We start from the raw sequence: 115343 nt of genomic DNA, 5'->3' as shown, positions 1-115343 counted from the left end.
TCAGGTTTAACTTTTACTACATCTTCTCTTGTTTTAATTACCGAGAAATACTCCCAAAGCTGAAACTGTCTAAGGAACCCCTCGACCCATTCTCTCGATGAACTAGAGGCAAGCCCAATCATAAGCCTGAGCTCCCTAGCTTCCTCTAATTTTTCCACAACTCCCTCACGCACTTCTAAAATTCCCTTTTTTTCTAAGAAGCGCTCATGTGCTAATTTATTTATTTTTTTCGAATCAACCTTCATTCCCGTTTGTGCCTCTAAGTATTGAAAAAATCCCTCATCTGTAGTTCCAATACATTTAGCAAATTCCTCTAGTGGCAATTCAATATTAAACTTCTCTTTTAACAATTCCTCAAATACTTGATACCAAATCGTCTCTGTATCAATAATCGTTCCATCAAAATCAAAAATAACAGCTTTAATTGTCATGGTCTCCTCCCATTCTAGTGCACCAATTTACTTCTAGGTAGTTTCATTATAAATTGAATCCCTGCGACTGTCGCAAATTTAACTAAAAGAATAGAAACAATTTACCAAAGGATTACTTATTATTATTGATAAATGCTTTTTGAAAATCCAATTATAAGCAGTATAATAGAGTAAGAATATCATTAACTTAATAGGATCATCTATGTATTGAAAGGAGGAAAAATGTTGTTTGAAAAAGCATTGCCATTACTAGAATCCCACTTCGGTTATAGCTCCTTCAGGACGGGCCAGGAGCAGGCAATCCGTTCTGTTTTATCTAGTGAAAACACAATTACTGTTATGCCAACGGGTGGCGGGAAATCCATCTGTTATCAAATTCCTGCACTTGTCCTTCCCGGTACCACGATTGTCATTTCCCCACTGATTTCTTTAATGAAGGACCAGGTTGATGCCCTCATTCAAGTCGGTATTCCGGCAACATTTATCAATAGTTCGTTAAGTTTTGGCGAGGCAAATAGGCGAATGATAGAAGCGGCCGAAGGAAAATATAAGCTTCTGTACATAGCGCCTGAGCGTTTGGAATCACGTGAATTTCTTGAAGATCTTTACAGCATGGACATTCCATTAGTAGCCGTGGATGAGGCCCACTGTATTTCGCAATGGGGACATGATTTTCGGCCAAGCTATCGCCATATTCAACAACTAATTAATAGCCTGCCGCAAAGGCCAATTGTATTAGCCCTTACTGCTACAGCCACACCAAAAGTACGTGAGGATATTTGCGATTTATTAAACATTGATGAAGAGAATACGATTATTACCGGATTCGAGCGGGAAAATCTATCCTTTACGGTTATCAAGGGCCAGGATCGGGACAAGTTTATTAAAGACTATTTGAAAAAGAATGATAAAGAAGCAGGCATTATCTATGCAGCAACAAGAAAGAATGTCGACCAAATTTATGAGAAATTACTGAAAGCGAATATTAAAGCGGCCCGCTATCATGCGGGGATGGGCGATGTGGAGCGAAATCGTGAGCAGGAACGATTCTTAGAAGATAAAGCGACTGTGATGGTCGCCACCTCTGCTTTCGGAATGGGAATAGATAAATCTAATATCCGTTATGTGGTACATTATCAGCAGCCCAAAAATATGGAAAGTTATTATCAGGAAGCGGGCCGTGCGGGCAGGGATGGTTTGAAGAGTGAATGTATCATGCTTCATTCCTCACAGGATGTGCAAATTCAGCGTTTTTTAATTGATCAATCCAGTGATCGGAGCCGCATCACACAAGAATTAGCTAAACTCCAGCAAATGGTCGATTATTGCCATACCGAAAACTGTCTGCAGGAATTTATCTTAAAATATTTTGGTGAAACCGAAACAGAGCCTTGCGGCAGATGCGGCAACTGCTTGGATACGAGGACAAGCATCGATGTAACGAAGGAAGCCCAAATGGTGATGTCCTGCGTCATTCGGATGGGGCAGCGCTTTGGTAAAACGATCACAGCCCAAGTGTTAACAGGATCGAAAAATAAAAAAGTAACAGAAATGGGTTTTGACAGACTTCCAACCTATGGAATCATGAAGGATAGGAGTTCGAAGGATGTCAGCGACTTTATTGAATTCTTGATATCACAAGAATTGATCGCGATCGAGCAAGGGCAATTTCCAACCCTATTCGTTTCACCAAAAGGAAAAGATATTCTGTTAGGTAAAGAACAGGTCCATCGCCGTGAAACTGTACAGGTGAAACAAGTGGCCAAAGATGATCCATTGTTTGAAGTGTTAAGAGAAGTGCGGAAGCAGATTGCCGAATCAGAAAAAGTACCTCCATTTGTCATTTTTTCTGATGCTGCCTTAAAGGATATGTGTGCAAAGCTGCCGAAGTCTACGGAAGAATTTTTACAAGTTAGTGGAGTGGGAGAACTGAAACTTAAAAAATATGGCCTAGAATTTATTCAAGCCATCCGTACCTTCTGTGAAACTAATGTAGACTATCAAAGTGAGTTGGTACCTTTAGAGAAAGCTCCAAAGAAGCCCGCTAAAAAAGCTGGGGTAACCGATTCTCATTTGGAGACATTAAAATTACATCAGGGGAATATTTCGATTGCGGAAATTGCCGAGCAGCGGAATTTAGCAGTTAGCACGGTGGAAACCCACTTACTTCAATGTGCGCAACAAGGGTTAGAAGTTGATTTTTCAAAACATATTCCGGATGATTACATGCCGCTTCTAGAAAAAGCCTTGGCAGAAGCTGGACGGGAGCGCCTCAAACCAATAAAGGAATTGCTTCCCGAGGAAGTAAGCTATTTTATGATCAAAGCCTATGTTTATTTTATTAGCAAAAAGAAATAGATTGGCAAAAAGAAGGCATTCATCAATGAAATAATACAATTATCAATATTTTTAGAATATTCTTAATTGTTGTCGATATCCCTGTTATCTTGTTGATATTTCCCCGGGAATTTGTCGATATCACCTAATAAAAGAACAGGGCAGCATGTAAACTTAGCTGCCCTGTTCTTTATCATATTCATCTAAAAATGGCTTATTAGCATAATAGTACATCATCGCCATGAAAACAGCGCCGCCAATCATGTTGCCAATCGTTACAGGCACTAGATTGTGAATCACTCCACCCCATGAAATCGTCCCTGGATGGTTTAAAACTAAGGCAATGGCAAACGTACACATGTTAGCGATACTATGTTCATATCCGGAAATAAAGAAACAAAAAACAAACAACATCATCGCAAACATCTTCGGTCCATCGCCTTTTAGACCCATCGGAAGAAAAAAGGCCATACAGACGAGCCAATTACATAGAATCGCTCGGAAAAATAGCTCGGTTGTTGGAACCTGCATTTTGATCTCGACAACATGGAGTAAAAAGCCGTTAACCTCTGAACTTTCATAAAGCCCTGTTGTAAAAATAATAAAGGCAAAGACCGCCGCCCCGAGAATATTTCCAGCATAACTGCAAACCCATAACTTCAAAACCTCTGTCCAGGTCATTTTCTTACGCAGCGCTGCATAAGTGTAATAAAACGTATTTCCGGTAAATAAATCGCCACCGCCATAAGCGATTAAAATGATAGCAGATCCGAAGGTAAGTGCCGCCATCGGATAGGCAAACGGGTTATCTTTAACATAAAAGAAATTCCCCGTTTTAAACGCTACAATGACGCCAAAGCCGATAAACATACTAGCAAGCGCCGCCCGTAAAATATAACGGAGGATGCTTTTCCGGAAAATTTTCATCTTTTTTAGGGCGAGTTTCTCGGCTTCACCTAATGGCTGCATTTCCATGTTTGTCATAACCACCATTCACGAATAGATATTATCCGTTTATTTTTAATCGAAAAGGGCTTAGTTATGTATTATTGGGTAAATTTTTCATTAAACAAGCTTAGTATAATAACATTTTATAAAACATAAACTTTTGTAATAGTTAAAAATAGCAATAACATCCGTAATTCAGTTATAATAGAGGAGTTTTTTGAAGACTGATTTTAAGGAGTCATTATGTCGACATTGAAAAAAATTACCCCTTCGTATGATCCATGGGAAGCCTATTTAGATATCGAGCAATATGGAAAGCCTCAGTTAACCAATATCGAGTTCACCACAACAACACTTTGTAATATGCGCTGTGAGCATTGTGCGGTAGGCTATACACTCCAAACAAAGGATCCACAGGCGATTCCTCTTGATTTGCTATTAAAAAGATTAGAGGAAATTCCAACATTACGTTCGATAAGCATTACCGGAGGAGAACCGATGTTATCCTTATCCTCGGTAAAAAATTATGTTGTACCGATTTTAAAATATGCCCATGAGCGTGGTGTACGGACGCAGATTAATTCCAATTTAACCCTAGATCAAGATCGTTATGGATTAATCGTGCCTTACTTAGATGTTTTACATATTTCGCATAACTGGGGGACCGTCGATGATTTTGTCGAGGGTGGCTTTGCCAGAATGGAACGGAAGCCTGAATATGAACAACGGGAAAAATATTTTAATAGAATGATAGAAAATAGTCGTGGACTGGTAAGAGCAGGGGTGATGGTATCGGCGGAAACGATGCTAAACAAGCGGACACTACCGTATTTAGAAAAAATTCACCGCCAAATTGTTGATGAAATGCTATGCCAGCGCCATGAAATACATCCAATGTACCCAAGTGATTTTGCTAGCAATCTCGAAAGCTTATCACTTAATGAAATAAGAGAAGCAATCCATCACTTACTAGATGTCAGAGATGAAAATGTGTGGATGCTGTTTGGCACGCTCCCATTTTATGCATGCAGCGATAATCAAGAGGATTTAGCTCTTTTACAACGTTTATATAAAAGTAAAAATGTCACCGTCAGAAATGACCCTGATGGACGTTCGCGATTGAATGTAAATATTTTTAACGGAGATATTATTGTTACTGATTTCGGTGATACACCGCCACTTGGAAATATTCTGACAACAAATCTGTTACATGCATATGATACCTGGCAGTCGTCTGCCTTAGCAAAGGAATTAAGCTGTCATTGCCCGGCGGTTAAATGCCTTGGACCCAATATATTAGTTAAGAACAGTTATTATCAGGAAATGGACTTTACCAAGCGAGAAAACAGAATTAAGAAATAAAGCCAAAGCACTTTAAATGCATTAAATTTAAAGTGCTTTTTTACTTATTCCTTGCCCAATCTTAAAGTAATTAAATCGAGTGTTTTACAAGCTTTGGGTGACGATGCATTGAAACAAATAAAATAAATCCGCTAATAATTAATAATGAACTTGTACTGATAAAAACGGCAGAAAAACCGTAGTAACCAGATATGAATCCACCCAGCATCGGGCCGACAATATTCCCAAGGAAGCGCAAGCTGGTATTATAGCCTAATACTTCGCCTTGCATCGCAATCGGTGCCTCTTGACGGATATATGCAATCCGTACAGGAATAATTCCGCCAATCGTAACACCCAGTGCAAAGCGGATGATAACCAGTTGCCAAAGGCTAGAAACCGCTGCCCCAGGCAAGTAGACAATCCCCGCTAGAAAAAGAAGAATAACTAATATTTTGATATACCCATACTTATCAGCGATTTTCCCCCAATTTCTCGACATTAACAAATTCCCCAGTCCCGCAGCGGAAAAAGCAATCCCTGAATAAATGGCAACATTAGTTGTGCCATGCAGATCACTAACAAATAAGGATAAAATTGGTTGAATGCTAAAGTGAGCGATCTGAACTAGGGCTGAAATTAGTAGGACTGTTAATAACACAGGGTTACGAATAATATGTTTAAAAACTTCTTTGCTTGAGTAATGTGTTTTTGCACCCTTAGAAATAGGTATCAAGAATTCCTTTGTGGCAATCACTAACAGGACAGAGATGAAAATCGAAATGGACGTCCATTTAAAGGTAGTGGAATAGCCAAGAGAATCAGCTAAAACACCACCCAGTATCGGTCCTAACAATGAACCTGTAATACTACCTGTTTGGTACCAAGAACACGTCCCGCAATCTCCTTCGGTGTTTGCGTTGAGATAAAAGCCTGTGACATCGGAATAAAGCCCGAAAAGAAGCCCATGAAAAAGCGCAGTAACAGTAGTTGCCAGACAGAATGGACATAGCCCATTAGAAAAATAGATAAGCCCATCCCTAATCCGGAAATGATAAGGATTCTTTTTCTCCCATAACGGTCGCCAATTCTACCCCAAATTGGTGAGAGGAGGAAGGCAGAAACAAATGTGATCCCAAAGGTGATTCCCGACCAATGCTGAACATATTTTTCCGTGAAGTTACCAAACGTCTCAATGTACAATGAAATAAACGGCATAACCATTGTCATACTTCCTGCTACAAAGAAGTTCGCAAACCACATGATCATTAAATTACGCTTTGCACTTCTCTCCTGATACACTTTAAATAACACTTCTTTCTGAAATGTATTTCGATTAACTAAATATTATCATACCGAAATTTCTGATAATTTTTAAAGGGATATCCCTTATATATAAAATTGGAAATTACGTTTACTACTATTCAAAGGTTTTGGCGGATTGGGAATAATAACTGTATTACAAATATTCAAAACACTATTGACAACTTGTTAATGGGAGACTAAAATCTAATTTATTACTTTAAATGAATAATACGTTCTCTTATCAAGAGTGGCAGAGGGACTGGCCCGATGACGCCCAGCAACCGTTCCGTTTGGAATTGGTGCTAAATCCTGCAAAACAATTTATTGTTTTGAAAGATAAGAGAGGAGTAGTCCCTTAATTTGTGATGAAACCTCTCTTTTCTGGAGAGGTTTTTTATTTTTATATAAAAACAAACCTTTCCAATCGGAGTAATGGAGTATTGATAAGAATCTAAAAGGGGGAGCTTTAATCATGAAAAGAAATATCTTTAAAAGTACACTCGTATCAGCATTAGCAGCAACACTCTTACTCACAGGCTGTGCTTCTGAGGGAGAAACAAAACAAGCAAGCGCTCATAAAAAGGTTTCACTTGAAGGTGTATCTGAAAAGTTTACAAGTGGTGATCCGTTAAAAATCAAGGTTATCCGAAAAATTGGCGGTGACGATCATACTGCCCAGTTCTTAGCAGGTGCAAAAGAAGAGGGAGAAGCCTTAGGTTTTCAAGTGGACGTGTTTTCCGCAAATGGTGACACAGCTAAGTTCCATGATGCTATTAATCAGTCATTAGACCAGGATTATGATGGATTTATCATTTCTCATGGTGACGATGATGCGACTGTTAATGATGTAAAAAAGATAGTTGAAAAAGGAAAAAGTGTAGTTACATTTGACTCGAATCCAAATATTGCGAAGGTTGATGGAGTAACGCTTACTTCACAGGATGATGAAGCCTTAGCAACTTTGGCCCTTGATCAACTCGTAAAGAATACAAACGGAAAAGCAAATATTGCCTACCTATGGGTCGACGGTTTCCCTGCAATGGTTAGACGTAATAAGGTTTATCAAGATGTCCTTTCAAAAAATCCTGAAATTAAAGAAGTGGAACGCTTTGGTGTGGCAGCGGCAGATACAAGTGTACAAACACAAAACGCAGTTGCAGCCATGTTAAATAAATATCCAAAGGGCAAACTCGATGCCATATTTGCTACTTGGGATGCTTTTGCAATCGGTGCAGCACGAGCTTTGAAAGAAGCGGGACGTGAAGAAGTAAAGATTTATGGAATCGATGTTTCCAATGCGGATCTGCAAGAAATTCAAAGAAAAGGCAGTGCTTGGAAATACACAGCAGCTGTCGATCCGAAACTTATCGGTGCTGTTGATATGAGAATACTTGCGAAAAAGCTTGCGGGTGAAGAAACACCACAGACCTTTGATTTAGATGCTTCCCTTGTTTCACAAGAAAATCTTCTCAAAGCAAAAGAGCCTGTGAACATGGTTAATCTGGCAAAAATTATCCCAGGCTGGGGTCAATCGACTGCATTTGAGGAAGAGTGGATAAAAACGTTAAAGAAGCATTATAAAGAATAGTCGGTATACAACTAGACACTCTCTTTTTCAATAGATGAAGAGAGTGTTTGCTTACGGGGGATGATTTTGATGAGATCAACATTGGAGATGAAAAACATCTCAATAGAGTTTCCTGGTGTGAAGGCATTGAATCAGGTTGACTTTTCGATGGAAACGGGAGAAATACAAGCTTTGATTGGGGCAAATGGGGCAGGGAAATCAACGTTAATGAAGGTTCTCGCGGGTGCTTATGACCACTATACCGGTGAAATAAGGTTAGATGGAAAAAAGTTGAAGATTCGTTCTCCGAAAAATGCCCAGGACACAGGAATACAAATCGTTTATCAAGAAGTAGATACGGCTCTCATTCCATATTTAACTGTCGCAGAAAATATTATGCTCCATGATACAGTCCATAACATGGGGAAAAAGCAATGGATGAAATGGAAGGACCTTCATCAAAAGGCGGGGCAAATATTAGCGGGTATGAACATTAAGCTTCCGACGAAGAAGCTGGTAAGTGAGTTAACGTTAGCGGAAAAACAAATGATCTTAATCGCTAGGGCTGTTTCAAATCAGTGTAAGTTTCTTATTTTAGACGAGCCGACTGCACCATTGAGTCATACTGAAACGACGGAATTATTCCGGATCATCCGTGATTTAAAAAAGCAAAATGTAGGAGTTATCTTTATTTCCCATCGCTTGCCAGAAATTTTTGAAGTCTGCGATGAAGTGACCGTAATGAGAAACGGTGAATTTGTTGCAAAAGAGCGAGTTACTGATACGACCATCAACAAAGTGGTGGAGCATATGCTGGGACAAAAATTAGAAGAACAGTTCCCAGTGAAGAATACGTCCATTGGAAACACGGTCCTTGAGGTAAGAGGACTTTCAGATAGAGAGAAAATTAAAGATTTACATATTCATGTTAAATCAGGGGAAATCCTTGGAATTGCTGGACTTGTGGGTGCTGGAAAAACAGAATTGTGTAAGGCGTTATTTGGCTCTGAGAAATTAACTGGGGGAGACATCTTTCTTCATGGCAATAAATTAAAATTAAAGAGCCCCTATCATGCGGTTAAGAAGGGAATTGCTCTAGTTCCAGAGGAACGGAGAAAGGAAGGAATTCTGGTTCTTGAATCGGTAGAAACCAATTTAACAGCTGCAAACTTAGGGGAATTTTCAAAGGTGTTTAGCTTTTTAGATCGAAAAAAAGAAAAAGAAACGGCAAAGCAGTTGATCCGTCGCCTCGGAATTAAAACCCCTTCCGAAGAAACCAAGGTACAGAATCTTTCCGGGGGGAATCAGCAAAAGGTCGCAATCGGAAAGTGGCTCGTAGCTGAAGCAGATGTATATATTTTTGACGAACCAACCAAAGGCGTCGATGTTGGCGCAAAGAAGGATATCTTTGAGTTAATAGCTGAACTAGCAAACCGGGGTAAAGCAATTATTTATGCTTCTTCAGAGCTTTCGGAGATTATTGGGATTACTGATCGGGTCTATGTTTTATATGACGGTAGGTCCGTAAAGGAAATTGATACGAGAGAAACGAACGAAGAAGAACTATTATTTTATTCAACAGGGGGCAGGTAAAATGGAGGCAAATATTGCAGCAAAGAATCAGGAAGCCCCGGCAAAAAAAGTATTTGAGTTATTTCGCTTTTTATATAAATATGGGACGATTATTACGATTCTTGCACTTATTATTATTTTCTCAGTGGCTAATCCTACTTTTATTCAGGGCAGTAATATCATCAATATCTTACGTTCGATCTCCATTGTAACGATTATCGCTATCGGTATTACGATTTCATTGTCTGTTGATGGTTTTGATTTATCGGTGGGATCGGTAGCGTCCTTATCTAACGCCATTGTCATTTCGATGTTTGTATGGTTTTCACAAAACACATTGGTGGCGGTCATTTCTGCGATTGCTGCATCATTAGTAGTAGGTGCATTAAACTCATTCATGATTGTGAAATTAAGAATTCCAGATATGCTGATGACACTCGCTACGATGTTTATTATTCAAGGGACCGCACTGACATATACAAAAGGGGCGACAGTTTCACAAAACATGGTTATGAATGATGGCTCGATGGCATCGGGTCTGATCAGTCCTTTTTTTGCAAAAATCGGAGAAGTGCCGTGGATTATTATCATCATGGCAGTGACCGTGATCCTCGTGCATATCTTTTTGAACTATACAAAGCATGGCCGATATATGTATGTGATCGGTGGTAACAAAGAAGCGGCGAGACTATCAGGTATCCCAGTTAATAAATATAAGGTGGCAGCGTATTTGCTTTCGGCTCTGTTTGCCTCCATTGGAGGGATTGTGCTTGCATCAAGGGTTTTGACTTCAGAAATTAACTCTGGTGCTCCCTACTTAATGGATTCAGTTGCCGCCGCTTATATTGGCTTTTCAGTGCTCGGGGCAGGGAAGGCCAACGCGTTTGGAACATTTGTTGGAGCTGTCCTGATCGGGATTCTGCAAAACGGACTCGTGATGATGTCCGTCCCGTATTATGCGATGGATATTGTTAAAGGGACCGTCTTGGCCTTTGCGTTAGCAATTACGTATTATAAACAAAAATAATTGAACTATGATCAACCTATCCATTTTGCGGATAGGTTTATTTTTTTTGAAAAACCAGAGTAAAATCTACAAATATAAGTAAGTTTTGAGGAACAATATTTAGAGATAGGAGGGATCTTAATGGAACATTATGAAGCATTTCTGAGAAGTAAGAATTGGGTAGATACCGATTTAGATTCAAGGTATATAAATGTTAATCATCCCTATGCTATCTTAATTTCTGAGGATGAAGGGCAAATTACCTTAAGAGGTAACACTGGGTTTGATAATGGGCAAAATGGCGAGGAGATTTTTACGTTTAACTCATTGAAAGAGCTCCAAGAGTGGTTTGAAAACAATATTGGGGAGTAACGAGAACAAGCAGCCAGGGAAGGCCCCTGGCTATTTTGCTTTTTGTCGAGAAATGTCGTTTCATTTTTCTGAAAATTCAATTGACTAGAGTTTGAAAGTATAGTAATTTATATATAACAACATATAACGTTATATAAAGTTGTATATTGTTTAAAGAGTTTACTAGTGTTCATTGACTAAAATATTTTATCAGGGAGGCAACAAAATGACGACTGAATTAGTAATTGACGTAAAAAATCAAGTGCAACAAGCATTAGCAGAGGTAGAAAAAAGAAATATTTCCAGTGTTTTCTTTGTAGCATGTGGAGGCTCATCTGCCATTATGTATCCAAGCAAGTATGTAATTGACCGTGAAGCAAAGGTTCTTGATGCCCACCTGTTTAGTGCAAATGAATTTATCCATCGCAATCATGCAAAACTTGGAAGCAATTCCCTGGTTATTCTGTGCTCACACTCAGGAACCACACCTGAAACAGTAGAAGCAGCAAAATTTGCTAGAGCAAAAGGGGCTTTGGCTGTTTCTTTAACTAATGTGGAAGCGTCACCGTTGGCGCTAGCTTCAGATGTCGTGCTGAAGTATCAATGGGGTGAAGGAGCAAACGCTTTCACAACGAACTATTCGGTTTTATATCAACTAGTATTTGGTGTACTAAAAGTTGTTGAAAATAACGAAAAAGCTAGTATAGTAGAAGAAAGTCTTGAGAATTTACAGAATGTTTACGAAAAAGCAGCTGCACTCTATCAATCGAAAGCAGAAGCATTTGGACAAGATTATAAAGACGAGAAGATCGTTTATACAATGGCAAGCGGAGTAAACTATGGTGTTGCCTACTCCTATGCAATTTGTATCCTTATGGAAATGCAGTGGGTTCATTCCCATGCCATTCACGCGGGAGAATACTTCCACGGACCATTTGAAATTATTGATGAAGAAACACCATTCATTATCTTGCTTGGTTTAGATGAAACAAGACCATTAGAAGAAAGAGCACTAGAATTCTCTAAGCGTTATGGCAAGAAACTGGTTGTCCTTGATGCAAAGGACTTTGATTTCACTGGGGTAGCAGAGGAAGTACAGGGATACATCGCTCCATTAGTGTTAAATTATGTTTTAAGAAAATACGCGGATCAGTTAGCAGAAGCACGAAATCATCCGCTATCAAAAAGAAGATATATGTGGACAGTTGAATACTAAACCTAGCTAATATACAATGCATTAATCATAGAAACGGATTCCTTTCTGGAGGGGAAAGCTTAATGAAGAAGTTGTTGATTTTAAGTATTATTTCTATCCTTTTTCTATCCTTTTTTGCTGGCTGTTCTAAGAGTTCTAGTTCAACGAATGGAAAAGATGTAGTTGAACTAAAATTCTTCCACCGCTGGCCGAATCAACCTAAAAAGCAATATTTTGAAAAGGCAGTCAAAGAGTTTGAGAAGGCCCATCCCAATATTAAAATTAAAACGGAAGCCGTTTTAAACGACTCTTATAAAGAAAAGATTCGCGTTGTCTTAGGATCAAGCACCCCTCCAGATGTATTCTTTTCTTGGAGCGGAGAATTCGCTTATAACTTCGCACGTCAGGGACAATCACTTGATTTAACTAATTTTGTTAATGAAGATAAAGCGTGGTCGGATCAAATCATTGCCTCCCAGTTCAATGCCTTCACTTTAGACAGTAAAATTTACGGAATTCCTTGGTCGACTGACGGAAAGGCCTTCTTTTACAATAAGAAAATTTTCAAGGATTTAAATCTTGAGGTTCCAACCACTTGGTCCGAACTAATTGATATCTCTAAAAAGGTAAAGGCCGCAGGACTTACGCCAATTACATTCGGAAGCAAAGCACCGTGGACGATTTCCCATTATATTGGAACATTGAATCAATTGATGGTGCCACAGGATGTTCTTGATAAAGATTATGATCCCAAAAATCCTGAAGGTGATTACTCACATCCAGGTTATGTTAAAGCATTAGAGAAATTCATGGAACTGAAGCCGTACTTTAATAAGGGAGTTAATTCTGTAGACCATGAATATTCACGGGAGTTATTTAACAGTGGAAAAGCAGCGATCGGCTTCTTCCAGCTTGCAGAAATCGGGCTTATTGAACCATCTTTAAAAGAGGATTTAGGTGTGTTTAATGTACCAGGTGTGGAAGGTGGAGAAGGAAATGCCAACTCCATCACAGCAGCACCAGAAGGAATCATGATTTCTTCGAAAACAAAACATCCAAAAGAAGCAATGGAATTTGTCAAATTCTTAACTTCGAAGGAAAAAGGTACAGAGCAGTTAAAAGAGGTAAGTGAATACAGTGCGGTTAAAGGAACAACAACCGATGAAAATGCATCCAAGCTTCAACAGGATGCCATCAATTTAATTGTTAAGGCTGAACAAACATACTTATGGTTTGATACAGCTGTTGATATTAAAATAGTCGATGCTTATTTAAATGGAACACAGCTAATGTTGGACGGCAAGAAAAGTCCAGAAGATGTAATGAAGGATGTCAGAGCAGCAGCAAAAGAAGTTAAGGCGTCTGCAAAAAAATAGGAAGCCAGAAAAGGTGGTTGCAAGTTGACCACCTTTTTTCTAAAGATACGCCTGTTAAAAAAGGGGAGTTATTATGCAAAATACAAACAAGTGGTTACCATACTTATATATTGCACCTTGCTTAATCTTTATGGCCCTTTTTGTTTACTATCCAATTGTTGAAAACTTTTTTTATAGTTTCTATGATTTCTCTGCTTTTTCCGTAGAAAAAACATTTGTTGGCTTTGAAAATTTCCTAAATCTTTTTAAAGATGAAGTTTTTTATATAGCATTAAAAAATAATCTCTGGTATGCAGTCATCTCAATTATCTTTCAGGTATTTGGCGGACTTATTTTAGCGGCTATACTTGAAGATCCGCTTACAAGAATCATAAGTGGATTGTTCCGGACCGTATTTTTCCTGCCAGTTGTCATTTCGATGACTGTCATTGCTTTACTGTTTACGTTTGTTTATAACCCGGATATCGGAATTTTAAATGGACTATTAAATTGGTTAGGGCTTGAAAATTTAACTAGGGCTTGGCTGGGAGAATCTGAAACAGCTATTTTCGCTGTTATTGCTGTGTCACAGTGGCAAAGTATTGGTTACATTATGATGTTATTTATTGTCTCGATTCAAAATATCCCCCAAGAATTGTATGAGGCTGCAGAGATCGATGGGGCAGGGAAAATTCGTAAATTCTTTTCAATCACTGTTCCACAAGTAAAAGAGATGTTCTTCGTTACAACACTTATTACCTTAACCGGTGCATTTACCGTCTTTAATGAACCGTATATTTTGACAGGCGGCGGACCGGGTAATTCCAGTGAAGTATTAGGAACATTACTCTACCATTCAGCTTTCGGTAAAGACCAAATGGGTTATGCTTCGGCTGTGGCCACTGTGATTTTAATCATCACCTTAATTGTTTCCTTGGTTCAGTTGAAACTATTTAAAACAGGAAAGGATGTTTAGAGTGGAGACAAGCAAAGTAATGGACTACCATCATTCGATCCCAATCACAAAAAAAAATAGGAAGCAAAAGAATGTTGTTAAAAGTCTGCCAATTTTTACAATCCTAATCTTGTATTTTGTAGTGATTGCTTATCCGCTTTTTTGGATGGTAATTAACTCATTTAAGTCCACTCCAGAGATTTTCTCCAGCAGCTGGGCTTTACCAAAAGAATGGCTGTTTTCAAATTATACAGAGGCATGGAACACAGGGATTTCTGGATATTTTGTTAATAGTTTAATTGTTACAGCAACTACCTGCTTCCTAACAGTATTAATAAGTGCACTCGGAGCCTACAGTTTATCTAGGTTTGAATTTAAAGGGAAGAACATCCTATTAGTTTTCTGTATGGGAGGAATGATGCTCTCCCCTCAAGTTAGTTTAGTCCCACTATACAAGCTCATTCAATTATTAGGAATTCATGATACGTATTTTGCAATGATCTTTCCCTATGTTGCTTACCGAATTCCAATCACCATCCTACTGATCAGAGCTGCTTTTCTAGAGGTACCGAAAGAATTAGAGGAGTCTGCCTTTTTGGACGGATGTAATACATGGACCATTTTTACAAAAATCTTTGTTCCTTTAAATAAACCGATTTTACTAACAGGGGTAGTGTTAACTGCATATTTTACTTGGAACGAGTTTATGTTTGCGTTAATCTTTGTTGATTCTGATGCGCTAAAAACCATCCCTGCTGGATTGATGCAATTTCGGGATGCCCTTCAAACGAATTGGGGAGTTCTGATGGCTGGCTTAATGATTTCAGCCCTGCCGATCATTCTCTTATTTATGTTTATGCAGAAGTATTTTATTAGAGGTTTATCATCAGGCAGTGTTAAAGGATAAGGAGGAGTGGGGAAATATGAAAATTATTGGAATAGGCGATAATGTTGTTGATATTTACCAGGATCGTAATGAAATGTTTCCAGGTGGAAATGCTTTAAATGTTGCTGTTTTAGCTAAACAAAATGGAGCGGAGTCTGCGGCATTTATAGGTATTGTTGGAACGGATGTGGAAGGGGATCATATCTTAGATTCTTTAAACAAGAACTTAATAGAAACTAGTCATGTTAGAAGAGCGGTTGGGGAAAGTGGAAAAGCATATGTTGATCTAAATGTGGAAGGGGACCGAATCTTTATTAAATCAAATAAAGGCGGTGTTCAGGCTAAACTCAAGCTTAATCTATCCGTAGATGACTATGAATACATCAAAGCGTTTGATGTGGTACATACCAGTATATATAGTCATTTAGAGGAAGAATTGCCATTTCTTAAACAACATTTACCCGTTTCCTATGATTTCTCTAATCATTTTACAACAGAACAATTAGAAAAGGTTTGCCCTCATATCCAGTTTGCGTTTATTTCAGGAAGTGATTTTACAGAAGTTGAACTAGAAGAGCTCTTCCGTAAAATACATGGACTAGGAACGCCGTTTATCATTATCACTAGAGGTTCTAAGGGCGTAATTATGTCTCATCATAACAAACGATACAAACAGGGAATTGAAGAAGCGAATGTGATTGATACTTTAGGTGCAGGGGATTCTTTCATTGCTGGTTTTTTAACCAACCACTTTAATGGGTTTACCATTGAGGAATCTTTGAAAGCAGCGGCACAGATTGCTGCAAGAACTTGTGAAGTGAACGGTGCATTTGGGTTTGGTAGACAATTAACTTTCTAAAAACAAAAGGAATGAAATGGATACCCATTCATTCCTTTTTTTCTTAAGTTGTTATGGTAAGTGCAATTAATTGGGTTTGTGTTTTGAAATTTGAAATATGAATCGGAACGCCTGTTTCATCGTAAACGGTTTTATCAATATTAAAAAGTGTTTCACCAATTTCGCAGTCCAAATGTTCCGCATCAAATTTTGAAGCAGGAGTAACTGTAATTATTTTTTTGCTTTTTCCAGAATTGATATTGATGTGGTAAATGTTTTTCAAAACTTCATAGGTTGATGCATGTTCTGTGAATCGTGCAGTCAAATCGGGAAAGCGTTCTAACGAGTAATGGGCGATATCTAGGGTAAAAGGCTGTTGATCGATTGACATGATCCGGACCAACTTTAAGACAGGTGAATCAATGGCGATTTGAAGTGCTTCGGCAATTTCCGGAGTAGCTTTCATTTCTTCACAGGCAAGAATTCGCTTGGAAGGATTTTTGCCAATTTGTTTACTAAAATCTGAGAATCCATCAATAGAAACCAATTCTCGGGCAATTTTGGTTCGCGTTACAAAAGTTCCCTTCCCTTGCTTCCGTTCTAAAAAACCCTCATCTGCTAAATCCTGAATCGCTCTTCTTACAGTTATTCGGCTTACGCCATATAACTCACATAATTCCGTTTCATTCGGAAGTCTTTCCCCTGATTTATAAACTCCTTGATCAATGGCCTCCTTCAGTATTTGTTTTAATTGGTCATATAAAGGTGTTGAAATTGAATTGTTTAATTTCATCGATAAAATTCCTTTCGAAACAATAGGTCGTTATATAATATTATATAACAAGTATACATGTGTTGTATAGAAATTATTGATAAGATTTATCATATTTATAAAATATTGGATTTTTTCCTATTCCGTTTACAGGAAATCTTGCAAACTGCAAGTCAACTTTGATTAAACGTTTGTTTTAATTTAAACTAAGTAAAAATGGAGAATTGTGTGTGGTGAGATAAATGGAAAAACCAGTAGAACAAACATATGAGGTTATGGAGGTCTGCTTATTAGCGGGGAAAATCATGCTTCAAAGCGGCGGGGAGACCTATCGGGTAGAAGATACGATGATGCGCATTGCTGCAGCCTTTGGTATAGAAAGTACTCATAGCTACGTAACTCCAACCGGAATTATTTTTTCAGCAGAAGGAACAGAGCCCACGAAGACCAAGCTTATTAGAATATCGGAGCGGTCAACAGACTTGAAAAAAGTCTCTATGGTGAATAGCATTTCAAGGAAAATTACAGGTGGAGAAGTCAATCTAAAAGAAGCTATGGAAAATCTAAAGGAAATTGACTCCCTTAATTTAACGTTTCCCTTTAGGTTCCAAGTGGCCGCTGCGTCACTCGCCAGCGGTTGTTTTATGATTATGTTTGAGGGAGGCTGGAATGATTTTATTCCAGCGATGATTTCAGGCGGAATGGGTTATCTAAGCTTTGTATATTTTCATCGCTTTGTCCCAATCAAGTTTTTCTCGGAGTTTTTAGCATCGTTTGTAATTGGATTGCTTTCATTTTTATTTGTGAAAATTGGAGTCGGTCAGCAATTAGATAAAATTATTATTGGCTCGGTGATGACCTTAGTTCCTGGGCTCTTAGTGACCAATGCGATTAGAGATTTAATGGCGGGTCACTTAGTATCGGGGTTATCAAAGGGTGCGGAAGCTTTTCTAACCGCATTTGCGATTGGGGCAGGGATTGCGGTTGTATTATCTTTTATGTGAAGTGAGGTGTATTTATTGTGGCTGTTCTTGCTCAGGCATTAACAAGCTTAATTGCAACAGGTGCCTTTGGAATTCTATTTAATGCACCGAAAGAATCCTTAGTGAAGTGCGGACTGATAGGAATGGGTGGCTGGTTAATTTATTTCCAGCTAGAAGACTACTCAAATAACGCCATTTTAGCAACATTAGCTGCGACCATTTTTATTGCTGTCATCAGTCAACAATTAGCAAAGTTCTATAAAACGCCAGTGATTATTTTTAGTGTAGCTGGAATTATTCCGCTTGTGCCTGGAGGCCTGGCCTATGATGCGATGCGGAATTTTGTTGAGAACGATTATAATTCAGCGATAGCATTGGCGGCAAAAGTCCTCATGCTGGCAGGATCCATCGCCTTTGGATTAGTTTTTTCAGAAGTAATCAATCAAATAATTCGAAAAATTAACCATAATAAGTTACGAATTTAACCTATTCCCTTTAGTGCAAACTACTAAAGGGACTTTTTTTAAGGAAAACTTAAGCTTTAAAGATTATCATTAATTTGAAAATTCTTTCCATTATTGTTTTTTAGTAAGGTAATATAGTAGTATATTACTATTACCAATTGTCAGTCAACAAAGTCTATTACAAGGAATGGTACATTCATATATGAAAAAAATACTAATTGCAATTCTAGTTGTCTTACTATTATTTATTAGTGCTAAAACGATTTTAGCTGTAAAGTTTGATCGTCAAGAAGCGATACAAGTCACCGAAGCCGCTCCATTAAAAACCCGGATAGTGGCACTTCTCGCAAAAGAGGCACCGAGTATTCCAGATAGTATCATCCTAGATGTACCATTAATAAATCAAATGGACCAACCCATACTTTACAACGGCTGTGAGGTAACAAGCCTTGCGATGATTCTTAATTATCATGGTGTAAAAGTGACTAAAAATGAGTTAGCAGAAAAAATTAAAACAGTTCCGTTAAACTATAGTAACGGTAAAAAGGGTAATCCGAATGCCGGATTTGTCGGCGATATGGCACATGGACCAGGACTAGGAGTTTATAACGGTCCCGTATTCGAACTCGCCCAAAAATATGTCGGTGATAAAGCAGTTAATTTAACAAATCATTCGTTTGATGATGTATTAGAAAAAGTAGGTCAAGGACTTCCTGTTTGGGTCATTACCACGTCCAGCTTTGCTCCAGTTTCTGTTTTTCAAACGTGGAACACCCCGCAAGGACAAATCAAAATTACCTTTAGTGAACATAGTGTAGCGATTACAGGTTACGATGAAAATTATATTTATATTAACAATCCTTACGGTGAAAAGAATCAGAAATTAAATCGCGCCAGTTTTATTAAAGCTTGGGAGCAGATGGGTAAACAAGCGATTGTTATCGAAAAATAAAATGAAAAGGGCCTGATACCGATTCAGGCCTTTTGTTTTGGACTTTTTGGAAGTAAAGTTAGTAAATATGTTCTAAAATGGGCGAAGGCAGAGGAATGAAATATCCCTCTGCCTTCTTAGTTTTATTCATTTAATGAATACGTATCGTAACTTGTGATTGGTTGTACTTCTTGTTAGCAATCGCAAGGTAAAAACTTATATAATAATCATTGTTTATAAAAACAAGTTTGCCGCGGTTATTTTTCCACCTGAAGGTTTTATACCTAAACGACGTAAGCCCTACCTCTCTTACATCCTAACGGCTCCGAAGCCGATCCAGTGTGAATAAGTTTTAATTTTAAAACATAAGCAGAATGCCAGAAAAATTCTTACTTTGCGTTATCTTATCTTTTACAAGTTACAATTAAATGTGAAGCACAAATACTAATATTACAGGACTGGTGCCTATTTGTCAACAATAATAATAAAACTATTTTCTTTAGAGGAATAACCAAAGATATAGCAGAAATATAAATTCTATAAACTCTTATAAAGGGGAATGAGAGAATGGAGGTTTATCCATGATACTTTTTCGAAGGTTGTTTCTTACGGCAGCTAAGTATCGGTATCGTACGGTGCTGTTATTTACGACATTTTATATTTTTATAAACGCTGAGGTTATGAGAATACTAGAGCCTAAAACATTTGAAAATACTTTCCATGCTATTTGGTGGATTCTTACCACGATGACCACGGTTGGCTACGGGGACGTGTATCCGACGACACTGTTGGGGAGAGTTTGGGCGATGGTCATTGTCTATACTGCAGGTATCGGGCTTTTTGGTACGGTTATAGGGATGATCGTCGATGCCGTGTCACGCTACAAACGGATGAAGGAGGAAGGAAGAATGTCTTTTAAAGGAGAAAATCATTACGTTATTATCGGCTGGACTGCCAAAAGCAAAAACACGATAAAAGAGCTGTTTATTGGAGATGATAAAACAGAAATCGTACTAATTGATGAATTAGAGAAGACACCATATGAACATGAGCGGTTTTTATATATCCAGGGGAGCCCCACAGATGAAGAAACATTGAAAAGAGCAAAAATTGAAAGATCAAAAGCAGTTTTGCTTTTTGCCCCAGATGGGATCGACAACCCAGATTTAGCGGATGGTAAAACGCTTTTAACCGCTTCCTCCATCGAGCGCTATGATGAAGGTACGGAAAAAAATATTTATACGATTGCAGAAATTCTAAATGAAAAGCATGTCGGCAATTTTAAACATGTCAAAATTGATGAATTTATCCTTTCTCATGAATCGGTGTCCAACCTGATGGCAAAATCGGCGCAGGCAAAAGGGGCAAGTCATCTTTTTACTCAGTTATTAAGCCGAGAGGATGGAGACGGGGGCAGTGATTTATGGGAAGTTGAAGTTAAGTCCGACTGGAAAACATACGGAGATGCGTACGAGCACCTAAAGCAAAAAGGGGCCCAGCTCATTGCGGACCGGAGTGATCTAAATATATTGAAAAAGTGGAATGAACCTCTATCGAAAGAGGCTCGATTGTTCGTGATATGCGATAAGAATACATATAAATCACTATAAAAAACGCATCTCGAGATGCGTTTTTTTCAATCTAGCTCCAGCGCCTAGGGGCTTGGAGTCATAAGCCAATCCGTCCTGAAGGTTAAAAAGCAACCTTCACGCCGGCTCGTCTTATGCCTGTCGCCCCTGTGCAAAGCGCTTGCGCTTTTTTTAATATGTTAAACACCCAGCAATGACGATGCCGATGGAAACCGAAAGCAGCATTAGAAAAAGGCCGACTGCCTGGTTATCCTCCTCGATGCTTTGACTGACGTTAAAACGAGGTGTAAGCCATTCGGCCAGGTAAAAAACCACAATTTGAGCCACAATTCCGATTGCACCCCATATGGCCATATCCGTAAGAGAAATAGAATTGGCAGCAGTAGAATACAAAACAATGGCAAGGCCTAGAAGCCTTCCCCCAAGGACATAGCTTGCTGCCTTATTTCCTTTTGCCATTAAAGAGAACTCTTTGACCTTTGTTGTTACTTCCATAAGAAACAGTCCTACGAATAAAAGACCAAGTGAAACTGCTAAATATAATAAGAAATTCGTCATATTCATTCCCCCTTGTTTTTTAAACCTACTGGTAAGAAATAAGATTCGTTGCCAGTGATTTTTCCACCTGCCCGAATGCCGATACCTCCGGCCTTTCCGGCAATGAGAAAAGATCCGAATACTAATGAAAGTACCTCGATTCCCTTTTCTGTTTCCAATGAAACAGTAGGGAGAGGGACGTACTGTTGAAATACCGAAACTTCCTCTTTATAGGTTTGAAAGGAATTTTGAGCGGTAATATTGGAGTGTTGATCCCAAATTGTCACCGTATCTCCTTCTCTGCCGAAGGATGGTTTTTGAACATAGTCAAGCTGTCCCTTAAATGCATCTGCTTCAAGATAGGTAGGCAGCATATATTTCATAATCCATCCTTGCTCTTCTTTTGTATAAAATGCTCCCTGTTCTGCTAATCCCCAAATTAAACATTGAATGGATTTCGGCTGCAACAAAAAGGCTGAGACAGGATTTAAAATAGAGAGTTGGCCTTCTTTGACTAGTTGCAATAATTCGATTCCAACCGGGTCACCTGTTATAGGATCCCGATCGTCAACCAAATGTTCAAGAGGATAGGTTTGGCGGTACAACACATCAATAGGTATACCCTCATCGTCGACAAGAGTACCGTCTATAATCCGGAGAGTGGACAATGGAACGATCCGATTTTTAACCTGACATAACTTGCTTAAATATTTAATGGTATTCCAGTCTTCAATATGATCAGAGTGGGCTGTGAACACAATATTAGCCTTCCTTTTTCCTTTTGATGCTTCGATTACTGCGCGTGTAATACCGGAAGAAAGCAGGCGTTCCCCTCCTTCATTTGGATCCAAATAACCAAACTCTGAACAAACCATTCGGTTCATATGAAAACATTCCACAATAAAAGTCGGTGTATCACTATTGAATTCAATTAATTTGAATCCATCCTCGGTAAACACAAAATCGAACCGAGCGATAATGGTTTCAGGGGAGAAGTTTTTCAACCTTAAAAATGGAAGACTTACAGGTGGATACCCAAGTTCAAGGAGTTGTTCATCAGTAAGACTCCGTAACAGGCGGGCGGTTTTGAAAAAAATGTGACCCATGCGTTCTGTTGCTTCTTTTAAAAGGCAGGATGTATGTTCCGTTATCGAATAAACTTGGTAAAGACTATATTCGCTCTCGTATAAATCTGACCAAAAGGTTGGGAATTGCGAATAAAACACCTTTCGATTCGTAGAATAATTCGACATTTCTAACCTCCAAATCCACCCTTTGAACCACTGCCGAATCCTCCTTTAAAGCTTGAAGAGGATTTGTATGACTTGTAAGAGGAGGATTTCAAAAGTGATGATTTATTTCGATAATAGCTTCCCCCGTAAAAAAAATGACCATAATGAGACGAGTGGGTATCATCACATTGCCATACCCCTTGGTCATCATCCCAGTCCCAGTCTCGGCACCTGCTGTCATCGGGCTTTGGGGGGCGGTCGTCTGAACAGGCAGAAAGTGTTCCGGCTATGAGGGAAGTGATAACACCAGTCACTAACCATTGGGTTTTCTTCACTGTTTCACGCTCCTTATTGAATGTATATATTAATTATAAAAGTAAACCTAAGGAAAACAATGGTAAAATAAAAGAAAAAATGAAAGAGGGATGAAATTTGAGGTTGGAATATCGATTGGATGATGAATATCAAAAGTTTCCTGCCCTTTGGAGCTATTTAGATTTAACTGTTAGTGAGGCAGTAGCAAGAATGACATGTGAATACTTCGTCAAAGAATCTGAAACGTATGTGGTAACGGCCACAGCCATAGATCCAGACGGGACGGCTGTCCTTTACGTGAAAAAAGAAAAGCCATCCTATGACGACATAATTGAAGAACAGTATTCCCATATTGGTTTTGAAGTTAGAGAGCTTCAGAGAAACAGGTCCGACCTGATCGAGAAAAAAGATGTTTGGAATCATGAAGAAGTTTTGGTTGTCCTTCACTCCGATATTATTTACATTCAGAGAGACGGAAGGTTTCTAGAATTCGCCCTTGATTCAAGGGAAATTGACGAAGACCGAAAATGTTATGTTTATTATGGGAGTTTCACTGGGAAAACTCGATAGATGTGAATAGCACACAATAACGTGTGCTATTTTACTAGTACGGTACGGAAGGAAAGTACACTAAAAAAGAAAAAACCTGTGATTTTATAAAGGAAAAAGACGATTTTTGTCGTATTTTTAGGGATATAGATGTATTGTCCTGGAGGAATAACGATGCTTGTAGAAAAACTTCTTTTGAATGTATTAATTTCATTAGCACCTGTCCTACTTTTTAGCATACTTATTGAAAATAAGCGCAAAATTAATTATCCAATCTTATGTGGTTTGCTTCAAAGCATTGCTGCACTTACTTGTATGATTTTTTCGTATTCGAACTATGGATTTAATTGGGACCTCCGCTATGTTCCTCTTATACTAGCCTTTCTTTACGCAGGTCCAGTTGCGGGAGGGATGGTTGTAACGACCCTGCTTGGCGCACGCATCTTAATGGGGGGCGAAACAGTTGTTTTTGGCCTAGTAAATACTCTTTTAACGGCTCTTGTCCCGTTCCTCTTAAACAAAAGGTTTTTTAGTTATACCCCAAATAAAAGGTTAGTTCTCACAACTTTAATATGTGGATGGTCCCTGCTCCTTTGTTATATTTCGCTTACCACGTTTCGCTATTTTGAGGGGAATTTCTTAAAACTAGATTTTAATATTCCTGACCTCCTCCTTGTTGCCCTCATTCAAACAGGGGCAATTGCCCTGGAGGCAAAGCTTGTTGAGGGGATTATCGAACGAAGTCGAATGAAGAAAGAGATTCAGCGGGCTGAAAAGCTAAATACGCTAGGGGAAATTGCGGCATCCATTGCTCATGAGGTTCGAAATCCATTAACTGTGGTGAAGGGATTCCTTCAATTGATGCAGCAGGATGAAAAGGGGGAAAATTATCAATATCTTTCACTTGTTTTGAGCGAATTAGGTAGGGCAGAGTCGATTATTAGTGATTATTTAAATTTTGCAAAGCCGAAATTTGAAAAAATAGAAGAGTTTCCTTTAAAAGAAGTCCTAGCAGAAGTTGTCATGCTTTTGGAGCCACTGGCTGCCAAACAAGGAGTGCGGCTTGAAAGCGAACTTGACTCAACCGGGTTCACACTCGTCACTGATCGAAACCAATTAAAACAGGCGCTGGTTAACCTAATTAAAAATGCAATTGAAGCAACCCCTGATGGTGGGAAAGTAACAATACATAACAATTCCGATAATAATAAAGCGTCTATATTAATTATGGATACTGGTAAAGGAATGACACCAGATCAATTAGCACGGATTGGAACCTTGTTTTATACAACAAAAGATATGGGAACAGGGCTAGGTACATCCGTTTCCTTAAGAATTATTGAAACAATGAACGGAAAAGTCTTTTACAAGAGCAAGCCGGGAGTTGGGACGGAGGTAAGGATGGTCCTTCCTGGCAGTCAAAAAACAGCATTGGTAAATTTTTAATAATCAAGGCTAACCGAATGCTAGGATGGTTGGCTTATTTTTTTGATATAGTAGTAGGGAAAAGTAAAGACGAAAGGTGAGATACCATGCTCGAATTATTGCCTCTCATGCTTGAACGTGTCGGTATTCTTATCATTGTAGCGTTTCTTCTCTCGAGGATGAAATCTTTCCGTCAAATCATTCATAACGAACATGGCATTAGAGCTAAGGTAGCTATGATTGCTATTTTCGGAACTTTCGGTGTTATCAGTAATTATACTGGTGTAGAGATTGGACATGGAACAATTACCTCCCAGGACTGGTTGACAAAAATGGACAGTGAAAGTGCGATCGCTAATACTAGAATTATGGGTGTAACGATAGGTGGTTTACTTGGCGGACCCGTTGTTGGAATTGGGGTCGGTTTAATTGCTGGTATACACCGATTGACCCTAGGTGGTTTTACAGCTGCTGCTTGTGCCCTGTCAACGATTATGGCTGGAGTTGTCACAGGAATCTTAAGTAAGCGATTTAAGATTCAAGAGTGGAATTCGCCTTGGAAGGCTGTTTTCATGGGGATATTAATGGAATGTGCCCAGATGGGGATTATTCTTTTACAAGCCAGACCATTTAATGAGGCTCTGCATCTTGTAGAGGTAATTGCTTTCCCGATGATTACGATTAATGGGTTTGGAACACTTCTTTTTGTTTTGATAATCCAGGAAATTCTGCAAGAACAAGAGCGGATGAGAGCACTTCAAACACATAAAGCCTTATACATCGCCAACCAGACTCTCCCTTTTTTTCGCCAAGGTTTAAATGTGGATTCTTGTACAAAGGCAGCGGAGATTATTCTCCATTGGACCAATGCTGATGCCATTTCTATTACAGATCAGTCCCATGTTCTTGCCCATGTCGGTACAGGCTCAGACCATCATATTCCATCAGGAAACATGGCGACGGAATTAACGAAGAAGGTGCTGGAACAAGGGAAAATCACAATTGCGAAATCGGTTCATGAAATTCAATGTTTTAACCTAAACTGCCCTTTGAAAGCAGCCATTGTATTACCTTTACAGGTCCATGCAAAAACAGTGGGGACACTGAAGCTGTATTTCACTGATTCTAGTAAACTAGACCGGGTTGAACAAGAGTTGGCAGAGGGTTTAAGTAACCTATTTTCGGTCCAATTAGAAATGGCGGAGCTGGAAATGCAAAGAAGATTATTAAAAGATGCGGAGATTAAGGCTTTGCAAGCCCAAGTCCATCCACATTTCTTATTCAATGCTATTAATACGATTTCAAGTCTTATTCGAACAGATGCCGATAAAGCTAGGAGTCTATTAATCAAACTAAGTACCTTCTTCCGAAGTAATCTACAGGGAGCAAGGCAAATGTTAATACCGCTCGAAAAAGAACTCGAACATATTGAGGCTTACCTAACCATTGAGCAAGCACGCTTTCCAAACCGTTATCATGTTGAATTGGATATTTCACCACCGCTAGAAAGGGTACTAGTTCCGCCTTTTACATTGCAGCCGCTTGTTGAAAATGCAATTCGTTATGCTTTTCCGAAGGCGAAACATGGAACCGTAAAAGTCCGTGCCTTCCAGGAAGGGGAGAAAATGGTCCTTTTAACTGAAGATGATGGAAAGGGTATCTCAGCAGAGCTGCTTGGAACACTGGGAAACCAAACAGTGGATTCATCTGGAGGGACAGGAACAGCGCTCTGGAATATCAAAAAAAGGATTGAAGAAATTTATGGTCAAAATGCTTCTTTTCAAATTGAAAGTAGCCTTAATGAAGGAACGAAAGTATCGATTACACTACCGTTAACACAACAAAAGTGGGGTGAGGATGTTGTTAAAGGCTTTTATTGTGGATGATGAGCCGTTAGCTAGAGATGAGCTGACCTATCTTCTTAAACGAAGCAAACAGATTGAAATAGTAGGGGAATCTGATAGTGTAGAAGGCTCATTTGAAAAAATAAGCAATCTAGAACTTGATGTTATTTTTTTAGATATCCAGCTCGCTGATGAAAGTGGAATTGAAATTGCAGCTCATGTTAATAAACTTGATCACCCTCCATTAATTGTATTTGCGACAGCGTTTGATGAATATGCCCTTAAGGCTTTTGAATTAAATGCTGTTGATTACATCTTAAAACCTTTTGATGAAAAAAGAGTCTTTCAAACAATTGAGAAGCTTTATAAACTTATCGAATATAAAAAACAAGCTATTCCTTTTTCAATTCAGAAAAATAATTTTGTTAACGAAAGGTCTGAAAAGCTTGCGATAACAATTGATGAAAAAATTGTTATCGTAAACATAAGTGACATACTCTATATCGGTACAAATGAAGGGAAAACAGTTATTGCGACAGGGAACTCAAAGTACTCTGTCAGTGATACGCTAATCACTTTCGAAAGGAAGCTGCAGCATTCGTCGATCATTCGTGTCCACCGCGCTTATTTAGTTAATGTCGATGCCATTATTGAGATAGAGCCTTGGTTTAATTCTACCTACAACTTAATTATGAAGGATGGAGAAAAGGTTCCAGTAAGCAGAACCTATACAAAAGAGCTAAAACAGTTTCTTGGTTTTTAAGAAGCTGTTTTTTGCATTTCATTCTATTATTCTTGTTTTTCATCGTCAAATCCTTGCATTTTAGCTTGAAAACCCAATGTTGGCGTTTTCTTTCGTTAAAATAGAGACAAGTGAAGTATGAATATAGGAGGCTAGAATAATATGAATGCGGTTTCAGTTGTAATTTGTTCGATCTGTATTTTAATGATTGCTTATCGTTTATACGGAACATTCATGGCAGCAAAGGTTTTAAAATTAGATGATTCAAAGCAGACACCGGCACATGAATTAAACGATGGTAAGGACTATGTTCCAACCAATAAATGGGTAACATTTGGTCACCACTTTGCAGCAATCGCTGCGGCAGGCCCGCTTGTAGGTCCAATCCTTGCAGCGCAATTTGGTTACTTGCCTGGTCTACTCTGGCTGTTAATTGGGGCTGTTATTGGTGGGGCAGTTCATGATGCGGTGGTACTATTTGCATCGATGAGAAAAAAGGGAAAGTCCTTATCAGAAGTAGCGAAGGATGAACTTGGACCTGTTGCAGGTTTTTGTACGGGTCTTGCCATGTTGTTCATTATTACCATCACAATGGCAGGTCTTTCAATGGTTGTTCTTCATGCACTTGAACACAATCCATGGGGAACCTTCTCAGTGGGAATCACGATTCCAATTGCGATGTTTATTGGGATCGCTTATAAAAAAACCGGCAACTTGAAATTAACATCGACTATAGGTTTTATTCTCGTTATGGTCGGAGTGTTTGTTGGTCCGTCCATTCAAAATACGGTATTAGGTGATTGGCTGACATTAGATACAAAAACATTAGCTATTATACTACCAATTTACGCTTTCTTTGCAGCAGCGTTGCCAGTATGGCTTTTACTTGCACCACGTGATTACTTGAGCAGTTTTATGAAAATTGGCGTATTTATTGCACTTATCATTGGAGTATTCATTATCAATCCCGCAATTGAGATGCCTGCTTTCACAAAATTCACATCAGGCGGTGGACCGGTATTAGGTGGTCCTGTATGGCCATTTATCTCAATTACGATTGCCTGTGGAGCGATCTCCGGTTTCCATGCTTTCGTAGGTTCAGGTACGACTCCTAAAATGCTTGATCGTTGGTCTGATATAAAAGTGGTAGGTTTTGGCGCCATGCTTGTAGAATGTGTGGTTGGCATCATGGCATTGATTGCGGCAACAGCCCTTCAGCCTGCAGACTATTTTGCGATTAACTCAACACCTGAAGTCTTTAAAACACTTGGCATGCAAGTGCAGGAGCTACCGAAACTTGCCAATGAAATTGGCATTAATCTTGAAGGTAGAACCGGTGGTGCGGTGACATTAGCAGTAGGTATGACCTATATCTTCACAGCCATTCCATGGTTTGCAAAATTATCATCTTACTTCTTCCAGTTTGTTATTATGTTCGAAGCTGTATTTATCTTAACAGCCATTGACTCTGGAACACGAGTTGCTCGCTATTTAATCCAAGACTTTTTCGGTGAATTCTATAAGCCATTGAAGAAAACAGATTGGCTTCCGGGTTCTATTTTTGCCAGCGCATTAGCATGTTTTATGTGGGGTTACCTACTCTTCTCGGGTGATATTGGCTCCGTCTGGGCGCTGTTTGGTGTTTCTAATCAACTAATGGCATCCATCGGTCTAATTATCGGTGCAACAGTAATACTGAGCATTGCTGATAAACGTCGATATATGCTTACATGCTTGGTACCGCTGGCTTATCTCTTTGTAACTGTAAACTATGCGGGCTACTGGATGGTGAAAAATGTTTATCTAAATTCTGCAGCAGCAGGCTATAGTGTCTTAAATGGGGTTTTATCTATTATTATGTTAGCACTTGGTATGATTATTATGGTGACTGCTATTAGAAAATGGATCACTATGTGGAATTCACCGCGGATTAAGCTTGAAAGAAATGTAGCTTAAAAAAACGAAACAGATTACCTCGGATGTCAATTTCTTCGAGGAATCTGTTTTTTTGTTATTTAGGAAATGAATATTCATTAAAATGGAAATCATATTAATTATATCAGGATAGTAGAAACCTTTGAAAAAAGGTTTCTACTAATTAATAAAAGATTAAGGCAGGGCATTTCCATCACATGAATTTCCATGGAATAATATTCAAATAGTTTTATTTTTCAAAAAATATTGCTTTTTCGCTAAAATAATTATATTATTTCGATATACATTTTTAGCGAACTGTTTTTTCAGAACATTCCGCCATCATTTCGTGGAGGTAAACCAATGAATTTATTTAGAAAAAAATCAATAAAGGATCTTATACAAGAAGCTGGGCAAAAAGATGTAATTTTAAAGAAAGATATAGGTGCCTTTGATTTATCCATGCTTGGAATTGGAGCTATTATAGGTACTGGAATATTTGTATTAACTGGTGTGGCAGCAGCAGAACATGCAGGACCTGCACTTATTTTATCTTTTGTTTTGTCTGGATTAGCGTGCGTATTTGCTGCTCTATGTTATGCGGAATTTGCATCCACTGTACCGGTTTCAGGGAGTGCGTATACGTATAGCTACGCTACCTTTGGTGAAATAATTGCTTGGATATTGGGCTGGGATTTAATCCTTGAATACGGGTTCGCATCATCTGCTGTTGCTAGTGGTTGGTCAGGGTATTTACAAGGGCTTCTAGCTGGCTTTGGTATTCATTTTCCTAAAGCAATCACAAGTGCATATGATCCAGCAAACGGCACATTTATCGATGTTCCGGCAATTCTTATTATAGTAATCATCACGTTGCTATTAACACAAGGTGTTAAAAAATCTGCTCGCTTTAACACAATTATGGTAATTATAAAGTTAGTCGTTGTTTTGTTATTTATCGGAGTGGGCGCTTGGTATGTAAAGCCTTCAAACTGGACGCCATTTATGCCGTTTGGATTTTCAGGTATTACTGCTGGAGCTGCAACGGTGTTCTTTGCTTATATTGGCTTTGATGCCGTCTCAACTGCAGCTGAAGAAGTGAAAAATCCACAAAAGAATATGCCAATTGGTATTATCGCATCTTTACTAGTATGTACGGTGTTATATATTATTGTCTCTGCCATTCTTACTGGAATCGTTCCTTACCAAGAGTTAGGCGTGAAAAACCCGGTTGCATTTGCACTTAATTATATCCATCAGGATTGGGTGGCTGGTTTTATTTCGCTTGGTGCGATTGCAGGTATTACAACAGTATTATTGGTTTTACTTTATGGACAATCTCGTTTATTTTATGCGATTAGCCGTGATGGCCTATTGCCAAAAGTATTTTCAAAAGTAGATAAGAACAAGCAGACACCAATGGTGAATTCATGGATTATTTGTTTGCTAGTATCGATTTTTGCAGGTTTAGTTCCATTAAACAAACTTGCAGAACTAACAAATATCGGAACACTCTTTGCCTTTATGACGGTTGCAGTGGGGATTTTATATCTTCGAAAAAATAAACAAGCACCTAAAACAGGCTTCCGGGTTCCATTTGTACCTTATATTCCAATTCTTGCTTTTGTGTTCTGTGGGTATTTAATTATTCAGTTACCAAAAACGACTTGGATTAGCTTCGGAGTTTGGCTTGTGATCGGACTATTCGTTTATTTCGGGTATGGACGTAAACATTCAACCTTGAATAAAACAGTGGATCAGTTGAAAAAAGTTAGCTAATTGGATCAAACAAGAAAGGGGCTTACTCTAGGTAAGTCCTTTTTTGTTTGTTTGATTTTATCGAAAAATGTCGAAACTCATCGCTTTTACAAAAATAAAGTAATTTAAACATAAGAAAGATGATAAAATAGGAGCAGGTTTTTTATCTAATTTAATACAAGATGATCAGATTGAGGAGAAACAAACATGAAAGAAGGCATCAACAATCCTAAGCTTATATTTGAAGAAAGAAAGGCAATCATTCTATTTTTATGGTTGTTTAATTTATTATATTATTCATTTGAAATTTTCTATTTTTATATTAGGCCTAAATTAAATAAGAAAGTAAATCCTTTTGATACAAATGAGGTTGGTCTGGGAGTATGGTTATATATTCTAATCTTTTGTTTGCTGCCGATTGCTATTTATTTTTTTAAAAAGGGGAATCCTTACGTAGTAAAATATATCTACATCATAGGTTACATTGGTATTGATATTATTGATAACTTGATGAAATATCTGGGAACAACAGATTCATTTGGTTCAGGTAATATTGTTGAGGTTTTATTTATCCTGTTTTGTCCCATTTTTGTGAATAACAAATATTTCTGGGTTGTTTCACTAGGGATGATAGGGAAGGAATTATTATTAGGATTAATTTTACAAGATTTAAACGTATTAATTCCAACAGTTATCTATGTCATCTTATCAGTGATAGCCTATATTTTAGTGATACGCTTTAATTCCTATATTCAAACCTTGACAACCGTTTACGAAGAACTACGACAAAAAGAAAAGCTGGCTGTTATTGGTCAAATGGCTGCGGCAATCGGCCATGAAATACGGAATCCCCTATCATCATTAAAGGGCTTTACACAACTGCAGCAGGAACGGTACCCAAACACAAACGATTATTATCCCATTATGATACAGGAAATCGACCGGATTAATTCCATTGTTAATGATCTGATGTACATTGGAAAACCAAGAGTAATCAAATTTGAAAAGGCAAGTATTGAAGAAATAATTGCTTATACATTATCCATTACGCAACAACAGGCCGAAAGACAAGGAGTAATTGTTGAAACAATAATGGCTGGCCCCTTACCACCTCTTGATTGTGATGATAAACAATTAAAACAAGTATTTATTAATTTGATAAAAAATGCGATCGAAGCAATGCCTGAGGGCGGTAGGATAGAAATACGTGTTAAAGTATTAGAAAAACACACACTGTCCGTTTCAATTCAAGATGAGGGGTGTGGAATTGCTGATGAGAATATCCTAAATCTTGGAGAACCATTTTTTACTACAAAAACGGATGGAACAGGCTTAGGCTTAATGGTTACAGATCAAATAATTAAGGACCACAGGGGTGCGATGAAAATTAAAAGTATTATTGATAAAGGAACACGAGTAATTGTAACTTTACCGATACTACAAATAGATAAATAGTTCTACAATTATACAAAATGTATCAAAATAAAGTGTTTCAAGGGTATTATCAATGATATATAATGTAGAGGAATACTGAACATTAATAGATTTTGTAATTTCTTGTATAGATTGAAAAAAGTAAAAATATTTTATATTAGCATTTCTATGAGGCTTTTATGGAAAGTACAATGGGATAGATACATGGAGGAGTTTATGTTACCTAATGAAGAAAAAAGAACTGTTAAATGGTTTCTTTTATTTTTTTATATAATTCTTGTAGGTTATGATTTTTTTTATTACTATCTTTTCCCAGCCTTCATAGAACATGAAGAAGTGGGCCCGCCTAGTAAATTTTTTTATTTAACTTATGTCCTTTTAATAATATTAATTCCAATAGCATATTATTTAAATAAGCGGAATAAGCAAGCTTCAATAAAATACGTATTTTTTACAAGCTATCTATTGGTTACTTTTATTGTGGATATCTTATCCTTCTATGGAAGGGGAGCGTCTTACAAAAGTGGGAATTTAATAGAAGTGTTTTTACTTTTATCACTACCTCTTTTCCTTAATAGAAAATATTTTTGGCTAGTAAGTTTAGGTGTTACGGCAAGATATTTATTCGTTGGTATTATATTAAAGACATCTTATGTAATAATCCCAATTATTTTAATAGCTGTACTGTCTATCATGGCATTTTTTTTATTAGTTCGTTTTCAGGGATACGTAAAAGCGATAAGTACTTCATACGACAAACAATTAGAAGGAATTGTAAAAGGTGTTATTGCTACTCTGGAGTTAAAGGATCCGTATACTAAGGGACATAGTGAAAGAGTAGCCAGTTATGCTTTGTTGTTAGCAAAGGAAATAGGTAAGCTTTCCAAAGATGAGCAAAAATCATTTTATTATGCATGTTTATTACATGATATAGGAAAAGTTCATATCCCTGACCGTATTCTAATGAAACCAGGGAAGCTGACAAACGATGAATTTGAAATAATAAAATCACATCCAGTTGTTGGTGCTGAAGCAGTTGATAATGTCGAGGGGATTAAAGGTAGTCTTTCTGTCATTCGTTCGCATCATGAACGTTGGGATGGTAAAGGGTATCCTGATCAATTAAAAGGAGAAGAAATCCCCTTCCTTGCTAGAGTGGCTGCAGTTGCAGATGCTTTTGATGCAATGACATCTTCTCGATCTTATCGAGCAGCAATGCCAGTTGAAGTAGCCTATCAACGCATCATTGACGGAAAAGGTTCCCAATTTGATCCCATGTTAGTGGAAGAATTCAAAAAGGTATATCCAGCATGGATTAAATTTCATGAAAAATATCCCTGGTTAAAAGAATGGGAATTTCCTAAGGAGGTGGATTTATGAAAATCCGAAAGCTGAAAAAGGTAAAAACAACTTGCTGGTGGTGTCAATTTGTTCCTGGTTGGAAAGGTTAAAAAAAAGGATGCTAGCGAAAAGCTAAGCATCCTTTCTTAATGATAAAATATGAGATAAAGGGTGTTAATATGAACCTAACACTTCATTCACATCTTTTGTTGGTCCCAGTCAATATTCGCAAGGATAAAAAACATTATATCGTTGAAGATATTGCATTAGGCGAGTTTTATGAGATGCCGAGGGTTTGTATTGATGCAATCCATTTAATTAACAATGGTGGGTCGATAGAGGAAATTGAACGGGTGCTTAAAGATAAATATCCTATTGATGAAGTAGATATGCTCGATTTTGCCGAACAATTACTAATTATGGGCTTGATAGGTGAAGTTGATGGTGTAAAAGTTGAATTGAAGGAAAAGAAAAAGAAAGACTTAGGCCTTTTATGGATTTCACCAAAGATCGGGGAGTTTTTCTTTAATAAGGATGCATACCTTGTTTATTTCACTTTATTGCTAGTTAATGTGTTTATCCTTCTATCCCATCCAAGCTTATTTCCGCACTATAAGGATTTGTTTGTTTTTGATTTAATGATTTTGAATATCCCGACTTGGTTGGGAATAACGATTATCCTTGTCTTTATTCATGAGTTTGGCCACATTTTAGCGATGAGGGCTCAAAATCTTCCGACTAAGCTGGAGGTCGGGCATCGATTAATACTTGTTGTCCTTGAGACTGATATGTCATCGGTTTGGAAACTTCCTTCTAATAAGCGGAATGTTTTATTTCTGGCGGGCCTTTGCTTTGATACACTTATTCTTTCATGCTCATTAATTAGCCATCTAATTTTTGCAAATGGGTCAGAGATTTTCCTGGGTGTTATGAATGTAGTGGTCTTGGATACATTTATTCGAATGGTTTACCAAGGCTTCATTTATATGAAAACCGATTTATATTACGTGATTGAAAATGTATCGGGCTGCTATAACTTAATGGAAAATGCCCAGCAAGCGATAAGGAAGAAGCTTTCATTTCTCAACTCACCATCAATACAAGAGGTTGTTTTTGAGGGAGAAAAAAAGATAGTTTTTTTATATTCAACCTTTTATTTTGTCGGAGTCATCCTGACAGTTAGCATATATACATTTTTTTATGTCCCCCAATTATTATTTGCATGGAAAAGAATTCTTCCTGGTTTTTCTCAAGGACCGTCCTCGCTTCCATTCTGGGATGCAATACTTTTTACCTTGCAAATACTAATTGGTTTATTGCTTCTCCTATATTCCTGGCGAAAAAAGTACACTCAAAGATAGATCTTAATACTAGATGTGACAAACATTTGTCTAAAATAATATTTCTAAGGGTTTTTTCCTTCCATGATAGGGGAACTCCCTGATATTTATAACACCACCGTTTTTCTTNNAAGAAAAACGGTGGTGTTATTTTTTTTAGGAGGGACTAGAGGATGCAATCAAATATTGCTACAAATAAAAAAACAGGAAGCTCGGTCAATGATGCCTTTGCTTCACATTTTGCTAAATCAATGTTTTTAACTATTGCCGGACTCGCTATTTTAACTTTTATTGGCACAAGAATGTTTACGCACGTTGACTTGAATCTTTATGGGTATATGGTCGGAACCATCGTCTTTATCGGCGGATTTTTCTACCGCTTTATTGCTTGGGGCGAGAGACCACCGACCAAGATTTTTATTAAAAAAGGCTTAAAGCTTTTATTTCGAAAAAGTACTCCGAAAACGGCTGTTAATCATTTAGCCATTTACGATTTTATCCGAAATCGCGGGATTTACCGATGGGTACAGCATATTTTAATCGGTTGGGGCTGTGTCCTTGCGTGCTTGGTGACCTTTCCGCTCGTATTCAGCTGGATGTATTTTACGATGGAAGACAATGGGTACTATACGATCGTGTTATTTGGAATGAACGTCATGCAGGTTAAAGCCGAAGGAATTATTGCATGGCTCTCCTATAATGCACTGAATATCGCAGCTATTATGGTGACTGCGGGTGTGTGCATGGCGCTCTACCGTCGCTTAGGTAACATGCAGGCGAGAGCAGAACAAAAATTCATGTATGATTTTTTACCACTTTATTTATTGTTATTTATATCTGTAACCGGGCTTTTACTAACCTTTCAAAACATTGTCATGCATGGCTGGATGCAGCCGCAAATGTCACTGATTCACCAATTTTCCGTAATCGTCACGTTAATTTATCTACCGTTTGGAAAGCTAGCGCATATTCCATTCCGTCCAATGAGTGTATTCGCAAGAAATTACCGTGAACATTATGCTGAGAAGCAAATGAAGAAATGTAAGGTGTGCGGCGATCATTTTGTATCAGTGGAACAATCTAGTGATGTTATTCAAGTATTAGGCGCTAACGAGATCGACTTCAATATGCAAGATGGCTTTAATCTAGCTGAACTATGCCTGCCATGTCGCAGAAAATATAGAATTTCAAGATTCTCAGGCTTCGCAACTCATCAAGTAAAGGTCAAGGAGGCAAACCAGAATGCAAAAGGATAATTTTCGGAACCCAAGAGATAAATTTTTCAAAGAAGTCGAAAATGTTCGTCATCCGAATGAAACGCTTGTAAAAACTCATTGCAGTTATTGCGGGATGCAATGCGGGATGAATTTACGGGTAAATACAAAAACAAATAAAATAATTGGGGTGGAGCCTCGATATGACTGGCCGGTAACGGTCGGCAAAATGTGTCCCAAAGGGGTTACTGCTTACCAGCAAACCAACCATGATGATCGTATTTTAAAACCACTAATTCGTGATGATGCATCACTAAAGGGAACAAAAGATGGCTTTCGTGAGGCAACCTGGGATGAAGCTTATGATTTAATCGTGAAAAAATTTCAAGAGCTTCAAAAAAATTATGGTAAGGATTCACTTAGTGTCTATAGTGGTGTATCGATGACAAACGAAAAATGTTATTTATCAGGAAAGTTTGCCCGTGTCGGCTTACAGACTCGTTACATTGATTACAACGGCCGATTCTGTATGGCAAGTGCCGCAGGTGGCTTTCTGAGATCCCTTGGAGTCGACCGAGGATCAACCCTGCCTTGGACAGATCTTCATGAAACGGATTGCTTGTTTATTGCAGGAAGCAATACAGCAGAATGTCACCCAACTTCGATGTTCCGAGTGTGGGCAGTCCAGGAAAGAGGAGGCTACTTAATTGTAGCAGACCCGCGTGAAACACCAATTGCCAGGAGAGCAGATGTTCACTTAGATTTAAGACCAGGAACAGACTTAGCCCTTGCCAATGGAATTCTAAACTTACTTATTCAAAATGGCTATGCGGATGAAGAATTCGTAAATAACCATACAAATGGCTTTGAAGAAACAAAAGAATTGGTAAAAGAATTTACACCTGAATATACGAGTGAGCTTACTGGGGTTGTACCAGAAAAAATCATACGTGCAGCAGAAATCTACGGTAAAGCACCAAATGCCATTGTCATGTTTGCCCGAGGAATTGAGCAACAGCATAAAGGTGTTGATAACGTATCAGCATACACAAACATGGCCTTAGTCACAGGGAAAATTGGCCGCCCGAAAGCAGGAGTTGCTACATTTACTGGTCAAGGGAACGGTCAAGGCGGCCGGGAGCACGGTCAAAAAGCAGATGCCCTTCCTGGTTATCGTAAAATCACAAATCCAGAGCACGTGAAGGCAGTTGCCAAAGTGTGGGGAATTGAACCCGAAGAAATGCCAAAAGAGGGTGTATCTGCATACGAAATGTTCGAATTAATGGAGCAAAAAACAATTAGAGGTTTGTACCTGCTTTGCTCCAATCCAGCCGTATCGGCTCCAAATCTAAATTATGTACGTGAACAAATGAAAAATCTAGACTTTATGGTGTGTGCAGACTTTTACTTATCGGAATCAGCTGAGTTTGCGGATGTCATTCTTCCAACCACAACTTGGTCTGAAGACGAAGGAACAGTAACCAACCTTGAAGGACGTTGTATTAAAATTAACAAGGCACAAGAACCGCTGGGAGAATCGAAACCAGATTGGCAAATCCAAGTGGAATTATGTGAGCGTCTAGGCAGAGGAAAATACTTCTCACATTTAAAAACAGCAAGCGATGTTGGGGATGAATTCCGTTTAGCTTCTAAAGGCGGCTATGCCGACTACTATGGTATCACATGGGATAAAATCGAAAAGCAAGATGGTGTTTTTTGGCCATGTAAAGACGAAAATGATCCAGGAACACCCCACATGTTCTTAGATAAAAAGTTCTATCATCCAGATGGAAAGGCAAAAATCTGTGCCCTGCCCTATCGTCCACCGGCTGAAGAGCCTGATGAAGTATATCCATTACGCTTAACCACAGGACGTGTCGTCTACCATTATCTATCTGGAAACCAAACCCGCCGGATCCAATTCTTGCGCGATATGTGCCCAGAACCGTATGTAGAAGTACATCCAGAAACTGCTGCTAAATATAACATTGAACACGAAGAATTTGTTCGCCTCTTTACTCGTAGAGGTGAAGCGAAATATAAAGTGAAAATCACTGAAGCCATTCGAAAAGATACCGTATTTGTTCCCTACCATTTTGGTTACGATAAATCTATTAATCTATTAACGATTGCAGCGCTTGACCCTATGTCACGGATGCCGGAATTCAAAGCGTGTGCCGCTCAGATTGAAAAACTAGAAATGAAGAAGGTGCAGTAAATGAAAAAGAGGCTATATCTCGAACTTGAAAACTGTATAGGGTGCCGCTCGTGTTTGGCGGCTTGTACGCAGTGCGGAGGGCATGAGGAACGTAACCGTAACTATGTTTACGATGTGAATCCGCTTGTTAACCGTCAAACGATGCCTCTGATGTGCCTTCACTGTGTGAATCCAGCTTGTGCAAGAAGCTGTCCAGCCCAGGCGATCCAAATCCATGAAACAGGAGCCGTTCTTTCGGCTCTAGTGGAAAAGTGCATTGGTTGCCAAAACTGTACAATTGCTTGCCCGTATGGAATACCAAAGTTTGATACAGAGCAAAATTTAATGTACAAGTGCGATCTTTGTATCGACCGTACAAAGGATGGCATCCCGCCAATGTGTGCAAGTGTTTGCCCGTCAAATACATTACAATGGCTGACAGATGAAGAAATTGAAGCGAAACAAAAGAAATTTAACTTAGATAATGGTAAATGGGTAACAAGTATGCCTTATTTAGAAGGCGAAACAAATGTAAAAGTGAATCTTCCTGGTATTCTGCAGGGCGTCACTAAATTGTTTTAGGAGGGATTCGCATGACAGATAAAAATAATAAAATCCCGTTCAAAGAAGATAATTACACACATAATATAAACCGCAATAATGAAAGAAAGCTCGACCGACGTGGATTTATGAAAACGCTAGTTGGTGCGGCAGGTGTTTTCGCTGTTTCTTCACTTCCTTGGGGAGCCTTGGCTGCAAAAGAATTAACAGGATTGGGCGATAAAAAATATCCAAAGCAAAAAATTACCGATGTTAAATCTCTGCCTATCGGAGATGCAGTCGACTTTGCTTTTCCTGGTGAACATGATAGTGCTATTTTAATTAGACTCTCCGAAAATAAATATGTAGCCTACCAAAATGCGTGCACCCACTTAAGATGCCCTGTGTTTTGGAAAAAGGATGAAAGAGAAATGCTTTGCCCTTGCCATCACGGGAAATTCGATGTAGAAACAGGTGCGCCGATTGCTGGTCCACCGAGACGTCCACTTCCTGAAATATATGTAAAAGTAGAAAACGGAGTGGTTTATGCCGTGGGGGTGAAGCGTTATGAAGCGTAGTTATTTGCCAGTTGCCCTACTACTTGTGGTGTTGATGTTAAACATTATCTTTACACAATATATGGTTCATCAATACTTCTATGAAAACTATACTAATACAATAATTGCTGCAGTCATTAACGTTATTTTATTTCCAGTCGCATTCCTTATTTATAAAAAAGGTGTGAATATCAATGACTAGTGAAACCTATATTGATTTTTGTTTTGTCCGGCCAGAAGCAGGCAGCTTTAGCCATGAAATTGATGAGTTATTGAAGACCACTTTTTCGAAAAAACGCCTAAATTGGTTTCTTGAAGAAAAAACACTCGATGGGGCAGAGGTGGTTATTGCTGAAATAAAAGGAATGAGTGACTGGGGTTCTGAAGAAGAAACGATTCAATTCATCGAGGAAAATGCCGATGAGAAGTTTTGGGAGTATTTGCAGGGCTTTAAGATGTTCATCTATCCTGCGAAGAGAGGATGTAACAGCTGTGGAACTCATTAAATTAGATGATTTGAACATATTTGTGGGTGTGCCGGTAACAATTGCGATTCAAGATGCGGATGGTGGAGATCAGGCACCAGCTGTGAAGAAAACCATAAAAAAGGTGCAGTTCTGTCCTGATAGAACCCATATCCGCTTTTATTTTGATGATTTTTATTTTCTTGCGGTACCGATTTCTTGTCGAGTAAGTCAGATGGATGGACAATGGTCGGCTTTTGATTCGGAGAGCGGCTTAACGTTTACTGTAAAAAAGGTACAGGTCTTTTAAAAAAGAACCTGCCTTTTTTTTATAACCGGAGGTGCGGGATGGATGTATTAAATTCAAAACAGGAGATAAGCTCTTATATTATTCATTCCCAAGAGGAAGAAATAAAACGGATTGCCTTAGAGCTGCACGAAGGTGTTGGACAAAATCTATATAGTATTTTAACAGGCTTGCAGTTTATTGAATCTGGTGAAAAAGAGCCGCATATGAAAAGTTATGTCCGCGAAATGTCGCAGTTGATTGAAAAGACCATTCAAGAAATTAGGCTTCTTTCGGTTGAATTGCATCCGCCTACCCTAACTACTCTTGGTTTACTACCAGCCATGAAAAGCTATATTAAGTTATATACATCCACGTTTGGGATCCTAGTGGATTTAGATTCAACGGGTGAAGAAAAGTGGATATCTGAAAAAAATAGGATCACGGTATTTCGTGTATGCCAGGAGGCACTTGCCAATATTGCCAAGTATGCAGATACATCCAATGTAAAAATGAATTTTATTTGGTCAGAGCAAGAGCTGAAAATTTCCATTTATGATTTCGGCAGAGGGTTTCAACAGGACGAAAACAATTTCATTAATCCTTCATCAGGTATTGCGGCCATGAAAGAACGAATGCTTCTGACTGGCGGACAGTGTACCATTTCTTCTAAAATAGGAGAAGGAACATCCATAGTGCTAGCCCTTCCGTTAGTAAATAGGGATTAAAGGGGAGTTAAGAGTGATAAAGATTCTGCTGGTTGATGATCATGCCGTAGTTAGAATGGGTTTAAAAATGCTTTTGAACACAAATCCTGAAATGGAAGTAATTGGTGAAGCATCAGAAGGCAATGAAGGAATCAAAAAAGCCTTGAAGTTAAAACCGGATGTCGTAGTCATGGATTTAAGTATGCCACATGGAAAAGACGGCTTGTCGGCAACGACCGAATTAAAAAAGCTAAAGCCGGAAATAAATATTTTGATTCTCACGATGCATGATGATGAAGAATACCTTTTTCGAGCAATTCAAGGGGGAGCTTCAGGCTGTATTTTAAAAAGCGCCCCACATGATGAACTAATGTCAGCAATCGAATCAGTTGCAGTCGGGGATGCCTATTTACATCCATCTGCACAGAAGCGATTGATGGAAGAATATTTGAGCAGCGTAAAACAAGATGGGAATGATACGTATAATCTTTTATCCGAGCGGGAGAAAGAAGTTCTAACACTTATTGCTAAAGGGTATTCCAATAAGGAAATTGCTGAACAGCTGGTAATCAGTGTAAAAACGGTCGAAACCCATAAAGGTAACTTGATGGAGAAACTTCAGATGAAAACCAGACCTGAGTTAGTGGAATACGCAGTTAGGAAAGGTTTATTAGGTTATGGTATTTAAGGAGAGTTACTTGGGATGAAAGAGATTATGGAACTGCAAGAGGTTATCAAGGTTTGCGACAGTCTTATGGCTGTGGTAGGCTGCGAATTTGTAGCCTTGGCGTTGCAAAATGAAGTGGGCCCGGATGTTAGGTGGCATTATGCATCCGCCAATATAAATGATAAATACAAAAGAATAACCGTCCGTTTCGGTAAAGGGATCGCGGGAAAAATAATCTCAAGCGGCAGTCCGATGATGATAACAGATTTTCCGAATGGAGTTATCGGAAAAGTAACAGATTATCCAATTATTCTTGCTGAAAAACTTGTTTCCTCCTATGCCGTCCCTTTATTTTTTAATGCTGTACCAAAAGGGGTTTTGCTCATTGGTAATAGAAGAACCACAACGTTTACTGAAGAAGATCAGCAGTATGTAAGAGAATCCGCTCAAGCCTTGGAACAGATATTAAAGGAGCAGATACTATGAAAGATGCAGGGGGATGCTAATGGACAAGAAAATGGACCAGCCTGCAAATAATTTCGCAGACCTTGAGATAGAATTAAAAAAATCGATGCAAGAATTGGTAGATATAAAGTTTGCGCTCGATGAATCTTCTATTGTTGCCATCACAGATTCTCGGGGGATAATTACATATGTAAATGATCAATTTTGTCATATCTCGAAATATTCCAGAGAAGAACTCCTGGGTCAAGATCATCGAATTGTGAATTCCAGGTACCATTCAAAAGAATTTTTTAAAAAAATGTGGAGAACAATTGGTTCCGGCGAAGTCTGGAAAGGTGAAATTTGTAACAGAGCAAAAGATGGTACATATTATTGGATGGATACCACGATTGTCCCTTTTTTAAATGAAAAAGGAAAGCCTTATCAATACTTAGCGATTCGTTATGAGATCACCGAGCGAAAGCGAGTCGAACGAGAACTCCAAAACATGATGACAACCATCATCAATGTTCAAGAAGAAGAACGTAAGCGCTTGTCGCGTAATTTACACGATGGTATCGGTCAAAACCTTTATAGTCATTTAATAACGATCAATCGACTTCTTGCCGAAATGGATCATCCGCTTCTTTTGCAGATGCAAAAAGAAGCAACCCAGTTAATCGAAGAAATCCGCGAAATTTCATGGGAGCTGCGACCGTCGGTCTTAGATGACCTAGGCTTAGTACCAGCCATTCGCTCATTTCTATCACGTTACTCTGATCACTATAATATTGATGTTTATTTTGAATGCGTGTTAAATCGCCGCCTGAACATCAGCATTGAACTTACGATTTACCGTATTATTCAGGAGGCGCTAACAAATATCCGAAAATATGCAGAAGTTATCGAAGCAACAGTGACTGTTAGAGAGCTGGATGATATCGTCCGGGTGATGGTTGAGGACAAAGGAAAGGGTTTTGAGATTAAAAATCAATCCGTGGGTGTAGGTTTGTTTAGTATGGATGAGCGTGCTCGCTCTGTCGGAGGGGAACTATTTATTAGTTCTTCCCCTGGGATGGGAACCAAACTTATCTTAGAAGTACCCATCTCTATTATAGAATAGAAAAAGAACCAGGCAATGTTTTGCGCCTGGTTCTTTGCTGTTATATTTTAAAAGAACTTTTTAAGGAAACAATCCTGTTAAATACTAACTTATCGACTGTCGTTTCTTTGGGATCGACGTTGAAGTAGCCGTGTCTAAAGAATTGGAATTTTTCCTGCGGTCTGCTTTCCTTCATGTTTGGTTCTACAAAACCTTGTAACACCTCAAGTGAATGTGGATTAACGTTATCAAGAAAGGATTTTTCAGCCCCATCAGCTTCATCGGCTGTATCCAAAATAAGCGGCTCATAAAGTCGGAATTCAGCTGGAACTGCATGAGCTGCTTCCACCCAATGAATGGTTCCTTTTACTTTTCTGCCTGTAAAACCTGTACCACTTTTTGTTTCAGGGTCATAGGTACAGCGCAGTTCGACGACCTTACCATTTGGATCTTTGACAACTTCTTCACATTTAATGAAATAAGCGTTTTTAAGGCGGACCTCATTGCCTGGGAATAGACGGAAATACTTCTTAGGTGGTTCCTCCATGAAGTCGTCTTGTTCAATATAGATCTCACGAGAGAATGGAATTTTCCTTGATCCCATCTCAGGATTTTCTGAATTGACTTCGGCATCAAGCAATTCAATTTGTCCTTCTGGATAATTCGTGATGACTACCTTTAATGGGTTGATTACGCCCATGGTACGAGGTGCTTTTAATTTCAAATCTTCACGGACAAAATGTTCAAGCATTTGTGAATCAACTGCACCTGAACCCTTATGAACGCCAGTTTCACTGACAAAAGCACGAATCGATTCTGGGGTAAATCCTTTTCTTCTCATCCCGGAAATCGTCGGCATACGCGGATCATCCCAGCCATCAACAAATCCCTCGTCAACCAATTGCTTCAGCTTGCGTTTACTCATCACAGTATTGGTTACATTTAAGCGGCCAAATTCAATTTGTTGTGGGATGCTTTCCATTTCACAGTTTTCAACAATCCAATTATAAAGGGGGCGTTGATCCTCAAACTCAATCGTACAGATCGAATGCGTTACCCCTTCAATCGCATCTTCGAGTGGATGAGCAAATGCGTACATCGGATAAATGCACCATTTATCGCCCGTGTTATGATGTGTCGCATGAGCAATACGGTAAATAACAGGATCACGTAAATTAATATTTGCTGATGACATATCAATCTTTGCCCGCAGGACCTTTTGACCGTTGTCGTACATACCATTTCGCATATTTTCAAATAATTCAAGGTTTTCTTCTATGGAGCGATCGCGATAGGGGCTATTTTTGCCGGGCGCGGTAAGTGTTCCACGGTATTCACGAATTTCATCCGCTGACAGGTCATCAACATAGGCTAATCCTTTTTTAATTAAAAGAACCGCTCTCCTAAACATTTCTTCAAAATAATTCGATGCAAATAATAAGTTATCCCATTCAAAACCTAACCATTTTACATCTTCTTTGATCGAATTTACATATTCGATATCTTCCTTTAACGGATTCGTATCGTCAAAGCGTAAATTGGTAAGCCCGTTAAATTCATCTGCCAAACCGAAATTGATTACAATCGATTTTGCATGTCCGATATGTAAATAACCGTTTGGCTCTGGCGGGAACCGAGTGACGATTTTGTTGTGCTTTCCGGACTCCAAATCTTTTATCATAATATCTTTAATAAAATTTGATGTATGATTTTCCACCCTTTTCAACCTCTTTCATTCTTAACTACTACTTTATAAATAACATAAATACTGATATTTTTCCATTGTTCCCTACAATTCATGTGAAAAACACACATAAAATGAAATGTTTGCCCATTTTTTTGAAATTCGGAATTGGCAAGTGTGGTTGAAAAAGACTACAATAGTTTCTTGAAGATATATAAAGGAAGGTGAAGTATAATGATTAACTTTGGTACAGTCGGGACAGGGTGGATTACGGAATCCTTTATCCAAGCAGCACAACTTAGCGGTCAATGGCAATTAACTAGTGTCTATTCAAGAACAGAGGATAAAGCGAAACAATTTGCAGATACATATAATGTTCCTAATTTTTATACAGATCTAGAGGAGATGGCGACAAGTTCTGAAATAGAAGCTGTATACATAGCATCGCCAAATTCAGTCCATTTTGACCAGACACTAATGTTTTTGAAAAATAAGAAACACGTGATCTGCGAAAAACCAATATTTTCAAATAGTGCAGAGTTGGCGGAGGCATACCAAACAGCGGCGGAAAATGGGGTTTATTTATTTGAAGCAATCCGAAATGTGCATACCCCTAATTTCAAAATATTAAAGGACAAGCTCCCTATGGTCGGGGAGTTGCGAAGTACCATGTTACCATACATGCAATATTCCTCCCGCTATGATTTATTTTTACAAGGGGAGGAACCAAATATTTTTTCTGCCACCTATTCTGGCGGCGCACTTGTTGATTTAGGTGTTTATCCACTCTATTTAGCCGTCGGGTTGTTTGGTGAGCCCAAGCAGGTAACCTATCACCCGGTCCTCCTCCGCAGCGGTGTGGATGGAAGTGGAACACTTGTGTTAACGTATGACGATTTTGTTTGTACAATCCTTTGTTCGAAAATATCTCATTCAGAATTACCGTGTGAAATACATGGAGAAAAGGGAACCTTTGTCCTCGAGGATGCGGCCCCGATTTCAAAAATAACCTTCGTTGACAACCGTGGAATAGAGAGCGAAATCTTGAGTGTCGAACTAGAAGAACAAAACATGGTTTATGAATGTGAAAATATTGCCAGGATTATTGCAACCGAAAATGATCAAGAATATCAGCAATTAAAAAGTTGGAGCGAAATTGTCCTTCGAATCACAGAAGAGGCAAGGAAACAAAATAATATTTTATTTGCTTCAGAAAAATAGAAACAAAAACAGGCCAGGGGATACATCCTCTGGCCTTTTCTTATGGGGTTTTCTTCAATGGTAATGAACTTAGTTGACATTTTTAATAATGGTTATGTGAACTCTTTATGAATTCAATATTCTCAATGACTTTTATCACATTCCATGAATTGTATGTTCTTTATAGTTGATGTAACAGGATTGGAGGAAAACCTTATGAAATCAAAAGCATGGTATAAGAAACAGTTGAAACGTAAGCCTGTGCAAATGACAAGATATACTGTTCAAGGCTTGTTCCTGCTGTTTTTACTATATGTTGGTCTGCAGTTTTATCAATTTTATCTGCATTTTGAAACCCTCGGAAAAGCTCCTTTCGTTGAACGGCCATCTGCGGTCGAAGGTTTTTTAACAATCAGCGGCTTGGTCGCCTTAAAGGTATGGCTGAAGAGTGGAGAGTTTGATGTGATTCATCCTGCGGGTCTGGTTTTACTAGCATTTTTTGTGGGTGCAGGAATTATATTTCGTAAGTCGTTCTGCAGCTGGATATGTCCTGTTGGAACATTTAGTGAAATGATTGGCTGGTTTGGCAGAAAAATGTTTAAAAGGAATTTTGAAATTCCAAGATGGGTAACTTGGCTTTTAACACCTATTAAATACTTATTGATGCTCTTTTTTGTCCTAATGGTTATTCAAATGCCTACTTTTACGGCTAAAAGGTTTCTCGAGGAGCCGTATAATAAGGTCTCTGATGTGAAAATGCTTCTTTTATTCACAAATCTTGGCGGCTTTGCCTTGAAGTTTATTATTGTGATCTTCATCTTGTCATTATTCTTTAGAAACTTTTGGTGCCGCTTCCTCTGTCCGTATGGTGCATTAATTGGTCTTGGAAGTATCTTTAGGATTACAAAAATTGAGCGGAATGAAGATACTTGTACAAACTGCGAAATGTGTACAAAGGTTTGTCCGCAACGATTAAAGGTACACAAGGTGGAGACTGTAAATTCTTTTAATTGCTCAGCATGTATGTCCTGTGTAGAGGCATGCCCCGTAAAAGACACACTCAACATGACGGTTGCGCGTAAAAAGGTGAATAAATGGTTTGTACCAGTTACCTTCTTCGTGCTGTTTTTCGTTATTATTACTTTTGCAAAAATAACAGGTCACTGGGATTCAATCATCTCCTATGAAGAATGGAAACAACTAATCCCAGAGGCCAAAAACATAAAATAATTAGCGGTGTTTTCCCGTATAAGTGTTAAACACATAGCCCACATTTCATCATATAAATATAGAAAACTAAAATGGGTGAGTTATGATGTTTGGATCTACCAGAGAATTAATTACTTGGATAGTGCCATACCTCCCAGCTGGAGCAGAATTAGAATATCGAGATTCACAAGCGATGCTCCAATATATGGATATAGATGGGGATGGCCTATATGAAATATTTGGGGTGTATCGTCTTAACAGAAAGCCTTATTTATTTGTTCTGAAAAATTACTTTGGTCATTTAATATATTATTATCCCATGCCTCCTGAGGTGGAGAAAAAGGCAGTCCGAGCGCTTTCAATTTTTCGAGATACAAGAGCCGTCTACCTTTTCCCAGTGGTGAAGAAAGAAATTGGCGGAAAGAAGTGGGGCTATATCGATGCGAAAGGGAAACAGATTCTTCCTAACAGCTATGAACATGCCGAGGATTTTCAGGAGAATGGTTTAGCTATTGTTGGTTTAATGGACAAATCAGGAATTATTAATGCCCAAGGGTATTTTATTGTGCAGCCCAAATACGATACAATTAATCCTTTTTCAGAAGGCCGGGCCGTTGTCAATGACCCTCAAGGATTCAAGGTGATTGATGAAAGTGGCAAAGAAATCACGGATCGGGCTTATTCGATTATTGTCGGAGAGTATAAAGAGGGACGCGTACGTGCTGTAGAAAAAGATGAGCATGGGCAGTATTTATACGGTTATTTGAATAAACGAGGGAAAGTGGTTATTCCGATAACCTTTGAAGCCGCTAGTGATTTTCATCAGGGGAAAGCAATTGTAAAAACAAAAGATGGCAGTTTTCAATTAATCGACCTTACCGGAAAGATATTACAATCGTACCCTTATGCTTATGTCAGTAATTATGGCCAAGGTTTGCTTGCATTTAAGGAAAACAACGATGGGAAGATTGGATATATCGATGAAAAGGGAAAAATCGTCATAGAGCCTAAATTTTCATCTGCAGAGTCATTTATAGTCGGACGTGCCATTGTTAGTTTGTCAGATAATAATAGGGAACAGTATGGCGTTATTGATCAAACTGGCCATTATGTGATTAAGCCAAACTATAACCAAATCTTATATCTAGATGAGGGACGCTTTGCCATCGGGAAAGAGATGGATCCGAACCTACCCTGTATGAGGTCTATTTACGCCTTAGTAGATTCGGGTGGTCATATCCTTACAGGATTTATCTTTAATGGAATCACGAAATTTCAGGACGGCCATGCATCTGTCTCCGATGCTCAGCATACTTACTTTATTGACAAACTTGGAAAGAGAATCGAACAGCTGCCAATGGTCAGGGGCAGCGGCTCGCTTAGTTTTGAGAAAACGTTAATCAAAGGTGATGTTGACGAGCGCCTGCACTATTTTAATCGAAATGGTGAGTTACTCTGGAAGCAAACCACGATTGTCCCGCTAAATAATAACTATTCAGTTGTCGAGCATAAATATAAGCCGAATAAGGATTATTTAGTCTATTTCCCGCAGATTGAAGGTATGAAAATTCATCAGGAAAAAGTAAATCATGCATTAAAGGAGCTGGCGGGGGTAAAACCCATGCCGGCACACACACAGTTGGAATCGAATTATACGGGGGATTTTGAGGTAACCCTTTACGAGAAAAATTTACTGGTCATTAAGATAACAGGGTACGACTACCCGTTTTGTGCCGCTCACGGAATGCCAGTGGAAAAATATGCTCATATTAACCTTAAAACAGGCTCGATCTATCAATTAAAAGACCTCTTTAAGTCTGGCAGCCCGTATGTGAAAGTTATCAGTGATTTGATTGGTGATCAAATAAAAAATAAAGAAGAATATTCATCTTACTTATTTCCTGATGAGTACCATGGAATCCAAGCTGATCAGTCATTTTTTATTAGTGAGGCGGGCTTGAATATCTACTTTAATCCATATGAAATCGCCGCTTTTGCAGCTGGTTTTCCTACCTTTACCATCCCTTTTGAGGACCTAAAGAATATCATTAATGTTAACAGCGAATTTTGGAAATCGTTTAATTAACAAAGGCAGGAATCAAACCTGTCTTTTTTTCATGGATTCTATTGAAAAAGAATGAAATAATGGTGATGCAGTCAAGAATAGTGTCTAGGGGAGTGGATTGGAATGAAGATTTTTGATGTTTCTAGAAAGCTAATAAACGGGATGCCAGTCTGGCCAGGTGACACCACCTTTAAATACGAGGTCTCATGGCCAATGGAGGAAAGCGGCTCTGTTAATGTTGGCAGACTCGAATTAAGTACCCACACGGGAACACATGTGGATGCTCCGTTTCATTTTGATAACGCAGGAAAAAAAATCATTGAGTTGGACCTTAATCTATACATTGGTCCAGTGAAGGTTATTGATATGATTGGAAAGGAAAGCATTGGTGCAGCTGATTTAAGAGAGATTGATCTTGATGGGTGCAAACGGGTGTTGTTCAGAACCCTTGCGTGGGAAAATCCCAATCAATTTCCTGAAAAAATCCCACATATTGAGCCAAACTTAGCTCCTTTCTTAGGAAGGAAAGGGATTCAGCTTATCGGCTTGGATATTCCATCTGTTGATCCAATCGACAGTAAAGAGCTGCCTGCCCATCATAGCTTAAATGGACATGGCATTCACATCCTAGAGTCACTAATGCTCGATGAAATTGAGCCAGGAGATTACGAACTCATTGCCCTGCCGCTCCCATTAGTCGAAGGAGACGGGAGTCCAGTTCGAGCAGTCCTGCGTCAGAAATGAAATGGTGTCAGGCACCATTTTGGATTAAAAAAGAAGCGTGAATCTCAACTGGATTCACGCTTTTTCTGTTAAAAGCCACAATCAGATTTGTTTGGTTTAAGAAATAACACATCAATCTATAAGGAAAAAACCTCCAGAGTCTCTTAGTTCTACCTATGTTTTCTACGAAATACTAGCCAGTAACTCCCCAGTCCGAAGATAAAAAATAAACCGACCAAAACAGGAATAACATAATTATTAACGGTAGGCTCATCATCCTTCTCTTGTTTAGGAGTCGATGAGGCATGCTCCATTTGTGTCATGGTCTTATTATTTGCTGATACTATTTTATGATTAACAGTGGTTAAGGGGATAACCGGAACTGTTTGGCTTAATACTCGATTAATTTGAGGAGAAGAGACTTCTAATCTAGAATCGGCAAAGACATTCGTTCCCAATAGAAAAAACAACATTGATGTGATAAGAGAAATCTTATTAAACATCATTTTCAACTCCACTATATTGAAAATCTTCTTGTTGTTCATTCTATCACCGATTCTTGAAGGTGATATCAAATTGAAGGCATTGTTCACAAAGCTTTCGAATTTAAAACTCATTAATCTAACCAAATGTCTGCCAAACCATTGGAATACACAGTGTATTGAGCCATATTTATCTTAATTATTCCAAACTCAAACTTGATATAAATCAATTTCATTAAAGAAGAATGGTGATAAACTGAAGCATAAACTTAAACTCTTAACAAAGGGGAGCGAGAACTATGTTTGAAATAGTTGATAAAAAAGCAGTCATGAATATCCGCGAGCGCATTGCAAAGGGGGAACATCCGCGACGAGAAATAATAAATTTTGTGAAAGCTGCACCTGTAGGAACCTTATTTGAAATTCATTTGCCACATCGTGGTGAACCGCTTATTGGCAGTTTGCAATCATTAGGAATGAATGTAATTGTCAACGAAATTGAAGCCATGCATTTTAGACTAATGGCAATAAAGTTAGATGAAATTTAACTAATACCTGCGATCTGTTTAAGCCGGTGCAACTCTAGAATCTGTATTTGGCGGTGTCCGACCATGCTAATCAGCTTTTGCGACATGAACGACAACAACTTTCTGCTTACCGATTCTGGAGTTGTTCCAATATAACTAGCTAAATCCTTTTTTGTGATTGGCAAGGAAAAGGTCCCGTTTTTAGCAATCATTTTATCATGAAAGAGAATAAGTGCTCTTGCAAGCCGTTGTTCAACCTCTAGTAAACTTAGGAAACCAACCGACTCATCTGCTTCAAATAACCTGTCGTTTACGGCCAGTAAGAATTTGTAGGACAACTCCGCGTTATTTTCCATTGTTTTAAGAAAGTCCTTTTTTTCGATATAACAAATAACCGTTGAAGATCCCACGGCTTCTGCATTCATATAGTGTTTTTCATTATTTAATAATGAAAATAATCCAAAGAAGTCCCCAGGGAACAGCAATCTAACAATTTGTTCTTTCCCTTCTGGGGACATTTTTGTTAACTTGATCAGTCCTTCATTGACAACGAATAATGTTTCCGAATGTTCTCCTTCTCGAAAAATAAATTCTCTTTTCACAAAGCTTCTGCTTCTTGTTCCCTTTTGCAGCGGTTGACGATCCGCTTCCTTCATTCCTTTAAAAACAGGTACAGATGTAATGCACGATGATTCCTGAGAGCAGCAATGGTTACAACACATTCTTAAGTCACTCCTCCACATTTCTATTAACTTAATAGTATCTGTTTTGATCATTCCTTGTAGTGATTTAGATCAATTCTGCTTTTCTTGATATAGGTCAATGTTAATGAGAACGATTCGCATTACAATAAAAGAAAAACAAGAGGTGATTTGATTCGAATGAGTATCATGGAATTGGCATTGAATGAGGTCGCATGCTCAGGATGTGTCGGGAAGATTAAAAGAGAGATGCAAAGAACCAAGGGGATTGAAAAAGTAAAGATCATGTCCGGTAGTGGAAAAATCAAAATAAGCTTCAATGAAAATATTATTCATTCGGAGGAAATTAATCGTAATCTGTATAAAATGACCTTGCGAACATTTGATTAAAGGCTGCTCCTTGTGGGCAGTTTTTTTTTGAAAATAAAAACCATATTAAGAACGGAAAATTCGTTATAATATTAACATTAAAGAGCCAAGGATATGTGTTGTAATAATTTTCCCTTCCAGATTAATAATAAACAAAAAGAGAGGGATTTTTTTTTGGAGCGCAATCAGGATAGTAAATTTGAAGAAACCTTTCTTCCAGTGACCTCAATCATCAGTGGAGTTGGTATAGCAGTTTTGCCTGATATTTATTGTTACACCGACAAAATCGTGAACCTAGTACTTGTAGGCAACCCGAATGAGCCGGATGATTTTGTTTTAATTGACACGGGCATGCCTAAGTCAGCAGATGAGATAAAGGAAATGGTTGAAGAACGTTTTGGTGAGGGTGCCCTTCCTAAAGCGATCGTATTAACGCATGGACATTTTGACCATGTCGGATCAGTGGCTGAATTGTTGGAGGAATGGGAGATTCCGGTTTATGCACATGAGCTGGAAATCCCTTATTTGACTGGAAAGTTAGATTATCCGCCGGGTGACCCTAATGTTGATAGTGGACTTGTTGCAAAAATGTCGCCGATGTTCCCCAACCATGGGATTGATATAAGTGCCCATGTTCATGCGCTTCCTGCCGACGGAACTGTTCCAAATTTGCCTAATTGGAAATGGGTACATACACCAGGGCATACGCCGGGACATATTTCCTTATTCCGTGAACAAGACCGTGCACTGATCGCCGGAGATGCATTTGTTACGGTAAAACAAGAATCCCTATATAAAGTAATGACGCAAACACAAGAGATTAGTGGTCCACCAAAATATTACACTACTCACTGGGATGCTGCTTTTGAATCTGTAAAAAAGTTAGAGGCACTCAAGCCGCAAGTAGCAGTGACTGGTCATGGTCTTCCGATGAGTGGGGAGGACCTAGCAGAAAATCTAAATTATTTAGTGGAGCATTTTGCTGAAATTGGCCGGCCTGACAGTGGGAAATATGTGAATTAGTAATTTCTGAAGAAACTTGGGCTGCTGACTCATGCAGCTCTTTTATATCACTTTTATATTCGTTTTTAAGAACGGGAGAAAAATCTTTATGTATCTGCATAGACATCACTAGAAATAATGAAAACTAATTGAACTAATTCTTTTGAGGTGGTAATAATGAGACTTTGTTTATTCCTGTTGATTGCCGGACTGTTGGATGCTGTTTTAACCCAATTTGGGATTGTTTCAGGTATTGTTGAAGAGGGAAATCCAATGATGAAGCTTGTAATTGAAAAAAGCTGGTCCTATTTTTACATCATAAAAATCTTTCTGCCCCTCTTGTTGCTTGGTTTGTTCTACTTGCGACCACTAAAAGGGTGGATTCGGACTCTTTTGGTTGCCACTTGTGTTCTTTATCTCTCCGTCCTGGTATATCATATGGTGTGGATTGTCCTCTATTTTAATACTGCATCATGACTTTTCCTCTATTCCTAACTAGACACTCCAAGGTTATTCAGTTAGTATCAATACGATATGGAAAGACAAATAATAAGAAAAATGATTTTTATATAAAGGAGTTCAATATGTTTAATACCTTAAAACCATACTTGCAGGAAGCCTGGGAAAAGTCAGGATTTCAACAACCTACTTCCATTCAAGAAGCCGCTATTCCAATGATTCTTGAAGGCAAGAATTTAATTGCCGAGTCACCGACAGGTACTGGTAAAACGCTGGCTTATTTGCTGCCATTGTTAGATAAAATGGACCCAAGTTTACAATCTTTGCAAGCGGTTGTGTTAGCTTCTTCGCAAGAGCTAGTAATGCAGGTCTATCAAGAATTTCAAAAATGGTCGGAAGGCAGCGGAATAAGGGGCACTTCGATTATTGGCGGAGCCAATATGAAACGCCAGCTTGAAAAATTAAAGAAACGCCCGCATGTTATTTTTGCAACACCTGGTCGTTTATTTGAACTGATCAAACAGAAAAAGGTGAAAATGCATGAAGTAAAATTGGTTGTTCTCGATGAGGGTGATCAATTACTTATTCACGAGCATCTTAATACTGTCCTAAACATTGTAAAATCAACCATGAGTGACCGCCAAGTTGTTTTGTTTTCTGCTACAATGAAACCGGCAACAGAGAAATTGGCAAAAGAAATGACAAAGGACCCGGAAGTTCTTCGCATCGAAAAGGATGAACTTGCTTCGTCTGGAGAAGTCGAGCATATTTATTTTTCATGTGATCCAAGAGATAAAATCAAGCTCCTCGAAAAATTCACGCGCTTAGAAAATAGTAAATCGCTTGCGTTTATTAATGATATTGGTGAAATTGAAGTATTTAAGGAAAAATTACATTTTAAAGATTTATCGATCGGAATCTTGCATAGCGACATGAAAAAGCTCGAACGGCAGTCCGCATTAAAGTCTTTCCGTGATGGCAAAATGAACATGCTTATTGCTACAGATGTGGCGGCGAGAGGACTTGATATCCAAGGGGTTACCCATGTGGTCAATATCGATTCTCCGAAGGATATATCGCAATATGTGCACAGGGCTGGAAGAACAGGAAGAATGGGTGCAAATGGGATTGTTATCTCGCTTGTTACCGAAAGGGAAGAAAGAGAATTGAAACAGTATTGCCGTGAGTTAAACGTTCCGGTTCATAAAAGAGTGTTTTACAAAGGCCTGATTTCTGAAGAAGGACAAAGAGATCAGAAATTACGGAGATAATGTATGGTGGCTTGAAGAAGCTGCCATCATCGAGATTCAGGAAAAGTTTGAAAATGGCGAACTTACATCCAAAGAACTAGTATTATGAGCAAATGACTAAATTTAGAAAAAGCTCCAGTCCTTGAAAAAGAATAAGACTAATTATTTTCACTCATACTATCAATGTATTTCTCGAAAAAGGAGATGGTAGTGTGGGAAGACAGAAGCTTGGTAATGCAAATGCTCAGCGTAATAATAATCGCAAAAAACCAATGAGAGATAGTGAAGAACTGGTTGAATTTACAACTGGAGAAGCACTAAAACATAACCGTCCAAATAGTAAATAACAAAGTGCGCCTCCTTCTTGAATAGGGAGGCGCATTTTTTTATGGGAAATCATCACATTTATAGATATCTTGATAAACACGACGAAAATCACTCTTTTGCAAGTAATTTAAGTGCTTTTTTAGCAGGGCCCTCAATAACATCGCCTGAATAAGCATAACGTGAACCATGGCACGGGCAATCCCAAGATTTTTCAGCATGATTCCATTCACACTCACAGCCAAGATGGGTGCAGGTGGTGTCGACAACATAAAGTTTACCGTTTTCATCCTTATAGCCTCCAGCCCTTTTCCCGTTATACATGACAACGGAGCCTTCACCCACCTGTAAATCATCTGCGGACTTATCCGTATATTCAAGTTTGCCTTTAATTAGATGTTTAGCTACATCTGCATTGGTTGTGATGACACTCTTTAAGTCGGGATCAGCTTGGAATCGGGACGGTGTATAGAGCTCCATATATGGGTTGTCCCTTTCCATGACATAATCGGTCAACAAGTGACCCGCGAGAATCCCTGTTGTCATCCCCCATTTTTTAAAACCCGTGGCCACTAAAACATTCTCACGACCTTCAGTGTAATGTCCAATATAGGGAAGTTTGTCTAGTGTAACCATATCCTGGGCAGACCAGCGATAATCGTATTCCTTAATCCCAAAAACCTCTTCAGCAAACGTTTCGAGTGCTTCATAATGCTTCAGCGTGTCCATTCCTTGTCCCGTTTTATGATTTTCACCACCGATGATCAATAACTTTTCTTTTTCCCCATTAAGCGGTGTATAACGAATCGATCGAGGTGGGTTATCGGCGCTGATATACATGCCACCAGGGTAGTCCTTATCTGTTTTTATCCCGATTGCGTAAGACCTGCTCGCATACATTCTCGCAAAATAAAGCCCTGGTTTATCATAAAAAGGGAAATGGGAGGCAATAATCACATGCTTGCATGAAACTCTATGCCCCGATTTAGTAACAACCTTTGGTTCCGTATCATCGTCCTCAATGTCTGAAGCGACTGTATTCTCATAAACAGAACAGCCCGCCTTAACCGCATCATCTAGAAGTGCTTTTAGAAATTTAAGTGGATGATATTGCGCTTGATTGTGCATCATGAGAGCGCCTTTTGCAGGAATATTAAAGGGGATCGTATCCTTTAAAGCCCCATCGATTTCTAGACTTTTATACGCTTCCCATTCCGTTTTAAGCTTGTCGACATACTCATCCGTTGTTGCATAAACATAGGCGTCTTGCTTACTGAAATCACAATCAATTCCCTTTTCCTCTACGCAGCTTTCGACAAATCGAATGGCATTCATATGAGATTCATAATAAAGCCGTGCTTTTTCTACTCCAAAATGATTTATTAATTCATCATAAATAATGCTATGCTGTGCCGTTAATTTTGCAGTTGTGTGGCCAGTAGTCCCATTCAAGACATTGCCTGCTTCTAAGAGAGCTACCTTTAAGCCTTCCTTTGACAGCAAATAGGCAGCGGTAATTCCAGATATCCCTGCACCAACAATCGCAACATCCACAGAAAGATCTTGTTCTAATGATTCAAAAGCAGGTAATTCTATTTCACGCCAATACGTTTTTGGGAATTTTGGGATTTTTTCAGATGAACTCATATATACTCCTCCAGCCTAAAAAAATGACATCAAATTTAATTTTTCCAAAAGTGATAAAATTAATGTAGGTATGGAAATATTTCCTTAATCGCAAAAAAAGAACCTTGCTTTATGCATGGTTCTTCCCGTTATATATTAGGATGTTTAATAATGACGAACCCATGGTCTACAGATTCTGAATTAACTGAGCAAGATGCCGAAGCATATGACAAACCTTAAACTTGGCTTTGACTGAATTAGAAAGAATCATTCCTCTTTATCAATTTTTAATGGATCAATACGGGTAGAGTCTTCAGTATTTAAGGCGCTTCTTACGAAATGGAAAAATGTTCCTCCAATGCAGCCGAGAAAAAAGACAAAACCAATCGTTGTGACCCACCAAATTGCAGACATTGTATTCCCCCTTTGTCTAGCTTAAGCATTAATTTCTTAAGCTTTTCTAAAGATATATGCATAAGGGGGGAGGATTTTTCCTATGAATCACTGATGGAAATATACTATTTTATATTAGTCTTTTTTCTTAAGTGCGGCATAGTAGTCAACTTTTTTGATATTAACGCCGACAAAGGTTTCGATAATCGACTGGCCGCCGGCAATCGAGAAAATTAAAATAACCACATAGGTAATACGCGGAAAGAGCAAATATGCTCCACCAAGTAAAAAAGCGCTCCAAACACCAGCACACCAATAACATTTCAATAAATAACCAAACATAGATGTTGGAACTTCCTTGGTTTCCACTCCATCGTCCGTTTCTACTTTTACTTTCTTAACAAAAGGTCTACGGATAAATTCAGTAATTTTATCAAAGACAATTAAATGAGTTAAACGGTAGCTCGCTAGAATTAACATGATATAGGTCATCCATGAGATATCTTCCACGTCTTCCATCCTCCAAAATCCACTTGGTCTCTCCCTAATGGACAGCTCCATTTTATTTTTCATTTCCCTGTATATTTTGAGCCTGAAATCAAAATTATATATTCGGAGGAGGCGAAAAAATGAAAAAATCTTTTTGGTTTAGTTTTCTGTTTTTATTATCACTATTCTGTATTCCAAGTGTGTCTTTTGCCCAGCAAATTTACACCGTTCAGCCGGGGGACACACTTTGGAAAATCGCAGTTAGGTATCAAGTTGGAATTTCCGAAATTATTGCGGCAAACCGACAATTTTCGAATCCAAATCTAATTTATCCAGGTCAAAAGGTTACTATCCCAAGTTTCGATGCTGTAAAAAGTACAGAAAGCCAGGTAATCCAGTTAACCAATCAGGAGCGTGCAAAAAATGGTTTGAAGGCATTAACACCTGATTGGGAGCTCTCAAGGGTCGCTCGTTATAAAGCCAATGACATGAGAGATAAAAACTATTTCAGTCATACCAGTCCAACGTATGGCAGTCCGTTTGCTATGATGAAAAGCTTTGGGATCTCCTACCGTTCAGCTGCTGAAAACATTGCAGCAGGGCAAACGACACCGGCTTCAGTCGTTCAAGCTTGGATGAATAGCTCCGGTCACAGGGCAAATATTTTAAGCACGAGATCTACCTATATTGGGGTTGGCTACGCACAGGGTGGCTCACAAAGACACTATTGGGTACAGATGTTTATTTCTAAGTAAGACAAAAGGGTCAGTTTCTTAAGCATTTCGCTTAGGGACTGACCCTTTCTACGTCTTAGGACCGATATGAAAATCAAGCTCAAGCGCAATTATGATAAACAATGAAAAGAGGTAAGATGAAATCAAGATAAAGAAAGGAGCAAAACAAAATGAAAAAATTTGGTTTACTGTTAGCAGGTGGAATTGCAGCGATAATCTTGCTTTCCACAATTGGTCCAATGGTGGGGTTACTCGTCAGCTTAGTACTCCTATACTTCATATTCAAACAGTTCTTAAAAGCTGAATCGACAGGAGGAAAAATTGGGCTTGGGATCATTGGATTCATTGTCCTCATCGCATCCATTCATAACGCTCCAGCAATTATAGGGATTGCAGCAGCTTATGTTTTATACCTTGTTTATAAAAAATGGAATGAGAAAAAGCACACAACCGTGAAGGAAAATGACCCATTTGTTAATTTTGAAAAACAGTGGAATGAATTGAAAAATAATTAAGAAATAAAGGAGAGAATAAACATGACAAACTTATTTACAAGAATTAAAAACACGATTACAGCAGATTTACACCAGGCACTTGATCAAAAAGATAAACAAAATCCAATTGCTTTATTAAATCAATACCTACGCCAGTGTGAGCAAGAAACAGAGAAAGTTAGAAAGCTATTAGAACGTCAATACACACTTAAAGATGAATTTACAAGAGAATATGAGCAAGCGTCCCAGTTAGCTGAAAAAAGAAAGTACCAAGCTGAAATTGCTTCTAAAGCAGGAGAATCAGAACTTTATCAGTTTGCCTCTGCAGAGCATCAGCAATATGCAGACCGTGCAAGCCGCTTGAGTGCATCACTTGAACAAGTAAAGAGTCAACTAGTAGAATTAGAAAGAAAGTATGAAGAAATGAAGCACAAGCTAAAAGATATGCACCTAAGACGGATGGAATTAATGGGCCGTGAAAATGTAACACGAGCGAACCTCCAAATCAACCAGGTGCTTGATTCTAATACTTATTCAGATAAATCCCACTCGAAGTTTAAAGATATTGAAAATTATCTTGACCGCTTAGAGCATCAAGTGAATAGCTCATACTATCGCAATACGATCGATGCTCGAGTTGCACAACTAGAAAAGGAAATGAAATTAGAAGAAAGCAAGTCCATTTAAATCCAAAACATGGTATGCTAAATAAAAAAGCGGAAGCGCCTCTAGGCGCTGGAGCTAGACACGAAAGGCGTAGGATTTCTGCGCCTTATGGCCATAAACAATAGTAATACAAACTATAAAAGAGTTATCCAGATGGTAATAAGGGAGGGTGGACCATGTTTAAAAATACTAAAAATGATTATATAGGCTGGCTGGTCATTATCGGTGCGATCATTTTAGTCATGGAAATACTATTTTTTAACAGTGGGCTAATTTTCTCTCTTTTTATCTCTGGAGGCATGATTTACCTCGGCCGCAAACGAGCGGGGAAAAAGAAGGGGAAAATACTTTTTATCGGCGGGATTATTTTCTTAGTCCTTAGTCTCTTAAATATGATGACGTTTAAGTTTTTACTAGTTGCGATATTACTGCACTTTTTTATTCAATTTTTAAATGCCAAAAAGAAACCTAAGAAAATCTCACCTGAAATCACGAAAATCGAACCAACCTCCGATGAAGAAACAATGATAAAGTCAGAACCTCTGTTTGAAAATATCGTCCTTGGTCAGCAAAAGACACCCCCGGGTGCCTACGAATGGAATGATGTAAATATTCAGGCAGGGATCGGTGATACCATCATTGATCTGAGCTTTACGATGCTGCCTAAAGGGGAAACGGTTATCTTTATTCGCAATCTGATAGGGAATATACAAATCCTTGTTCCTTATGATATTGATGTTAGTGTCCAGCATTCATGCATCATGGGTTCAACGACTGTTTTCGAGCACCACGACTCTAAACTTTTCAATCGAGTATTACACCTAAAAACACCAGGATATGAGACAGCTGAGCACAAAGTGAAAATTTTCACCTCGCTCATGGTTGGTAATTTAGAGGTGAGCCGGATATGAGCACAACCCAGCGTAAAATTTTCTGGAGTGTTGGCTTTTCCTTTTTTCTTGCGATTATTGTCAGTGCCATTTTTATCTTCGTTTTCCCACTAAGCAGTTGGGCGGAATTGTGGAGTAAACATTTCATGAATGTTCCGTTTGTAATCTTTATCCCTGCCTTTAGCATTGCCGTTGGGATTCTCCTAGGTGCAGTCTCTGGGGTGTTTTGGAGAAGGCAGTTTCTATCCATTGAACACTCCTTGCATCTATTAGAGGAAGGAAAACAAATAGAAGTAGTTAAGGAGAAACCTGCTATCTCAGAAATGCAGCTCATTGCAAACCGAATTGAGAAAATAGGCAAACAAATGTCTGAACAAGCGAAGCTTTCGCAGCGATTAGCCACTGAAAAAGTGGAAGACCTTGAAGGAAGAATCCAAGAAATTATCGAACAGGAACGGAACCGATTGGCCCGTGAACTGCATGATTCTGTCAGTCAGCAATTATTTGCTGCTTCGATGATGATGTCAGCAATCAACGAAACTAAACAGCAATCACCAGTAGAAAATGACCGCGAAGCGAAACAATTGAAATTAGTCGAAGAAATGATTCACCAATCACAGTTGGAAATGCGTGCCCTGCTTTTACATTTACGGCCCGTTGCCTTAAAAAATAAAACACTTCAAGAAGGAATTGAAGAGCTATTAATCGAATTATCACAAAAGGTTGAGATGGATATTAAATGGAAGACAGAGGTTTTTCCGTTAGATAAAGGAGTAGAGGATCATCTTTTCCGTATCCTCCAAGAGTCGATCTCAAATACGTTAAGACATTCGAAAGCCAATAAACTCGAAGTTCTGATGGTGAAACGGGATGATCTTGTCATCTTAAGGATTATTGATGACGGAATAGGTTTTAATGTAAACGAGATGAAAGCAGGTTCCTATGGAATGCAAAATATGCATGAGCGTGCAGTAGAAGTAGGAGGCACGTTAAAAGTGGTTAGTGTAAAAAATCAAGGAACAAGGCTGGAAGTGAAGGTTCCGGTGATGATTAATGGAGATGGTGCCAATGATTAGAGTCGTATTTGTTGATGATCATGAAATGGTTAGAATCGGAGTTTCTTCTTATTTATCAGCGCAGCCAGACATTGAGGTAGTTGGAGAAGCTGACGATGGAAAAAAAGGTGTAGAGCTTGCCCTCGAACTTCGCCCTGATATCATTCTAATGGATTTAGTGATGAAGGAAATGGACGGAATTGAAGCCACAAAGCAAATCATTGAACAGTGGCCGGAAGCAAAAGTCATAATCGTGACAAGCTTTTTGGACGATGAAAAAGTTTATCCTGCACTTGAAGCAGGGGCAACCAGCTACATGCTGAAGACCTCTAAAGCGGGTGAAATTGCCAATGCAGTCCGTGCTACATATCATGGACAATCGGTCCTTGAACCGGAAGTAACCGGAAAAATGATGGTGAAGATGCGTCAAAAAAATACACATTTGCCGCACGAAGACCTTACTACCCGTGAAATCGAAATATTATTATTAATGGCAGAGGGCAAAACCAATCAAGACATTGCTGATGAGTTATTTATTGCCCTCAAAACCGTCAAAACCCATGTCAGTAATATTTTGAGCAAGTTGAACGTCCAAGATAGAACGCAAGCGGTCATTTATGCATTTAAGCATTCATTAATTAAATAAATTTCGGAGGCTTTCCTTAGCCTTTAAAATTCTTGGTATTAGTATCCATGCTTTGCAAATTTCGAATGTGCTGCCGACTAGCACTGTACATCAGTTTCCGTTTATTGATTGGATCGGATTATATCCAACCTGGGAAACGACGATTACACAGTTAATATTAGTTCATGGCTATTATTTTATTAACATGGATGATCAGAAAAAAAACAGTAATGGTGAACGTTTAAAGGGCTGTGAGCCCTTTTTTTCGTTCTCCTAAAAATTTTTCTCTAATAATCAAAGAACTTGTCTCATAAGTTTATAAAAGTGAGATGAGTATGGAGGAGAAAAAATTGGCTATTTATTATAAGGGGATCTTCTTTTTAGCTGTAGCTGCTTTTTTGGGGGAAGGTATTGAAGTTTTAGTAAATATGATTCTTGCTCGAGAGTTAGGACCACACGGACTAGGTCTGTATATGTCCATTTTGCCATCGATCTTCTTAATTGTGTTACTATCCAGCTTTGAGTTGCCTGTATCGATTTCAAAATTTATTGCTGAAAGGGAAGACCGTTATCACCGAAATATCCTTCATCATGCGATTACGATTACGATTGTGTTCTCGGCTGTCCTTTTTTTAGCAGCTACTGTAATCATTCCGTTTATTCCTGTGTTTGACAAATATCATCCATACGTAAGATGGCTTGTTTTGATCTTAATACCAATCATTTCCTTCACCTCCGTCGCGAGGGGATATTTTATGGGCAAGCAGCAAATGGGGAAAATAGCAGTCTCAAATTTTTTAAGGAAAACGATTCAACTTTCAGGACTGTTCCTCCTTTTCCGGTTCTTTGCTTTCGACACAGCTGAGTCAGTGTTAATCGCGATTGGTACGTTTATAGGAAGCGAGATAGTTGTGTTCCTTTATTTAATATACATGTTTATTATCCAATTTCAGCAATTGAAGCGACAACCATTTTCTAATATGAAACGCAAGATAGTTCAGAAAAATCTAATGGCAGTTTCGATTCCAACAACAGGTCTTCGCTTGTTTTCTGCTTTTACTGGTGCCATACAGCCCTTTATCATTAAGGCAGCGTTGGTTCGTTCTGGCTTGAGCGATACATTAGCGACAGAGCAATTTGGAATGCTGATGGGGGTGGCCATTTCGATAGGCTTTTTTCCGGGTTTTATTGCTCACTCGTTAATGGTCGTTCTAATCCCAGCTGTGTCCAAGACACACGCAGAAGGTGATTACCAAAGGCTCCAAAAAATGCTTCAACAGGTGATGAAGCTAACCTTTGTATATGGGGTCGCATCCGTAGCTATTTTCTACTTCTTTGCACCAGAGTTAACGTCGCTATTTTTTAAATCAGAAACACCTGCCCTATTTTTACAATTGCTTTGGCCATTTTTCTTATTTCACTTTTTTATCATGCCGATGCAGGCCTTTTTGTTTGGACTTAATCTACTTAAAGAGACCTTCATTCATATCATTTGGTCGACGATCATCTCCTTTTCAATCATTCTATTGCTTGCAGCGATGCCTGAATGGAGAATGAATGGCGTTATTATTGGAATGAATACAGGCGCTGTTTTGTTAGCCCTCATGCATTATCTAACGATCTGCAAGAAAATTGGCGTCAGTATTTTTATGAAAGGCTTCATTCAAAATACTACTGAGCGGTAAACTCCTGAGAAATTTTCTGTATAACTGTAGGGGGGAATGCTGTCAATTCCGTCTAATAGAATGTAGATCATTTTAAAGATGGAAAGGATGGAGAACATGCTTGCTGGAATTGTCCCATCATTTGAAGAAGTGGTATTGGAACATGGAAGATCCATTTATAAATATATTTTGTCTTTAGTGAAGCATAAAGAACTTGCAGAGGACATCTATCAAGAGGTATTACTCTCAGCATATTTAGCATATCCTTCAATTAAAGAGCAATCTAAATACAAAGGCTGGTTTTTTACGATTGCAATCAATAAATGCCGTGATTATTGGCGGAAGGAAAATAAATCTAAGCAATTTTGGAAGGAAGGAGTTTATTCCTATTCAGCCTCATTCGAACCAAGCGTCATTCCAGAAGAGGAAGTCTTACATAAATTTTCTGCTGAACAGATGGCTGAAAAGGTAAACCTATTACCGGAAATTTACCGTTATCCTATTTATCTTTATTACTATCAAAATTTCTCACTCATTGAAATCGCGAAGAAAAGTAATCTGCCAATGTCGACAGTAAAAACAAGAATGAAAAGAGCGAAGGAGAGACTTCGCCCAAAAATGCAATCACTCGCATAATTGCTTCATCAAAGAATATTCTTTGCAAAGGAGAATGTTGAAGATGACAGGAAATGAAACAAAAAGGTCTCCGGTACAGTTACTTCCGTATATTTCAAAGCAATATTACAACCGTTATACGCCTATCGATCATGCGGTATGGCGTTTTGTCATGAAACAAAATCATTACTTTTTAAAAGATATCGCCCATCCTGCATATGTGAATGGCCTAAACGATTCAGGAATTAAAACAGAATCGATTCCAAAAGTAGATGACATGAATTCCAGTCTAGCCAAAGTGGGCTGGGGGGCCGTCACGATTGCTGGGTTAATTCCTGGCACAGCGTTTTATGGCTTTCTGGCAAATTGTATTTTACCAATTGCAACGGAAATAAGAAAAATACAAAATATTGCCTATACACCTGCACCGGATATGATCCATGAGGCAGCTGGACACGCGCCCATTTTATTAGATAAATCCTATCGGGAATTTGTTAAGAAAATCGGCGAAATGGGAGCAAAAGCACTCTCAAGTAAAGAGAAGCTAGAGGTATTTAAAGCAGTTCGTCATTTAACGATTGTTGCCGAAGATCCAAATTCTACACCAGAGCAGGTTAAAGAGGCAGAAAGACTGGTAGCAGAAGCTAGAAAGAAGGTCAAAGGTCTATCAGAGGCCGATCAAGTTTCAAGGCTTTTTTGGTGGACGGTAGAATATGGATTAGTTGGTGACATAAAGAATCCGAAAATTTATGGAGCTGGCCTACTATCATCAGTAGGTGAGAGTCAAAGTTGTCTTGCTGATGATGTCAAAAAGATCCCATTTTCAATAGAAGAATGTATTAAGACCCCATATGATGTCACAAAGCCGCAGCCGCAACTATTTGTTTGTAAGAACTTTGATGAACTAGCAGCGGCTATTGATCAATTTGCTTCTACCATGGCATTTCAAAAAGGTGGAACGGAAAGCCTAGAAAAGGCTTTGCAATCTGATAATCTCGCAACCTTTGTCTTCTCTTCAGGGTTGCAAGTGACCGGCACACTAACAACGATTTTGAAGGATGATAAAGGGGAAGCTGTTTATATCAGAACGAAGGGATCTACAGCACTATCGCTGGATCAGAAACAATTAGTGGACCATGGCAGAGAGACACATCATAAAGGCTTTGGGACACCCATAGGAAGACTTGAAGGAAAGAAGGTAATGGAGAATAGCTCGCTTGATCAATTAAAGGATTTAGGCATTATTGAAGGAAGCGAAGCAGATTTGAAATTTGAAAGTGGTGTCAATGTAAAGGGAACCGTGAAGACTATTTTGTTGTCTGCAGGTAAGCCGATCTTAATCTCATTTAAGGATTGCCAAGTAAAATTCAAGGATCAAGTCCTTTTTGAACCATCTTGGGGGACCTATGATATGGCGGTGGGGGCAGAAATTACCTCTGTTTTTGCAGGCGCGGCTGATCCAGACGGTTACTTTGACTGGCCAGCAATAGAGGAAACAAATGTTGTAGAGGAAACAGTAGTGCAGCAGAGTTGGAATCAACTAGAAAAGCTATATGAGGAAATCCGCAGTTTACGTGAGAGTCCGGTGTGGAATGAACAGAGTTGGTCCAGCTTGGAAGAAGTAATATTAACCTTAGATAAGCAGTACCCCAATGAGTGGTTATTGAGGCTTGAAATACTAGAACTCTATAAGAAGCACAATGGCAGCCATCCCAACGTTAAGCGTATAACTGAAATGTTACTGAAAAAAAACTGGGAAAAATCAATAAAGCAGGTGATTCAGCGCGGATTCACGTTAATATATAATAGCTAAAAGTAAAAGGAGCTTGGATACCCAAGCTCCTTTCTCATACTGTCTAGCTCCAGCGCCCAACGTCTAGTGGACTTCGCTCTCCGCCCTACGATAAGTCAACATCGGCTCACTCCGCTCACCGTGTTTCCTTTATCTCAGTTGGAGCGCTCCAGTCCATACGCCGCTAAACGGACGCTTCCGCTTTTCTAGTTAATCCTTGCTTGAAAGAATCCCCAAAATACGAAGGATGCTGACGAAAAGGTTAATAAAATCCAAGTATAGGTTTAATGCCATCAATGGAACTTCTTCCGATCTTACCCCGTAATGCTTCATTCGGCTGAAATCAAAGAGGACATACCCACTAAATACTAATACGCCGATAAAGGAGTACGCTAGCATCCCTGTAGAGCCTAATGGAAAGAAGATATTAAAAATGGAAATCGCCACTAATGCAAGCAAGGCAGCAAGCAGGAATCCTCCTAAAAAGGAAAAGTTTTGTTTTGATTTAGTCGCATAAATAGCAACACCTGTAAAAACAACCGTTGTACTGGCGAATGCCATAACCACCACGTTTGCACCTGCAGTAGCTAAATAATAAGCTACGATAGGGTAAAGGGTTATTCCAGATATAAATGTAAAAATGTATAAGAATGAATAAGAAATTGCCTTTTTGCGTCTGAAAAAGAAGGCAACCATGAGCATAACAAATTCTAAAATAGCTAATGGCATAAATAGGCTAGATGGAACAAATACTCCTGCCATTGTACCCAAGAAAGCAATCGCAAGCGAAAGGGCAAATGTTCGTAAAACAGATGGCAAAAATTCAGTAGATGTTTGAGTATACAAATTTTTCACCTCAAAAATTATTTATTACTAACATATACGATGATATGGTCAAGATGTTTCATTTTTTCTTAAAAAATCTTTATCTTCTTTTAATAAATCGCGAATTTCTGCTAAAAGTTCTTCCGTTCGGTCGACTTTCGCAACAACCGCTACTGGTTCCTCTTTCTTTTTAAATCGGTTAAGAAACTTCACAAATAAGAAAATTGAAAAAGAAATGATTAAGAAATCAACAACCGTTTGAATAAATTGGCCATATTTTAATTTTCCATAGGCAAGATTAGAAAAATCAAAATCAACGCCTCCAATGATTACCCCAACTAAGGGCATAATTATATCGGCGACAAGAGATGACACTATTTTTCCAAATGCTGCACCGATAATAACCCCGACGGCTAAATCGATGACATTGCCCTTCATGGCAAACTGTTTAAATTCATTCCACATAAAAAATATCCTCCAAACTCACTTCTTATTTAATTGTACATTGTAACGATAAACCAAGTAAAATAGCAAACAATTTATTATGAAATTAAGTTCATCTTTATTGCTTTTACTGCTGCATCAATCCGGTTCTTTGCAGCTAATTTTTGAATGATGATAGAAATATAATCACGAACCGTATAGCTGCTTAGGTGAAGAACCGTTGCAGCCTCATTGATAGATGCACCCTCGGCGATCAATTTTAAAACTTCTTTCTCACGTTGTGTTAAGACGCCATTGGAGTTCGCAAATTGTTGAAGTGCCTCATCTCCAATAGAAAAAAGCAATTCCCCTGCATAATGCCCAAATTTTATTAATGTGGCCAAGGTTTGAATAGAAACTTTAAATTGAGACTCTTCCCCTTTGTCCAAAAGGGCAATACCGATCAGTTTGCTTTTTGTTGGGACAAATATTGGTAATATCACTAGTGACTTTAAATTATATTCCTGGACATATTTTTTCGGTAATACTTCAGCAGCATCTGCAAAATAAAGGGGCTGAGAATGATTTAGTTTATGAAAATATTTTTTTAGTAGGGGGAGCTTAAATAATTCTTCCCTAATTTGCTGAATAGTGGCGTTGCTTACATTATATCCAGAAACTCCGATTCCTTTGTCCTCATATGGATTATACATAAATAGGGCACAGCGATTAAAAGGCATATATTCTACTAAACCTTTAGTAATCGCCTTAACCGCCTCATCCGCACCTCGGGTACGTAGCAAGTGCTGTAAGAAGAGGAGTGATGCATCTTTCCATTCCATCTTACTTTCAAGATGATGTAGTTTTAGCTGGCGTAAATACATCCCCCTAATAAATTCGATTTCATGATTGCTGAGAGGATAGTCTTTATGTAGCAGACCTATTATCAGGGTGTCATTCAAACAAGGAATTTGGACAATGGAAGCCTCGTCGCTGCTTGTTCCTAATAGTCTGGCAATCGCTGTAGATAAGTGGTCGATTTGACTTGCCTTTAAACCTTTGGACATTTCAATTAAAGGGGTATCTACTTGATTTAGTTCAGAACAGGCAACACTATCCACCTGATAATCATCCTGTCCCTTATTAACGACAGCTATCCAATTGATTGGAATGACGTTAGTAGCGATAATAGTTTTTATCCATTTCTCATTCCGATCTTCTATATCTTGTGTTAACAACGTCTGGTCAAGTATTCTCGAAAAAAAGGATTGGACTCCCTGATGATCGAGAAATGTGGAAGATTTATTTTCAGATAACAGCTTATGAAATATATTTTCAATCGTTGTTAACAAGAATATTGACTCGTTTTCATCATATTTGGTGGCGAAACGATTTTTCCATTCAGCAAGCAGGGAAAGGATGAAGGAGTCTACACTAGGGATTTTATCGTTAAATACTTGTTGGAAGGCAATCTGGATGATGACATTAAATTCATCCACTAAACTGTCCTTTCGGTATTTTAATGTGGATAGAACTTCCTTCCATTCTTTCATAAATGGTTCATTAAGCCCAATAAGAATGGATAGTCCTTTTTGAATAAGCTGTTCCACTTTGTGCTCCATGTTGGTTCCACCTCCACCAATAACCGTTTTAATATTCTTCGGTATAAATTTTTTCGATATGTCCGTAGTAGTAATCCGTACCCGACATTTGACGGGGTACAAGATTTAATACGATATATTTCGTGATTGTGGCGGTGAAATAACCGTAGTAAGGTATTAAAAAGAATATTATTAAAAAATTCAGAAAGTAGGTGAGCGATTATGGAAAATTCAATTCAGCTTTTTGAGGGGATGACAAGTAAAAGGGTTTTCTGGTCAGCATTAGGGTCGGGAATTCTGGTATTAGTGCTGCTATTAGTCTCATTTGGGATTTCGGGAGTAGCATATGCTGTCCCAATTGCTGGTGTGGGCGACTTTTATGTAGAGTTTGATAAATTGGAAGGGAATGGCTACACCTTTTTTCCAAAAATGGGTGAAACAAGCAGTGAAGATTCGGCTCCACAAGGCACAAATTTAATAGAAAATTTGACAATTGATAAGTTGCAATTATACAAGGATTTCAAGGTTGGCGGACATTGGATCCGAGTCAAGATTACCGCCTCCAAACCTGTACAGATTACCGGACTGCAACACGATGCAGGTCTTATTGAAGCCGATGCAAAATTCCAAAACTTAGCGCTAAAAGAAAATCATAGCGATGATTGGCAAAAACAATTCCAACAAACCTCCTCGAAAATTACCTTAGAGCATGCAAAGCTTAAAACACACTATCTGTTTCAGAAAACGATTAATATGAACGGGATGAGGCTGACAGTTGAAAAGATTAATAAGAAATAAGGAATGGAGGAAAGTAGATGGGATTTACTAAATGGCGAAAAAGCCGGCCGCTGTGGGGTGCTTTGATTACCATAATCAGCGGACTCATGATTTCATGGGTGCCTTTAAACCTATATTTAAGTACATTCCTTCCAGGGTCGATAGCTATCATAGGCTTACTTTTTGGTGGACTACTTATATTGATTGGAATTGTGGCCATATTCTTTCCAAATGCTTCTAAAATTCTAGGAATCTTTACTATTTTTCTATCAATACTTTCTGTTATTGGAGCATTAGGAGGGTTTCTTTTTGGCACGATATTTGGCATCATCGGGGGAGCATTGCTGATGGCCTGGCGTCTCGCACCAGTCAAAGTAAAAGTAACACCCCCAACTGAGATGGAAAAAACGGCCCAGACTTTCTAAAGGAGATCAAAATATGTGGTGGAAAAGCAAGATGATCTTGTTAAGCTTATGTCTCCCGTTGATGTTATTAACAATTTTCGCTAATGGTGGAACAGTTAAGGCGGAAGAACAAACTACAGATGGTTTTGTAATTGAGGCAGACCGAGTCGTTGGTTCGGGAATGACTGCAAACATCATTAAACAAGAAACCTCTACAAATAGTGGTAAACTAATGCTGCGTTTTCATTATAAATCCGCAATAATTTATGGAATGAAATTAACCAAGCAGGTAAATTCCCCAAAGGGTCCTGTAAGTATTAGTTTAAAAGCAAATGGACCTGTTAGTGTAAGGAATATGACTGTTGATACATCGGCTTTTGTCTTTAAAGGGGCTTGTGTAAAGGCATTAGAAACTGTTCCAGAGCTTGGGATGGAGCAGGTGGTCATGGTGGCTCATTTCATGGAATCAGAGAATAGTATTATTAAGCAGTTAGTTCTTAATACGGTTTCCGGTCAATCAACTGCACCCAAGCCCGAAAGGCTGAAAATTATTCAAGATTTAAGCTCTCTTCCACTTCATCAATTGGATAAAGAGCTTGATAAAATTTCAAGTGGACATATGCCTCTCACGTGTGAAGCTGGTTCCAAAATAGTTGAATCAGATGATGGGGTTGGTAAAATCACTGAACCGGTTGAAGATGTGTTTGAAGTGGTGACTCATCCATTGAAAACGGTTCCAAAATCATTGGAATCGATAGTTGAACCGCTCAAGCCAATATTAAAACCTTTAGAACCTGTAACAGAACCGCTTGAGCCAGTTTTGAAGCCACTTGAGCCTGTAGCAAAGTCATTTGAGCCAGTTTTGAGGCCACTTGAGCCTGTAACAGAACCGCTTGAGCCAGTTTTGAAGCCACTTGAGCCTGTAGCAAAGTCATTTGAGCCAGTTTTGAGGCCATTTGAGCCTGTAACAAAACCGCTTGACCCAGTCGTCAGCGGAACTACAAATATGGTGGAACAGATCGTAAAATCCGTTTGTGAACAAATGGAGGATGCAAAAGGGGTAATTAATAAGGAACTGGCCTTGTCATTAATTGATGAAGCGATTGAAAAGAAAATACCTTTGAGTAGTGTCTGCCGAGGTCAAATATCACTAACAAAAGAACTTCAAGTCTGGGAAGTGGGTTTATTAAAATCGCTCGGTCTTATTGATTTATTAGGGAAAGTAATTCCGGAGGATCCTATTAAACAGCTGAATAAAATGCATGAAATAATTGCAAAAGAAAAGGATGGGGCCATTATCTTCTCACCATAGAAAAAAGAGCAGGGAGTCCTGCTCTTTTGTTCAGTGATAAAGTATAAGTTTCTGAACTTAGATAACTGTCTAGCTCCAGCGCCCTAGCGGCTAGTGTCCTTCGCTCTCCGCCCTACGATAAGTCAACATCGAATCGCCTTTGGCTCTTCGTGTTTCCTTTATCTCAGTTGGAGTGCTCCAGGCCATACGCCGCTGAACAGGGCGCTTGCGCTTTCCTTGTTAAAAAGCCCAGTTTCCGCCTCGAAATACGGGTTCTGTTTTTCCATCAGCAGTGATTCCATCGATGTCCATCTCCGTGGAACCAATCATGAAATCAACGTGGGTGATACTTTCGTTCAGACCGTTCTCTTTCAATTCTTCGGAAGACATTTTCTTGCCGCCTTCAACACAAAAAGCATAGGCACTGCCGATCGCTAAATGGTTTGAGGCATTTTCATCAAACAATGTATTGAAGAAAAGGACATTTGATTGGGAAATGGGTGAGTTATATGGTACAAGTGCAACCTCCCCAAGATAATGTGAGCCTTCGTCTGTATCGACAAGACGCTTAAGGATTTCTTCGCCTTCTTCGGCTTTTACCCCAACAATTTTTCCATTTTCGAACGTAATCGAAAAGCGGTCAATAATATTTCCACCATAGCTTAAAGGCTTTGTGCTAGCAACTGTTCCATTAACACCTGTTTTATAAGGAACAGTGAACACTTCTTCTGTCGGCATGTTGGCCATAAACTCGAAGCCTTTCTCATTTACACTGCCTGCGCCCACCCAGATGTGTTTTTCAGGAAGTTCAATTGTTAAATCTGTACCAGGAGCTGTGTAATGGAGCTTTTGGTATCTTTTTTCATTTAAATAATGAACTTTTTCATGAAGGGTTTCATCATGTTTTTTCCAAGCTTCTACTGGATTTTTAACGTCTGCACGCACGGCTTTGAAAATCGCATCCCAAAGTTTGCTTACTTGGTTTTCAGCAGGCTCATCCGGGAAAACTTTAGCTGCCCATGCCGGCGCGGCAGCTGCAATAACAGTCCAACTTACCTTATCTGATTGTGCTGCCTTCCGGTAATTCGCGAGTGCTTTTCCAGCAGCTTTATTGAAGTTGGCAATCCGTTCTGGATGCACGCCTTTTAGCAAATCAGGGCTAGTGGAAATAACCGACATAAAGGCAGCGCCTTGATCTGCTAGATCTTCCATTTCTTTGGCACGCCAAACAGGGTACTCAAGGAATGCCTCCTCAGGAGCTAAGTCATATTTTGTTCTCGTAACGGTATCGTCGTTCCAGTTAACGATGACATTTTGTGCACCAGTTTCGTATGCCTTTTTAACAATCAGACGAACAAATTCGGCCGCATCTAAGGTGGCGTTTACGACTAAGGTTTGACCTTTCTGAACATTTACGCCCACTTTAACGGCTAGTTCAGCATATTTTTCAAGGTTTTTTTGAAATTCACTCATATGTACGTCTCCCTTTCTTCTGAATCTTCCTTTATTGTAGCGTTTCCAATTGGAAAAAGAAACTGAAAGCCATTACGCAAAATGATACCTGATAAAAACAAAAAAATAGTAAAGATTTTCATCTTTACTGTAACTTACTGCTGTATACTTTTATATTTAAATAAACACCTGTGGAAAATAGGACTAAAAATGTAATAATTCCTGACAATGAAGTTGGAGCCATGAACTGGGATAATTCCATTGTTTCCACCGCCCTTATAATATTAACTTTTGTAAGTTAATTATAATACAAATTAGGCAAATGTGAACATTTTAGTACAATTTTTTATGAATTATTGACCCTTTTTTACATCTGTGTTCCTATTTTTTGCTTTTCAAACGAATAAAACATTACCCAATACATCCCAGCACTTGAAAGAGCAAGAATTGCTATGACGGAAAATGTCCAACCATAACCAAGCAAAACCGTCAGTGGAATGGCAAGCGGTGCAATGGTACGGCTGATTGTAAATCGTAAGCTAGCAGCCGCGAAATATTGACCTCGCATATGCTCAGGAGCAAGTCTCGACACAAAGCTTTGCTGGAGCCCAGCCCCCATTAATTCAGCGAATGTGAAAACCGCCATGGCAACCATTAACCCCCAAATCCACGTGGTTTGACTAAAAAGAATAATGGAAATGGCGTAAACAACAGACGAGAGAACAAATACATTCCGTTCATAATATTTACTCATCCACTTTGTGACGATAACGGTCAACAAGGCAACGAGGAAACCATTTTCCGCGAGCACCAATCCAAATGCCTGCTCACCATTAACCGAAAACGTCCAATTCCCTAATGAAAAAAGACTTTGAGATTCGAAGACATCCTTTATATAAACTGGAATTAATAAGTCCAATTGCATAAATGTTTGCCCAGCTAATACCCCAGCAAGAATAAAGAGCAGAAAGGTTTTATCTTTAACAATCAGTGAATAATCCTTCAGTTGATTTTTTAAAAAGTAATACCATTTCCCGTCAGGCGAAAATGCGTTATTTTTAACCGGAACCGTTTCTCGAATCCATTTGGCTAATATAAGTCCCAAAGAAATACATACTATCCCAGCTACAAGTAAGAGTTGGAACCGATAATGAACATAAAAAATAGCACCTAGAATAGGGCCAATCACAACTGCAATATTAATAGATGTATAAAAAATAGCAAACACATTACTTCGATCTTTTTCATCGACAACATCTGCGACCATCGCTTGACTGGCTGGCCAGTAAAAAGAACCGAACACACCGGCGACTGCAAAGGCTGCAAACCCCATCCATGGGGATTGAAACCAGGGGGAACTTGCGAAGGCAAAGGCTATAAACGAAAGTCCCTGACCGATAGCGGACAAAACCATCATTCGTTTCCGCCCGAACCGGTCGGCACAGTATCCGCCCATAAGGTTAGCCAATACAGAAAAAATTTGTGAGAAAACTAGTAATAATCCTGCTTTACTTTTACCGAACTCTTCTGCAAAATAGATCGTTAAGAAAGGAAAAAACATCCAAAAGGTAATGTTCATCATCCCTTCGCTAAACAGGCGAACTTTTAAATTAGGATCCCAATCCCTAATCCTCATACATTGTCCTCGTTTCTAAATTTTTGACCATACCATCATACTATCTAACTGGACGAACATACAGCAGAAATGGTAAGCACATGGATTGTGCTTACCATTATGGTTAGTCTTGATTTTTTAAGGCTTGTTTCAGTAAATCACCTAAGCTTGTTCCAAAATCCTCTTTTTGCGTATATTTCTGGACAAGTTTTTGTGCTTCTTTCTTATTAACTGCTTTTTTCTTGTCTTCTGCTTTTTCAACGACATTGCATCGGCGGCATTGGAAGTAGGCGCCTGCTTTCCCGTCATGAATCTCCATTTTTTTATGGCACTGTGGACAGCGGCGATTGGAAAGCTTCGGGTCCTTTCTTTTCCGAAATGAACACTCAGGACTTGAGCAAACAAGAATTTTTCCATCCTTTGTATTTCTTTCCTTTAAGAATTCGTTACATTCCGGACATCTCGATCCGGTTAAATTGTGGGCACGGTACGTTTTGTCGCTCGTTTTAATTTCAGAAACCAGCTGCTCTGTTTGACGGCGAATTTTTTGTAAAAAGGCTTTTGGGTCTGCCTTTCCTTTTGAGATTCGTTCCAATTCCTGCTCCCATTTGGCCGTCAATTCTGGTGATTTTAATTCATCATTGACAAGGTCGATTAGTTGTTTGCCTTTTTTCGTTGGATGGAAGCGCCCATTTTGCCGTTCAACAACTTCTGTTTCCACAAGTCTTTCAATAATTTCTGCTCTGGTTGCTGGGGTTCCTAAACCGAATTTCTCCATTTGAGCTAGAACATCCGCTTCAGAATAACGCTGCGGTGGTTCGGTCCATTTTTGGTTGATGGAGCTATTTTTAACCGTAAAGGACTGACCTTGGGCTAATTTTTGCAAGCCAGTTACAGCATGTTCAGTATCTTCTTTTCCTAAGACTTTCTTAAAGCCCAAATCGATTACATTTGTTTCTTTTGCTGTAAATGTCTCACCTTCTACCTTGAAGGTAGCCTGAATGGTTTCAAATTCATAAGCAGGTAAAAACAAGGCTAAGAAACGTCTGGCAATGATATCGTATAGTTTTCTTTCATCTGAATCGAGTTCGCTAAGATTCAGCCGTTGTTCCGTAGGAATAATGGCATGGTGATCCGATACCTTGTCATTGTTAAAAACGCGTTTGGCAAGCACAGTACCCCTATTTGCAAGAAGAGGGCGGACTTCATCTCTATATCCAGAAGCCATTCCTTGCAGGCGGTCTGTCATTGTGTTCATCATATCTGTTGTTAAATAGCGTGAATCGGTTCTTGGATAAGTAACTAATTTGTATTGCTCGTAAAGACGCTGTAAGACTGTCGAAGTTTTTTTTGCAGAAAATCCAAATCGCTTATTGGCATCACGCTGTAGCTCTGTTAAATCATAGGGTAGAGGCTGCGGCTCTGATTTTTTCTTTCGCTCAATTTTTTCAAGCACAGCTTTTTTTCCATTGATTTTCGATTGGATCGCTTCCGCTTTTACATTTTCGAAAATGCGCTTTTCATTGTCTCGTTCCCAATCAGTTGAAAGCGGGCCGATTTCTGCCCGAATTGTCCAATATTCCTTTGGTACAAAGGATTGAATCTGCTGCTCACGCTCAAGAACAAGTGCAAGCGTAGGGGTTTGAACCCGACCCGCAGATAGAGGATCCTTGTATTTGGTGGTCAATGCTCTTGTCACATTTAGACCAATTAACCAATCAGCCTCTGCTCGGCAAACTGCTGAATGGTAGAGGTCCTCAAACTGTTTGCCTGGTTTTAATTGTTTGAACCCATCCTTTATAGCCTTATCTGTTTGTGAAGAAATCCATAATCTTTTTAAAGGTTTGTTCCAGTGGAGCTTTTCAAGAATCCAGCGGGCAACCAGTTCGCCTTCCCGACCTGCATCCGTTGCAATGATACATTCGTTAATATCTTTTCGTTTGGCTAACGCTTCAATGGCACGGAATTGATGGTTTGTTTGCTTCATGACCATCAAGCCCATTTTTTGTGGAATGATCGGTAAATCTTCCAAATTCCATGTTTTATATTTCGTGTCATAATGCTCGGGCATTTTTAATTCGATTAAGTGTCCAAGGGCCCATGTGACAATATATTGATTGCCTTCCATATAGCTTTTATGTTTTTGATTGCAGCCAAGGACACGAGCAAGTTCACGAGCCACACTTGGCTTTTCTGCAAGTACGAGAGATTTCATAATTACTCCTTTCGGGTAAATCCAATTTGACCTTTTTATAGTATAACGGAACTTTCCTTTATTTTAAATCGTTGTAGCTCATACGCCGCTAAACCGGCGATTCCGCTTTTTATTATTATCGTACTAAAGTGTTATCGTGCTAAAATTCAGAAAATTTAATTGACAGATAAGCTTTTCATCACATACAATAATTATCAATAAGATAATTAAAGAATGGAATGATCCCATGAGACATCTAATAATATTCAATCAAGTAATCATAAAAGAGGCTGGACTCCAAATCAAATAGATTCGGAATCCAGCCTCTTTCTTTATTATACTACAGTGGTAGAGGAGAGAGACAATATGATCACACTTACAGGTGGAAGCTTAACGTTAGAGCAGATGAAAGATGTATTATATGGCAAGCAAAAGGTTAATGCTTCAGACAAGAGTATGGAAGCTGTCAAGAAGAGCCGTGAAGCAGTAGAAAGAATTGTTTCAGAATCAAAGGTAGTTTATGGAATTACGACTGGATTTGGAAAATTCAGCGATGTACTTATCGATAAGAATCATGTTCAAGACCTGCAGCTTAATTTAATTCGTTCCCATGCGTGCGGGGTAGGTGAACCTTTTCCGGAAATTGTTTCTAAAGCCATGGTCCTTCTTCGGGCTAACGCACTACTAAAGGGCTTTTCTGGAGTCAGACCTATTGTCATTGAAAAGTTATTAGAGTTAGTGAATAAAGATATCATTCCTGTCATCCCACAGCAAGGTTCCCTTGGTGCGAGCGGTGATTTAGCCCCGCTTTCTCACCTTGCCTTAGTTCTAATTGGGGAAGGAGAGGTATTTTACAAAGGTAAGCAAATCGATGCTTTTGATGCCCTCCAGTTAGAAGGGATTTTACCCGTAACCTTGGAAGCAAAAGAAGGTCTAGCTCTAATTAATGGTACTCAAGCGATGACAGCAATGGGTGTTATTGGTTACTTGGAGGCAGAACAGTTAGCACATGAAAGTGAGCTGATTGCTGCAATGACAATGGAAGGGTTAAACGGAATTATCGATGCATTTGCAGAAGAAGTTCATGTCGCAAGGGGATACAAACAGCAGATTGACACAGCCGCGAGAATTCGTCGTTATTTAAGCGATAGTTTATTGACAACACAGCAGGGCGAGTTACGGGTTCAAGATGCTTATTCTCTCCGTTGCATTCCACAAGTTCACGGGGCATCTTGGCAGGCCTTGGATTATGTGAAAGAAAAATTAGAGATCGAAATGAATGCTGCAACGGATAATCCATTAATTTTTGATGATGGAGAAAAGGTGATATCTGGTGGGAACTTCCACGGACAGCCCATAGCTTTTGCGATGGATTTTATGAAGATTGCCGTAGCGGAACTAGCAAATATCTCGGAAAGACGAATTGAAAGATTAGTCAATCCACAGCTAAATGATTTACCGGCTTTCCTAAGTCCTGAACCTGGTTTGCAATCGGGTGCAATGATTATGCAATATGCGGCAGCAGCGCTTGTTTCAGAAAATAAAACACTCGCACATCCTGCCAGTGTCGACTCGATTCCCTCTTCCGCAAATCAAGAGGATCATGTAAGTATGGGAACAATTGCTTCTAGGCATGCTTATCAAATTATCCAGAACGCACGCAGAGTTATCGCAATTGAACTAATTTGTGCCATGCAGGCGGTTGAAATTCGCGGGATCGAAAAAATGGCATCTCATACCAGGGTTTTTTATGATAAGGGCCGCGAACAGGTAGCTTCGATTAAACAAGACAGGGTGTTTTCCAAGGACATCGAAAAAGCAGCTAATTGGCTTAAAACAATTGAATTTTCACATTTTATTAGAAATTTAAGTATGGAAAAAGGCCCATTCTAGGATATAAAATATAAAAAGGCGTGAGTGCTCACGCCTTTTATTCTGTCTGGTCATTTAGTAAACGAGCAGTATCTCCTCGATATTCATCCTCATCTTCCACTCGATTTTTAAAGGCTTCCCTTACCACTAAAAATTCTTCGTCCCCAATTGCTTGTTTCGCATGCTTTTCCGTTAAACTGTCTTTTGGAAAATTACCTGGGTGGTTTTTCTTTTTATGTTCAAAATGTTCTCCACGTGCCAAATTCAACACTCCTTTCGTCATCAAAAGTAGCATTCCCTGATTGGAGTGAAAATAATTACTATTAAAAAAGAAAAAGCTGCCTGAAAGTGGAATCTATAAATAGATTCACTCTTCACCAGCTTTATCTTTTGGGGGATCTGGTTTACACATGCGGTCTAATACATACCCAGCAAACACAATAAACGCAATCGGAATGGAAAAGTTTAATACATGAATAAGGGTCATCGCAATGCTTCACCACCATTATTTTGAATATTAACAATATTAAGTTTATTATTATGTTGTTTAATTATATGCTAATTGTCACAGTTTAGACAAATCTTTAAGTCATATGTTTGTAAAACCATTTTAGTTTCCACTAGGAAATAATGAAATGGCAAGGAATTTCGTCTAAAGCTCTAGACCTTAGACATGGAACATCAAAGGAGTTAGGCAGTAATTGGGATATTTTTGTAGATATATGGCATAATTTGTTAGAAAAAAATGTGTGAAAATTTAAATAATACGACAAATTACAACACCCTACTAAAATAGCACTAGATATAATATCAATAAGGATTAAGTAAATTGACCTATCACAAAAGAACGATTGGCTAATACAGTCATACTTAAGTTGTATTAGTTCAGAAAAAGGCAAACCTGTTGAAAAGCAGGGACGCAAAGCCGAGGATCTAAGGCAGGTTTAACTTGTTACGATGGCCGGGCTACCTGGAATACACAATGTATTTTAGGAGTGAGAAAAATGATTATTACAAAAAGTGAAGTAGAAGTAATCGATCAAGAATGGATGGACCTCATATTAGAAGCAAAAGACTTGGGATTATCCATAAAAGCAGTTCGTGACTTCCTTAGCCAACAAGAAGTAATGAGTTAATCATGGAACGACAGTATACATAAATAAAAAAGCATTCTACAAATGGGAGTATTTGTAGAATGCTTTTCTTTTTTCAAATTGAAAAAGACCTTTTAAAAAGCAGGTTATTATTTATCGTCGTTTTGATTAATACGCCACTTGTTAAATTCAAGAAAATCACGAAATTGTTCTTTGGAAACACCAGAATTCATTGCATCTTTGACAAGATTCATCCAATCAATGTCTAATTCCGCTTTATTGACTTCTTCATGTATTAAATGATCAACAGGAATATTTAAGACAACTGCAATTTTTTCAAGAAACTTTATAGAAGGATTCTCTTGTTTGTTATTTTCAAGGTTACTTAAATAAGATTTTGCCACTCCTGCTTGAGCAGCAAGTTCGGAAAGTGACATTTTCTTTTCTAAGCGAAATTTTTTTACGCGATCACCGATCATAATTCTCACACACCTAATTATTATTCTCTTTTCATTAATTCTATCAAAAGGAATAGAAAAGTACCATATTAAGAACAAAGGAATATGAACAAAAATATGAACTTTGAGAAAAAGTTTCACCATATAAAGTATTTTTGAAAAATTAACAGGATAGGGTTAATATTAATAGTGTTGCCAATAGTGGTTAATTGTATAATTCACTAAAAGTTTTTGCGTATAGACGGATAACAATTATGAATATTATACATAAAAATAAACAAAAAGGAAGGGGACCCTCCTAAAATGATTGTCCTTAAATCACAACGTGAAATTGAAGCAATGAAAAAGGCAGGAGAAATACTTGCAGCTTGTCATAAAGAAATCGGAAAATTAATCAAACCAGGTATAACCACTTGGGAAATCGATGTATTTGTTGAAGAATTTCTTAAGAAAAATGGAGCGACACCAGAACAAAAGGGTTATAAGGGTTATGAATATGCAACCTGTGCAAGCATAAATGACGAAATATGCCATGGCTTCCCAAGGAAGGAACCTTTAAAAGATGGGGACATTGTGACAGTGGATATGGTTGTCAATTACAATGGTGCTTTGGCTGATTCCGCCTGGTCTTATGCAGTAGGAAAGGTATCTGAGGAAACCGAACGTCTATTAAATGTTACAAAGGAAGCACTCTATAAAGGGATAGAACAGGCGATTGTCGGCAATCGAATTGGGGATATCGGACACGCAATTCAAACCTATGTTGAAAGTGAAGGTTTTTCTGTTGTTCGAGACTTTATTGGCCATGGGATTGGAGCAGTGATACATGAGAAGCCGGATGTTCCACACTACGGGCTGCCAGGAAAAGGCGCAAGAATTAAAGAAGGTATGGTCTTTACAATTGAACCCATGGTTAATGTAGGAAGATACCAAACGAAGATGGACAACAATGGCTGGACAGCCAGGACCATTGATGGGAAATATTCAGCACAATACGAACATACACTTGCGATTACAAAGGATGGACCTGTCATCTTAACTGAACAGGAATAAGCTAAAAACCCGTTANNTAACGGGTTTTTAGCTTATTTTTTTCGGAGGCTTCCAAGCTCTTCTACTAAGGCCTGCATTTCATTAGGACTAAATGAATTTTTTCTAAGTACCATATCATAAATCTCTTTTAATTCCTCGTACATTTCTTCATCAAAATGCGAAGGTTTTATGGCTCCAAGGTTTAGGACCTTTAGCTTTTCCTTAATTTGTTCAATCATATATTCGACATTCTCAATCGATTTTTCTGATAAATTCATTTGGGTCACCCTTTCCGTGAGTTAATATGTCCATCTTTTCATGTTGAAAATTATATGTCAATATAAAATTCCTAGGAAAGACTCCCAATTTAGTAACCCAAAAAAAATGGATAAAAATATCAGTTGGACTTGCGTGGCCATCCTCTATGAAGCAAAATAAATGAAAGAGGGTTTTGGTATTATTATCATCGGGTATTATTAATGATAATAATAATTATGATTAAGGGAGACGTTAACATGACAAAGAAAAATCAATTTTGGCGCGGGGTGTTAATTGGAGCACTTGCTGGCGGAGCAATCAGCCTTTTAGATAAACAAACACGTGAAGTGATGAAAGAAAACGTACAAAAAACTACTACTAAGGTTACCTATATCATGAAAAATCCAGGAGAGATTACTGATAAGGTGAAGGAAACTGCAGAAAAAATAAAGACCACAGTTAAGCAGGTCAGTGAGGATATATCTTATATAACAGATAAAGTGGAAGAGTTACGGGATATGACTCCTCAGGTAACGGACATATTAAAAGAAACGAAGGATACCTTCAAAAAAAGTGACGAAGAAATCCTTTTAAATGAAGTATTAGGTGAAGAAGGAAAAATCCAATAAAAAGGAGGATGGAAATGGAAAAGGTGGGGAATGTTCGCTCATCTTTATTAAAATTACTTTGGCACCGGGTCGATGAAGATGATTTACCTGGATTAAGTGCACAGCTAGCATATTATTTTCTACTGTCCCTGTTCCCGCTCCTGATTGTTTTATTTACACTCCTTCCATATATTCCAATTCCCCATCAGGATATGCTTGGGATCGTAAGGGATTTTGCGCCTGTCGAGGCCATGGACCTAATTGAAAAAAACGTCCATGACATAATGAATCATCGGAATGGCGGGTTGTTATCGTTCGGGATCATCGGTACGATTTGGTCGTCATCGAACGGTATTAATGCGATTGTGAAGGCTTTTAATAAGGCATATAATGTAAAGGAAAGTCGCTCGTTTATTGTCTCAAGAGGGATGGCTATTCTTTTAACTTTTGGAATGATTTTTGTATTAATTCTGGCGATTGTTCTTCCTGTATTCGGCAGAGAAATAGGTGTTTTTTTATTTTCTCAAATGGGCTACACGACAGAATTTATTAAGGTATGGGATACATTAAGCTGGCTGGTTAGTGCTATTATTTTGTTTCTCATTTTTACAGGATTGTATTGGATTGCACCGAACGTAAAAATAAAATGCCGTAGTGCCTTTCCAGGGGCAGCTTTTGCTACCGTGGGCTGGATTATTTCCTCGATTGGATTAACATTTTATGTTGGAAATATCAGTAATTATTCGCTCACCTATGGCAGTATAGGGGCAATTATTGTCTTAATGATTTGGTTATACATATCGGCATTTATTATTATATTAGGTGGAGAAATTAATGCTTTTTATAGTGAAAAGAATCGTAAGAATTGCTAATAGTTTCCTTCATGAAAATAGCCCATCTGTACAAACTAAGATAGAAGGCTAACTAACTTCAGGGAGGTTCTTATTATGACAAAGAAGACCAAAAAAGATGGCGGTACAAAGCAAAAAGGTAAAGGTAGTAAAGGAAATAAAACTTCGGGGTCTGCGAACGGCTCGAATGGCTATCACTAATGGGTTAAATCCCATATAAAAATAAAAAAACCGGATGAATGTTCATCCGGTTTTTCACTATTTAAGTAATCGAAGACTATTTAGAATGACTAAAATGGTACTGCCTTCATGACCGATTACTCCATATGGCAAATCGAGCATCTGAAAGAAATTCGATGCGATCAAGATCATGATTACAGTTATGGAGAAAACCACATTTTGTTTAATGATTCTGTTCATGCGTTTGGAAAGATCGATGGCCTCGGCAATTCGCGGCAAATCATTTTTCATGAGGACAATATCAGCAGTCTCAAGGGCAACATCAGTTCCTCCGCCCATGGCAATACCGACATTGGCAATTGCTAGCGCAGGTGCATCATTAATCCCGTCACCTACCATTGCCACAGTTTTATACTTTTCTTTCAATTCCTTAAGTTTTTCTACTTTTACCTCAGGTAAGCATTCGGCGAAAAATTCATCTACATGGCTTTCAGAGGAAATCGCTCGTGCTGTTTTTTCACTATCCCCAGTAAGCATGACCGTATGAATACCTTGCTTTTTTAAATGATCAATGGCAAGTTTTGTTTCCTTGCGAACTACATCCTTCATGGCAATGATCGCACTCAGTTCACCATTTATTTCAATGTATACAAGTGTATTGCCAAGACTTGCAAGATCCTTTGCCTTACCTTCAGCAAACTTTTCAACATGATTATTGCCAATAAAGGCAGCTTTACCAATTTTCCACTTCTCACCGTTAATTGTCGCTTTAACACCCCAGCCTGGAACATCCTCAAGACTTTCTGGATAAAGGAGGTCCTTATTAATGCTCAATTTAACATAATTCACTATCGCGGTTGCAAGCGGATGGTTAGAATGGCTTTCAATTGAAGCAGCTTTCCAAATAAGGTCCTCTCGATCAAGCCCTTCCTTAACAATCACTTCAGATACTTCTGGTTTCCCTTTGGTAAGTGTTCCCGTTTTATCAAATGCGATGGCCCCTAGATGGCTTAAATTTTCAAGATGAACCCCACCTTTAACCAATATCCCATGTCTCGCTCCATTTGATATGGCGGATAAAGTGGCCGGCATAATAGAAGCAACAAGGGCACATGGGGATGCAACCACCAATAATATCATTGCTCTGTAGAAGGCCTCTTGCCAACTCCAGCCTAACATAAAGTGTGGGAGGAAAAACATTAATAAAACAACGGATAGGACTACTTTTACATAGGTTCCTTCAAAACGTTCAATAAACAGCTGTGAGGGTGATTTCTCGCTTTGAGCTGATTGAACAAGCTGTATGATCTTGTGGAAGAGGGTATCATGACTCGCTTTTGTCACTTTAACAGTAATTGAACCAGTCATGTTAACGGTGCCCGCGAAAACATCCTCCTCAGTTCCTTTTGAAACAGGCATGGATTCACCAGTAATAGCTGCTTCGTCGATATTCGTTTGTCCTTTGATAATGATTCCATCAGAAGGAACTCGTTCCCCAGGCTTAATTAAAATAAAATCACCGACACGAAGCACTGAAACAGGAACCTTTTTTTCATAACCACTTGAGATGAGCAAGGCTTCCTCGGGCTGAAGCTTCATTAAAGAGGAAATTTCCTTGTGGCTTTTATTCATGGTATAGGTTTCTAATGCTCCACTTACAGCAAAAATGAAAATTAGAACGGCACCCTCTGTCCAGTAACCAATAATTGCTGAACCTATGGCAGCAAAAATCATTAGCATTTCCACATTTAATTCTTTATTTTCATAAGTGGCTTCAATGCCTTCTTTAGCCTTGGCAAACCCGCCAATTACAAATGCCAGCAGGTAAGCAATAATGGAATCTGCTCCATCTCCGTACTTATCCAATAACCAGCCAGCAGCAATGAATCCACCGCTTAATCCAGCAGCAATCAATTCTGCATGCGGTTTGATTTTTTCTAAGAAACCTACTTTGTGAATACTCTTTGTTAGAGTCTTTGCTTCTGAATTCATAGGATCTCCCCCTCTCATTTTCCTAGTTGATAAGAATAATCAAAATCAATCCCCTTAAAAAATACGAAAGCTGTCATCAAAGGGATGACAGCAACAATTCTTAATTTTTTCTTTATTTTCTTTCATCTTACCACATATTTTATGCATTAGATATGAATTTGCTCCACAATCGTGGATTAAGAATTTTGTTGTTCAAAAGCCAAGTAAGTCTTTTTTCCAAAAGCAAAAATGATAATTGATAAGATCAAAAGCATTGTACTAATGATATAGAAGAAACTCACATTTTCTGTGAATTTAATGAACAATCCCCCGATGATTGGACCACTTAGGCTGCCTAGACTAAAAAAATGCCGCATAACAAATTTCCTGTCGATAGCAAGTTCTTTGGAACTAAATCTGTCATGTAACTAATGCCAAGCGAAAAGGTCGAACCGACTATCATCCCAGAAATGAGGAAAGCTACAAACAGCCCAATAAAGGAATGTTCAAAAAAACTTGCAGCTGTAAAACTGAAAAAACCAAGAAAAAGAATAGTTATTAAGATATTTTTGCGCCCATACTTATCACTTATAATTCCTAACGGAAGCTGGGTAATAATACTGCCGATTGCAAATGCAGATAACACCATTGAAACACTGGATACATCTATATTCATTCTTAATGCGTAGACAGGAAAACTTCCGTTTAAGGAGGATTCTAAAAAGCCGTAAGAGAATGGGGGTAAGAAAGCAACCCATCCAAATTTTAATGCCTTTCTAAACTGCTTGATTGTGGCTAGGAATGAATTGATCCCAACTTCTTGTTCAGGCAGTTCATTTTTAAGAGTAAAAACAAAGACCCAGCCAATAAAACATAAAATCGAGGAAACAATAAAGGGCAGTGATTGATTTACGTTTACTAATGGTATCATTAATGGCCCGGAGGCAAAACCAATCCCAAAGAACAGACCATATAGAGAAATATTACGTCCCCTCTTTGCAGCTGGGGAGGAGGAAGTCATCCAAGTCTGTGTGGCAAAATGGAGGGAATGATCGCCAATGCCAATCAGTAATCGAAGAGCAAACCAAAACCAAAATGTCTCCCATAATGGAAATAAAGCAAGTGAAACAATTACGAGCCCGCCACCATAGATAATAACCGGTTTATAACCGTATTTTCTGAGAGGCATTTCCATGAAAGGGGACACAAGTAGAATTCCAATATAAAGTGCTGTAGCATTTAAGCCATTTAAAGAAGGTGAAACGCCACTTTTTTCAAAAATTACTGCGATGAGTGGCAACAGCATGCCTTGCGAAAAACCAGATATGGCAACAATACTAACAAGAATCCAAAAACGAAGGTTATTAATATTCATAGAACTTCCTCATTCAAATATTTTTAAATAGTTCCTAAATGATGGTAACGAGAAAATCCGCCATTTGCAAGTGAACAAACTCCCTAGACTTTTATGATTAGTTTAGGTAAATTAGGGTACAAAAGGAAAAAATATATATATTAGAAATCCGAGAATTTGGAGGGAATACGGTGAACAAGATTTTTATGCTTATGACACTTATTGGGGTGCCACTTTCAGTTATTGGCTCACTCATGCATTGGTCAAATATCATCTTATTTATAATTTATTGCTTAACAATAGTTGCACTAGCCAGTTTTATGGGGAGGGCAACAGAAAGTCTCGCAATTGTTGCTGGCCCACGAATAGGCGGATTATTAAATGCAACCTTCGGAAATGCGGTTGAGCTTATTATTTCTATCTTTTCGTTGAAGGCAGGACTTGTTGGTATTGTTCTTGCCTCATTAACGGGTTCCGTGTTAGGCAATTTACTACTTGTGGCAGGACTATCTTTCTTTATTGGAGGATTAAAATTTAAGAGGCAGACATTTAATGTGTACGATGCACGTCACAATTCGGGACTACTTATGTTTGCTGTTATAATCGCCTTTGTTATTCCAGAGGTTTTTTCGATGAATATGAATGAGACAAAAACACTTTCCTTAAGTGTCGGCATATCGGTCATTCTGATTGTCCTTTATCTAGCAGCCTTATTTTTTAAGTTGGTTACCCATCGAGGCGTGTATCAGCCCAGTACTGAAAAAGTGGCTCATGAGGAAGAAGTACCAGAATGGGGTAAAGGAAAGGCCATCGCCGTTCTTTTCATCGCTACATTGGCGGTCGCATACATTTCCGAGCGTCTTGTTCATACCTTTGAATATGTAGGGGATACTCTTGGTTGGTCTGAATTATTTATCGGGGTAATTATCGTGGCAATTGTTGGTAATGCCGCAGAACACGCTTCTGCTATTGTCATGGCATTTAAGAACAAAATGGATATTGCGGTGGAAATCGCGATCGGTTCTACCCTACAAGTGGCGATGTTTGTTTTACCTGTCCTTGTTCTTATCTCTCTTTTGTTTAATACCACGATGCCGCTTCTGTTTAGCTGGCAGGAATTGATTGCGATGGTTTCATCGGTGCTCCTTATGGTTGTCATTTCCAACGATGGAGAATCCAATTGGTTTGAAGGGTTAACTTTACTGGCAGCCTATTTGATTATGGGAATTGGTTTTTACTTACTCTAAATTTACATTAAAGAGACTCTAAGCCTAATGGATTAGAGTCTCCTTTGAAATATATACTATTTTTAAATTCTTCCATGTACGGAGTTAATCATCTTGCCTGGACTATCATAATAAAATAACTTTTTTGTAGGGTTAAGTATCAATCGCTTTTCTTTGGGCCATCAATCACCAACCTTCATGTTTATTTAGATACATGAACACGAGTGTTGAATCTCATATAAGACGGGAATCCCAACCTCCTTAATATTAATTAGGTAAATGGATAGCAGATTGATTACAGCCCTCCTTACTTGATAGATTAAGTATATTATATAATGAAATTGTAATTTTGTAAATGTTCTGATTATTACATTTATGTTACTTTTCCCTAAAAGGAGCCACAAATGAAATTATTAATTAGGTTTTTATTTTTTATTTTTGGTTTGGCTATGATGACTTTCGGAGTATGTATGACCATTGAAGTAGCCGATATAGGTGTAGGAGCATGGGACGCACTTAATGTAATCCTAACTGAAAAGGTTGGGTTATCAGTGGGAAAATGGGTGATGATTGATGGCGCGGTTTTAGTCATCGTTGTTTCTCTTTTATTAAAAAAAAGACCGGATCTGCTTTCATTACTAACTATTATTATTATTGGTTCCTTAGTCGATTTTTGGCTAGGCACTGTTTTTGAATTATTTGAAGTCAACGAACTTATGGGGAAAATCGGAATGTTATTGATGGGCATCTTGATTATTGGATTTGGTGCATCCATTTATATCCAAGCTAAATTCCCGCAAAGTCCAATCGATAATTTTATGTTGGCAATCAAGTAACGTTTCCGTGTTAATTTAATGGTAGCGAAAACGATTGGTGAAATTACAGCCTTAATTCCAGCATTTTTTCTGAATGGACCTATTTCATACGGGACCATTATTATCACTTTTACCGTAGGTCCTGCCATTCAATTATTTTTTCCATTTTTTGAGAAATTAATGGTCCGACTTCAGGCGAAATATTGAAATTACTTGCTTGGATGGATAAAATTTATCAACTCCGAAAAAACTACTAGCAGACTGATTAATGCTATTAGTGAAGGGAGTCTAACTCGTGAAGAAAAATATTTCTGTTCTTATGACACTGCTATTAATGTTAACTTTTATTCCGTCAGCCTACGCGCAAAAGGGCCCAGTGAAAAAAGTCTTGGTAAAATATCAAGTACCAGCTTCGGTTCGGAATATTACCAAGGAAAATACTTACCCGAATTCGACACAGAACTTGCCATTATTACAGCCGAGTGATTTGACAAAAAAATTAATCAACTCTTCAAAGGTCAAGATCGAAAATCCTGATTTAATCCGGATGCTGAATGAATCGAGTATTAATAGCACACCGTTTGCAATAGGTTATCGTGCGATTGTCTACTTAGGCCAGTGGCCGCTAAATTATGAATCAACGGAAACCTCCCCTAATTGGGAGTTCCAAAAAATTAATACCAATTATTTCGATAATCGTGGCGGCAAGGTGCCATATCAGATTAAGTATGTTCAGGAGTCCCAAAAAATTATCAGAGGCGGCCTAACGGCTAAAATCGCCAATGCCGAAGATGTGAAAAAAATGATGCTATTAAAAGCGATGGAAAAAACGAATCTTCCACTTTCGTTTGATACGATTATTGGAGCAGGAACAAAGAATGATCATATTTATAATATCCCTCCTAACCGCCTAGGCTACTTATACGCTTATGCACCAGGTGTGAATGAAAAAGGAAAAGTAACCTACGGTGAAGTCTACTTAATGCTAAAAGGAAGCAAAAAGTTTATTGTAATTAAAAATGTCACGTCCCAAGGAATTGGTGCATGGATCCCAGTACAGGATTATGTTTCCTTTGGATTTGCCGCATCTGAAAGACCAAGATGATTTGTAGAGACTCCTCTTTGCAGGAGTCTATTTATTTTTGGCTATGGTTAAGTTCATTGATGATTTTATAGCCTACGTTGATTGGAGCGGAANNGGAGCGGAAGGCGCGAAGACTCCTGCGGGAGGACGGGGCCGAGGAGGCTCCCCGGACCGCCGCGAACCGCACGCGCCTGGAGCGGAAATCAACAGCCAAGGAACACAGCCTTATTTTTAAAAAATAGGGCAAAATAATAATAATCGATTGTCAAAGTATAAATTTTTCGGTAGGATGAGAACGTTAACGAAAAGGAGTGAATCAGTTTGGGTAATCCAATTGAAGATAAAAATACACAAGTGAATTTTTTAAAACAACGTTTAAACATGTTCATTGACGTGCTCGATGCCATTGATCCTGAAGATACGGATCTTGAAGATATTGACCGCTTAATTTCAATGTTAGATGATATGGAATCAAAATGCAGAGAATTTAATAATCGCGAAGTGAGTGAGTCTGTTTAATCAACAGGCTCTTTTTTTTCTTGGAGGAGTTTTCTTATCCAATATTTACATGGTTTTTTCACGATTAACATGGCAACGGTTGCAAGCTAATCCTTTAATTCTAGAGGGTATAGGAGTATAATATAAACGTGCAAAAAGTCGAAAATTGAAAAAGATTATTGGAGAACATAGGGAGAGGGGTACTCGAATTGAATATTTCTAAATTTCAAGAAAGCATGTACAAGCTAGTCGTTGAAACATCAACAAAGCTTCCTAAGGATGTACGCCGGGCCGTTAAAAGAGCGAAGGAAATAGAAAACGCTGGAACAAGTGCGGCGATGAGCCTTGCGACGATTACAAACAATATCAAAATGGCTGACGATCAAGTGTCACCGATCTGCCAGGATACCGGTTTACCAACCTTTAAAATCAAAACGCCAGTTGGTGTAAACCAGTTAGAAATTAAAGAAGCGATTCGCAATGCCATTGTTTTAGCAACAAAAGAAGGAAAATTGCGCCCGAACTCGGTTGATTCACTCACAGGTGAAAATAGTGGTGATAATCTTGGTGCAGGGGTGCCGGTTATCAAATTTGACCAATGGGAAAAAGACTATATCGACGTACGTCTTATTTTAAAAGGCGGCGGTTGTGAAAATAAAAACATTCAATATAGCTTACCATGTGAAATAGATGGTCTAGGACGCGCTGGACGGGACCTTGATGGAATCCGTAAGTGTGTCATGCATTCCGTATATCAAGCACAAGGACAAGGCTGCAGTGCTGGCTTTATTGGCGTTGGGATTGGCGGCGACCGTTCCTCCGGATATGATTTAGCCAAAGAGCAGTTATTCCGCTCAGTGGAAGATGTGAATCCAAATGAAGAACTTCGCAAGTTAGAAGAGTATGTTATGGAAAATGCAAATAAATTAGGAATTGGCACCATGGGCTTTGGCGGCGAGGCAACTCTTTTAGGCTGTAAAGTCGGTGTGATGAATCGTATTCCAGCAAGCTTTTATGTGTCTGTTGCCTACAATTGCTGGGCATTCCGCCGTTTAGGTGTAAGTGTGAACTCGGAAACAGGCGAAATTAACGAATGGATGTACCAAGACGGGGAATTCATTGATTTTGCTGAGGGAGAAGCAGCGAAGGAAACAGCAGCTACATCTGAGGGTGTTATCACGCTTGAGGCGCCAATTTCCGAAGAACAGATCCGTGCCCTTAAAGTTGGAGATGTCGTTCAAATTAACGGCATGATGTACACAGGCCGTGATGCAATTCATAAGTATTTAAGTGATCACGAGGCACCAGTTGATTTAAATGGACAAGTTATTTATCATTGCGGTCCGGTAATGTTGAAGGATGACGCTGGTGAGTGGCATGTTAAAGCTGCGGGCCCGACAACAAGTATTCGGGAGGAGCCTTATCAAGGCGATATCATGAAGAAGTTCGGAATCCGCGCTGTCATCGGTAAAGGCGGGATGGGCCCGAAAACATTGGCGGCGTTGGAAGAGCACGGAGGTGTGTACCTGAATGCGATTGGCGGTGCGGCCCAGTATTATGCAGATTGTATTAAGTCTGTGGAGGGTGTCGATTTAATGCAATTTGGTATTCCAGAAGCGATGTGGCATCTACGTGTAGAGGGCTTCACAGCCGTAGTAACCATGGACTCGCACGGAAACAGCTTGCACGCCGACGTAGATAAATCTTCCTTAGAAAAATTAGCCCAGTTTAAGGAACCGGTTTTTAAATAAGGATACAGTGTTGTGAGGATAGACGTGAGATATTGCGTCTATCCTTTTTTTGCGTCTGGAGAAGTAGATTGTAATTAGGTATATGGGGAAAAATCCAGGGAATGTCGTAAGCTTTGTAAAAGATGTAGTAAGAGCCTGAAAAAATGTAGAAAGTGCCCAAAATTATGTAGTAAGTATCTGAAGTTTGAAGGGATTACCAAATATATCCAGGTAATGTCGTAAGTTCTGTAATATATGTAGTAAGAGTCTGAAAATATGTAGTAAGTGCCAAAAAAATATGTAATAAGTATCTGAAGTTTGAGGGGATTACCAAATAATATCCAGGAAATGTCGTAAGTTTCGTAAAAGATGTAGTAAGTGCCCAAAAATATGTAATAAAGATACGGATTTTGTGGCTGATTCCCAGATATTATTTTAAATTTTGTGAGAATCTTCCCTAGAGCAAAAATAGACACAAAAATGTCATAACACCTACTGAAAAAGCGGAGGTGGATTAGGATTTCTATTGAAAATATACTATTAAATACAAAGGAGGAATAAATCTTGATTGAAATGGAACTCACCCCACCCACCTTTTTACTACAAGCTGAGGCTTTAGAAAGACGGATAGCAGATAATCATAGAAAGATGCAGGATGTAAAGGCCAAAATTAGAATTTTAAGATCCGGATACAATGGAGAAAAAACAATCAAATATTATCTGGACCAAATTCCGGAACACAAATATTATATTTTTTACGGTCTCCGCCTCCCCATAGGTAATACTTTCTTCCAAATTGACACGCTTCTACTTTCAAATAAATTAATATTAATCCTTGATGCTAAAAACCATTCTGGAACGTTACGCTTCGAAATAAATCAATTGATTCATGAATATGGAGACAATAGAGATGTTTATGAAAATCCAGTTGCTCAAGTAAATCGACATAAAATTTTATTAAGATATTTATTTGAAAAATTTAAAATACCTCCTATCCCCATCGAAAATCTTGTAACAGTTTGTAAACCCTCTACCGAAATCATAATCAATCCAGGCTATCAAGAAGCAGCGCAAAAAGTCATCAGAGCATATGATTTATTAAAAAAAGTAGATGAATTAGAGGAAAAGTATACTGAAAAAAAGTTAAATCAAAAGCATCTTAATCAAGTGATTAACCTTTTAAAAACACAACACACTCCACAAAAAATTGATATTCTTAATTTTTTTCAAATTACAGAAGACGAACTAATCACAGGAGTGCAATGCCCAAGATGTTTATACGTCCCCATGGATTATAGAAGGTCAAAATGGATATGCCCTGAATGTCTCTTATTTTCAAAAGAAGCATCCATTTATGGTATTAACGATTATTTCTTGCTGATAAATTCCTCATTTAGTAATCCTGAAATACGGAAATTTCTTCTCTTGCCATCTTCGAGATCGACCACATCATTTCTACCAAAACTAAACCTTCCCCAAACTGGTACAAAAAGAGGTCGAATCTACCACCAACCAACATTTCCTATTTTCACCAATCATGTTTTTCCACCTAATAGCAAACAATAATATAAACAAAAATAGGGGGAACATGGATGAAAAGATTATTGTGCATCCTCAGTATGCTGCTCGTTTTGATACCTCAGAGTACATATGCGGCAGTTTCCAATCAGCCGGTTCATTGGGGCTTTATAAAGGGTGTTAATGAACAGCCTGCAGAAGCAGGGGCTGAACTTGATCAGTTGATCGAAAAATACGGGGCTTTTTATAAAAGTAACCCTAATTCAAAGACGCTTTACCTTACCTTCGATAACGGATATGAACAAGGCTATACCCCTCAGATTCTTGATATTTTAAAAAAGGAAAAGGTCCCTGCAACATTCTTTGTAACTGGACATTACTTGCTCTCAGCAGGGGATATAGTTAAAAGGATGGTAAAAGAAGGGCATATTGTTGGTAACCATTCGTGGCATCATCCAGACCTCACAGCTGTAAGTGACGAAAGGATACGTGAAGAGCTGGAAAAGGTCCGCGTTAAAACGAAAGAATTAACGGGTCAAAAGGAAATGAAATATCTCCGCCCGCCAAAAGGAGTCTTTAGCGAGAGAACGATGCAAATTGCTAAAGAAGAGGGCTATACACATGTTTTCTGGTCCCTTGCCTTTGTCGATTGGAATGTGAACCAGCAAAAAGGCTGGCAATATTCCTACGACAATATCATGAGACAAATCCATCCCGGTTGTATACTGCTATTACACACTGTTTCAAAAGACAATGCCGATGCACTTGAAAAGGCGATTCAGGACTTAAAGAAAAAAGGCTACAAGTTCAAAAGCCTGGATAAGTTTCCGAAGAAAAAATAATCAAAGGTAAAGGCGAATTTATTCAAAAATTCGCCTTTTAATGATTCATTTTATAATATACAATATTATCCAGGAGGAGGGGAGTATAGTGAAATCAACAGAAAAATTTACGGACAAGGCAGAAGTCTATGCAAAATATCGCCCAGGTTATCCGGATGAATATATACAATATTTACTCGAAGCAACTAAGTTAAATGGGAATTCGATCATAGCGGATATTGGATCTGGGACCGGTATATTCAGCAGGCTATTACTTGAAAGAAACGTAACTGTTATTGGTGTGGAACCAAACGATGATATGAGAGGGAAGGCAGAACAATCGTTAAAACAGAATGCCCGATTTATTTCGGTAAAAGGTGAGGCTGAACAAACCACTTTGCAGGATAAAAGTGTTGATTTAGTGACTGTGGCACAAGCATTTCATTGGTTCGAAAAAGACAAATTCAAATTGGAATGTAATCGGATATTGAAACTAGATGCAAAGGTTGCGCTTGTGTGGAATAGTCGAGATGCATCAAGTGATTTAAACAAGGAAAGTGAAGAGATTTGCCAAAAGTATTGTCCGAATTTTAAAGGTTTTAGCGGCGGGATGGACGAAACTCAGGAAGTTTATCATCAATTTTTTAAAGATGGAATTTATGTTTTTAAAAGTTTTCGAAATGACTTGGAATTAGATTTTGAAGGATTTCTGGGAAGATATTTGTCCGCTTCCTATTCTCCGAAAAAGACGGATGTGGAGTATGACCTCTTTATAACCGCCCTATCAAACTTATTCGAAAAATATAGTAATAATGGGCAAATAAAATTACCAAATACCACACGAAGCTACTTGGGAAAGGTGTAAGTTATCAATAGCTATCAATGCCGAATCATGGAGATTCGGTTTTTCTATGTAAATCATGCTATAATACGGGGTAAAATTAAAATGAAACTATCTGTAATGAAGAAACAGTTCCTAGGGTTCTTTGAATTTATGGAATAATTTGGAGTGAAATAGATGAAAACTGATCAAAATATCAAAATCGAACTAAATCAAACCTTTCCGCTGACTATCAAAAGGCTCGGCATTAATGGGGAGGGCGTAGGCTATTTTAAAAAACAGGTTGTCTTTGTGCCGGGAGCCCTTCCAGGTGAAGAGGTTGTGGTAGAGGCAACGAAGATTAACCCTAAGTTTGCTGAGGCAAAAATCAAAAAAATCCGCATTAAATCCCCGCATCGTGTCCTGCCGCTTTGCCCGGTGTATGATCAATGTGGAGGATGTCAGCTACAGCACTTGAAATACGATCAACAGCTTAAGGAAAAACGTGATATTATCATTCAATCACTTGAGCGCCATACGAAAGTCGACATCAACAAGCTCGACATCCGTGAAACAATTGGGATGGAAGATCCGTGGGGATACAGAAACAAGAGCAGTTTTCAAGTCAAGGCAATCGACGGCAAGGTATTAGCCGGACTGTATGGCCTTAATTCCCATCAATTGATTAATATTGACGAATGTGCTGTGCAGCATGCGCAAACAAATGAAGCAACATCTGAAGTTAAGCGGATTTTAGAGGAATTAAAAATTCCCATTTATAATGAAAAATCTAGAAAAGGTATTATCCGGACAATTGTCACTCGTGTCGGCATCCAAACTGGGGAGCTTCAAATAGTTCTGATAACTACACAAAAAGAATTGCCGAAAGTGGATATTATTATTCAGGAAATCCAAAAACGTCTACCCCATGTGAAATCTATTGTCCAGAACATTAATGGGCAAAAAACTTCCCTTATTTTTGGAGAGGAAACACTCCCGTTAGCGGGTGAAGATTTCATCCAAGAGACATTGGGAGACTTACAATTCGAGCTTTCGGCAAGGACCTTCTTCCAGTTAAATCCTGTGCAAACGGTAAAGCTTTATAATGAAGTGAAAAAAGCAGCAGCACTGACTGGCGAAGAAAAAATAGTGGATGCCTATTGTGGAGTGGGAACCATTGGATTATGGCTCGCTGACCAGGCGGGAGAAGTCCGTGGGATGGACGTCATCACGGAATCGATTGAGGATGCGAAGAAAAACGCAAAGCGCCACGGATTTACCAATACTAAATACGTGCCTGGCAAGGCAGAAGAGGTCCTTCCTAAATGGGTCAAAAAGGGTTGGAAGCCAGATGTTATTGTAGTCGATCCACCTAGAACAGGCCTAGAGGGGCAGCTCATCCAAACCATCCTTCAGGCAGAACCCAAAAAGTTGATATACATCTCATGTAATCCTTCAACTTTGGCTAAGGACATTCAGAACTTAAGCGCGAAATATGAAGTAAAATATATCCAACCAGTGGACATGTTCCCACATACGGCACATGTTGAGTGCGTGTCGCAACTTATTTTAAAGAAAGGCAACTAACCCTTAGACCTACTTCTTTCAAGTAGAAAGTAATGAAAATGTTATTTATTAAGCAGCCTTAGCCCTGTATTCGGGCTAAGGTATGAATAACATATTTAATTTTCTAAAAATTACTCCTTGTAACTTTATTATTAAAAATGGACAATAGATATTAGTAGTTCGATTAAACACTTCGCTATATATCTATTAAGTAAGGGGTAGGGTTATGGAAACAGCAAAAAGAATTGGTATAGAAAATGAACAAGTACGTACCTCACGGCAAAAGAAATGGATTTTACTTGGGATCCTTGTTCTTTTATTCATTTCTGTGATGTTAAGCATAGCTGTAATAGAAGTTAAAAAAAGTAAATCTAAGCCGTTAGTGTTAATAAATCAAACAGAAAAAAAATTTACTAAAACAAAAACAGTGTCAGGTCGTGTTGTACAAAGTCATGCTGAAACGATTTATGTAAATGCAGCAAAAGGATCTATACAGGAGATCTTTGTAAAAGAAGGGGAAACAGTTACAAAGGGACAAAAGCTCTTTTCTTATGAAGGCTCAACAGTCGCGGCTGAGCTAGGACAAGCAGAAGTAAATAAAAAGCTAGCAGAAACAAGTGTTACTCAGATGAAAGAGCAAATCACTTCATTAGAGCAGGATATACGAGAAGCTGAGTCAACCACTACACCTGATACAACCACTACAACTGATACAACTGATACACCTGATACAACTGATACAACTGATACAACTGATACAACTGATACACCTGATACAACTGATGCAGTTGATTCAGCTAACATAGCTACTAAAGCTATCACGATCCAGTCACTTCAAGCTGAACTAAATAAAGCAAAAGCTGAGCTCCGTACAGCAGAACTCAATGTAGAAAAAAATACGTTGCAGGCTGAAAAGCTAAAAGCTGAGCTCGAAACATTAACTGTCATCAGCAACACTGCAGGTGTAATATCAAACCTGAACCAAAATGTAGGTCAAGGTTTTCGAGCAAAAGAAAATCAGCAATTAGCAATCATGCAAATCGCTTCTAATGATCCGTTTCAAATTGAAGGAAAGCTCACAGAAGCAGAAAAGGCAAAAATTTCATCAGGCCAATCTATTACAGTAACTTCTAAAGTAGTAGCAAATAAGAAATGGAAAGGGAAAATTGCGGAGGTTAGTAATTATCCTACATATAAAACAACTGCAAAAAAGGATAAAGATACACAACAAGAAACTAGTCCATACTATTCCTTTAAAGCAAGTATAGATTCACAAAAGGGCCTATATCCTGGCTACAATACCACGCTTGATGTAATAGTACAGTCAAAGCAGTTGTTAGCAGTTCCTGAAACGAGCATCATGGGCTTTGGAAAATCGACCTATGTATATGTACAAAAAAAAGGAAAGATTCAGAAACAAAAGGTAGAAACTGGTCAAAATGAAGGTAAATGGGTTGCCATACTTAAGGGGTTAAAGGAAGAAGACAAATTAGTAGAAAATCCATCCTGGATTGTTCGCATTGGTACATTACTTTTTGATTAGTATTTCACGGGTATATTATGGTAGTGATTGGATTCAATAAGAATAAAATTTTGCTGTAGACACAAATGTTATTTTCCATATGAGACAATAAGAAAAGCAAGTATAATGGACGTGCCAGTGTAATATTAGCTGGCTTGTTTTTTTATTTAGTATTATTTATCAAAGTAACTCACCAACACCCATGTGTTGCCACATACACTCTGGATGTTGAATGTATCTCGCAACTCATTTTAAAAGAGGCAACTAACCCAATTTGGGTGTTGCCTTTTTACATTTCTTGAAGCGGATTATCAAAGCTGTAATGAATATCGACAGTGTCATAGTTATTACAAATGATCTTTTCAACCAGAGAATGAAGGACTTGAGGCGTTAATTCCTTAAAGAGGGCACCTATATACTTGATGATAGGAGAATAGAATTAATGCGATTATGTCAAAAATAAAAATTGACTGGACACTGTTTGGTGTCCTATAATAAAGACACCAATTGGTGTCCAATTTAAAAGGAGGGGGGATTTTGAGCGAGAAAAATCAAGAGCGTGATGTTTATGCAGCCATCGCTGACCCAACAAGACGTAAATTGTTAGGTTTGTTGGCGGAGGCAGAAGAGTTACCTCTTCACGAATTAACTGCTCAATTTCAAATGGGGCGTACTGCTGTCTCTAAACATTTGGCTATTCTTAAAGAAGCGGGCCTAGTTGCTGACCGCAAAGTTGGTAGAGAAACAAGGTATCGACTAAATGCGGCTCCGCTACAGGAAATTAAAGATTGGGTATCCTTTTACGAGAAATTTTGGAATGAAAGAGTGTTACTTTTAAAAAATTTATTAGCGGAGGAATAAAAAATGGCAGATGTATCATTAGATTTTCAGTTTACAAGTTCAATCAATAAGGTGTGGAACTCATTAACCGATTCGGATACTCTTGCAAAATGGATAATGGAAAATGATTTTAAACCAATCGTAGGACATAAATGTCAATTCCGAAATCCGCAGTGGAATTTAATTGTAGATTGTGAAGTATTAGTTGTGGACGAGCCTAATAAGTTATCTTACACATGGGTAGGTGGTCCGATAAACACTACTGTCACATGGACATTGAAGGAAGAGGATGGCACAACCTACTTACATCTTGAACAAGCAGGATTCGAAAAAGAAGATCAAGCGTTCAATGGTGCGAAATATGGTTGGGCGAAAATGGGCGAAGATCTTAAAAAAGTGTTAGGGGAAATGTAAGACCAAACCTCTGAAGTGAGTTTTTTAGTTTTTTAAGCTAACGTATAGGAAAAAGCAAACGGCTCAGTATAGGACTGAGCTGTTTGTTTTTTCAAAAAATAACACAACATATTCATTTGAAGTTGTGCTAACATGGCAATACTAGATTTAGAGAATAGAGAGGGGAACGCTATGAAAATAAATCAATTAATTGCGAACAATATTAACAAATTAAATGCAGCACTTCCAGCAGATCAATCGTTAGGAATTGCTGGTTTGTCAGGATCTGGAAAAACGACTTTTTGTCAAACCATTGGTGAAGAATCCAAGAAACGTCTCGTTTCCTTATTGCCAAAGGCTGAATATCAGTATTTATTTCCTAACATAATGGAAACCAATTTTAGTGCTATCAAGATGGAAGAAATGCCACTTGTACTTTTTCTAGGAAGATCATCCATTTCTTCCAATCCACGTTCAACAATTGGCACACATACTGGCGTGTTTACAGAGATTCGTGTGAGTCTTGCTGAAAAATATAATCTTTCTCCGGAAGTGTTTTCCTTTAATAATGCATTAGGCTGGTGTCCAGAGTGTAAGGGTCGTGGAACTACTAAAAATGTCGAATGTAAAAAGTGTAAGGGAAAGCGCTATAATCAAGAAGTTGAACAATATAAAATTGAATTATTTGATCAACCACATAGTATTTCCGATATCAACAATTTAAGCATTGAATCGATTCTATCACTAGCAGAAGTTTTACATATTAGTGAAGCGAAACAGCATATTCTTAAAAATATTATCAATATGAATATTGGTTACTTAACATTAAATCGGATCATGGGTACATTGTCAGGAGGGGAAATAACACGTCTTTACTTGGCAGAATTCATGGCAGCCAGTGAAAATACCGTGATTATTATTGATGAAATCTCCGTTGGTCTTGATCACCAAACTCTATTGAAAATTTTAGAACAGATTAAACAATTAGGCTATAAGAACCAAATTTGGTTCATTGATCATTCTGACACGGTCCTAGATACAACGGATGAGCAATTGTTCTTTGGACCCGGCAGTGGGAAATATGGCGGAAAAATTGTGGAAGAATCACCGCGTCCACAACCCATCCATTGGGAACAAAATCAAGAAATGCCAACAGATTACTATCAATTTCGTGAACTGCATTGCCGTAATATTCAAATGGCTGAAATTCAGATACCCAAAAATAGGCTTGTAACCTTTACGGGTGAATCTGGATGTGGCAAATCTACACTAGTCAATGACTGTATCGCCAAAGATTTTCAGAAGCGTTATCCAAAAGATAAACTAGTAATGGTAGGGCAAGATCGAAACCAATCGATTACTAGTCGGTCAACCGTTGCGACTTTTCTTGATATCAAAAAGAAACTTACAAAATATAGTGAAGATATTGATGATATTTTTGAGCGTTCGATTGAAGATATTATTGATGAACTTCCAAATCAAGATATTGCACATAAACGTTTGAGTTTACTGATCAAACTTGGACTAGGTTATTTGACATTAGAAAGAAAAACACAAACCTTATCGACTGGTGAATTTCAATGTGTTCATTTAGTTTCGGAACTGTTTGCGAATTCTAGAAACCCTCATACACTTTTCATTTTTGACGAACCTTCAAAAGGTTTATCACAAAATATTCTAAATCAATTCATTGATAGCGTCAGGGTCATTCTGCAAGATGAATCTGTCTCAATTATGATGATTGAACATAATGCCTATATGTTAGAAAGCTCTGATTTTATCGCTGATTTTGGTAAAAGAAAGATTGAACCTGTCACTCATCTTGAAGTTGTCAGTCATAACGAATATTACGAGCTGAAAAATAAGGAAGATGTTGTGCTTCCATCGCAAATTTCTTCGACACTCAAAGCGCAAAATGGCATTAATTATTTAAAAGAAAATCATATCGACTATTTTAAGAATGCAGAAAATGTCTATAAGGGTGGTATCTTAAAAAATTTATCATCAATGGCCCGTTTAATTTACGGCGAATACGAATCTGACAGCATTGCGCCTGTCATTGCTATAGATCTTGAAAGACATTTGTATAGCCAATATAGTTTTCTCTATGAAATGGGCGGCGTGATCAACCATATTATCGCGTCGCATCCGACCATTAAAGATACGAGAAGCTTCGATTTCTATTCACAGGACAATCATTGTCCATCATGCTCAGGACGCCTTAAGATTGAAATATTTGATAAAGATCTTGTCATTCAGGACAAAACCGTTCCATTCTGGGATGGCCTATTTTATTCTGAAGTGATGGAAGTATTAAAATATTATCAATATCCAAAATTAGAGTTTCTATTTGAGGAAATTAAGAATGAGCTCGGGTTCGATCTGACGAAAAGCTACAATGAGATGTCAGAAGAAGAAAAGCATATTTTTTGGTACGGATATTTTGAAAAGACATTCTATGATAAAGCAGGCAAGACACAGAGGACCTGGGTAGGCTTTAATACCATCGTTGGTGGGTATATGGTCATTTCGAAATCGGTGATTAAAGAGAAAATGAAAGCATCTAAAGAAAAGATTACCTGTCCGATTTGTAATGGAACTATACTTAATCATCATAAACAGCTTACATTTGGTGACACAGATATTCGTGAGATGATCAATCAGCCACTTGATCAAGTGTTACAAATAGTTGGAGAGTTACCTGTACTCGTAAAGCTAAAATCTATTGTTGGCGGCGATATGACTTTGACAGAAGATGTCTCCCTGATGCCTAGGGAAACACAAGTCGCATTGAAAATGTTTGAATTGGAACTCGCAAGCTTTGTTGGGTATGAAATGGTATTACAAAATGTCTTACCATTCTGGGACAGCATTAAAAACAATATTGAGTCCATCAGCATCAATAATGAGATTACCATCTGTGATTTTGCCAATATCAATGAGACAAGAGAAACTATCATTGATAAGTATTTCACTAATGGAAAATACAAAAAACTAACGTATGTTTATGAAGCATTTGGTTACAAAAAAATAGTCACTCAAATTAATAAAATTAATAAAAGTTATCCATGTCCATTCTGTAAAGGGAAGAAAGTCATTACAGAAGAGAATCTCCATGATGGCGTGTTTAAATTAACGATACCATGTGTGAGTTGTCGTGCAAGTGGCATCAATGATGAAGGTCGCAAGGAAATGGTCGAAGGCATACCAGTCAAAACATGGTTAACCGGCAAAGTAAGTGATGTTGTTGATGAAAGTTTATATACTGAGGATGTTGCCGATATTCCAATTTTCAATCGTATTCGTGAGTTAAATAAACGAGATATGATGGCGGTTTATCAATGCCTTGGGCAAAATAATTAAATTAGAATTATTAAAACAGGCCATATTTTAAAACAAAGCTAGGTGTCAGCTATTGAAACTCATTTGCAATAATAAATTGCAAATGAGTTTTTATGCTATTCTGAAGTGGAGCTAAAAGGTAAGGAATTTAGTCGAAACGGTGTGTTCACATAATTGTAGAAAACATAAGTAGAGAAAAAATTATCATGAAATATAATGTGATATAATTTAGCGAAAAGGAGGTTGAAAAATGTCAAAATAATAATAAAGATAATAAATGTTTTTGAAATTTGGATTTCGTCTTAATAAATCTCCAATCTTCTTCCCCTTTATTTTTCATCATTTTAAACCCACTCTCATGCCTTCTTATAATAACTTCCAGTTAAAATGCTGAAACGAATAAATTCATTTAATAAATTGAATAAATGGGAATGTTGCCGGTTAAATCGAAGTTATTAAAAAAATAGGAGTGGTTCTAAGCATGCAGTGCTGACTAAGATTGCTAAAGGCATCACGGTTTGTTATTCAGAGGCTTTTCCTGATCAAAATGAAGATTATTTCCATCTGTTTTATATTGGAAAGTTATTTATAGTCGCGGACTCATATTGTATGAATCCAGATTGTAAATGCCAAGAGGCAGTTCTAAATTTTGTCCAAACTTATCCGAGAGAAGATAGGAAAGCTGACAGTTTTATGATTAGGTTTAAACTTAACGGCAGTGGATATAGAATACACGACCGCGACAAATTCACTAGAAGTGAAATAAAGGCCATCGTTATGCATTTTACCGCAGACGACATGCTCCTGGAACTATTAAATGTACGATACAAGGAAATGAAAGAAAAGGCAAAAGAAATTCTAAGTTAAGTGCGGACTTAAGGTCTTGACCCAAGTTGACAAAATTTATTTCTCAACTTGTTTAGAAACAGATGATTTATTAAAAAATCCTCTGATAGGAAAAGCCTATACTGAGGAATTTGGAAAATACAAAGGAATTTTTAGAATTGTTATTAAGAAGCTGCAAATTTGGAATGGGATAATATCCTGTTTCTTTTTTTTGCTCTATTTTTAACAATACATGTTTAAGTTTATGATTTATAATACCGTGGTGGGTATCCGTCTGAAAGTTGGGAGCAGGTGTCGAATCTTTATCAGATTATTCTACATAAAATTACAATTATATTACATTATCGACTGTTTCATTGTTATTAGTCCGTTAGGAAGATACACTATTAATATATAAAAATCGAATTAACAATAGGTAACAAGAGGAGATTTTAAAATGATAAAAAAATTATTTAAATATACAGTATCGGCTGCCATCCTCGCCACTATGATTCAAGCAACACCTACTTTTGCAAGTCCAGTAGATTCACCAGTTACACAAGAAGAAATCAATTCTACACAAGTACAAATCAATGACTTTGAAACAAAGATCCAGCAATTAGACAACCGGATCTCCTTATCCATGGAGAAAAGTCAAAAACTAAACGATCAGATTAAAACACAACAAGGAAAAATTGAAAAAACAGAGGCTGAAATTGAAAACGCTAAAAAGTCCTTAGATGCTCATAAAAAGGTCTATTCTGATCGTCTAAAAAGCATTCAGTTAGAGGGCAAACAATCAATCGCTACTTACGCAGAGCTTTTACTTTCGTCTGATAACATTTCAGAGTTTTTAACTCGTTTTACTGCTATATCGCATATCATGGAAACTGACACAGACTTACTGAACGGTTTAAATGATAAAGAACAAGCGTTAGAAAATGCAGAGGAAAAATTACATAATGAGTTTGACCAATTAAAAAAGAGCCAGGTTGAATTAGCTTCTGAACAAAAAAAGATTGAAGAAGATAAAAAAGAAGTTGAAAAAGGAATAGCTGAGGCGAAAAACACATTACAAAACCAACAGGCTCAACTGGCACAACAAAAGGCTGAACAAGCCCGTCAGCTTGCTGCACAACAACAAGCCCAACAACGCGCTCAACAAGTCCAACAACAGTCTGAACAGCCTGCTCAACAAGCCCAGCAACAAACTCAACAGCAGGCACCAGTAAGCAGCAGACCTTCTAAGTCTGCACCACCGTCAGTTGCAGCCATTTCAACTAACTCTGGATCGGCAAGTGCGATGATTGCTTACGCTAAACAATTTTTGGGCGTTCCTTACGTTTGGGGCGGGTCAACGCCAAGCGGATTTGATTGTTCGGGATTCACTTCCTATGTGTTTCGTTCAGTTGGCATTAATCTGCCAAGAGTTTCACGAGACCAGCAAAATGTTGGAACAAGAATTTCTCCGAGTCAAGTACAGCCAGGAGATTTAGTATTCAGGGGTTCTCCTGCCTATCATGTCGGCATTTATATTGGAGGCGGGCAATATATACATGCTCCGCAAACGGGTGATGTTGTGAAAATTGCTTCGTATAATCCGTCTAAATTTTCTAGTGCTGCTAGAGTATTGCGTTAGAAGTAACAATTTTTTGAAATGTAACCTTAAATAGTGAGACCCTTGCAAAAAAAGTTAATTGCTTTTTCAAATAAACATAGGCAAAATCATGTTAGAGTAGGTTATTTATACTTACTCTAATTTTTTTTGCTGTTATTTTACCCATTGTCATAAATGAAGGTGATTAAATGATACATAAATATTTAGGTCAGACCCTTAGTTTTGAGATAAATTATAAAAATCGTACATCCATGGGCATTTATATAGATGTTTATGGAAATGTTGAAATCCAGGCTCCTAAAGGGACCTCCGATGAACTTATCCTGCAATTATTAGAGGAAAAATGGGATTGGATCCAGCAAAAATCAACAGAAATGAAGGATAGAAGGCTTGGCCAAAAGGTAAAGGTCTATGATCATGGTGAAACCTTTCTTTATTTAGGAAACGATTATCCTATCCAGGTCTCTCAAGATATAAATATCAAGCAAGACTATGTAGTGTTAGAAGGGGATAAGTTATATATATATGTGAAACAGCTTGAGGATGAGAAAATAAAACAAGCCTTAAAACGGTTTTATTATCAGCAGTGTAAAACCTTAGTAGAGAGGAGTATTCGTTCCTATCAAAGCAACTTCAAAATAAAACCAAGGTCTATCCGTATTTCTGATAATAACAGGAACTGGGGAACCTGTGATTCCAGGCAGCAATTAACCTTCAATTGGAAGCTCGCGATGGCACCATTAAAGGTAATTGATTATGTAGTTGTTCATGAAATGTGCCATATGGTTCATCTGAATCATGATCGATCTTTTTGGCGCCTTGTAGGTAAAATAATCCCCGAGTATGAGCAAATGGAGAACTGGCTAGCTTTATCAAGTTGGAAAATGACAGTCTAAAAGTGGAACATCAATTTTAAAGGGAGACTTACTGATGGATAATAATGATATATTAATTCGAATGAGATATGCACTAGAAATAAAAAATAAAGAAATGGCAGAAATATTTAAACTTGGCGGAGTGGAAGTAACAGTCCCTGAGGTAATAAAGATTCTAACAAAAACCGATAATGAGGCTGAATATGACGATCAAATAAAATGTAATAACAGTATGTTAGATTCATTTTTAAATGGACTTATTATTTTTAAAAGAGGGAAACAAGAGACCAAACCAGGACAGTCGGAAACACCGGAACCGTCAATAAAGAAAAGCGCAAACGTTAATAATCTCTTGTTGAAGAAAGTAAAAATAGCGCTGGCCTTAACTACTGAGGATATGCTGGAAATATTTGAAAATGCAGGAATAACTGTAACAAAAGGAGAACTCGGCGCTTTATTAAGAAAAGAAGGACATAAGAATTATAAAGAGTGCGGTGATAAGTACGCTAGGAATTTCTTAAAAGGTTTAGCTTTTAAATATAGGGTAATTTAATCACACAGTCTTTTAGAATTCCTATAATTTTTGTGTAAAGTAAGTTTAATAAGACAAAAAAAGAAAAGGGGATACGATGGCTAAAGAAATTAATGAACTATGCTGGAACTTAGATAACAGTTATGCCCGACTGCCAGACTCATTTTTTACCAGGACAGACCCAACGCCTGTCCGTTCACCCAAGTTGATTATTCTTAATAACCGGCTGGCAACCTCCCTTGGCTTGAATATACAGGAGCTCGAGAGCGTAAATGGCGTAGCAGTATTTGCTGGCAACCGGATACCTGATGGGGCCATGCCGCTTGCCCAAGCATATGCAGGGCATCAATTTGGGCATTTCACGAAATTAGGGGATGGACGGGCCATCTTGCTTGGTGAACAAATCACCCCGAAAGGCGAACGGTTTGATATTCAACTTAAGGGTCCAGGTAGAACACCGTACTCCCGCGGAGGCGATGGTCGAGCGGGGCTTGGACCGATGCTGCGTGAATACATCATCAGCGAAGCGATGGATGCGCTTGGGATACCAACCACCCGAAGTTTAGCCGTTGTGACAACCGGGGAGGCAGTATTCCGCGAAACCGCCCTGCCAGGAGCAATTCTGACTCGTGTGGCAGCCAGCCATCTGCGCGTTGGTACCTTTCAATACGTAGCAAAATGGGGCACAGTTGAGGAGCTCCAGGTACTAGCAGACTATACACTAAAACGCCATTATCCACACGTTGACACTGATGAGAGACGATATCTATCGCTGCTACAGGAAGTAATCAAACGTCAGGCAGCGCTAGTAGCGAAATGGCAGTTGGTTGGCTTTATCCACGGGGTCATGAACACCGACAACATGACCATTAGCGGAGAAACGATTGATTATGGCCCGTGTGCTTTTATGGATACCTATGATCCTGCAACAGTATTTAGTTCTATTGATAGGCAAGGACGTTATGCTTATGGCAATCAGCCGTATATTGCCGGTTGGAATCTCGCTCGATTGGCTGAAACTCTTTTGCCGCTCTTACATGACAATCAAGAACAGGCTGTCCAACTGGCTCAGGATGAGATTTCACATTTTATGGAGTTGTTCCAGGTTAATTGGCTGGCTGGAATGAGAGCCAAACTCGGCATATTTAACGAGGAAGAACAGGACGCATCTCTTGTTGATAATCTTTTAACTATGATGCAAAAGTATAAGGTGGACTATACCAATACCTTCCGAGCATTAACTTTGGATAAGCCGGAGGATACAGTCTTAGTGGAGACTTCAGAATTTAAGCAGTGGTATGAGCAATGGCAAGCGCGTCTAAACAGACAGCAGGAATCAAAAGACTCCTCACACCAGTTGATGCGTAATAGCAATCCTGCGGTAATCCCTCGTAACCACCGGGTGGAGGCCGCACTAGACGCTGCCGTGAATCAAGAAGACTACAGCGTAATGGAGCGGTTGCTTGATGTACTTTCAAGCCCATATGCGCACTCCTCAGAACAGGCGGAATACTGCACGCTTCCTGAGCAATCAACCCAGCCTTACCAAACCTTTTGTGGTACATGATAATCATTAATTAAATCTCTTTTTAGGAAATTAAGGTGTGAGGATGATCGCGTGTTTCTATTAACTGAAAATGCCAAAACAGAACTACAAAATAGGTTGGAACTAGCAGATTCAAAACAATTTATCCGGCTGCAAATGCGTAAAAGTTGTTTTATGAAAGTGAAATTGACCTTGGAAGAAACGATTCAGCCAAATGATGCAGAAATTACTAAGGATGAATTGCATTTCATTATTGACAATGGTGAGTGCCATTATTTCAATAATAAAACGTTAGATTTTATCCCAGATACAACAGGTTTTAAGCAATTTGAGATTATTTAAAAAGGAGTCTGATTTCTATGAAATCAGGCTCCTTCTTTTATATTTTCAATGTAAATTAAAAAAACAGTAAAATTATTTAAAATATTGACAGAATAATGAACGAGAGTTACTATTAGATTGTCCTTAAAGAAATGCGAACGTCATTCGATAATGTCGAATAAAAGGAGGATGGTTGTGTCAGAACGTTTAATTCAGTCTGTTGAAAGAGCCGCTGATATCCTAGAATTATTTTTGGTTACTAAACCAGAACTAAGTATCAAAGAGATTAGTGAGAATTTAAATTTATCAAAAAGTACTGTCCACGGTATTATCAAGACTTTGGAACATAGAGGGTTTCTTCAACAAAATCCTGAGGATTTGAAATATAAGCCAGGGATCAAGCTTTTTGAACTTGGCAATTTTGTCGGAAAACATCTCGATATTGGGAAAATTGCAAGGCCCATTATTATAGATTTAGTGGATGAACTAAATGAAACTGTTCACTTAGTTTCGTTACAGCGAGATGAAATTATTTACATTGAAAAAGTAGAAGGTCAAAGTGCCCTTACTATTTATTCGCATATTGGAAAAAGAGCTCCTTTTCATAGTACGGGTGTGGGAAAGGCAATACTTGCCAACCTTAATGAAAATGATGTTAACAGAATATTATCATCTATCAATTTGGAATCATTTACTAAGCACACGATGACAAATATTGAGGAAATTAAAGAACATTTGCATTCCATCCGTGAGCAAGGCTATGCGGTCGATGATGAAGAAATTGAGTTAGGGCTTAAATGTATAGCTGCGCCAATATTTAATCATCAGGGAAATGTAATCGCTTCAATAAGTTGTGCTGCACCTAAAATGAGGCTGGATGAAAATCGGCTACCTAAGGTGATAGCAGGAATTAAAAGTGCTGCAGCAGAGATTTCAAGTTGTTTAGGCTATAAAGTTTAATACATCTTATAGAAAAACTAGAGAGAAAAAATAAAACACATTAACTTTTAGGAGGAGAATTATTTTGTCAAAAGTAAAAGTTGCCGTTCTTGGCTCAGGGAACATTGGTACAGATTTAATGATCAAACTGGGACGCTCTGAATATTTAGAGCTAACAGCTGTGATTGGGATTGACCCGCAATCAGACGGATTACGCCGTGCAAGAGAATTAGGTTATGCTGGGGTTGATACAGGAATTGATGGTTTTCTTGCAGACAAAACACTAGAAGCAGACATCGTTTTTGATGCAACTTCAGCCAAAGCTCATCTTTATAATGCAAAAGTGTTAAAAGAAGCAGGAATAAAAGTAATTGACATGACTCCTGCAGCTGTAGGCCCATATGTATGTGCTGCTGTAAATATTGATGAACATTTAGATAAAGATAATATCAATTTAATTACCTGTGGTGGTCAAGCAACCATTCCAATGGTTCATGCAGTTCACCGAGTAGCTCCAGTAGAATATGCAGAAATCGTTGCAACAATTGCGAGCTTAAGTGCTGGCCCAGGAACACGTGCAAATATCGATGAATTTACAGAGACAACTTCACGTGCAATTGCTGAGGTTGGTGGTGCTAAAAAAGGAAAAGCGATAATGATTCTAAACCCTGCTGAACCGCCAATTATGATGCGTGATACCGTTTATACCCTTGTTGAAGATGGAAAAATGGATGAACAAGCGATTAGGAAATCGATTGAGGAAATGACAAAGGTTGTTCAATCCTATGTTCCAGGCTATCGACTCCGCACAGAACCAATTTTTGAAGGAAATAAAGTAACCATCTTCCTTGAAGTAGAGGGGGCTGGTGATTACCTTCCTAAATACGCAGGAAACTTAGATATCATGACATCTGCCGGTGTTAAAATTGCCGAAGCGTTTGCTAAAAAATTATTAACGAAAGAAACAGTTTGAACTGTAGAAAGGGGTAAAAAATAATGACAAATGAAAGAGATATTCTTATCACAGAGGTAGCATTACGCGATGGAAGCCATGCGATCAATCATCAATTTACAGTTGAACAAGTACTTAAGGTTGCAAAGGCATTAAATGACGCAAATGTTCCTTATATCGAAGTATCACATGGAGACGGTTTAGCAGGATCTTCTTTACAATATGGACTTTCCCGTACAAATGAAATGGAATTAATCGAAGCAGCCGTTTCTGTTGCCGACAAATCCAAAATTGCTGTGTTACTTTTACCGGGAATCGGTACTTTACATGAATTAAAAGAAGCATCTAATTTAGGAGCAAAAATGGCTCGTATTGCAACACATGTAACAGAAGCAGACGTGGCACCACAACACATTGCCTACGCAAAAGAATTAGGGATGGAAACAGTTGGATTCTTAATGATGAACCATATGGCACCTGTTGCTAAATTAGTAGAACAGGCTAAATTAATGGAAAGCTATGGAGCAGATTCAGTATACGTTGTTGACTCTGCAGGTTACTTACTTCCAGACCAAGTTCGCGAACGTATTCGTGCTCTTAAACAATCCATTGGCGTTAATGTTGGTTTCCATGGTCATAACAATTTATCTTTAGCGATGGCCAATACACTTGCCGCAATCGAAGAAGGTGCGACTCGTATTGATGGCAGTGTTCGTTGCCTTGGTGCTGGTGCCGGTAATACACAAACAGAAGTACTTGTAGCCGTTTGCGAACGGATGGGTATTAAAACTGGGGTAGATTTATATAAAATGATGGACTTAGCTGAGGACATTGTGGCACCACTTTTACAAGTACCACAAGAAATCACGAAAGACAGCCTAACACTCGGGTATGCTGGTGTATATTCTAGCTTTGCTCTTCATGCAAAACGTGCAGCTGCAAAATTTGGTGTGGATTCACGTGATATTTTAATTGAACTAGGAAAGCGTAAAGTAGTTGGCGGTCAAGAGGATATGATTGTTGAAGTGGCTGCAGAGATTGCTAAAAACAAGTCAAAGATTGTTTTGGCCTAATAGTTATAACCCATTACAAATAGATTTATAGAACATTAAAAATAATAGAGTTGATGGAAGAGTGGACTAAAATGTATCCACCTCCATCAACTAGCTTATATCGGAATGATTTAATTTATTTTCTATTTTAACTGCTTATGTAACCGTTTTAACCTTTAAGAAGAGATAGATAACCGTCTTAATTTCATCTTAGTTGGAATTTACATCCTAGGAATAGAGGAGAAGTTTTATGGAATTAGTTATTATATTATTAGCACTCGGAATGTTAATGTTTATTGCATACCGGGGATTTTCAGTTATCATGTTTGCACCGTTATGTGCATTATTCGCCGTCTTTTTAACAGACCCAGATTGGGTTCTTCCGTTTTTCTCCAATGTATTTATGGGGAAAATGGTTGAATATATTAAACTCTACTTTCCAATTTTCCTATTAGGGGCTATTTTCGGTAAAGTGGTAGAAATGTCAGGATTAGCTCGTTCAATTGCATCTACCCTTATTCAGTTAGTAGGACGAAAACGTGCAATGTTGGTTATCGTTTTATTGTGTGCGATTCTAACATACAGTGGCATAAGTTTAGTCGTTGTTGCTTTTGCAGTATATCCATTTGCAGCAAATTTATTTAGACAGTCAGATATTCCGAAGCGATTAATTCCTGGTACGATTGCGCTAGGTTCATTTACCTTTACGATGGATGCGCTTCCTGGTTCACCTCAGGTCCAAAACGTTATCCCAACTACTTTTTTCAAAACAGATCTTTATGCCGCGCCAACGCTTGGGATTATCGGTGCCATCTTTATCTTCATAATTGGGATGCTCTATTTAAATTCCCGTCGTAAAAAGGCAGAAAAAGCGGGCGAAGGCTATTATAGTTTCGGCACAATCAAAGAAAAACAGATCGACATTGATTTAGACCAAAATGAAAGTATAGCCCGTAAAATCTTGGCATTTGTTCCAGTAGTCCTTGTCGGTGTTATAAATAAAGTGTTAACCACATGGATCCCAAAATGGTATCCTAACGGCTTTGATTTTTCTAAGATTGGCTTAAATTTTCCAAATATTGAAACTTCCCAGGTTGTCGGTATTTGGTCAGTTGAAATTGCTCTTATTGTCGGTATTCTTACAACCATTTTATATAATCGTAAACCCGTTGTTATAAATTTCAAGGATGGCATGAATCTTGGTATTGCTGGTGCATTATTAGCCATCATGAACTCTGCAACTGAATATGGTTTTGGAGCGGTAATTTCAAACCTACCTGGTTTTACGATGGCGAGAGATGGAATTGCTAAATTATTTACGAATCCTCTATTAAATGGAGCAGTTACAACGAATGTTCTATCTGCTATTTCTGGTTCCGCATCGGCTGGTATCGCCATATCACTTGGAATTATGGCAGATAAATATATTGAATTAGCAACTCAATTCGGTATCCCGCTTGAAGTAATGCACCGCGTAATTTCCATGGCTTCAGGGGGTATGGATACACTTCCACATAACGGAGCAGTCATTACGTTGCTTGCGATCACAGGCTTAACACATAAGCAGTCCTACCGTGACATTTTCGCTGTTACCATTATTAAAACAATCGCTGCTTTCTTTATCATCGGCGTTTATTTAGTAACAGGTCTTGTTTAAGACTACAATTATTGAATGCAGATGGTAATCTTTCTTGTAGTTGGATTAGCCATTTAGAATATGTATGAAAGCAATAACCCGATTGCAAATGGAGCAATCGGGTTATTGTTAAGTCACCTCAAATAAAGAAACTCGTAATCTCTTCATAAAATCCCACATGATATGATTGTTGTAAGTCTAATGTTCCCGTTCTTTCAACTTACTATGCAATTGATTCAATCGCACCATCAATTGTTTATATTCCTCGAGTTCAATATTACAGGATTGTATTTCTTCTCCAACTGTTTTTGTAATGGCTTGTTTTTCTTCCAGTGCTTTCTTTTGTAAATGGATATAGACTTTTCTCTCATCTGCCTTTGAACGTTCTTTTCTTAGCCAACCATTTGCTTCCATTCTTGTTAGCATGGGAGTCAATGTTCCAGTACCTAAACTTAATTTTTCTCCTATTTCCTTAACCGTTATACCATCTTTTTCCCATAATGCTAATAGAACTAAATATTGAGGATAGGTTATTCCATAAGGTTGAAGTGCACTTGAATATAACTTATTGAATTCACTTGCTGTTTCATAAACGGCAAAGCATAGTTGGTTTTTTAATAACATGAAGTCTTCCAGGATGATCACCTTACTTTAATTAATTATGAAAATAATCTTTTTATATCCTTCTCAATTCTGCTTGGTTCAGTCGTGGGTGCATACCGTTCAATAACCTTGCCTTTAGGATCGACTAGAAATTTTGTGAAATTCCATTTAATATTTTTTGTAAGAGCACCTGGCTTCTGGTTCTTTAAATAAGTGAATAGGGGATCAGTATTATTGCCATTTACATCTATTTTAGCGAATATTGGAAAGGTTACCCCGTAGTTTAATTGGCAGAACTGAGTTGTTTCTTCAATATTAGCAAATTCTTGATTATTAAATTGATCACATGGGAAACCTAAAATCTCCAAACCACTCTCATTAAACTTTTCATATAATTCTTGAAGTCCTTTGAATTGAGGTGTTAAACCACATTTACTAGCAGTATTCACAATAAGTAATGGCTTGCCTTCATAATCAATTAAAGATTTTTCCTCACCATTAGTCATCTTTACACTAAAATCATAAATCGTTGTCAATTGATTCTCCCCCTTGGTTATTACTATGGAATTTTTTAGATTAAATCGTTTACGATTTAATCTTACACGATTTAATTGAGTGTTGCAAGTCTGAATTTGTTAACAGCTGGATATCTGGAATGGAAAAGAGAAAGATAAAGATGAAAAGGAGGGTTTTCCAATGGGTATAAATTTGTTTAATGGTAAAAATGGAGAAGAAAAGGAAATACTTAATGACGTTCTTGAGGATTCAATCGAAAAGGAAGAAAATTTAATGCGGACATATCTTATAACTGCAGAAAGAATTCATGATGATGATGAACTAAAGGAACGCCTCGAAAACTTTGCCGAAGGAAATGCGAAACGAACCAAACAACTGATTGATGAACTCAATGAAATCAAGGAATAGTAAAATGTAGTGCTCATCTGTGAATAGACCAAGATGAGCATTTCTTTTTTACTTGCATAGGTTTCTATTGTTGTTCTGATTACCGCAATTATCCAAACATAAACCTTTTCTTTATAAACCAAAATAATATAGTTCACTTATACATTCCAAAGGAGTTGGTCGTGTTGAAATGGCACAAAACGATACTTTCAATGATTCAACAGCGTCAAGATAAAAAGGTTGCGTTAGCTGTAGACACTTCCACGAATGAAGCCCCAAGCATATTAATCAATAACATAGTAAAACTGTTTGAACAATTAAAACCAGATACCATTTTGGTACAAGCAGATTTTAAAATTAGAAGTACTACACCAATCAAAAGTGATACAATTAAATACTATACACATGGGAAATCTTCATATACTTTGGTGCTTGAGTGGGCAAAAGAAGAAAATATCGATACACTGTTTTATATTACCGATGTAACTGGCTTTATTTCAGAAGACATAGAAAATGTTAGTTATGAAATGATTTGGCTTGTACCTGGAGCTATTTTGCCAAGGGTTCCTTTTGGCAAAGCAATTAAAGTAGCCTGAAAAGAATCCCTCACGAAAAGTGGGGGATGAACTCTTT

Annotated in this window: 112 protein-coding genes, 2 pseudogenes and 2 riboswitches (1 of these 116 only partly in view); of the genes and pseudogenes, 88 read left to right on the top strand and 26 right to left on the bottom strand. The window is 38.3% G+C overall.

Annotated elements, in window-relative coordinates:
- Positions 1 to 431 carry the 5' portion of an HAD family hydrolase gene (locus COE25_RS00835; RefSeq protein WP_098930146.1) on the bottom strand. 214 nt of this gene lie to the left of the window's left edge, so the window shows 431 of its 645 coding nt (coding positions 1–431); it begins with the start codon at positions 429 to 431; its stop codon lies beyond the left edge, outside the window.
- Between the two features lie 225 nt (positions 432 to 656).
- On the opposite strand from COE25_RS00835, the gene recQ reads away from it, so the two are divergent.
- Positions 657 to 2789: a DNA helicase RecQ gene (recQ, locus tag COE25_RS00830; protein ID WP_098930144.1), complete on the top strand. Its 2133-nt coding sequence runs from the start codon at positions 657 to 659 to the stop codon at positions 2787 to 2789.
- Positions 2790 to 2942: 153 nt separating this feature from the next.
- Here the strand turns inward: recQ and COE25_RS00825 are convergent, their stop codons facing one another.
- Complete coding sequence (locus tag COE25_RS00825) at positions 2943 to 3743, bottom strand: formate/nitrite transporter family protein (protein ID WP_098930142.1); 801 nt, start codon at positions 3741 to 3743, stop codon at positions 2943 to 2945.
- A gap of 216 nt (positions 3744 to 3959) precedes the next feature.
- Here COE25_RS00825 and yfkAB point away from each other — a divergent pair, with 216 nt between their 5' ends.
- Complete coding sequence (gene yfkAB / locus COE25_RS00820; RefSeq protein WP_098930140.1) at positions 3960 to 5078, top strand: radical SAM/CxCxxxxC motif protein YfkAB; 1119 nt, start codon at positions 3960 to 3962, stop codon at positions 5076 to 5078.
- A gap of 70 nt (positions 5079 to 5148) precedes the next feature.
- Here yfkAB and COE25_RS00815 read toward each other — a convergent pair.
- Positions 5149 to 6326, bottom strand: a pseudogene (locus COE25_RS00815) (MFS transporter).
- Positions 6327 to 6597: 271 nt separating this feature from the next.
- A riboswitch (SAM riboswitch) is annotated at positions 6598 to 6705 on the top strand.
- A gap of 129 nt (positions 6706 to 6834) precedes the next feature.
- Between COE25_RS00815 and COE25_RS00810 the strand changes: the two are divergent.
- From COE25_RS00810 to COE25_RS00770, 9 genes are all read left to right on the top strand, one after another.
- Positions 6835 to 7950 carry a sugar ABC transporter substrate-binding protein gene (locus tag COE25_RS00810; RefSeq protein WP_098930138.1) on the top strand — a complete coding sequence of 372 codons (1116 nt, stop codon included), beginning with the start codon at positions 6835 to 6837 and terminating at the stop codon, positions 7948 to 7950.
- 69 nt (positions 7951 to 8019) lie between these two features.
- Positions 8020 to 9522, top strand: coding sequence for a sugar ABC transporter ATP-binding protein (locus COE25_RS00805; protein ID WP_098930136.1), 1503 nt, complete (start codon positions 8020 to 8022; stop codon positions 9520 to 9522).
- Between the two features lies 1 nt (position 9523).
- A complete protein-coding gene (locus COE25_RS00800; RefSeq protein WP_098930134.1) occupies positions 9524 to 10528 on the top strand; it encodes an ABC transporter permease in 1005 nt (334 codons plus the stop codon).
- 120 nt (positions 10529 to 10648) lie between these two features.
- Positions 10649 to 10879: a hypothetical protein gene (locus COE25_RS00795; protein WP_088085742.1), complete on the top strand. Its 231-nt coding sequence runs from the start codon at positions 10649 to 10651 to the stop codon at positions 10877 to 10879.
- A gap of 205 nt (positions 10880 to 11084) precedes the next feature.
- Positions 11085 to 12074 carry an SIS domain-containing protein gene (locus COE25_RS00790; RefSeq protein ID WP_098930132.1) on the top strand — a complete coding sequence of 330 codons (990 nt, stop codon included), beginning with the start codon at positions 11085 to 11087 and terminating at the stop codon, positions 12072 to 12074.
- A gap of 62 nt (positions 12075 to 12136) precedes the next feature.
- Entirely contained in the window at positions 12137 to 13429 is a 1293-nt protein-coding gene (locus tag COE25_RS00785; RefSeq protein WP_098930130.1) for an ABC transporter substrate-binding protein, read from the top strand.
- Between the two features lie 73 nt (positions 13430 to 13502).
- Positions 13503 to 14384 carry a carbohydrate ABC transporter permease gene (locus tag COE25_RS00780; protein WP_098930128.1) on the top strand — a complete coding sequence of 294 codons (882 nt, stop codon included), beginning with the start codon at positions 13503 to 13505 and terminating at the stop codon, positions 14382 to 14384.
- Positions 14377 to 15270, top strand: a complete 894-nt coding sequence (locus tag COE25_RS00775) for a carbohydrate ABC transporter permease (RefSeq protein ID WP_373408485.1) — start codon at positions 14377 to 14379, stop codon at positions 15268 to 15270. The genes COE25_RS00780 and COE25_RS00775 overlap by 8 nt, the downstream gene beginning before the upstream one ends.
- A gap of 16 nt (positions 15271 to 15286) precedes the next feature.
- Positions 15287 to 16108 (top strand): PfkB family carbohydrate kinase, encoded by an 822-nt coding sequence (locus COE25_RS00770; RefSeq protein WP_098930126.1) that lies wholly within the window; start codon positions 15287 to 15289, stop codon positions 16106 to 16108.
- Positions 16109 to 16151: 43 nt separating this feature from the next.
- On the opposite strand, the gene COE25_RS00765 is transcribed toward COE25_RS00770, so the two are convergent.
- Complete coding sequence (locus COE25_RS00765; RefSeq protein WP_088085747.1) at positions 16152 to 16880, bottom strand: UTRA domain-containing protein; 729 nt, start codon at positions 16878 to 16880, stop codon at positions 16152 to 16154.
- 221 nt (positions 16881 to 17101) lie between these two features.
- Between COE25_RS00765 and COE25_RS00760 the strand changes: the two genes are divergently transcribed.
- The 4 genes from COE25_RS00760 (at position 17102) to COE25_RS00745 (ending at position 20847) form a co-directional block, all read left to right on the top strand.
- A complete protein-coding gene (locus COE25_RS00760; RefSeq protein WP_098930124.1) occupies positions 17102 to 17863 on the top strand; it encodes a threonine/serine exporter family protein in 762 nt (253 codons plus the stop codon).
- 17 nt (positions 17864 to 17880) lie between these two features.
- Positions 17881 to 18327 carry a threonine/serine exporter family protein gene (locus tag COE25_RS00755; protein WP_098930122.1) on the top strand — a complete coding sequence of 149 codons (447 nt, stop codon included), beginning with the start codon at positions 17881 to 17883 and terminating at the stop codon, positions 18325 to 18327.
- A gap of 181 nt (positions 18328 to 18508) precedes the next feature.
- Complete coding sequence (locus COE25_RS00750; RefSeq protein ID WP_098930120.1) at positions 18509 to 19258, top strand: C39 family peptidase; 750 nt, start codon at positions 18509 to 18511, stop codon at positions 19256 to 19258.
- Between the two features lie 560 nt (positions 19259 to 19818).
- The gene (locus COE25_RS00745) at positions 19819 to 20847 is read left to right on the top strand and encodes a potassium channel family protein (protein WP_098930118.1); all 1029 of its coding nucleotides are present in this window, start codon (positions 19819 to 19821) and stop codon (positions 20845 to 20847) included.
- Between the two features lie 150 nt (positions 20848 to 20997).
- Here COE25_RS00745 and COE25_RS00740 read toward each other — a convergent pair whose 3' ends face one another.
- Genes COE25_RS00740 through COE25_RS00730 form a run of 3 tightly spaced genes read right to left on the bottom strand, consistent with a single transcriptional unit; the run spans position 20998 to position 22930 of the window.
- Positions 20998 to 21384 (bottom strand): DUF350 domain-containing protein, encoded by a 387-nt coding sequence (locus tag COE25_RS00740; protein WP_088085752.1) that lies wholly within the window; start codon positions 21382 to 21384, stop codon positions 20998 to 21000.
- Positions 21385 to 21386: 2 nt separating this feature from the next.
- A complete protein-coding gene (locus tag COE25_RS00735; protein WP_098930116.1) occupies positions 21387 to 22616 on the bottom strand; it encodes a glutathionylspermidine synthase family protein in 1230 nt (409 codons plus the stop codon).
- A 2-nt stretch (positions 22617 to 22618) separates the two neighbouring features.
- Positions 22619 to 22930 carry a hypothetical protein gene (locus COE25_RS00730; RefSeq protein ID WP_088085754.1) on the bottom strand — a complete coding sequence of 104 codons (312 nt, stop codon included), beginning with the start codon at positions 22928 to 22930 and terminating at the stop codon, positions 22619 to 22621.
- A 97-nt stretch (positions 22931 to 23027) separates the two neighbouring features.
- On the opposite strand from COE25_RS00730, the gene COE25_RS00725 reads away from it, so the two are divergent.
- The 20 genes from COE25_RS00725 (at position 23028) to COE25_RS00630 (ending at position 43456) form a co-directional block, all read left to right on the top strand.
- Positions 23028 to 23480 carry a hypothetical protein gene (locus tag COE25_RS00725; protein WP_088085755.1) on the top strand — a complete coding sequence of 151 codons (453 nt, stop codon included), beginning with the start codon at positions 23028 to 23030 and terminating at the stop codon, positions 23478 to 23480.
- Positions 23481 to 23633: 153 nt separating this feature from the next.
- On the top strand, positions 23634 to 24905 hold the full coding sequence (locus COE25_RS00720; RefSeq protein ID WP_098930114.1) for an ATP-binding protein: 1272 nt from the start codon (positions 23634 to 23636) through the stop codon (positions 24903 to 24905).
- A gap of 86 nt (positions 24906 to 24991) precedes the next feature.
- Positions 24992 to 26770, top strand: a complete 1779-nt coding sequence (locus COE25_RS00715; RefSeq protein ID WP_098930112.1) for a sensor histidine kinase — start codon at positions 24992 to 24994, stop codon at positions 26768 to 26770.
- Positions 26745 to 27491 carry a LytR/AlgR family response regulator transcription factor gene (locus COE25_RS00710; RefSeq protein ID WP_088090321.1) on the top strand — a complete coding sequence of 249 codons (747 nt, stop codon included), beginning with the start codon at positions 26745 to 26747 and terminating at the stop codon, positions 27489 to 27491. The genes COE25_RS00715 and COE25_RS00710 overlap by 26 nt, the downstream gene beginning before the upstream one ends.
- A 141-nt stretch (positions 27492 to 27632) precedes the next feature.
- Positions 27633 to 29426: a carbon starvation protein CstA gene (gene cstA / locus COE25_RS00705; protein ID WP_098930110.1), complete on the top strand. Its 1794-nt coding sequence runs from the start codon at positions 27633 to 27635 to the stop codon at positions 29424 to 29426.
- Between the two features lie 321 nt (positions 29427 to 29747).
- Complete coding sequence (gene bcaP / locus COE25_RS00700; protein ID WP_098930108.1) at positions 29748 to 31163, top strand: branched-chain amino acid transporter BcaP; 1416 nt, start codon at positions 29748 to 29750, stop codon at positions 31161 to 31163.
- Positions 31164 to 31349: 186 nt separating this feature from the next.
- A complete protein-coding gene (locus COE25_RS00695) occupies positions 31350 to 32597 on the top strand; it encodes an ATP-binding protein (RefSeq protein WP_098930106.1) in 1248 nt (415 codons plus the stop codon).
- Between the two features lie 195 nt (positions 32598 to 32792).
- A complete protein-coding gene (locus COE25_RS00690; protein ID WP_098930104.1) occupies positions 32793 to 33956 on the top strand; it encodes an HD-GYP domain-containing protein in 1164 nt (387 codons plus the stop codon).
- 140 nt (positions 33957 to 34096) lie between these two features.
- Positions 34097 to 35278, top strand: coding sequence for a hypothetical protein (locus tag COE25_RS00685; protein ID WP_098930102.1), 1182 nt, complete (start codon positions 34097 to 34099; stop codon positions 35276 to 35278).
- Between the two features lie 152 nt (positions 35279 to 35430).
- On the top strand, positions 35431 to 36513 hold the full coding sequence (locus COE25_RS00680) for a hypothetical protein (protein ID WP_098930100.1): 1083 nt from the start codon (positions 35431 to 35433) through the stop codon (positions 36511 to 36513).
- Positions 36500 to 38689, top strand: coding sequence for a molybdopterin oxidoreductase family protein (locus COE25_RS00675; protein WP_098930098.1), 2190 nt, complete (start codon positions 36500 to 36502; stop codon positions 38687 to 38689). Before COE25_RS00680 ends, COE25_RS00675 begins: the two co-directional genes overlap by 14 nt.
- On the top strand, positions 38690 to 39250 hold the full coding sequence (locus COE25_RS00670; RefSeq protein WP_088085765.1) for a 4Fe-4S dicluster domain-containing protein: 561 nt from the start codon (positions 38690 to 38692) through the stop codon (positions 39248 to 39250).
- An 11-nt stretch (positions 39251 to 39261) separates the two neighbouring features.
- Positions 39262 to 39786 carry a QcrA and Rieske domain-containing protein gene (locus COE25_RS00665; RefSeq protein ID WP_098930096.1) on the top strand — a complete coding sequence of 175 codons (525 nt, stop codon included), beginning with the start codon at positions 39262 to 39264 and terminating at the stop codon, positions 39784 to 39786.
- Positions 39776 to 39967, top strand: coding sequence for a hypothetical protein (locus COE25_RS00660; protein WP_088085767.1), 192 nt, complete (start codon positions 39776 to 39778; stop codon positions 39965 to 39967). Before COE25_RS00665 ends, COE25_RS00660 begins: the two co-directional genes overlap by 11 nt.
- Entirely contained in the window at positions 39960 to 40271 is a 312-nt protein-coding gene (locus tag COE25_RS00655; RefSeq protein WP_098930094.1) for a hypothetical protein, read from the top strand. The genes COE25_RS00660 and COE25_RS00655 overlap by 8 nt, the downstream gene beginning before the upstream one ends.
- Positions 40258 to 40539: a hypothetical protein gene (locus tag COE25_RS00650; RefSeq protein ID WP_088085769.1), complete on the top strand. Its 282-nt coding sequence runs from the start codon at positions 40258 to 40260 to the stop codon at positions 40537 to 40539. The genes COE25_RS00655 and COE25_RS00650 overlap by 14 nt, the downstream gene beginning before the upstream one ends.
- A 38-nt stretch (positions 40540 to 40577) precedes the next feature.
- Positions 40578 to 41243 carry a sensor histidine kinase gene (locus tag COE25_RS00645; protein WP_098930092.1) on the top strand — a complete coding sequence of 222 codons (666 nt, stop codon included), beginning with the start codon at positions 40578 to 40580 and terminating at the stop codon, positions 41241 to 41243.
- Positions 41244 to 41256: 13 nt separating this feature from the next.
- On the top strand, positions 41257 to 41910 hold the full coding sequence (locus tag COE25_RS00640; protein ID WP_088085771.1) for a response regulator: 654 nt from the start codon (positions 41257 to 41259) through the stop codon (positions 41908 to 41910).
- Between the two features lie 15 nt (positions 41911 to 41925).
- The gene (locus tag COE25_RS00635; protein WP_098930090.1) at positions 41926 to 42375 is read left to right on the top strand and encodes a GAF domain-containing protein; all 450 of its coding nucleotides are present in this window, start codon (positions 41926 to 41928) and stop codon (positions 42373 to 42375) included.
- Positions 42376 to 42394: 19 nt separating this feature from the next.
- Positions 42395 to 43456, top strand: a complete 1062-nt coding sequence (locus COE25_RS00630) for a PAS domain-containing sensor histidine kinase (RefSeq protein ID WP_257208668.1) — start codon at positions 42395 to 42397, stop codon at positions 43454 to 43456.
- A gap of 40 nt (positions 43457 to 43496) precedes the next feature.
- Here the strand turns inward: COE25_RS00630 and COE25_RS00625 are convergent, their stop codons facing one another.
- On the bottom strand, positions 43497 to 45152 hold the full coding sequence (locus COE25_RS00625; RefSeq protein ID WP_098930088.1) for a glutamine--tRNA ligase/YqeY domain fusion protein: 1656 nt from the start codon (positions 45150 to 45152) through the stop codon (positions 43497 to 43499).
- 204 nt (positions 45153 to 45356) lie between these two features.
- Between COE25_RS00625 and COE25_RS00620 the strand changes: the two genes are divergently transcribed.
- The 4 genes from COE25_RS00620 to kynB all read left to right on the top strand — a co-directional run bounded on the left by COE25_RS00620 (position 45357) and on the right by kynB (position 50337).
- The gene (locus COE25_RS00620; RefSeq protein ID WP_098930554.1) at positions 45357 to 46340 is read left to right on the top strand and encodes a Gfo/Idh/MocA family protein; all 984 of its coding nucleotides are present in this window, start codon (positions 45357 to 45359) and stop codon (positions 46338 to 46340) included.
- A 195-nt stretch (positions 46341 to 46535) separates the two neighbouring features.
- Positions 46536 to 47549 (top strand): 4Fe-4S binding protein, encoded by a 1014-nt coding sequence (locus tag COE25_RS00615; protein ID WP_098930086.1) that lies wholly within the window; start codon positions 46536 to 46538, stop codon positions 47547 to 47549.
- Positions 47550 to 47631: 82 nt separating this feature from the next.
- Positions 47632 to 49614: a WG repeat-containing protein gene (locus tag COE25_RS00610; protein WP_257208667.1), complete on the top strand. Its 1983-nt coding sequence runs from the start codon at positions 47632 to 47634 to the stop codon at positions 49612 to 49614.
- 102 nt (positions 49615 to 49716) lie between these two features.
- Entirely contained in the window at positions 49717 to 50337 is a 621-nt protein-coding gene (gene kynB, locus COE25_RS00605; protein WP_098930084.1) for an arylformamidase, read from the top strand.
- A gap of 149 nt (positions 50338 to 50486) precedes the next feature.
- On the opposite strand, the gene COE25_RS00600 is transcribed toward kynB, so the two are convergent.
- Complete coding sequence (locus COE25_RS00600) at positions 50487 to 50822, bottom strand: hypothetical protein (RefSeq protein ID WP_142354446.1); 336 nt, start codon at positions 50820 to 50822, stop codon at positions 50487 to 50489.
- A 275-nt stretch (positions 50823 to 51097) separates the two neighbouring features.
- Between COE25_RS00600 and COE25_RS00595 the strand changes: the two genes are divergently transcribed.
- Complete coding sequence (locus COE25_RS00595) at positions 51098 to 51346, top strand: amino acid decarboxylase (protein WP_098930082.1); 249 nt, start codon at positions 51098 to 51100, stop codon at positions 51344 to 51346.
- Here the strand turns inward: COE25_RS00595 and COE25_RS00590 are convergent.
- Positions 51343 to 52047: a Crp/Fnr family transcriptional regulator gene (locus tag COE25_RS00590; protein ID WP_098930080.1), complete on the bottom strand. Its 705-nt coding sequence runs from the start codon at positions 52045 to 52047 to the stop codon at positions 51343 to 51345. The two genes, COE25_RS00595 and COE25_RS00590, sit on opposite strands and share 4 nt — an antisense overlap.
- A gap of 159 nt (positions 52048 to 52206) precedes the next feature.
- Between COE25_RS00590 and COE25_RS00585 the strand changes: the two genes are divergently transcribed.
- The 5 genes from COE25_RS00585 to COE25_RS31300 all read left to right on the top strand — a co-directional run bounded on the left by COE25_RS00585 (position 52207) and on the right by COE25_RS31300 (position 55453).
- Positions 52207 to 52416: a heavy-metal-associated domain-containing protein gene (locus COE25_RS00585; protein ID WP_098930078.1), complete on the top strand. Its 210-nt coding sequence runs from the start codon at positions 52207 to 52209 to the stop codon at positions 52414 to 52416.
- Positions 52417 to 52569: 153 nt separating this feature from the next.
- Positions 52570 to 53418, top strand: a complete 849-nt coding sequence (locus COE25_RS00580; protein WP_257208666.1) for an MBL fold metallo-hydrolase — start codon at positions 52570 to 52572, stop codon at positions 53416 to 53418.
- A gap of 156 nt (positions 53419 to 53574) precedes the next feature.
- Positions 53575 to 53874: a DUF5658 family protein gene (locus COE25_RS00575; RefSeq protein WP_098930074.1), complete on the top strand. Its 300-nt coding sequence runs from the start codon at positions 53575 to 53577 to the stop codon at positions 53872 to 53874.
- 107 nt (positions 53875 to 53981) lie between these two features.
- Positions 53982 to 55127, top strand: coding sequence for a DEAD/DEAH box helicase (locus tag COE25_RS00570; RefSeq protein WP_098930072.1), 1146 nt, complete (start codon positions 53982 to 53984; stop codon positions 55125 to 55127).
- A gap of 191 nt (positions 55128 to 55318) precedes the next feature.
- On the top strand, positions 55319 to 55453 hold the full coding sequence (locus COE25_RS31300; RefSeq protein WP_256942271.1) for a hypothetical protein: 135 nt from the start codon (positions 55319 to 55321) through the stop codon (positions 55451 to 55453).
- A gap of 88 nt (positions 55454 to 55541) precedes the next feature.
- Here the strand turns inward: COE25_RS31300 and COE25_RS00565 are convergent, their stop codons facing one another.
- The 3 genes from COE25_RS00565 to COE25_RS00560 form a co-directional block, all read right to left on the bottom strand.
- On the bottom strand, positions 55542 to 57077 hold the full coding sequence (locus COE25_RS00565; protein WP_098930069.1) for an FAD-dependent oxidoreductase: 1536 nt from the start codon (positions 57075 to 57077) through the stop codon (positions 55542 to 55544).
- A 246-nt stretch (positions 57078 to 57323) separates the two neighbouring features.
- Positions 57324 to 57470, bottom strand: a complete 147-nt coding sequence (locus COE25_RS30415; RefSeq protein ID WP_168242201.1) for a hypothetical protein — start codon at positions 57468 to 57470, stop codon at positions 57324 to 57326.
- Between the two features lie 114 nt (positions 57471 to 57584).
- The gene (locus COE25_RS00560; protein WP_098930067.1) at positions 57585 to 57968 is read right to left on the bottom strand and encodes a DUF1360 domain-containing protein; all 384 of its coding nucleotides are present in this window, start codon (positions 57966 to 57968) and stop codon (positions 57585 to 57587) included.
- A 110-nt stretch (positions 57969 to 58078) separates the two neighbouring features.
- On the opposite strand from COE25_RS00560, the gene safA reads away from it, so the two are divergent.
- The 9 genes from safA (at position 58079) to COE25_RS00510 (ending at position 66494) form a co-directional block, all read left to right on the top strand.
- Positions 58079 to 58693, top strand: a complete 615-nt coding sequence (gene safA, locus COE25_RS00555) for a SafA/ExsA family spore coat assembly protein (RefSeq protein WP_098930064.1) — start codon at positions 58079 to 58081, stop codon at positions 58691 to 58693.
- Between the two features lie 149 nt (positions 58694 to 58842).
- Entirely contained in the window at positions 58843 to 59187 is a 345-nt protein-coding gene (locus COE25_RS00550) for a lmo0954 family membrane protein (protein WP_098930062.1), read from the top strand.
- Between the two features lie 21 nt (positions 59188 to 59208).
- The gene (locus COE25_RS00545; protein ID WP_098930060.1) at positions 59209 to 59853 is read left to right on the top strand and encodes a PspA/IM30 family protein; all 645 of its coding nucleotides are present in this window, start codon (positions 59209 to 59211) and stop codon (positions 59851 to 59853) included.
- A gap of 155 nt (positions 59854 to 60008) precedes the next feature.
- Positions 60009 to 60743 (top strand): cell wall-active antibiotics response protein LiaF, encoded by a 735-nt coding sequence (liaF, locus tag COE25_RS00540; protein ID WP_088085788.1) that lies wholly within the window; start codon positions 60009 to 60011, stop codon positions 60741 to 60743.
- Positions 60740 to 61798, top strand: coding sequence for a sensor histidine kinase (locus tag COE25_RS00535; protein ID WP_088085789.1), 1059 nt, complete (start codon positions 60740 to 60742; stop codon positions 61796 to 61798). The genes liaF and COE25_RS00535 overlap by 4 nt, the downstream gene beginning before the upstream one ends.
- Complete coding sequence (locus tag COE25_RS00530; protein WP_098930058.1) at positions 61791 to 62423, top strand: response regulator transcription factor; 633 nt, start codon at positions 61791 to 61793, stop codon at positions 62421 to 62423. Before COE25_RS00535 ends, COE25_RS00530 begins: the two co-directional genes overlap by 8 nt.
- 329 nt (positions 62424 to 62752) lie before the next feature.
- Complete coding sequence (locus COE25_RS00520; protein ID WP_098930054.1) at positions 62753 to 64087, top strand: polysaccharide biosynthesis protein; 1335 nt, start codon at positions 62753 to 62755, stop codon at positions 64085 to 64087.
- An 87-nt stretch (positions 64088 to 64174) separates the two neighbouring features.
- Positions 64175 to 64702 (top strand): RNA polymerase sigma factor, encoded by a 528-nt coding sequence (locus COE25_RS00515; protein WP_246869693.1) that lies wholly within the window; start codon positions 64175 to 64177, stop codon positions 64700 to 64702.
- Positions 64703 to 64745: 43 nt separating this feature from the next.
- Complete coding sequence (locus tag COE25_RS00510; RefSeq protein WP_257208665.1) at positions 64746 to 66494, top strand: aromatic amino acid hydroxylase; 1749 nt, start codon at positions 64746 to 64748, stop codon at positions 66492 to 66494.
- 189 nt (positions 66495 to 66683) lie between these two features.
- Here COE25_RS00510 and COE25_RS00505 read toward each other — a convergent pair whose 3' ends face one another.
- The 3 genes from COE25_RS00505 to COE25_RS00495 all read right to left on the bottom strand — a co-directional run bounded on the left by COE25_RS00505 (position 66684) and on the right by COE25_RS00495 (position 69343).
- Positions 66684 to 67319, bottom strand: coding sequence for a Bax inhibitor-1/YccA family protein (locus COE25_RS00505; protein WP_098930048.1), 636 nt, complete (start codon positions 67317 to 67319; stop codon positions 66684 to 66686).
- A gap of 48 nt (positions 67320 to 67367) precedes the next feature.
- Positions 67368 to 67763, bottom strand: coding sequence for a large conductance mechanosensitive channel protein MscL (gene mscL / locus COE25_RS00500; RefSeq protein ID WP_098930046.1), 396 nt, complete (start codon positions 67761 to 67763; stop codon positions 67368 to 67370).
- A gap of 77 nt (positions 67764 to 67840) precedes the next feature.
- On the bottom strand, positions 67841 to 69343 hold the full coding sequence (locus tag COE25_RS00495; RefSeq protein ID WP_098930044.1) for a response regulator transcription factor: 1503 nt from the start codon (positions 69341 to 69343) through the stop codon (positions 67841 to 67843).
- Positions 69344 to 69544: 201 nt separating this feature from the next.
- Here COE25_RS00495 and COE25_RS00490 point away from each other — a divergent pair, with 201 nt between their 5' ends.
- From COE25_RS00490 to COE25_RS00480, 3 genes are read left to right on the top strand one after another with little or no spacing between them, the layout of a single operon-like run.
- A complete protein-coding gene (locus COE25_RS00490) occupies positions 69545 to 70120 on the top strand; it encodes a DUF6230 family protein (RefSeq protein ID WP_098930042.1) in 576 nt (191 codons plus the stop codon).
- A gap of 17 nt (positions 70121 to 70137) precedes the next feature.
- On the top strand, positions 70138 to 70524 hold the full coding sequence (locus COE25_RS00485; RefSeq protein ID WP_098930040.1) for a DUF6114 domain-containing protein: 387 nt from the start codon (positions 70138 to 70140) through the stop codon (positions 70522 to 70524).
- Between the two features lie 13 nt (positions 70525 to 70537).
- A complete protein-coding gene (locus tag COE25_RS00480) occupies positions 70538 to 71815 on the top strand; it encodes a hypothetical protein (protein ID WP_098930038.1) in 1278 nt (425 codons plus the stop codon).
- A 219-nt stretch (positions 71816 to 72034) separates the two neighbouring features.
- Here the strand turns inward: COE25_RS00480 and COE25_RS00475 are convergent, their stop codons facing one another.
- From COE25_RS00475 to COE25_RS00465, 3 genes are all read right to left on the bottom strand, one after another.
- Positions 72035 to 73267 carry an aminopeptidase gene (locus COE25_RS00475; protein ID WP_098930036.1) on the bottom strand — a complete coding sequence of 411 codons (1233 nt, stop codon included), beginning with the start codon at positions 73265 to 73267 and terminating at the stop codon, positions 72035 to 72037.
- Positions 73268 to 73613: 346 nt separating this feature from the next.
- A complete protein-coding gene (locus COE25_RS00470) occupies positions 73614 to 74882 on the bottom strand; it encodes an MDR family MFS transporter (protein WP_098930034.1) in 1269 nt (422 codons plus the stop codon).
- A gap of 103 nt (positions 74883 to 74985) precedes the next feature.
- A complete protein-coding gene (locus COE25_RS00465; protein WP_098930032.1) occupies positions 74986 to 77076 on the bottom strand; it encodes a DNA topoisomerase III in 2091 nt (696 codons plus the stop codon).
- 345 nt (positions 77077 to 77421) lie between these two features.
- On the opposite strand from COE25_RS00465, the gene hutH reads away from it, so the two are divergent.
- Positions 77422 to 78948, top strand: coding sequence for a histidine ammonia-lyase (hutH, locus tag COE25_RS00460; RefSeq protein ID WP_098930029.1), 1527 nt, complete (start codon positions 77422 to 77424; stop codon positions 78946 to 78948).
- A 37-nt stretch (positions 78949 to 78985) separates the two neighbouring features.
- Here hutH and COE25_RS00455 read toward each other — a convergent pair whose 3' ends face one another.
- Positions 78986 to 79198 (bottom strand): hypothetical protein, encoded by a 213-nt coding sequence (locus COE25_RS00455; protein ID WP_306572496.1) that lies wholly within the window; start codon positions 79196 to 79198, stop codon positions 78986 to 78988.
- A 613-nt stretch (positions 79199 to 79811) separates the two neighbouring features.
- Positions 79812 to 79901: riboswitch (cyclic di-GMP riboswitch) on the top strand.
- 30 nt (positions 79902 to 79931) lie between these two features.
- Here COE25_RS00455 and COE25_RS00450 point away from each other — a divergent pair.
- Entirely contained in the window at positions 79932 to 80063 is a 132-nt protein-coding gene (locus COE25_RS00450) for an anti-repressor SinI family protein (RefSeq protein WP_088085801.1), read from the top strand.
- A 107-nt stretch (positions 80064 to 80170) separates the two neighbouring features.
- Here COE25_RS00450 and COE25_RS00445 read toward each other — a convergent pair whose 3' ends face one another.
- Positions 80171 to 80500 carry a helix-turn-helix domain-containing protein gene (locus COE25_RS00445; RefSeq protein ID WP_088085802.1) on the bottom strand — a complete coding sequence of 110 codons (330 nt, stop codon included), beginning with the start codon at positions 80498 to 80500 and terminating at the stop codon, positions 80171 to 80173.
- A 282-nt stretch (positions 80501 to 80782) separates the two neighbouring features.
- Here COE25_RS00445 and map point away from each other — a divergent pair, with 282 nt between their 5' ends.
- A complete protein-coding gene (gene map, locus COE25_RS00440) occupies positions 80783 to 81532 on the top strand; it encodes a type I methionyl aminopeptidase (protein WP_098930027.1) in 750 nt (249 codons plus the stop codon).
- Between the two features lie 32 nt (positions 81533 to 81564).
- Here map and COE25_RS00435 read toward each other — a convergent pair whose 3' ends face one another.
- Positions 81565 to 81789, bottom strand: a complete 225-nt coding sequence (locus tag COE25_RS00435; RefSeq protein WP_066251264.1) for a DUF1128 domain-containing protein — start codon at positions 81787 to 81789, stop codon at positions 81565 to 81567.
- A 237-nt stretch (positions 81790 to 82026) separates the two neighbouring features.
- Between COE25_RS00435 and COE25_RS00430 the strand changes: the two genes are divergently transcribed.
- Together COE25_RS00430 and COE25_RS00425 are read left to right on the top strand one after the other, a co-directional pair.
- A complete protein-coding gene (locus COE25_RS00430; protein WP_098930025.1) occupies positions 82027 to 82398 on the top strand; it encodes a YtxH domain-containing protein in 372 nt (123 codons plus the stop codon).
- Positions 82399 to 82412: 14 nt separating this feature from the next.
- The gene (locus tag COE25_RS00425) at positions 82413 to 83249 is read left to right on the top strand and encodes a YihY/virulence factor BrkB family protein (RefSeq protein WP_180247385.1); all 837 of its coding nucleotides are present in this window, start codon (positions 82413 to 82415) and stop codon (positions 83247 to 83249) included.
- A gap of 237 nt (positions 83250 to 83486) precedes the next feature.
- On the opposite strand, the gene COE25_RS00420 is transcribed toward COE25_RS00425, so the two are convergent.
- Entirely contained in the window at positions 83487 to 85400 is a 1914-nt protein-coding gene (locus COE25_RS00420; RefSeq protein ID WP_088085805.1) for a heavy metal translocating P-type ATPase, read from the bottom strand.
- Positions 85401 to 85576: 176 nt separating this feature from the next.
- Positions 85577 to 86754, bottom strand: a pseudogene (locus COE25_RS00415) (MFS transporter).
- A gap of 185 nt (positions 86755 to 86939) precedes the next feature.
- Between COE25_RS00415 and cax the strand changes: the two are divergent.
- From cax to COE25_RS00300, 24 genes are all read left to right on the top strand, one after another.
- Positions 86940 to 87980, top strand: a complete 1041-nt coding sequence (gene cax / locus COE25_RS00410) for a calcium/proton exchanger (protein WP_088090326.1) — start codon at positions 86940 to 86942, stop codon at positions 87978 to 87980.
- A gap of 383 nt (positions 87981 to 88363) precedes the next feature.
- Positions 88364 to 88795 (top strand): DUF6198 family protein, encoded by a 432-nt coding sequence (locus COE25_RS00405; protein WP_098930023.1) that lies wholly within the window; start codon positions 88364 to 88366, stop codon positions 88793 to 88795.
- An 18-nt stretch (positions 88796 to 88813) separates the two neighbouring features.
- Positions 88814 to 88981 carry a hypothetical protein gene (locus tag COE25_RS30410; RefSeq protein WP_180247384.1) on the top strand — a complete coding sequence of 56 codons (168 nt, stop codon included), beginning with the start codon at positions 88814 to 88816 and terminating at the stop codon, positions 88979 to 88981.
- Positions 88982 to 89069: 88 nt separating this feature from the next.
- The gene (locus tag COE25_RS00400; RefSeq protein WP_088085808.1) at positions 89070 to 89879 is read left to right on the top strand and encodes a YfkD famly protein; all 810 of its coding nucleotides are present in this window, start codon (positions 89070 to 89072) and stop codon (positions 89877 to 89879) included.
- A gap of 300 nt (positions 89880 to 90179) precedes the next feature.
- A complete protein-coding gene (locus COE25_RS00395; RefSeq protein WP_088085809.1) occupies positions 90180 to 90377 on the top strand; it encodes an SE1561 family protein in 198 nt (65 codons plus the stop codon).
- 188 nt (positions 90378 to 90565) lie between these two features.
- Positions 90566 to 92107 (top strand): fumarate hydratase, encoded by a 1542-nt coding sequence (locus COE25_RS00390; protein WP_088085810.1) that lies wholly within the window; start codon positions 90566 to 90568, stop codon positions 92105 to 92107.
- Between the two features lie 552 nt (positions 92108 to 92659).
- On the top strand, positions 92660 to 93652 hold the full coding sequence (locus COE25_RS00385; RefSeq protein WP_257208677.1) for a nuclease-related domain-containing protein: 993 nt from the start codon (positions 92660 to 92662) through the stop codon (positions 93650 to 93652).
- Positions 93653 to 93678: 26 nt separating this feature from the next.
- Complete coding sequence (gene pdaA / locus COE25_RS00380; protein WP_098930019.1) at positions 93679 to 94446, top strand: delta-lactam-biosynthetic de-N-acetylase; 768 nt, start codon at positions 93679 to 93681, stop codon at positions 94444 to 94446.
- Between the two features lie 88 nt (positions 94447 to 94534).
- Complete coding sequence (locus tag COE25_RS00375; protein WP_098930017.1) at positions 94535 to 95290, top strand: class I SAM-dependent methyltransferase; 756 nt, start codon at positions 94535 to 94537, stop codon at positions 95288 to 95290.
- Between the two features lie 153 nt (positions 95291 to 95443).
- Positions 95444 to 96832 (top strand): 23S rRNA (uracil(1939)-C(5))-methyltransferase RlmD, encoded by a 1389-nt coding sequence (rlmD, locus tag COE25_RS00370; RefSeq protein WP_098930015.1) that lies wholly within the window; start codon positions 95444 to 95446, stop codon positions 96830 to 96832.
- A 205-nt stretch (positions 96833 to 97037) separates the two neighbouring features.
- Entirely contained in the window at positions 97038 to 98354 is a 1317-nt protein-coding gene (locus tag COE25_RS00365) for an efflux RND transporter periplasmic adaptor subunit (RefSeq protein ID WP_098930013.1), read from the top strand.
- A gap of 516 nt (positions 98355 to 98870) precedes the next feature.
- Positions 98871 to 99194, top strand: a complete 324-nt coding sequence (locus tag COE25_RS00360; RefSeq protein ID WP_098930011.1) for an ArsR/SmtB family transcription factor — start codon at positions 98871 to 98873, stop codon at positions 99192 to 99194.
- Positions 99195 to 99197: 3 nt separating this feature from the next.
- Positions 99198 to 99587 (top strand): SRPBCC family protein, encoded by a 390-nt coding sequence (locus COE25_RS00355; protein ID WP_098930009.1) that lies wholly within the window; start codon positions 99198 to 99200, stop codon positions 99585 to 99587.
- 171 nt (positions 99588 to 99758) lie between these two features.
- Positions 99759 to 102929, top strand: coding sequence for an ATP-binding cassette domain-containing protein (locus tag COE25_RS00350; protein ID WP_098930007.1), 3171 nt, complete (start codon positions 99759 to 99761; stop codon positions 102927 to 102929).
- Between the two features lie 672 nt (positions 102930 to 103601).
- Positions 103602 to 103775 carry a hypothetical protein gene (locus COE25_RS30405; RefSeq protein ID WP_180247383.1) on the top strand — a complete coding sequence of 58 codons (174 nt, stop codon included), beginning with the start codon at positions 103602 to 103604 and terminating at the stop codon, positions 103773 to 103775.
- Between the two features lie 415 nt (positions 103776 to 104190).
- A complete protein-coding gene (locus tag COE25_RS00340) occupies positions 104191 to 105372 on the top strand; it encodes a C40 family peptidase (RefSeq protein ID WP_098930003.1) in 1182 nt (393 codons plus the stop codon).
- Between the two features lie 167 nt (positions 105373 to 105539).
- On the top strand, positions 105540 to 106247 hold the full coding sequence (locus COE25_RS00335) for a M48 family metallopeptidase (protein WP_098930001.1): 708 nt from the start codon (positions 105540 to 105542) through the stop codon (positions 106245 to 106247).
- Between the two features lie 34 nt (positions 106248 to 106281).
- Entirely contained in the window at positions 106282 to 106779 is a 498-nt protein-coding gene (locus COE25_RS00330) for a YehS family protein (RefSeq protein ID WP_098929999.1), read from the top strand.
- Positions 106780 to 106855: 76 nt separating this feature from the next.
- Positions 106856 to 108325 carry a protein adenylyltransferase SelO gene (locus COE25_RS00325; protein ID WP_098929997.1) on the top strand — a complete coding sequence of 490 codons (1470 nt, stop codon included), beginning with the start codon at positions 106856 to 106858 and terminating at the stop codon, positions 108323 to 108325.
- A 51-nt stretch (positions 108326 to 108376) separates the two neighbouring features.
- Positions 108377 to 108646: an iron-sulfur cluster biosynthesis family protein gene (locus COE25_RS00320; RefSeq protein ID WP_088085824.1), complete on the top strand. Its 270-nt coding sequence runs from the start codon at positions 108377 to 108379 to the stop codon at positions 108644 to 108646.
- 168 nt (positions 108647 to 108814) lie between these two features.
- A complete protein-coding gene (locus tag COE25_RS00315; protein ID WP_306572481.1) occupies positions 108815 to 109585 on the top strand; it encodes an IclR family transcriptional regulator in 771 nt (256 codons plus the stop codon).
- Between the two features lie 64 nt (positions 109586 to 109649).
- The gene (locus COE25_RS00310) at positions 109650 to 110537 is read left to right on the top strand and encodes an acetaldehyde dehydrogenase (acetylating) (RefSeq protein ID WP_088085826.1); all 888 of its coding nucleotides are present in this window, start codon (positions 109650 to 109652) and stop codon (positions 110535 to 110537) included.
- Positions 110538 to 110560: 23 nt separating this feature from the next.
- Entirely contained in the window at positions 110561 to 111589 is a 1029-nt protein-coding gene (dmpG, locus tag COE25_RS00305; RefSeq protein ID WP_088085827.1) for a 4-hydroxy-2-oxovalerate aldolase, read from the top strand.
- 229 nt (positions 111590 to 111818) lie between these two features.
- Positions 111819 to 113225 carry a GntP family permease gene (locus tag COE25_RS00300; RefSeq protein WP_098929995.1) on the top strand — a complete coding sequence of 469 codons (1407 nt, stop codon included), beginning with the start codon at positions 111819 to 111821 and terminating at the stop codon, positions 113223 to 113225.
- 177 nt (positions 113226 to 113402) lie between these two features.
- Here the strand turns inward: COE25_RS00300 and COE25_RS00295 are convergent, their stop codons facing one another.
- Positions 113403 to 113828, bottom strand: coding sequence for a MarR family winged helix-turn-helix transcriptional regulator (locus COE25_RS00295; RefSeq protein WP_373605334.1), 426 nt, complete (start codon positions 113826 to 113828; stop codon positions 113403 to 113405).
- 35 nt (positions 113829 to 113863) lie between these two features.
- The gene (locus tag COE25_RS00290; protein WP_088085829.1) at positions 113864 to 114343 is read right to left on the bottom strand and encodes a glutathione peroxidase; all 480 of its coding nucleotides are present in this window, start codon (positions 114341 to 114343) and stop codon (positions 113864 to 113866) included.
- Between the two features lie 160 nt (positions 114344 to 114503).
- Between COE25_RS00290 and COE25_RS00285 the strand changes: the two genes are divergently transcribed.
- Both COE25_RS00285 and COE25_RS00280 read left to right on the top strand, forming a co-directional pair.
- Positions 114504 to 114731 carry a hypothetical protein gene (locus COE25_RS00285; protein ID WP_088085830.1) on the top strand — a complete coding sequence of 76 codons (228 nt, stop codon included), beginning with the start codon at positions 114504 to 114506 and terminating at the stop codon, positions 114729 to 114731.
- A 164-nt stretch (positions 114732 to 114895) separates the two neighbouring features.
- Positions 114896 to 115306 carry a vWA domain-containing protein gene (locus COE25_RS00280; protein ID WP_088085831.1) on the top strand — a complete coding sequence of 137 codons (411 nt, stop codon included), beginning with the start codon at positions 114896 to 114898 and terminating at the stop codon, positions 115304 to 115306.
- Positions 115307 to 115343: the final 37 nt, after the last annotated feature.

Source organism: Bacillus sp. AFS031507 (genome assembly GCF_002584635.1).
GTDB lineage: Bacteria > Bacillota > Bacilli > Bacillales > Cytobacillaceae > Neobacillus.
This window is presented reverse-complemented; position numbering and strand designations above follow the sequence as displayed.

Excerpts from the sequence above, each read along its gene's own strand:
- COE25_RS00610 (WP_257208667.1), top strand. The coding sequence starts at position 47,632 with ATGATGTTTGGATCTACCAGAGAATTAATTACTTGGATAGTGCCATAC.
- COE25_RS00535 (WP_088085789.1), top strand. The coding sequence starts at position 60,740 with ATGAGCACAACCCAGCGTAAAATTTTCTGGAGTGTTGGCTTTTCCTTT.
- COE25_RS00720 (WP_098930114.1), top strand. The coding sequence starts at position 23,634 with ATGCTTGTAGAAAAACTTCTTTTGAATGTATTAATTTCATTAGCACCT.
- COE25_RS00690 (WP_098930104.1), top strand. The coding sequence starts at position 32,793 with ATGTTACCTAATGAAGAAAAAAGAACTGTTAAATGGTTTCTTTTATTT.
- COE25_RS00695 (WP_098930106.1), top strand. The coding sequence starts at position 31,350 with ATGAAAGAAGGCATCAACAATCCTAAGCTTATATTTGAAGAAAGAAAG.
- COE25_RS00565 (WP_098930069.1), bottom strand. The coding sequence starts at position 57,077 with ATGAGTTCATCTGAAAAAATCCCAAAATTCCCAAAAACGTATTGGCGT.
- COE25_RS00675 (WP_098930098.1), top strand. The coding sequence starts at position 36,500 with ATGCAAAAGGATAATTTTCGGAACCCAAGAGATAAATTTTTCAAAGAA.
- COE25_RS00530 (WP_098930058.1), top strand. The coding sequence starts at position 61,791 with ATGATTAGAGTCGTATTTGTTGATGATCATGAAATGGTTAGAATCGGA.
- COE25_RS00510 (WP_257208665.1), top strand. The coding sequence starts at position 64,746 with ATGACAGGAAATGAAACAAAAAGGTCTCCGGTACAGTTACTTCCGTAT.
- COE25_RS00495 (WP_098930044.1), bottom strand. The coding sequence starts at position 69,343 with ATGGAGCACAAAGTGGAACAGCTTATTCAAAAAGGACTATCCATTCTT.
- COE25_RS00575 (WP_098930074.1), top strand. The coding sequence starts at position 53,575 with ATGAGACTTTGTTTATTCCTGTTGATTGCCGGACTGTTGGATGCTGTT.
- COE25_RS00490 (WP_098930042.1), top strand. The coding sequence starts at position 69,545 with ATGGAAAATTCAATTCAGCTTTTTGAGGGGATGACAAGTAAAAGGGTT.
- dmpG (WP_088085827.1), top strand. The coding sequence starts at position 110,561 with ATGACAAATGAAAGAGATATTCTTATCACAGAGGTAGCATTACGCGAT.
- COE25_RS00810 (WP_098930138.1), top strand. The coding sequence starts at position 6,835 with ATGAAAAGAAATATCTTTAAAAGTACACTCGTATCAGCATTAGCAGCA.
- COE25_RS00765 (WP_088085747.1), bottom strand. The coding sequence starts at position 16,880 with ATGAAATTAAACAATTCAATTTCAACACCTTTATATGACCAATTAAAA.
- cax (WP_088090326.1), top strand. The coding sequence starts at position 86,940 with ATGCTTATGACACTTATTGGGGTGCCACTTTCAGTTATTGGCTCACTC.
- COE25_RS30405 (WP_180247383.1), top strand. The coding sequence starts at position 103,602 with ATGATTAGGTTTAAACTTAACGGCAGTGGATATAGAATACACGACCGC.
- COE25_RS00405 (WP_098930023.1), top strand. The coding sequence starts at position 88,364 with ATGAAATTATTAATTAGGTTTTTATTTTTTATTTTTGGTTTGGCTATG.
- COE25_RS00590 (WP_098930080.1), bottom strand. The coding sequence starts at position 52,047 with ATGTGTTGTAACCATTGCTGCTCTCAGGAATCATCGTGCATTACATCT.
- rlmD (WP_098930015.1), top strand. The coding sequence starts at position 95,444 with ATGAAAACTGATCAAAATATCAAAATCGAACTAAATCAAACCTTTCCG.
- COE25_RS00595 (WP_098930082.1), top strand. The coding sequence starts at position 51,098 with ATGTTTGAAATAGTTGATAAAAAAGCAGTCATGAATATCCGCGAGCGC.
- COE25_RS00775 (WP_373408485.1), top strand. The coding sequence starts at position 14,377 with ATGTTTAGAGTGGAGACAAGCAAAGTAATGGACTACCATCATTCGATC.
- COE25_RS00430 (WP_098930025.1), top strand. The coding sequence starts at position 82,027 with ATGACAAAGAAAAATCAATTTTGGCGCGGGGTGTTAATTGGAGCACTT.
- COE25_RS00800 (WP_098930134.1), top strand. The coding sequence starts at position 9,524 with ATGGAGGCAAATATTGCAGCAAAGAATCAGGAAGCCCCGGCAAAAAAA.
- COE25_RS00550 (WP_098930062.1), top strand. The coding sequence starts at position 58,843 with ATGAAAAAATTTGGTTTACTGTTAGCAGGTGGAATTGCAGCGATAATC.
- COE25_RS00635 (WP_098930090.1), top strand. The coding sequence starts at position 41,926 with ATGAAAGAGATTATGGAACTGCAAGAGGTTATCAAGGTTTGCGACAGT.
- COE25_RS00515 (WP_246869693.1), top strand. The coding sequence starts at position 64,175 with ATGGAGAACATGCTTGCTGGAATTGTCCCATCATTTGAAGAAGTGGTA.
- COE25_RS00670 (WP_088085765.1), top strand. The coding sequence starts at position 38,690 with ATGAAAAAGAGGCTATATCTCGAACTTGAAAACTGTATAGGGTGCCGC.
- COE25_RS00745 (WP_098930118.1), top strand. The coding sequence starts at position 19,819 with ATGATACTTTTTCGAAGGTTGTTTCTTACGGCAGCTAAGTATCGGTAT.
- bcaP (WP_098930108.1), top strand. The coding sequence starts at position 29,748 with ATGAATTTATTTAGAAAAAAATCAATAAAGGATCTTATACAAGAAGCT.
- COE25_RS00665 (WP_098930096.1), top strand. The coding sequence starts at position 39,262 with ATGACAGATAAAAATAATAAAATCCCGTTCAAAGAAGATAATTACACA.
- COE25_RS00325 (WP_098929997.1), top strand. The coding sequence starts at position 106,856 with ATGGCTAAAGAAATTAATGAACTATGCTGGAACTTAGATAACAGTTAT.
- COE25_RS00285 (WP_088085830.1), top strand. The coding sequence starts at position 114,504 with ATGGGTATAAATTTGTTTAATGGTAAAAATGGAGAAGAAAAGGAAATA.
- COE25_RS00805 (WP_098930136.1), top strand. The coding sequence starts at position 8,020 with ATGAGATCAACATTGGAGATGAAAAACATCTCAATAGAGTTTCCTGGT.
- COE25_RS00785 (WP_098930130.1), top strand. The coding sequence starts at position 12,137 with ATGAAGAAGTTGTTGATTTTAAGTATTATTTCTATCCTTTTTCTATCC.
- COE25_RS00465 (WP_098930032.1), bottom strand. The coding sequence starts at position 77,076 with ATGAAATCTCTCGTACTTGCAGAAAAGCCAAGTGTGGCTCGTGAACTT.
- COE25_RS00355 (WP_098930009.1), top strand. The coding sequence starts at position 99,198 with ATGGCAGATGTATCATTAGATTTTCAGTTTACAAGTTCAATCAATAAG.
- COE25_RS00480 (WP_098930038.1), top strand. The coding sequence starts at position 70,538 with ATGTGGTGGAAAAGCAAGATGATCTTGTTAAGCTTATGTCTCCCGTTG.
- COE25_RS30415 (WP_168242201.1), bottom strand. The coding sequence starts at position 57,470 with ATGTCTGCAATTTGGTGGGTCACAACGATTGGTTTTGTCTTTTTTCTC.
- COE25_RS00485 (WP_098930040.1), top strand. The coding sequence starts at position 70,138 with ATGGGATTTACTAAATGGCGAAAAAGCCGGCCGCTGTGGGGTGCTTTG.
- COE25_RS00570 (WP_098930072.1), top strand. The coding sequence starts at position 53,982 with ATGTTTAATACCTTAAAACCATACTTGCAGGAAGCCTGGGAAAAGTCA.
- COE25_RS00475 (WP_098930036.1), bottom strand. The coding sequence starts at position 73,267 with ATGAGTGAATTTCAAAAAAACCTTGAAAAATATGCTGAACTAGCCGTT.
- COE25_RS00365 (WP_098930013.1), top strand. The coding sequence starts at position 97,038 with ATGGAAACAGCAAAAAGAATTGGTATAGAAAATGAACAAGTACGTACC.
- COE25_RS00795 (WP_088085742.1), top strand. The coding sequence starts at position 10,649 with ATGGAACATTATGAAGCATTTCTGAGAAGTAAGAATTGGGTAGATACC.
- COE25_RS00295 (WP_373605334.1), bottom strand. The coding sequence starts at position 113,828 with ATGTTATTAAAAAACCAACTATGCTTTGCCGTTTATGAAACAGCAAGT.
- COE25_RS00760 (WP_098930124.1), top strand. The coding sequence starts at position 17,102 with ATGGAAAAACCAGTAGAACAAACATATGAGGTTATGGAGGTCTGCTTA.
- COE25_RS00750 (WP_098930120.1), top strand. The coding sequence starts at position 18,509 with ATGAAAAAAATACTAATTGCAATTCTAGTTGTCTTACTATTATTTATT.
- COE25_RS00470 (WP_098930034.1), bottom strand. The coding sequence starts at position 74,882 with ATGAGGATTAGGGATTGGGATCCTAATTTAAAAGTTCGCCTGTTTAGC.
- COE25_RS00715 (WP_098930112.1), top strand. The coding sequence starts at position 24,992 with ATGCTCGAATTATTGCCTCTCATGCTTGAACGTGTCGGTATTCTTATC.
- safA (WP_098930064.1), top strand. The coding sequence starts at position 58,079 with ATGAAAAAATCTTTTTGGTTTAGTTTTCTGTTTTTATTATCACTATTC.
- COE25_RS00450 (WP_088085801.1), top strand. The coding sequence starts at position 79,932 with ATGATTATTACAAAAAGTGAAGTAGAAGTAATCGATCAAGAATGGATG.
- COE25_RS00680 (WP_098930100.1), top strand. The coding sequence starts at position 35,431 with ATGCAATCAAATATTGCTACAAATAAAAAAACAGGAAGCTCGGTCAAT.
- COE25_RS00335 (WP_098930001.1), top strand. The coding sequence starts at position 105,540 with ATGATACATAAATATTTAGGTCAGACCCTTAGTTTTGAGATAAATTAT.
- COE25_RS00330 (WP_098929999.1), top strand. The coding sequence starts at position 106,282 with ATGGATAATAATGATATATTAATTCGAATGAGATATGCACTAGAAATA.
- COE25_RS00435 (WP_066251264.1), bottom strand. The coding sequence starts at position 81,789 with ATGAATTTATCAGAAAAATCGATTGAGAATGTCGAATATATGATTGAA.
- COE25_RS00600 (WP_142354446.1), bottom strand. The coding sequence starts at position 50,822 with ATGATGTTTAATAAGATTTCTCTTATCACATCAATGTTGTTTTTTCTA.
- COE25_RS00350 (WP_098930007.1), top strand. The coding sequence starts at position 99,759 with ATGAAAATAAATCAATTAATTGCGAACAATATTAACAAATTAAATGCA.
- COE25_RS00445 (WP_088085802.1), bottom strand. The coding sequence starts at position 80,500 with ATGATCGGTGATCGCGTAAAAAAATTTCGCTTAGAAAAGAAAATGTCA.
- COE25_RS00735 (WP_098930116.1), bottom strand. The coding sequence starts at position 22,616 with ATGTCGAATTATTCTACGAATCGAAAGGTGTTTTATTCGCAATTCCCA.
- COE25_RS30410 (WP_180247384.1), top strand. The coding sequence starts at position 88,814 with ATGGTAGCGAAAACGATTGGTGAAATTACAGCCTTAATTCCAGCATTT.
- COE25_RS00420 (WP_088085805.1), bottom strand. The coding sequence starts at position 85,400 with ATGAATTCAGAAGCAAAGACTCTAACAAAGAGTATTCACAAAGTAGGT.
- COE25_RS00825 (WP_098930142.1), bottom strand. The coding sequence starts at position 3,743 with ATGGAAATGCAGCCATTAGGTGAAGCCGAGAAACTCGCCCTAAAAAAG.
- COE25_RS00545 (WP_098930060.1), top strand. The coding sequence starts at position 59,209 with ATGACAAACTTATTTACAAGAATTAAAAACACGATTACAGCAGATTTA.
- COE25_RS00790 (WP_098930132.1), top strand. The coding sequence starts at position 11,085 with ATGACGACTGAATTAGTAATTGACGTAAAAAATCAAGTGCAACAAGCA.
- COE25_RS00630 (WP_257208668.1), top strand. The coding sequence starts at position 42,395 with ATGGACAAGAAAATGGACCAGCCTGCAAATAATTTCGCAGACCTTGAG.
- COE25_RS00300 (WP_098929995.1), top strand. The coding sequence starts at position 111,819 with ATGGAATTAGTTATTATATTATTAGCACTCGGAATGTTAATGTTTATT.
- mscL (WP_098930046.1), bottom strand. The coding sequence starts at position 67,763 with ATGTGGAATGAATTTAAACAGTTTGCCATGAAGGGCAATGTCATCGAT.
- yfkAB (WP_098930140.1), top strand. The coding sequence starts at position 3,960 with ATGTCGACATTGAAAAAAATTACCCCTTCGTATGATCCATGGGAAGCC.
- COE25_RS00780 (WP_098930128.1), top strand. The coding sequence starts at position 13,503 with ATGCAAAATACAAACAAGTGGTTACCATACTTATATATTGCACCTTGC.
- COE25_RS00385 (WP_257208677.1), top strand. The coding sequence starts at position 92,660 with ATGGAACTCACCCCACCCACCTTTTTACTACAAGCTGAGGCTTTAGAA.
- COE25_RS00425 (WP_180247385.1), top strand. The coding sequence starts at position 82,413 with ATGGAAAAGGTGGGGAATGTTCGCTCATCTTTATTAAAATTACTTTGG.
- COE25_RS00645 (WP_098930092.1), top strand. The coding sequence starts at position 40,578 with ATGGATGTATTAAATTCAAAACAGGAGATAAGCTCTTATATTATTCAT.
- COE25_RS00770 (WP_098930126.1), top strand. The coding sequence starts at position 15,287 with ATGAAAATTATTGGAATAGGCGATAATGTTGTTGATATTTACCAGGAT.
- map (WP_098930027.1), top strand. The coding sequence starts at position 80,783 with ATGATTGTCCTTAAATCACAACGTGAAATTGAAGCAATGAAAAAGGCA.
- COE25_RS00660 (WP_088085767.1), top strand. The coding sequence starts at position 39,776 with ATGAAGCGTAGTTATTTGCCAGTTGCCCTACTACTTGTGGTGTTGATG.
- COE25_RS00315 (WP_306572481.1), top strand. The coding sequence starts at position 108,815 with ATGGTTGTGTCAGAACGTTTAATTCAGTCTGTTGAAAGAGCCGCTGAT.
- pdaA (WP_098930019.1), top strand. The coding sequence starts at position 93,679 with ATGAAAAGATTATTGTGCATCCTCAGTATGCTGCTCGTTTTGATACCT.
- COE25_RS00615 (WP_098930086.1), top strand. The coding sequence starts at position 46,536 with ATGAAATCAAAAGCATGGTATAAGAAACAGTTGAAACGTAAGCCTGTG.
- COE25_RS00655 (WP_098930094.1), top strand. The coding sequence starts at position 39,960 with ATGACTAGTGAAACCTATATTGATTTTTGTTTTGTCCGGCCAGAAGCA.
- cstA (WP_098930110.1), top strand. The coding sequence starts at position 27,633 with ATGAATGCGGTTTCAGTTGTAATTTGTTCGATCTGTATTTTAATGATT.
- COE25_RS00685 (WP_098930102.1), top strand. The coding sequence starts at position 34,097 with ATGAACCTAACACTTCATTCACATCTTTTGTTGGTCCCAGTCAATATT.
- COE25_RS00560 (WP_098930067.1), bottom strand. The coding sequence starts at position 57,968 with ATGGAAGACGTGGAAGATATCTCATGGATGACCTATATCATGTTAATT.
- liaF (WP_088085788.1), top strand. The coding sequence starts at position 60,009 with ATGTTTAAAAATACTAAAAATGATTATATAGGCTGGCTGGTCATTATC.
- COE25_RS00585 (WP_098930078.1), top strand. The coding sequence starts at position 52,207 with ATGAGTATCATGGAATTGGCATTGAATGAGGTCGCATGCTCAGGATGT.
- hutH (WP_098930029.1), top strand. The coding sequence starts at position 77,422 with ATGATCACACTTACAGGTGGAAGCTTAACGTTAGAGCAGATGAAAGAT.
- COE25_RS00340 (WP_098930003.1), top strand. The coding sequence starts at position 104,191 with ATGATAAAAAAATTATTTAAATATACAGTATCGGCTGCCATCCTCGCC.
- COE25_RS00740 (WP_088085752.1), bottom strand. The coding sequence starts at position 21,384 with ATGACGAATTTCTTATTATATTTAGCAGTTTCACTTGGTCTTTTATTC.
- kynB (WP_098930084.1), top strand. The coding sequence starts at position 49,717 with ATGAAGATTTTTGATGTTTCTAGAAAGCTAATAAACGGGATGCCAGTC.